Annotated in this window: 110 protein-coding genes, 1 pseudogene and 1 riboswitch (2 of these 112 running past the window's edge); of the genes and pseudogenes, 45 read left to right on the forward strand and 66 right to left on the reverse strand. The window is 64.5% G+C overall.

Translation table 11 applies throughout. The features are described 5' to 3' along the window. The 6 genes from FIU85_RS14085 to FIU85_RS14110 form a co-directional block, all read left to right on the forward strand. A protein-coding gene (locus FIU85_RS14085; protein ID WP_152497346.1) for an NAD(P)-binding domain-containing protein crosses the window boundary here: on the forward strand, positions 1-734 show its 3' portion. Its footprint begins 31 nt before the window's first position; 734 of the gene's 765 nt are visible here — the last part of the coding sequence; the start codon falls outside the window, past its left edge; it ends in the stop codon at positions 732-734. A 74-nt stretch (positions 735-808) separates the two neighbouring features. Beyond that, entirely contained in the window at positions 809-2,284 is a 1,476-nt protein-coding gene (locus tag FIU85_RS14090; RefSeq protein WP_254703057.1) for a trimethylamine methyltransferase family protein, read from the forward strand. A 30-nt stretch (positions 2,285-2,314) separates the two neighbouring features. Next, positions 2,315-3,499, forward strand: coding sequence for a cytochrome P450 (locus tag FIU85_RS14095; RefSeq protein WP_152497348.1), 1,185 nt, complete (start codon positions 2,315-2,317; stop codon positions 3,497-3,499). Continuing rightward, positions 3,499-4,230 (forward strand): SDR family NAD(P)-dependent oxidoreductase, encoded by a 732-nt coding sequence (locus FIU85_RS14100; RefSeq protein ID WP_152497349.1) that lies wholly within the window; start codon positions 3,499-3,501, stop codon positions 4,228-4,230. Before FIU85_RS14095 ends, FIU85_RS14100 begins: the two co-directional genes overlap by 1 nt. After that, positions 4,227-4,958 (forward strand): SDR family NAD(P)-dependent oxidoreductase, encoded by a 732-nt coding sequence (locus tag FIU85_RS14105; protein ID WP_152497350.1) that lies wholly within the window; start codon positions 4,227-4,229, stop codon positions 4,956-4,958. The genes FIU85_RS14100 and FIU85_RS14105 overlap by 4 nt, the downstream gene beginning before the upstream one ends. 11 nt (positions 4,959-4,969) lie before the next feature. Then, positions 4,970-6,286: an FAD-binding oxidoreductase gene (locus FIU85_RS14110; protein WP_254702906.1), complete on the forward strand. Its 1,317-nt coding sequence runs from the start codon at positions 4,970-4,972 to the stop codon at positions 6,284-6,286. Between the two features lie 59 nt (positions 6,287-6,345). On the opposite strand, the gene cueR is transcribed toward FIU85_RS14110, so the two are convergent. The 5 genes from cueR to FIU85_RS14135 form a co-directional block, all read right to left on the reverse strand. Next, the gene (gene cueR / locus FIU85_RS14115; protein WP_152497352.1) at positions 6,346-6,732 is read right to left on the reverse strand and encodes a Cu(I)-responsive transcriptional regulator; all 387 of its coding nucleotides are present in this window, start codon (positions 6,730-6,732) and stop codon (positions 6,346-6,348) included. Continuing rightward, a complete protein-coding gene (locus FIU85_RS14120) occupies positions 6,729-9,176 on the reverse strand; it encodes a heavy metal translocating P-type ATPase (RefSeq protein WP_254702907.1) in 2,448 nt (815 codons plus the stop codon). The genes cueR and FIU85_RS14120 overlap by 4 nt, the downstream gene beginning before the upstream one ends. A gap of 258 nt (positions 9,177-9,434) precedes the next feature. Further along, a complete protein-coding gene (locus FIU85_RS14125; protein WP_152497353.1) occupies positions 9,435-9,848 on the reverse strand; it encodes a PaaI family thioesterase in 414 nt (137 codons plus the stop codon). Continuing rightward, positions 9,845-10,858 (reverse strand): phosphotransferase family protein, encoded by a 1,014-nt coding sequence (locus tag FIU85_RS14130; protein WP_254703058.1) that lies wholly within the window; start codon positions 10,856-10,858, stop codon positions 9,845-9,847. The genes FIU85_RS14125 and FIU85_RS14130 overlap by 4 nt, the downstream gene beginning before the upstream one ends. A gap of 2 nt (positions 10,859-10,860) precedes the next feature. After that, a complete protein-coding gene (locus FIU85_RS14135) occupies positions 10,861-12,498 on the reverse strand; it encodes a long-chain fatty acid--CoA ligase (protein ID WP_152497355.1) in 1,638 nt (545 codons plus the stop codon). 136 nt (positions 12,499-12,634) lie between these two features. Between FIU85_RS14135 and rpe the strand changes: the two genes are divergently transcribed. Further along, positions 12,635-13,318, forward strand: coding sequence for a ribulose-phosphate 3-epimerase (gene rpe, locus FIU85_RS14140; protein ID WP_152497356.1), 684 nt, complete (start codon positions 12,635-12,637; stop codon positions 13,316-13,318). A 380-nt stretch (positions 13,319-13,698) separates the two neighbouring features. Here the strand turns inward: rpe and rpmB are convergent, their stop codons facing one another. Continuing rightward, the gene (gene rpmB, locus FIU85_RS14145) at positions 13,699-13,989 is read right to left on the reverse strand and encodes a 50S ribosomal protein L28 (protein WP_057791083.1); all 291 of its coding nucleotides are present in this window, start codon (positions 13,987-13,989) and stop codon (positions 13,699-13,701) included. A 153-nt stretch (positions 13,990-14,142) separates the two neighbouring features. After that, positions 14,143-15,123, reverse strand: a complete 981-nt coding sequence (locus FIU85_RS14150) for a glutathione S-transferase family protein (protein ID WP_152497357.1) — start codon at positions 15,121-15,123, stop codon at positions 14,143-14,145. Between the two features lie 270 nt (positions 15,124-15,393). Here FIU85_RS14150 and FIU85_RS14155 point away from each other — a divergent pair, with 270 nt between their 5' ends. Both FIU85_RS14155 and FIU85_RS14160 read left to right on the forward strand, forming a co-directional pair. After that, positions 15,394-15,924 (forward strand): DUF6882 domain-containing protein, encoded by a 531-nt coding sequence (locus FIU85_RS14155; RefSeq protein ID WP_152497358.1) that lies wholly within the window; start codon positions 15,394-15,396, stop codon positions 15,922-15,924. 101 nt (positions 15,925-16,025) lie between these two features. Next, on the forward strand, positions 16,026-16,376 hold the full coding sequence (locus FIU85_RS14160) for a hypothetical protein (protein ID WP_152493802.1): 351 nt from the start codon (positions 16,026-16,028) through the stop codon (positions 16,374-16,376). A gap of 103 nt (positions 16,377-16,479) precedes the next feature. On the opposite strand, the gene FIU85_RS14165 is transcribed toward FIU85_RS14160, so the two are convergent. After that, complete coding sequence (locus tag FIU85_RS14165) at positions 16,480-17,649, reverse strand: MalY/PatB family protein (RefSeq protein ID WP_152497359.1); 1,170 nt, start codon at positions 17,647-17,649, stop codon at positions 16,480-16,482. Positions 17,650-17,788: 139 nt separating this feature from the next. On the opposite strand from FIU85_RS14165, the gene def (FIU85_RS14170) reads away from it, so the two are divergent. From def (FIU85_RS14170) to FIU85_RS14190, 5 genes are all read left to right on the forward strand, one after another. Beyond that, a complete protein-coding gene (gene def, locus FIU85_RS14170; protein WP_152497360.1) occupies positions 17,789-18,313 on the forward strand; it encodes a peptide deformylase in 525 nt (174 codons plus the stop codon). Between the two features lie 4 nt (positions 18,314-18,317). Then, positions 18,318-18,812 carry a peptide deformylase gene (gene def, locus FIU85_RS14175; RefSeq protein ID WP_152497361.1) on the forward strand — a complete coding sequence of 165 codons (495 nt, stop codon included), beginning with the start codon at positions 18,318-18,320 and terminating at the stop codon, positions 18,810-18,812. A gap of 17 nt (positions 18,813-18,829) precedes the next feature. Further along, positions 18,830-19,735 carry a methionyl-tRNA formyltransferase gene (fmt, locus tag FIU85_RS14180; RefSeq protein ID WP_152497362.1) on the forward strand — a complete coding sequence of 302 codons (906 nt, stop codon included), beginning with the start codon at positions 18,830-18,832 and terminating at the stop codon, positions 19,733-19,735. 384 nt (positions 19,736-20,119) lie between these two features. After that, positions 20,120-20,362: a hypothetical protein gene (locus FIU85_RS14185; protein WP_152493797.1), complete on the forward strand. Its 243-nt coding sequence runs from the start codon at positions 20,120-20,122 to the stop codon at positions 20,360-20,362. A 28-nt stretch (positions 20,363-20,390) separates the two neighbouring features. After that, on the forward strand, positions 20,391-20,630 hold the full coding sequence (locus tag FIU85_RS14190) for a GlsB/YeaQ/YmgE family stress response membrane protein (protein ID WP_152497363.1): 240 nt from the start codon (positions 20,391-20,393) through the stop codon (positions 20,628-20,630). A 1-nt stretch (position 20,631) separates the two neighbouring features. Here the strand turns inward: FIU85_RS14190 and FIU85_RS14195 are convergent, their stop codons facing one another. From FIU85_RS14195 to FIU85_RS14240, 10 genes are all read right to left on the reverse strand, one after another. Beyond that, positions 20,632-21,255, reverse strand: coding sequence for a trimeric intracellular cation channel family protein (locus FIU85_RS14195; RefSeq protein WP_152497364.1), 624 nt, complete (start codon positions 21,253-21,255; stop codon positions 20,632-20,634). Beyond that, positions 21,252-21,719, reverse strand: coding sequence for a ribonuclease HI (rnhA, locus tag FIU85_RS14200; RefSeq protein ID WP_152497365.1), 468 nt, complete (start codon positions 21,717-21,719; stop codon positions 21,252-21,254). Before rnhA ends, FIU85_RS14195 begins: the two co-directional genes overlap by 4 nt. Then, positions 21,712-22,317: a class I SAM-dependent methyltransferase gene (locus FIU85_RS14205; RefSeq protein ID WP_152497366.1), complete on the reverse strand. Its 606-nt coding sequence runs from the start codon at positions 22,315-22,317 to the stop codon at positions 21,712-21,714. Before FIU85_RS14205 ends, rnhA begins: the two co-directional genes overlap by 8 nt. Continuing rightward, the gene (locus FIU85_RS14210) at positions 22,314-22,766 is read right to left on the reverse strand and encodes a DUF3429 domain-containing protein (protein ID WP_152497367.1); all 453 of its coding nucleotides are present in this window, start codon (positions 22,764-22,766) and stop codon (positions 22,314-22,316) included. Before FIU85_RS14210 ends, FIU85_RS14205 begins: the two co-directional genes overlap by 4 nt. Before the next feature lie 61 nt (positions 22,767-22,827). Beyond that, positions 22,828-23,484: a CDP-alcohol phosphatidyltransferase family protein gene (locus FIU85_RS14215; RefSeq protein ID WP_152497368.1), complete on the reverse strand. Its 657-nt coding sequence runs from the start codon at positions 23,482-23,484 to the stop codon at positions 22,828-22,830. Further along, positions 23,481-23,849 (reverse strand): hypothetical protein, encoded by a 369-nt coding sequence (locus tag FIU85_RS14220; RefSeq protein WP_152497369.1) that lies wholly within the window; start codon positions 23,847-23,849, stop codon positions 23,481-23,483. The genes FIU85_RS14215 and FIU85_RS14220 overlap by 4 nt, the downstream gene beginning before the upstream one ends. Continuing rightward, complete coding sequence (locus FIU85_RS14225; RefSeq protein WP_152497370.1) at positions 23,846-24,796, reverse strand: phosphatidate cytidylyltransferase; 951 nt, start codon at positions 24,794-24,796, stop codon at positions 23,846-23,848. Before FIU85_RS14225 ends, FIU85_RS14220 begins: the two co-directional genes overlap by 4 nt. Then, positions 24,793-25,452: a 1-acyl-sn-glycerol-3-phosphate acyltransferase gene (locus FIU85_RS14230; protein ID WP_152497371.1), complete on the reverse strand. Its 660-nt coding sequence runs from the start codon at positions 25,450-25,452 to the stop codon at positions 24,793-24,795. Before FIU85_RS14230 ends, FIU85_RS14225 begins: the two co-directional genes overlap by 4 nt. A gap of 208 nt (positions 25,453-25,660) precedes the next feature. Further along, entirely contained in the window at positions 25,661-26,611 is a 951-nt protein-coding gene (gene ispH / locus FIU85_RS14235) for a 4-hydroxy-3-methylbut-2-enyl diphosphate reductase (protein WP_152497372.1), read from the reverse strand. 123 nt (positions 26,612-26,734) lie between these two features. Continuing rightward, the gene (locus tag FIU85_RS14240) at positions 26,735-27,298 is read right to left on the reverse strand and encodes an NYN domain-containing protein (RefSeq protein WP_152493787.1); all 564 of its coding nucleotides are present in this window, start codon (positions 27,296-27,298) and stop codon (positions 26,735-26,737) included. Between the two features lie 144 nt (positions 27,299-27,442). Here FIU85_RS14240 and folK point away from each other — a divergent pair, with 144 nt between their 5' ends. From folK to rnc, 12 genes are all read left to right on the forward strand, one after another. Beyond that, positions 27,443-28,009, forward strand: a complete 567-nt coding sequence (folK, locus tag FIU85_RS14245; RefSeq protein WP_152493786.1) for a 2-amino-4-hydroxy-6-hydroxymethyldihydropteridine diphosphokinase — start codon at positions 27,443-27,445, stop codon at positions 28,007-28,009. Between the two features lie 74 nt (positions 28,010-28,083). Continuing rightward, positions 28,084-28,437 (forward strand): DNA-directed RNA polymerase subunit omega, encoded by a 354-nt coding sequence (rpoZ, locus tag FIU85_RS14250; protein WP_057791126.1) that lies wholly within the window; start codon positions 28,084-28,086, stop codon positions 28,435-28,437. 37 nt (positions 28,438-28,474) lie between these two features. After that, the gene (locus FIU85_RS14255) at positions 28,475-30,619 is read left to right on the forward strand and encodes a bifunctional (p)ppGpp synthetase/guanosine-3',5'-bis(diphosphate) 3'-pyrophosphohydrolase (RefSeq protein WP_152493785.1); all 2,145 of its coding nucleotides are present in this window, start codon (positions 28,475-28,477) and stop codon (positions 30,617-30,619) included. A gap of 19 nt (positions 30,620-30,638) precedes the next feature. Then, entirely contained in the window at positions 30,639-31,352 is a 714-nt protein-coding gene (locus FIU85_RS14260; RefSeq protein WP_152493784.1) for a DUF2062 domain-containing protein, read from the forward strand. Between the two features lie 39 nt (positions 31,353-31,391). After that, a complete protein-coding gene (locus tag FIU85_RS14265) occupies positions 31,392-32,162 on the forward strand; it encodes a pyridoxine 5'-phosphate synthase (RefSeq protein WP_152497373.1) in 771 nt (256 codons plus the stop codon). After that, on the forward strand, positions 32,159-32,602 hold the full coding sequence (locus tag FIU85_RS14270; protein WP_152497374.1) for an ABZJ_00895 family protein: 444 nt from the start codon (positions 32,159-32,161) through the stop codon (positions 32,600-32,602). Before FIU85_RS14265 ends, FIU85_RS14270 begins: the two co-directional genes overlap by 4 nt. Continuing rightward, a complete protein-coding gene (locus FIU85_RS14275; protein ID WP_152497375.1) occupies positions 32,599-33,219 on the forward strand; it encodes a LysE family transporter in 621 nt (206 codons plus the stop codon). Before FIU85_RS14270 ends, FIU85_RS14275 begins: the two co-directional genes overlap by 4 nt. Before the next feature lie 47 nt (positions 33,220-33,266). After that, positions 33,267-33,662, forward strand: a complete 396-nt coding sequence (locus FIU85_RS14280) for a hypothetical protein (RefSeq protein ID WP_152497376.1) — start codon at positions 33,267-33,269, stop codon at positions 33,660-33,662. Between the two features lie 11 nt (positions 33,663-33,673). Beyond that, entirely contained in the window at positions 33,674-35,086 is a 1,413-nt protein-coding gene (locus FIU85_RS14285) for an alpha/beta hydrolase (RefSeq protein ID WP_254702908.1), read from the forward strand. An 11-nt stretch (positions 35,087-35,097) separates the two neighbouring features. Beyond that, a complete protein-coding gene (gene acpS, locus FIU85_RS14290; protein WP_152497377.1) occupies positions 35,098-35,499 on the forward strand; it encodes a holo-ACP synthase in 402 nt (133 codons plus the stop codon). 84 nt (positions 35,500-35,583) lie between these two features. Then, positions 35,584-36,423, forward strand: coding sequence for a signal peptidase I (gene lepB, locus FIU85_RS14295; protein WP_152493779.1), 840 nt, complete (start codon positions 35,584-35,586; stop codon positions 36,421-36,423). Between the two features lie 7 nt (positions 36,424-36,430). After that, positions 36,431-37,120 carry a ribonuclease III gene (gene rnc / locus FIU85_RS14300; protein ID WP_152497378.1) on the forward strand — a complete coding sequence of 230 codons (690 nt, stop codon included), beginning with the start codon at positions 36,431-36,433 and terminating at the stop codon, positions 37,118-37,120. Here the strand turns inward: rnc and FIU85_RS14305 are convergent. From FIU85_RS14305 to FIU85_RS14315, 3 genes are all read right to left on the reverse strand, one after another. Then, positions 37,117-37,536, reverse strand: coding sequence for a universal stress protein (locus tag FIU85_RS14305; protein ID WP_152497379.1), 420 nt, complete (start codon positions 37,534-37,536; stop codon positions 37,117-37,119). The two genes, rnc and FIU85_RS14305, sit on opposite strands and share 4 nt — an antisense overlap. 11 nt (positions 37,537-37,547) lie before the next feature. Then, the gene (locus FIU85_RS14310; RefSeq protein WP_152497380.1) at positions 37,548-40,184 is read right to left on the reverse strand and encodes a TRAP transporter permease; all 2,637 of its coding nucleotides are present in this window, start codon (positions 40,182-40,184) and stop codon (positions 37,548-37,550) included. A gap of 72 nt (positions 40,185-40,256) precedes the next feature. Continuing rightward, positions 40,257-41,216, reverse strand: coding sequence for a TAXI family TRAP transporter solute-binding subunit (locus FIU85_RS14315; RefSeq protein WP_152497381.1), 960 nt, complete (start codon positions 41,214-41,216; stop codon positions 40,257-40,259). A gap of 121 nt (positions 41,217-41,337) precedes the next feature. Between FIU85_RS14315 and FIU85_RS14320 the strand changes: the two genes are divergently transcribed. After that, positions 41,338-42,660, forward strand: a complete 1,323-nt coding sequence (locus FIU85_RS14320) for an aspartate aminotransferase family protein (protein ID WP_152497382.1) — start codon at positions 41,338-41,340, stop codon at positions 42,658-42,660. A gap of 9 nt (positions 42,661-42,669) precedes the next feature. Here the strand turns inward: FIU85_RS14320 and FIU85_RS14325 are convergent, their stop codons facing one another. Continuing rightward, a complete protein-coding gene (locus FIU85_RS14325) occupies positions 42,670-43,326 on the reverse strand; it encodes a GntR family transcriptional regulator (protein ID WP_152493773.1) in 657 nt (218 codons plus the stop codon). A gap of 133 nt (positions 43,327-43,459) precedes the next feature. Between FIU85_RS14325 and dctP (FIU85_RS14330) the strand changes: the two genes are divergently transcribed. The 5 genes from dctP (FIU85_RS14330) (at position 43,460) to FIU85_RS14350 (ending at position 49,170) form a co-directional block, all read left to right on the forward strand. After that, entirely contained in the window at positions 43,460-44,446 is a 987-nt protein-coding gene (dctP, locus tag FIU85_RS14330) for a TRAP transporter substrate-binding protein DctP (RefSeq protein WP_152497383.1), read from the forward strand. An 83-nt stretch (positions 44,447-44,529) separates the two neighbouring features. Continuing rightward, complete coding sequence (locus FIU85_RS14335) at positions 44,530-45,081, forward strand: TRAP transporter small permease subunit (protein WP_152497384.1); 552 nt, start codon at positions 44,530-44,532, stop codon at positions 45,079-45,081. Next, positions 45,081-46,397: a TRAP transporter large permease gene (locus tag FIU85_RS14340; RefSeq protein ID WP_152497385.1), complete on the forward strand. Its 1,317-nt coding sequence runs from the start codon at positions 45,081-45,083 to the stop codon at positions 46,395-46,397. The genes FIU85_RS14335 and FIU85_RS14340 overlap by 1 nt, the downstream gene beginning before the upstream one ends. Beyond that, the gene (locus tag FIU85_RS14345; RefSeq protein ID WP_152497386.1) at positions 46,394-47,656 is read left to right on the forward strand and encodes a malonyl-CoA decarboxylase; all 1,263 of its coding nucleotides are present in this window, start codon (positions 46,394-46,396) and stop codon (positions 47,654-47,656) included. Before FIU85_RS14340 ends, FIU85_RS14345 begins: the two co-directional genes overlap by 4 nt. Continuing rightward, positions 47,653-49,170 carry a malonyl-CoA synthase gene (locus FIU85_RS14350; protein WP_152497387.1) on the forward strand — a complete coding sequence of 506 codons (1,518 nt, stop codon included), beginning with the start codon at positions 47,653-47,655 and terminating at the stop codon, positions 49,168-49,170. The genes FIU85_RS14345 and FIU85_RS14350 overlap by 4 nt, the downstream gene beginning before the upstream one ends. Before the next feature lie 4 nt (positions 49,171-49,174). Here FIU85_RS14350 and FIU85_RS14355 read toward each other — a convergent pair whose 3' ends face one another. The 14 genes from FIU85_RS14355 to FIU85_RS14420 form a co-directional block, all read right to left on the reverse strand. Further along, entirely contained in the window at positions 49,175-50,425 is a 1,251-nt protein-coding gene (locus tag FIU85_RS14355; protein WP_152497388.1) for an FAD-binding domain-containing protein, read from the reverse strand. A 67-nt stretch (positions 50,426-50,492) separates the two neighbouring features. Continuing rightward, positions 50,493-52,328, reverse strand: coding sequence for an acetyl-CoA hydrolase/transferase C-terminal domain-containing protein (locus tag FIU85_RS14360; RefSeq protein WP_254702909.1), 1,836 nt, complete (start codon positions 52,326-52,328; stop codon positions 50,493-50,495). Then, complete coding sequence (locus tag FIU85_RS14365; protein WP_152497389.1) at positions 52,321-54,396, reverse strand: 3-hydroxyacyl-CoA dehydrogenase NAD-binding domain-containing protein; 2,076 nt, start codon at positions 54,394-54,396, stop codon at positions 52,321-52,323. Before FIU85_RS14365 ends, FIU85_RS14360 begins: the two co-directional genes overlap by 8 nt. Next, a complete protein-coding gene (locus FIU85_RS14370) occupies positions 54,393-55,694 on the reverse strand; it encodes an acetyl-CoA C-acetyltransferase (RefSeq protein WP_152497390.1) in 1,302 nt (433 codons plus the stop codon). The genes FIU85_RS14365 and FIU85_RS14370 overlap by 4 nt, the downstream gene beginning before the upstream one ends. Beyond that, on the reverse strand, positions 55,691-57,940 hold the full coding sequence (locus FIU85_RS14375; protein ID WP_152497391.1) for an acyl-CoA dehydrogenase: 2,250 nt from the start codon (positions 57,938-57,940) through the stop codon (positions 55,691-55,693). Before FIU85_RS14375 ends, FIU85_RS14370 begins: the two co-directional genes overlap by 4 nt. A 90-nt stretch (positions 57,941-58,030) precedes the next feature. Beyond that, positions 58,031-59,314: a TRAP transporter large permease gene (locus tag FIU85_RS14380; RefSeq protein WP_152497392.1), complete on the reverse strand. Its 1,284-nt coding sequence runs from the start codon at positions 59,312-59,314 to the stop codon at positions 58,031-58,033. Further along, positions 59,307-59,834 (reverse strand): TRAP transporter small permease, encoded by a 528-nt coding sequence (locus FIU85_RS14385; protein WP_057790373.1) that lies wholly within the window; start codon positions 59,832-59,834, stop codon positions 59,307-59,309. Before FIU85_RS14385 ends, FIU85_RS14380 begins: the two co-directional genes overlap by 8 nt. 52 nt (positions 59,835-59,886) lie before the next feature. Then, positions 59,887-60,867, reverse strand: a complete 981-nt coding sequence (locus FIU85_RS14390) for a TRAP transporter substrate-binding protein (protein ID WP_152497393.1) — start codon at positions 60,865-60,867, stop codon at positions 59,887-59,889. Between the two features lie 88 nt (positions 60,868-60,955). Next, the gene (locus tag FIU85_RS14395; RefSeq protein WP_152497394.1) at positions 60,956-61,837 is read right to left on the reverse strand and encodes an NAD(P)-dependent oxidoreductase; all 882 of its coding nucleotides are present in this window, start codon (positions 61,835-61,837) and stop codon (positions 60,956-60,958) included. A gap of 50 nt (positions 61,838-61,887) precedes the next feature. Continuing rightward, complete coding sequence (locus FIU85_RS14400; RefSeq protein WP_152497395.1) at positions 61,888-63,375, reverse strand: aldehyde dehydrogenase; 1,488 nt, start codon at positions 63,373-63,375, stop codon at positions 61,888-61,890. 263 nt (positions 63,376-63,638) lie between these two features. Continuing rightward, the gene (locus FIU85_RS14405; protein ID WP_216648875.1) at positions 63,639-64,841 is read right to left on the reverse strand and encodes a CaiB/BaiF CoA-transferase family protein; all 1,203 of its coding nucleotides are present in this window, start codon (positions 64,839-64,841) and stop codon (positions 63,639-63,641) included. Beyond that, entirely contained in the window at positions 64,838-65,614 is a 777-nt protein-coding gene (locus tag FIU85_RS14410) for an enoyl-CoA hydratase/isomerase family protein (RefSeq protein WP_152493757.1), read from the reverse strand. The genes FIU85_RS14405 and FIU85_RS14410 overlap by 4 nt, the downstream gene beginning before the upstream one ends. A 164-nt stretch (positions 65,615-65,778) precedes the next feature. After that, entirely contained in the window at positions 65,779-66,462 is a 684-nt protein-coding gene (locus FIU85_RS14415; protein WP_152497397.1) for a GntR family transcriptional regulator, read from the reverse strand. Positions 66,463-66,471: 9 nt separating this feature from the next. Next, a complete protein-coding gene (locus FIU85_RS14420) occupies positions 66,472-69,315 on the reverse strand; it encodes an FAD-binding and (Fe-S)-binding domain-containing protein (RefSeq protein ID WP_368372967.1) in 2,844 nt (947 codons plus the stop codon). Between the two features lie 169 nt (positions 69,316-69,484). On the opposite strand from FIU85_RS14420, the gene FIU85_RS14425 reads away from it, so the two are divergent. From FIU85_RS14425 to glf, 7 genes are all read left to right on the forward strand, one after another. Further along, on the forward strand, positions 69,485-70,672 hold the full coding sequence (locus FIU85_RS14425) for an alanine--glyoxylate aminotransferase family protein (protein ID WP_152493754.1): 1,188 nt from the start codon (positions 69,485-69,487) through the stop codon (positions 70,670-70,672). Positions 70,673-70,705: 33 nt separating this feature from the next. Next, positions 70,706-71,686 carry a TRAP transporter substrate-binding protein gene (locus FIU85_RS14430; RefSeq protein WP_152497399.1) on the forward strand — a complete coding sequence of 327 codons (981 nt, stop codon included), beginning with the start codon at positions 70,706-70,708 and terminating at the stop codon, positions 71,684-71,686. Positions 71,687-71,793: 107 nt separating this feature from the next. Next, positions 71,794-72,336 (forward strand): TRAP transporter small permease, encoded by a 543-nt coding sequence (locus FIU85_RS14435; protein ID WP_152497400.1) that lies wholly within the window; start codon positions 71,794-71,796, stop codon positions 72,334-72,336. Further along, complete coding sequence (locus FIU85_RS14440; protein ID WP_152493751.1) at positions 72,336-73,616, forward strand: TRAP transporter large permease; 1,281 nt, start codon at positions 72,336-72,338, stop codon at positions 73,614-73,616. The genes FIU85_RS14435 and FIU85_RS14440 overlap by 1 nt, the downstream gene beginning before the upstream one ends. A 59-nt stretch (positions 73,617-73,675) precedes the next feature. Next, positions 73,676-74,095 carry a heme-binding protein gene (locus FIU85_RS14445; RefSeq protein ID WP_152493750.1) on the forward strand — a complete coding sequence of 140 codons (420 nt, stop codon included), beginning with the start codon at positions 73,676-73,678 and terminating at the stop codon, positions 74,093-74,095. 375 nt (positions 74,096-74,470) lie between these two features. Then, positions 74,471-75,265: an alpha/beta hydrolase gene (locus tag FIU85_RS14450; protein WP_152497401.1), complete on the forward strand. Its 795-nt coding sequence runs from the start codon at positions 74,471-74,473 to the stop codon at positions 75,263-75,265. Positions 75,266-75,418: 153 nt separating this feature from the next. Next, positions 75,419-76,591: a UDP-galactopyranose mutase gene (gene glf, locus FIU85_RS14455; RefSeq protein ID WP_152497402.1), complete on the forward strand. Its 1,173-nt coding sequence runs from the start codon at positions 75,419-75,421 to the stop codon at positions 76,589-76,591. A 93-nt stretch (positions 76,592-76,684) separates the two neighbouring features. On the opposite strand, the gene FIU85_RS14460 is transcribed toward glf, so the two are convergent. After that, on the reverse strand, positions 76,685-77,467 hold the full coding sequence (locus FIU85_RS14460) for a class I SAM-dependent methyltransferase (RefSeq protein WP_152497403.1): 783 nt from the start codon (positions 77,465-77,467) through the stop codon (positions 76,685-76,687). A gap of 129 nt (positions 77,468-77,596) precedes the next feature. Between FIU85_RS14460 and FIU85_RS14465 the strand changes: the two genes are divergently transcribed. Then, a complete protein-coding gene (locus FIU85_RS14465; RefSeq protein ID WP_172978889.1) occupies positions 77,597-78,745 on the forward strand; it encodes a hypothetical protein in 1,149 nt (382 codons plus the stop codon). Positions 78,746-78,931: 186 nt separating this feature from the next. On the opposite strand, the gene FIU85_RS14470 is transcribed toward FIU85_RS14465, so the two are convergent. The 16 genes and pseudogenes from FIU85_RS14470 to FIU85_RS14535 form a co-directional block, all read right to left on the reverse strand. Next, positions 78,932-81,568, reverse strand: coding sequence for a phosphoenolpyruvate carboxylase (locus tag FIU85_RS14470; protein ID WP_152497404.1), 2,637 nt, complete (start codon positions 81,566-81,568; stop codon positions 78,932-78,934). Continuing rightward, positions 81,568-81,726: a hypothetical protein gene (locus FIU85_RS22065; protein WP_172978890.1), complete on the reverse strand. Its 159-nt coding sequence runs from the start codon at positions 81,724-81,726 to the stop codon at positions 81,568-81,570. The genes FIU85_RS14470 and FIU85_RS22065 overlap by 1 nt, the downstream gene beginning before the upstream one ends. Positions 81,727-82,226: 500 nt before the next feature. After that, the gene (locus FIU85_RS14475; RefSeq protein ID WP_152493744.1) at positions 82,227-82,733 is read right to left on the reverse strand and encodes a DUF3299 domain-containing protein; all 507 of its coding nucleotides are present in this window, start codon (positions 82,731-82,733) and stop codon (positions 82,227-82,229) included. Then, a complete protein-coding gene (locus FIU85_RS14480) occupies positions 82,724-83,236 on the reverse strand; it encodes a DUF3299 domain-containing protein (protein ID WP_172978891.1) in 513 nt (170 codons plus the stop codon). The genes FIU85_RS14475 and FIU85_RS14480 overlap by 10 nt, the downstream gene beginning before the upstream one ends. Continuing rightward, a complete protein-coding gene (locus FIU85_RS14485; RefSeq protein ID WP_152497405.1) occupies positions 83,233-84,483 on the reverse strand; it encodes an ABC transporter permease in 1,251 nt (416 codons plus the stop codon). Before FIU85_RS14485 ends, FIU85_RS14480 begins: the two co-directional genes overlap by 4 nt. Further along, a complete protein-coding gene (locus FIU85_RS14490; RefSeq protein ID WP_152497406.1) occupies positions 84,480-85,169 on the reverse strand; it encodes an ABC transporter ATP-binding protein in 690 nt (229 codons plus the stop codon). Before FIU85_RS14490 ends, FIU85_RS14485 begins: the two co-directional genes overlap by 4 nt. Positions 85,170-85,171: 2 nt before the next feature. Further along, positions 85,172-85,789 carry a DUF2796 domain-containing protein gene (locus FIU85_RS14495; RefSeq protein WP_152493741.1) on the reverse strand — a complete coding sequence of 206 codons (618 nt, stop codon included), beginning with the start codon at positions 85,787-85,789 and terminating at the stop codon, positions 85,172-85,174. Positions 85,790-85,862: 73 nt separating this feature from the next. After that, positions 85,863-85,991 carry a hypothetical protein gene (locus FIU85_RS22525; protein WP_302849150.1) on the reverse strand — a complete coding sequence of 43 codons (129 nt, stop codon included), beginning with the start codon at positions 85,989-85,991 and terminating at the stop codon, positions 85,863-85,865. A 22-nt stretch (positions 85,992-86,013) separates the two neighbouring features. Next, positions 86,014-86,277 (reverse strand): DUF6525 family protein, encoded by a 264-nt coding sequence (locus FIU85_RS14500; RefSeq protein ID WP_152493740.1) that lies wholly within the window; start codon positions 86,275-86,277, stop codon positions 86,014-86,016. Continuing rightward, a complete protein-coding gene (locus tag FIU85_RS14505) occupies positions 86,274-86,924 on the reverse strand; it encodes a DUF1826 domain-containing protein (RefSeq protein ID WP_254702910.1) in 651 nt (216 codons plus the stop codon). Before FIU85_RS14505 ends, FIU85_RS14500 begins: the two co-directional genes overlap by 4 nt. After that, positions 86,903-87,241: pseudogene (locus FIU85_RS14510) on the reverse strand (GTP-binding protein); the annotation flags it as partial. The pseudogene FIU85_RS14510 and the gene FIU85_RS14505, both read right to left, overlap by 22 nt. A 619-nt stretch (positions 87,242-87,860) precedes the next feature. Continuing rightward, a complete protein-coding gene (locus FIU85_RS14515; protein WP_152497409.1) occupies positions 87,861-89,144 on the reverse strand; it encodes a TRAP transporter large permease in 1,284 nt (427 codons plus the stop codon). 18 nt (positions 89,145-89,162) lie between these two features. Beyond that, on the reverse strand, positions 89,163-89,675 hold the full coding sequence (locus tag FIU85_RS14520) for a TRAP transporter small permease (RefSeq protein ID WP_254702911.1): 513 nt from the start codon (positions 89,673-89,675) through the stop codon (positions 89,163-89,165). Then, complete coding sequence (dctP, locus tag FIU85_RS14525; RefSeq protein WP_152497410.1) at positions 89,659-90,654, reverse strand: TRAP transporter substrate-binding protein DctP; 996 nt, start codon at positions 90,652-90,654, stop codon at positions 89,659-89,661. The genes FIU85_RS14520 and dctP (FIU85_RS14525) overlap by 17 nt, the downstream gene beginning before the upstream one ends. 163 nt (positions 90,655-90,817) lie before the next feature. Continuing rightward, the gene (locus FIU85_RS14530) at positions 90,818-92,134 is read right to left on the reverse strand and encodes an FAD-binding oxidoreductase (RefSeq protein WP_152497411.1); all 1,317 of its coding nucleotides are present in this window, start codon (positions 92,132-92,134) and stop codon (positions 90,818-90,820) included. A gap of 3 nt (positions 92,135-92,137) precedes the next feature. Continuing rightward, entirely contained in the window at positions 92,138-92,491 is a 354-nt protein-coding gene (locus tag FIU85_RS14535) for an ethanolamine utilization protein EutQ (RefSeq protein WP_152497412.1), read from the reverse strand. A gap of 176 nt (positions 92,492-92,667) precedes the next feature. On the opposite strand from FIU85_RS14535, the gene FIU85_RS14540 reads away from it, so the two are divergent. Further along, the gene (locus FIU85_RS14540; RefSeq protein WP_254703059.1) at positions 92,668-93,234 is read left to right on the forward strand and encodes a TetR/AcrR family transcriptional regulator; all 567 of its coding nucleotides are present in this window, start codon (positions 92,668-92,670) and stop codon (positions 93,232-93,234) included. After that, positions 93,231-94,778 carry a trimethylamine methyltransferase family protein gene (locus tag FIU85_RS14545; RefSeq protein ID WP_152497414.1) on the forward strand — a complete coding sequence of 516 codons (1,548 nt, stop codon included), beginning with the start codon at positions 93,231-93,233 and terminating at the stop codon, positions 94,776-94,778. The genes FIU85_RS14540 and FIU85_RS14545 overlap by 4 nt, the downstream gene beginning before the upstream one ends. An 87-nt stretch (positions 94,779-94,865) precedes the next feature. On the opposite strand, the gene cobF is transcribed toward FIU85_RS14545, so the two are convergent. The 6 genes from cobF to cbiE form a co-directional block, all read right to left on the reverse strand. Then, positions 94,866-95,603, reverse strand: a complete 738-nt coding sequence (cobF, locus tag FIU85_RS14550) for a precorrin-6A synthase (deacetylating) (RefSeq protein ID WP_152493730.1) — start codon at positions 95,601-95,603, stop codon at positions 94,866-94,868. A 67-nt stretch (positions 95,604-95,670) separates the two neighbouring features. Next, positions 95,671-96,390, reverse strand: coding sequence for a uroporphyrinogen-III C-methyltransferase (gene cobA / locus FIU85_RS14555; RefSeq protein ID WP_152497415.1), 720 nt, complete (start codon positions 96,388-96,390; stop codon positions 95,671-95,673). Next, on the reverse strand, positions 96,387-97,640 hold the full coding sequence (locus FIU85_RS14560; RefSeq protein WP_254703060.1) for a cobyrinate a,c-diamide synthase: 1,254 nt from the start codon (positions 97,638-97,640) through the stop codon (positions 96,387-96,389). Before FIU85_RS14560 ends, cobA begins: the two co-directional genes overlap by 4 nt. A 53-nt stretch (positions 97,641-97,693) precedes the next feature. Continuing rightward, positions 97,694-98,497, reverse strand: coding sequence for a precorrin-4 C(11)-methyltransferase (gene cobM / locus FIU85_RS14565; RefSeq protein WP_152497417.1), 804 nt, complete (start codon positions 98,495-98,497; stop codon positions 97,694-97,696). Further along, entirely contained in the window at positions 98,494-98,850 is a 357-nt protein-coding gene (locus FIU85_RS14570) for a cobalamin biosynthesis protein (protein ID WP_152493726.1), read from the reverse strand. The genes cobM and FIU85_RS14570 overlap by 4 nt, the downstream gene beginning before the upstream one ends. Further along, positions 98,847-100,031 carry a precorrin-6y C5,15-methyltransferase (decarboxylating) subunit CbiE gene (gene cbiE / locus FIU85_RS14575; protein WP_152497418.1) on the reverse strand — a complete coding sequence of 395 codons (1,185 nt, stop codon included), beginning with the start codon at positions 100,029-100,031 and terminating at the stop codon, positions 98,847-98,849. Before cbiE ends, FIU85_RS14570 begins: the two co-directional genes overlap by 4 nt. Between cbiE and FIU85_RS14580 the strand changes: the two genes are divergently transcribed. Continuing rightward, on the forward strand, positions 100,030-100,779 hold the full coding sequence (locus FIU85_RS14580; RefSeq protein ID WP_152497419.1) for a cobalt-precorrin-6A reductase: 750 nt from the start codon (positions 100,030-100,032) through the stop codon (positions 100,777-100,779). The two genes, cbiE and FIU85_RS14580, sit on opposite strands and share 2 nt — an antisense overlap. Here the strand turns inward: FIU85_RS14580 and cobJ are convergent. The 7 genes from cobJ to FIU85_RS14615 are packed head-to-tail and all read right to left on the reverse strand — an operon-like array spanning position 100,752 to position 108,693. Next, positions 100,752-101,504 (reverse strand): precorrin-3B C(17)-methyltransferase, encoded by a 753-nt coding sequence (cobJ, locus tag FIU85_RS14585; RefSeq protein ID WP_152497420.1) that lies wholly within the window; start codon positions 101,502-101,504, stop codon positions 100,752-100,754. The two genes, FIU85_RS14580 and cobJ, sit on opposite strands and share 28 nt — an antisense overlap. Next, entirely contained in the window at positions 101,501-102,232 is a 732-nt protein-coding gene (locus FIU85_RS14590; protein WP_152497421.1) for a precorrin-2 C(20)-methyltransferase, read from the reverse strand. The genes cobJ and FIU85_RS14590 overlap by 4 nt, the downstream gene beginning before the upstream one ends. Continuing rightward, positions 102,229-102,858 (reverse strand): precorrin-8X methylmutase, encoded by a 630-nt coding sequence (locus FIU85_RS14595; RefSeq protein WP_152497422.1) that lies wholly within the window; start codon positions 102,856-102,858, stop codon positions 102,229-102,231. The genes FIU85_RS14590 and FIU85_RS14595 overlap by 4 nt, the downstream gene beginning before the upstream one ends. Continuing rightward, a complete protein-coding gene (locus FIU85_RS14600) occupies positions 102,858-103,988 on the reverse strand; it encodes a cobalamin biosynthesis protein CobG (protein ID WP_152497423.1) in 1,131 nt (376 codons plus the stop codon). Before FIU85_RS14600 ends, FIU85_RS14595 begins: the two co-directional genes overlap by 1 nt. Further along, on the reverse strand, positions 103,985-107,263 hold the full coding sequence (gene cobN / locus FIU85_RS14605; RefSeq protein ID WP_152497424.1) for a cobaltochelatase subunit CobN: 3,279 nt from the start codon (positions 107,261-107,263) through the stop codon (positions 103,985-103,987). Before cobN ends, FIU85_RS14600 begins: the two co-directional genes overlap by 4 nt. Before the next feature lie 3 nt (positions 107,264-107,266). Beyond that, positions 107,267-108,319 carry a cobalamin biosynthesis protein CobW gene (gene cobW / locus FIU85_RS14610; protein ID WP_152497425.1) on the reverse strand — a complete coding sequence of 351 codons (1,053 nt, stop codon included), beginning with the start codon at positions 108,317-108,319 and terminating at the stop codon, positions 107,267-107,269. After that, positions 108,316-108,693 (reverse strand): DUF1636 domain-containing protein, encoded by a 378-nt coding sequence (locus FIU85_RS14615; protein WP_152497426.1) that lies wholly within the window; start codon positions 108,691-108,693, stop codon positions 108,316-108,318. The genes cobW and FIU85_RS14615 overlap by 4 nt, the downstream gene beginning before the upstream one ends. A gap of 76 nt (positions 108,694-108,769) precedes the next feature. Then, positions 108,770-108,970, reverse strand: a riboswitch (cobalamin riboswitch). A 33-nt stretch (positions 108,971-109,003) separates the two neighbouring features. Between FIU85_RS14615 and cobO the strand changes: the two genes are divergently transcribed. Next, positions 109,004-109,627: a cob(I)yrinic acid a,c-diamide adenosyltransferase gene (gene cobO, locus FIU85_RS14620; protein ID WP_152497427.1), complete on the forward strand. Its 624-nt coding sequence runs from the start codon at positions 109,004-109,006 to the stop codon at positions 109,625-109,627. Positions 109,628-109,691: 64 nt separating this feature from the next. Then, on the forward strand, positions 109,692-110,736 hold the 5' portion of the coding sequence (locus tag FIU85_RS14625; RefSeq protein ID WP_152497428.1) for a cobyric acid synthase. 401 nt of this gene lie beyond the right edge of the window; 1,045 of the gene's 1,446 nt are visible here — the first part of the coding sequence; the start codon lies at positions 109,692-109,694; the stop codon falls past the right edge of the window.

Genomic DNA, 110,736 nt, shown 5'->3' on the forward strand with positions numbered 1-110,736 from the left:
ATATCGCTGCGCCGATGGCGCGGGCGCTGGCACGCAAGGGACATGAGGTTGCGGTGTCGCGCCGCAGCGAGGCGGTGTCGGCGGCGCTGGCGGAGAGCGGTCTGGGCATCGCGGTGGCGGAGAATGCGGCGGTCGTGGAGCAAAGCGATGTCTTGCTCTTGTGCCTGCGCCCGGCGGTCTGGAAAGACGTCGTTGCGGGCCTGCCGTTTCGGGCCGATCAGAAGATCGTGTCGGTCATGGCGGGGGTGCCGATGGCCGAGATCGTGGCGGCCTGTGCGCCGGTTCGCGATGTGTCGGTGACGATCCCTTACGGGTTTATCGAGCACGGTGGCTGCCCCTTGCCGGTGGCGGGGGATCCGGGCGTCGTGCGGGCACTCTTCGGGGCCGAGAACCCTGTGCTGCCGCAGGCGGACGAGGCGGCGCTGAACCAACATTTCGCGGCCTCGACCATGGTCGCCGCGGCGCTGGGACTTCTGGAAGTGGGCACTGGTTGGCTGGCGGGCAAGACCGGGTCACCCGAGGCGGCGGAGATCTATGTGAGCAACCTGGTGACCGGGGTTCTGAACGGCCTAAGCCGGGACCGCGCGGGCGAGTTGCATGACGAGAAGAGGGCGCTGGCCACACCCAACACCCTGAACCTGCAGATGGTCGAGGGGCTGGCGGCGCAGGGGGCCTTTGACGGGCTGCCCGGGATACTGGACGGAATATCAAACAGCATGGAGGACGACGCGTGACAGCAGTAACAGAAAAACCGGCGCGTCGAGGGCGCGGCACACGGACCGCGCTGCGGGCCGTGCGGGACGTGAAGATGTTGCCCAGCCTGAAGCGGGGGCTGCCGCTGACCGAGCCGATGAGCGCGGAAGAGATCGAGCGGATCGACGCGGCAAGCATGGATATTCTGGAGAATGTCGGCGTGGTCTTTCGCGACGAGATCGCGATTGCCGACTGGAAGCGGGTCGGCGCGGAGGTGCGCGACGGCGACCGCGTGCATCTGGACCGGGGGCTGGTGCGGGAGCTGATCAAGTCGATCCCCGAGACGTTCACCTATCACGCGCGGAACCCGGCCAATAACCTGCCCTTTGGCAAGGATAATGCGATATTCGTGCCGATGACGGGCGCGCCGTTCCTGCGCGATCTGGACGATGTGCGGCGGAACCCGACGCTGGACGATCTGGCGAATTTCCACAAGCTGGCGCAGATGTCGCCGGCGCTGCATTCCAGCGCGCATCATATCGTGGAACCGTATGACCACCCGATCAGCCAGCGGCATCTGCGGATTACCTATTCTTCGATGAAGCATTCGGACAAGACGTTCATGGGGATGACGACCAGCCCCAAGAACGCCGAGGACGTGATGGAGATGTGTGCGATCCTCTTTGGCGAGGAGTTCATGGAGACGCACCCGGTGGCGACGGGCAACTGCAACGGCAACAGCCCGCTGGTGTGGGACGAGACGATGCTGGGCGCGATGCGGGCGTTCTGCAAGCGCAACCAGCCGGTGCTGTGCAGCCCGTTCGTGCTGGGCGGGGCCAATACGCCGGCGTCTGTTGCGCCCGCGGTGGCGCAGCTGAATGCCGAGGCGCTGAGCGCACTGGCCTATACGCAGGTCATTCGCAAGGGGGCGCCGGCGATTTACGGCCACTACCTGTCGACGGTCAGCATGAAGTCGGGCGCGCCGATGGCGGGGACGCCCGAGATCAGCCTGATGAACATGATGATCGGTCAGATGGCCCGGTTCTATGGCGTGCCGTGGCGGTCCTCGACCAACCTGGGCGGGGCCAAGACTCTGGACGCGCAGGCGGGGTACGAGAGTGCCACGACTCTGATGGCGTTGCAGATGGCCGGCACCAACTACATGTGGCACGCGGCGGGCTGGAACGAGGCGGGGATGCATTGCTCGATGGCGAAATTCGTGATCGACGCCGAGCAATGCGCGATGGCCTACCGGATGGCCGAGGGCATCCGCTGGGACGATTTCGACGAGGCGATTGCCGCCGTGGGCGATATCGGGCCGGGCGGACATTACCTGGGGCATCCGCACACGCTGGCGAATTTTCAGCGGGCGTTCTTCATGCCGGATTTGTTTGACAACAACTCGATCGAGCAGTGGCAGGCCGAAGGCGCGGTCGAGGCGAATGCGCGGGCGCAGGCCTATGCGCGCAAGATGCTGAACGAGTATGAAGAGCCGAAGCTGGACGAGGGTGTGAACGAGGCGCTGCTGGCGTATATTGCAAAGCGGGAAAGCGAGATCCCGGCGGCGGATGCGCTGAACCAGGAGTACTGAGAACGCGCGACGGCGCGGGGAGTGACGCACATGGGCAACCTGCCGTATCTGGACCTGAAAGACCCGGAGTTTTCCACCCGGGGGGCTGAGGTTGTCGCGGCGCGCAAGGCCCATTGGTGCGCCGAGACCCCCTTTGGCCTGGCGGTGCTTCGGTATCGGCAGGTGGGCAAGATCCTGCGCGACCGGCGGTTTCGGCAGGGCAGCCACAACTGGCCGGATACGGTCGGGATCGAAGGGCGCTTCGCGGATTTTTGGCGGGATTCGGTGATCGGGCGCGAGGGCGAGGCGCATCAGAAGCTGCGGGCGCTGGCGGTGCCGGCGTTGAGCGAGGACTACGTGCTGTCGCTGGTCCCGGCCTTCGACGAGATTGCGCGGGGCCTTTGTGCGGCGCTGCGCGAGAAAACTTCCTGCGAATTCCAGTCGGCGTTCTGCGAGCCCTTTGCGGGTCAAGCGATCACGACGCTGCTGGGCATGGAGCGCGAGGCGTGGCCGCTGGTGGCGCATAATGCCGCCGATCTGGGGCTGGCGATGGGGATCGAGGCGCCGAAATACCAGGAGCGGTTCAACGCGGCGTGTGAGACGCTGTTCCAGCTGGCCGATCAACTGGTGGCCAAGGTGCGGCGCGGTGAGGATTGCGACAGTTACGTTGCGCGCATGGTGGCGGAGTTCGACCGCAATGGGGACTGCACGCATGAGGAATTGCTGAACACCATCGTGATTTCGATCTTCGGGGGTGTGGATACGACGCGGGCCTTGCTGGGGCTTGGTCTGTCGCTGTTCATCGAGAACCCTGAGCAGTGGCAGATGCTGCGCGAGGACGAGAGCCTGATTCCGAACGCGGTGGAAGAGTTCATCCGGGCGCGGCCGACCACAACGTGGTCCACCCGCGAGGCGATCGAGGATGTGGAGATGGACGGGATGATGATCCCCAAGGGCACGGTGCTGAACCTGCTGGTTCATGCCTCGGCGCGGGACCCGGAGATTTGTGAGGACCCGGGGTTCGACATCACGGTCAAGCGCAAGCGGCATTTCGGGTTCGGAGGCGGGGCGCATCATTGCATCGGGCATTTCGTGGCGCGGACGGATACGGGGTGTGCGCTGGATGCACTCAGGCGGACGTTCCGTACGGTAGCGTATGACGGTGCGCCGGAATGGCTGCCGGACAGCGGCAACACCGGGGCGCTGAGCCTGCCGGTGAGATACGAGGTGGCCTGATGCGGTTCGAGGGACAGTGTGCGCTGGTAACGGGAGGCGCGGGCGGCATCGGGGCTGCCTTGGTCGCGGCGCTCAGGGCCGAGGGCGCGCTTGTGGCGGTGAGCGACCGGCAGAGAGGCGCGGTGGAGGCCGAGGCGCATCTGGACGGTGACCTTCTGGACGGGGCGTTCTGTGATGCGCTGCCCGGGACGGCGGAGGCGGCGTTGGGCGGTCTGGACCTGGTGTTCAACAATGCGGGCGTGATCACGCGGGGTGACATTACCACGGCGCACGATGACGACTGGCGCCTGACCATGGGGGTGAACGTGGAGGCGCCGTTTCGGATTTGCAGGGCGGCGATCCCGATCCTGGCCGCGCGGGGCGGCGGGGCGATCGTGAACACCTCGTCCTGCTGGGGATTGCGGCCGGGGCCGAACCATCCGGTCTACGTGACCAGCAAGGCGGCGATTGCCAGCCTGACGCAATGCCTTGGCCGGGATCACGCGCACCAGGGCATCCGGGTGAACGCGGTCTGCCCCAACGAGGTGGACACGGCCATGCTGCGCACGGGCTTTGCGGCACGCGGGTTGGACCCGGAGCGGGCCATCGAAGACCTGAACGCGAGCGTGCCGCTGGGCCATATAGCCAGCCCGGAAGAGATCGTGGACGTGATGCTGTTCCTGGCGTCGGACGCGGCGCGGTACATGTGTGGCTCGTTGGTCGAGGTTAATGGCGGGAAGGCCGTGATATGAGCCGGTTTGCTGGCAAGGTGGCGTTGATCACTGGCGGATCGAGCGGCATGGGCGCGGCCACGGCAGCGATGCTGGCCGAGGGCGGCGCACGGGTGTTCTGTGCGCAGCGAGGTGCGTCGACGCATGAGGATATCGCGGCGGATTTCAGCGACGAGGCCGTGCCCGAGCGGGTGATTGCGGAGGTCTCTGACAAGGCGGGCGCGCTCGATATCCTGGTGAACAATGCCGGGATGATGCGCGAGGGCACGGTCGAGGAAACGTCGAAGGCGGATTGGGACATCCAGCTGCATATGAATCTGACAGTGCCGTTTCTGCTGATTCGTCACGGGATGGGGATGCTGCGCGCGGGCGGTGGCGCGATCGTCAATCTCGGCTCGGTCGAGGGGTTGGGATCGAACCCGCGGCACCCGGCCTATTGCGCGTCGAAGGCCGGGCTGCACGGGCTGACACGCGCCGTGGCGGTGGACCACGGCAAGGATGGCGTGCGCTGCAACGCGGTGGCGCCGGGGTGGATCGACACGCCGCTGAACGAGGATTTCATCGATGGCATGGCCGACCCGGCGGCGTTTCGTGCAGGGCTGGCGGGGATACACCCGGTGCGGCGGACCGGCAAACCGGAGGACGTGGCGCGGCTGATCTGCTGGCTGGCGAGCGACGAGGCGAGTTTCGTGACCGGACAGGTCTGGACCATCGACGGCGGCCGGATGGCCCAGTTGAGCCTGCCATGAAGGTGCGCCAGATGCCCTGTGATCCGGGTGTAACCGGGTGGAACGCGATTCTGCCCGCGGCGGACGCGGCCCAGCCGCTGGAAGAGGCGATGACGGCGGACTGGCTGGTAATCGGCGGCGGCTTTGCCGGTCTGGCTGCCGTGCGGCGGCTGAGCCAGCTGCATCCCGAGGCGAAGATCGTGCTGCTGGAGGCGAAGCGGATCGGCGAAGGGCCGGCGGGGCGAAACTCGGGCTTCATGATCGACCTGCCGCATGACCTGTCGTCGGAGGATTACGGCGGCGCGCTGGAGAAGGATATGGCGCAGACGCGGATGAACCGCGCGGCGATCGGCTTTGCCGCAGAGATGGCGGAGGCGTTCGGGCTGGGCGTGGAGGCGTTCGTGCGGTCGGGCAAGACCAACGCGGCGGCGAGTGCGAAAGGGCATCGGCACAACCTGGATTATGCCGCGCACCTGGAGGCGATGGGCGAGGCGCATGATCTGCTCGATGCCGACGCCATGCGGGATCTGACCGGATCGGACTATTACCGCAGCGGGCTATACACGCCCGGGACTGCGATGATCCAGCCGGCGCTGTTCGTGCAGGGCGTGGCGCGCGGGCTGGCCAGCAATCGCGTAAGGATTTGCGAGGATAGCCCGGTGACGGAACTGCGGCGCGAGGGTGATTGGGTGGCCATGACTCCGAAGGGCCGGGTGACGGCGCCGAAGGTGATTTTGGCCGTCAACGGACATGCCGAGAGTTTCGGGCAGTTCAAGGGACGGTTGCTGCACCTGTTTCTGTACGCGTCGATGACCCGTCCCCTGACCGAGGACGAGGCCGCGCGGCTGGGCGGGGCGGAGCGTTGGGGGCTGACACCCGCCGACCCGATGGGCAGCACGGTGCGCAGGATCAGCGGGACGGGGGGCACGCGGATCGTGATGCGCAACCGGGTGACATATGACCCGTCGCTGAAGGTTCCCCAAGGCCGCGTGGCCGCGATGGGGCGGTCGCATGACAAGGCATTCGCGGCACGGTTTCCGCAGCTTGCCGGCGTCGACATGGAATATCGCTGGGGCGGGCGGCTGTGCCTGAGCTGGAACGGCGCTCCGGCGCTGGGCGAGGTCGAGGAGGGGCTGTTCTCGGCCTGTTGCCAGAACGGTTTGGGCACGGCGCGGGGCACGCTGCACGGGATGGCGATGGCGGAGCTGGCTTCGGGGATCGAGAGCGAGATCGTGGACCACGTCATGGCGCAGGGAACACCGTCGCGCCTGCCGCCGCTGCCCTTCACCTATGTCGGGGCGACTGCGACGATGAAGTGGGGAGAGTGGAAGGCGGGGGCGGAACTCTAGCCTGAGATTATTCGTACGAATAATCTTGGGGGAGAATTTTCGTACGAAAATTCTGGCGCTCAGTGGCGGGCGAGGTCGTTGAGGATCGGGCAGTCGGGCCGCGTGTCGCCGGCGCAGCACGCGACCAGGTGGCCGAGCGTGTCGGCCATGGATTGCAGTTGCGCGATCTTGTCATTGATCCTTGCAAGGTGCTCGCGGGCGATGGCCTTGACGTCGGCGCTGGCGCGGGTGTCGTCCTCGTAGAGCGCCAGCAGCGTGCGGCAATCCTCTATCGAGAAGCCCAGGGCGCGCGCGCGGCCCAGAAACGCGAGTTTGTGCAGGTGGGTGTCTTCGAAGACGCGGTATCCGTTAGCACCGCGCTCGGGCGTGACAAGGCCGATCTCCTCGTAATAGCGGATGGTCTTGGGCGGCAGGCCGGTCTTGTCCGAGACTTGGGAGATGTTCATGGGGCGGGCTCCGGCGAAAGGCGGCGCAGCCGCAGGGCGTTGGTGAGCACGAAGACAGAGGACAGCGCCATGGCGCCGGCGGCGAGCATCGGTGACAGGAGTGCGCCGGTCAGCGGGTAGAGCGCACCGGCGGCGACGGGAATGAGCGCCGCGTTGTAGGCGAAGGCCCAGAAGAGGTTCTGGCGGATGTTGCGCAGCGTGCGGCGCGAGACATGCAGCGCGGTCAGCACGTTTGCGGGATTGCCCGAGACGAGCACCACGTCGGCGCTTTCGATGGCCACGTCCGTGCCGGTGCCCATGGCGATGCCGATATCGGCCTGCGCGAGGGCGGGGGCGTCGTTGATGCCGTCGCCGACGAAGGCTGTGGCGCCGTGGATGTCTTGCAGGCGGGCGATGGTGTCGCGCTTGTCGCCGGGCAGGACCTCGGCCTCGACATGGTCGATGCCGAGGGCGGCGGCGACGGCCTGGGCCGTCGCGGCGGTGTCGCCGGTGACGAGGGCGGTTTGCAGGCCGCTTTCATGCAGGGCGCGGATGGTGTCGCGGGCCGCAGGCTTGATCGGGTCGGAGACGGCGAGAAGGGCGGCAAGACGTCCGTCGATGGCGGCAAAGACCGGGGTCTCGCCTTGGGCGGTCAGGTGCGCCAGCGCGTCGGCGAAGGGGGCGATGTCGATGGCATGGTCGTGCATCAGTCGGGCGGTTCCGGCCAGCACGTTCTGGCCGTTGACGGTTGCCGAAAGGCCGTGGCCGGGGATGGCCCGGAACTTGGTGACGCGAGGCAGGGTGAGACCTTCGTCGCGGGCCGCGGTCTCGATGGCGCGGGCGATGGGGTGCTCGGACTGCGCCTCGGCCGCGGCGATGGCGGCGAGGGTGTCGGCGCGGTCGACGCCGGGGGCGAGGTGCAGCGCGGTGAGGGTCGGGCGGCCCATGGTGAGGGTGCCGGTCTTGTCGAAGGCGACCACGCGGACTTCGGCCAGCGACTGGAGCGCCTCGCCCTTGCGGAAAAGAACGCCGAGTTCGGCGGCGCGGCCCGTGCCGACCATGATCGAGGTGGGCGTGGCCAGTCCCATGGCGCAGGGGCAGGCGATGATCAGCACCGAGACACCGGCGACGAGGGCGAGGCCGAGGGCGGGGCTGGGGCCGAAGACGAGCCATGCCAGGACGGTGAGCACCGCGAGGGTGATGACCACGGGCACGAAGACGCGCACGACCTTGTCGGCCAGGGCCTGGATCGGCAGCTTGGCGCCCTGGGCCTCCTGCACCATGGCGACGATGCGGGCCAGCATCGTGTCGCGGCCGACGCCGGTGGCGGTCATGGTGAGCGCACCGTCGCCGTTGATGGTGCCGGCGATGAGCGTGTCGTTGGTGGTTTTCGAGACGGGCAGGGGCTCGCCCGAGATCATGGATTCGTCCACGTGGGACGTGCCGTCGGTGACGGTGCCGTCGACGGGGATGCGGTCGCCGGGGCGCAGTTGGAGCGTGTCCCCGACGCTCACCTGCGCGACGGGAATGTCCTGTGCCGCACCCTTGCGGATCACGCGGGCGGTGTCGGGTTGCAGGCCGATCAGGCGACGGATGGCGGCGCCGGTCCGGCCGCGGGCGCGGGCCTCCATCCAGCGGCCCAGAAGGATGAGGGTGACGATGACGGCGGCGGCCTCGAAATAGACGGCGGCGGTGCCGGGGGGCAGGACGCCGGGGGCGAAGAGGGCCACCGTCGAGTACCCCCAGGCGGCCAGGGTGCCGAGGGAGACGAGGCTGTTCATGTCGGGCGCACCGCGCAGGAGCGCGGGCAGGCCCAGCACCAGGAACTGCCGCCCCGGCCAGGCGAGGACCAGCGTGGTGAAGAGAAATTGCATGGTCCAGAGGGCCTGGAGGCCGATGGTTGCGTGCAGCCGGTCGTGGAAGGCGGGTACGAGATGGCCGCCCATTTCCGATATGAAGACAGGCAGCGTCAGCACGGCGGCAATCAGGGTCGCATCGCGGGCGTCGGTGACCTCGGTGGCGCGACGGGCGGCGGCGGGATCGAGCGTCTCGTCCTCGGCGGGGCGGGCCGGGTAGCCCGCCCGGGTGGCGGTGCGGGCGAGGTCGGCGGGGGTGGTGGAGCCCGAAGGGTAGGTGACCTGTGCCGTCCGGGTGGCGAGGTTGACGGTGGCGCTGAGCACGCCGGGCGTGGCGGTCAGGCTGTCCTCGACCCGGCCCACGCAGGAGGCGCAGTGCATCCCGTCGATCGCGAGGGTCGTTTGCGCGGTACGGGCGGGGTAGCCGGCAGAGGAGAGCGCGCCTGTGATGGCGGTAAGCGACGCGGTGCCGGTGGCCACCTGCGCGGTGCCGGTGGCGAAGTTCACGGAGGCGCGGCCGAGGCCGGGCAGCGCGCCGAGGGCGCGTTCGGCGCGGCCCGCGCAGCCGGCGCAGGACATGCCGTCAAGTTCGAGGTTCAGCGTTGTCATGCGGCAGAGATAGGGGTTCCAGTGACTGGAAGGTCAAGGGGGTTTTCGGGAAATTCATGGGAGTCGCGTGGGTTTTCACCCACCCTACGCGCCGGTGAAGCGTCTGCGCGAGGGGTGCGGTGGGGTAGAACCCGACCCTATGCGTTGGCGGAGCGCATGTGCGAAGGGGGCGGTGGGGTGGAACCCCACCCTACGCGGTTGCGATGCGTTTGTGTGAGGGGCGCGGTGGGGTGGAACCCCACCCTACGGGGTTGCAGGTTACTTCCGGGCGCGCAGTTTGAAGACGCCGGTCGCCTCGGCGATGAGTGTGCCGGTGTCGTCGCGCACCTCGCCTTTGGCGAAGAAGGTGGAGCGGCCTCCGCCGGTCACGCGGGCCTCGGCCACCAAGTGCGTCCCGGTGGCGCGGGCGAGGTAATTGACCGTCATGCTGAGGGTGAGCGCGTTCTGTTTCACGTTCGGATCGCCGGTGAAGCAGCCGCAGAAGCCCATCGCGGTGTCGAGGATCGCGGCATAGACGCCCCCGTGGGTCAGGCCCTGGCGGTTCATCAGGTGGGGCGCGATGGGAGCCTCGACCCGGGCGTAGCCTTCGGACCAGTCGGTCATGTCGAAGCCGAGGGTTTCGGAGAGCGGCGAGGGCGCCTCGCGCAGGTTGAGATCGAAGGTGTCGGTCATTGGGTGGCGGCCTTTAGCCCGGAGCGGGCGAAGAAGGGAACATAGGCGCCCAGTTTCAGGGCGCGGTCGGGGTCCGAGGCGTTGCCGTCGAGGGCGCGTTTTTTGACGCCCTGAAGGATGGCGGCCATGCGGAAATAGGTGAAGGCGAGGTAGAAGTGGAAATTTTCGATACCCGGGATGCCGCGGCGGTCGCAATAGGTGTCGATGAACTGCCGGTCGGACCAGAGGCCTTGGGCGGCGCGGTCGATCCCCTCTAGCCCGCGCCCCTCGGTCGTGGCGGGCATGGACCATTGCATGATGACCGCCGCCAGATCGGCATAGGGGTGGCCGGTGGTCGACAGTTCCCAGTCGAGCACGGCGGCGACGCGGGGGGTGTCGGGGGCGAAGAGCAGGTTGTCGAGGCGGTAGTCGCCATGAACCAGCGTGCGCTGGCCGTCATCGGGGGGCATGTTGGCGAAGAGCCAGTCGATGAGGGCGTCCATCTCGGCGATGTCCTCGGTCGCGGTGGCGCGGTACTGCTGGGTCCAGCGTTCGGTCTGGCGTTCGCAATAGTGGCCGGGGGGGCCGTAATCGGCGAGGCCGGTGGCGGCGAGATCGACGGAATGGATGGCCACGAGGGTTCGGTTCATGGCGTCGATGAGGAGGCCGCGATCATCGGGAGCGATTTCGGGCAGGGACGGCTGGTCGAAATTGCGGCCTTCGACATGGTCCATGACGTAGAAGGCCGAGCCGATCACGCTGTCGTCCTCGCAAAGGGCGTGCATCTTCGGCACCGGCACGCCGGTTTCCGCAAGGGCCTTTTGCACGCGGTATTCGCGGTCTACCGCGTGGGCGGATTTGAGGAGCACGCCGGGGGGCTTGCGGCGCAGGACGAATTGGCCCGAGGGCGTGTCGAGCCGGTAGGTGGGGTTGGACTGACCGCCGGAGAACTTGGTGGCGGTGATGGGGCCTTCGAGCGCGGGCAGGTGAGTCCTGGCCCAATCCTCCAGCGCTGCGGTGTCGAGGGGCAGGCTCACGCGCCGTCCTCGCGCAGGTCGGGGTGGACGTAGTCGGAGAACTGGTCGCGCAGGGTCAGCTTGGACACCTTGGCGGTGGCCGTGAGCGGCAGGGCATCGGTGAAGAGGATGTCGTCGGGCATCTGCCACTTGGCGAAATGCGGCTCCAAGTGAGCGTGGATGTCCGCGAGAGTGGGCTTTTCCTCGCCGGCCGGGACCACGACCAGAACCGGGCGTTCGTCCCACTTGGGGTGGGGTACGGCGATGACGGCGCAGGTGTCGATCATCGGATGCGAGATGGCGGCGTTTTCGAGGTCGATGGAGCTGATCCATTCGCCGCCCGATTTCACCAGGTCCTTGGCGCGGTCGCGCACGATCAGGCGGCCGTTGGCGTCGACGGTGGCGACGTCGCCGGTGCCGAACCAGCCGTCTTCGTCCATGGCGGCGGCGGTCGCTTCGTCGTTTTCGTAGTAGCCGGAGATGACGGTGCTGCCGCGCACGAAAAGCTCGCCCGGGGTTTCGCCATCGTGCGGCATCAGGTTGCCGTCATCGTCCTTGAGCTTGAACTCGACACCGAAGAGGCGGCGGCCTGCGCCGACCTTGGCGTCGATGCGCTCATCGAGGGGAGCGTCGGCAAGGCGGGCGGGCAGGATGCCGCGGGTGCCGATGGGGCTCATCTCGGTCATGCCCCAGGCCTGGTTGACGTTGACGCCCATCTCCTCGAAGGCGGCAATCATCGAGCGGGGGGCGGCGGAGCCACCGACCACGAGATCCTTGAATCCGTTGGGTGGCGTGCCGCGCTTGGCGATTTCCTGTTGCAGGCCGGCCCAGACGGTGGGCACGCCCCAAGCCGAGAAAACCTGTTCGGAATCCATCAGGTCATAGAGGCTGGCCCCGTCGAGGTGGCGCCCCGGCATGACCATGGTCATGCCCGCCAGCGGCGCGGTATAGGGCATCCCCCACGCGTTGACGTGAAAGAGCGGGACCACGGGCAGGACGCGGGACCCGTGGCGCAGGCTTTGCGGGTGGCCGGCGATGACCAGAAGCGCGTGCAGCACGGTGGAGCGGTGCGAATATAGCGCGCCCTTGGGGTTGCCGGTGGTGCCGGAGGTGTAGCAGAGGCCGGCGGCGGTGTCTTCGGGGAAGCTGGGCCAGTCGTAAGTCTGGGGCTGGTCGGCCAGCAGGTCCTCGTAGGCGAGGGCGCCGTCTGGGGCGTCGGGCATGTGGTCGGCATCGGTCAGGACGATGACGCGGCAGCCGTTGGGCAGGGTGACCTTCTCCAGGAGCGGCACGAGGCTGATATCGACGCAGATCGCGCTGTCCTGCGCGTGGTCGAGGATATACTGCATCTGGTCAGGCGGCAGGCGAGGATTGATCGTGTGGCAGACACCGCCGATGCCGGCGATGGCATAGTAGAGCTCGAAATGGCGGTAGCCGTTCCACGCAAGCGTGGCGATGCGGTCGCCGGATTTCAGCCCGAGCGCGTCGAGGGCGTGGGCCAGTTGGCAGACACGAGCCAGCGTCTTGGGATAGGTGGTGCGGTGTATGTCGCCCTCGTCGCGGACCGAGACCAGCCCCTGTTCGGGGAAGGCCTCGGCGGCGTAGGTCAGGATGTCGATGATCCTGAGCGGGCGGTGCTGCATCTGGCCGAGCATGGTGCGGGTCCCCCTGAGCGGAATGGCGGGATCAATTGGTGGCACGAATGGCGGTGCGGTGCAATCCGGCGGCGCAAGGCTTGACGGCGTGCGCCAAACCCCGCATGTGCACGGCAAACCCCAAGGAGAGCCTGCCATGCCGTTCGACCGTTCCGTCAAGATCGCGCCATCCATCCTGTCTGCCGATTTCGCCAATTTCGGGGCCGAGATTCGGGCCATCGAGGATCAGGGCGCGGATTGGGTGCATGTGGACGTGATGGACGGGCATTTCGTGCCGAACCTGACCTTCGGACCCCCGGCAGTGAAGGCATTTCGTCCGCATGTGACAACCTTCATGGACGTGCACCTGATGATCGCGCCGGTGGATGTGTATATCGAGGCCTATGCCGAGGCGGGCGCGGACATGATCAGCGCCCATGTCGAGGCCGGCCCGCATATCCACCGCACCTTGCAGGCCATTCGCGGGGCGGGGTGCAAGGCCGGGGTCTGCGTCAACCCCGGAACGCCGCTGGAGAGTATCGAATACGTTCTGGACATGGTGGACATGGTGGTGCTGATGACGGTTAACCCCGGCTTTGGCGGGCAGAAGTTCATCACGTCGGGCGTCGAGAAGACGCGGCGGCTGCGCCAGATGATCGGGGACCGCGAGGTGCATATCCAGATCGACGGCGGCGTGACGCCGGAAACCGCGCCGCTGGTCGTGGAGGCGGGGGCGGATGTGCTGGTGGCCGGGTCGGCGGTTTTCAAGGGTGGATCGGTGGAGACGCCGGAGGTTTACGGTCAGAACATGCAAGCCATTCGGGATGCGGTGGCGGAGTGAGCAGCAGCGGTCAGCCGATACGGTTGGACCCTGTGGAGCGCAACTTCGGCCGATGTCTTTTTTGCCGACTTTTCTGCCATCTACGACGGAGGCCAGCGTCAGCCCCTGGGATGGCGATCCGAGGGCAATTCTGAAGCGTTTTATGCCTGCAAAATACATCCTCGGAATGATTGCAGCACCCAGCAGCAGCCAAATCGCCAGCCCACGGGAGGGGCTGACGACGGCCGGGCCGCTTTGCGGCTGTTAACCGGCTGGGGTCGCACCCCGATGTTTTGCAAGGGCTCGAAGCTGACCTTCGCTCCACAAAGCGGAGAAACGGCCGCAAACAAAAAGCCCCGCCAAACGGCAGGGCCTTCGTCTTGTGCGATGCGCAGGCGCTATCAGGCGTTTGCGGCCTGAGCCTTGGCGATCTCTTTCTTGACCTTCAGCACACGGTCCGAAAGCTCGGTGTCCTTTGCTTTGGCCAAGAAACGATCCAGCCCGCCGCGGTGGTCGACGCTGCGCAGGGCAGCGGCGGTGATGCGCAGCTTGATGCCGCGACCCAGCGTTTCGGATTGCAGGGTCACGTCGTTCAGGTTGGGCAGGTAGCGACGCTTGGTCTTGTTGTTGGCGTGGCTGGAGTTGTTGCCAACCATCGGGCCTTTTCCGGTCAGTTCGCAGCGGCGCGACATGGGTTCATCCTCGTTTTTGTCGGGCCGCTTGGGCGGTCCCTCTCAATACAAACGGGCACCGCCATAGGCAGCGCCCTGAATTCCGTTGCGCGTCTTTACGGCCAAAGCCATCGCCCGTCAAGGGATTCGGGCCGGGTTTTTGACAGTTCGGCGTCAGCCCTTGTCGCGCCCGTGCGGTGCCGTGAGGTCAAGGTCGGGACCGATGGGGATGATGCGGTGCGGGTTGATCATATCGTGGCTGTAATGGTAGTGGCGCGAGATGTGATCGAAGTTCACGGTCTGCGCAACCTCGGGCCATTGATAGAGCTCCCGCAGGTAGCCCCACAGGTTGGGATAATCGACGATCCGGGCGCGGTTGCACTTGAAATGCCCGTGATAGACCTTGTCGAAGCGGATCAGCGTGGTGAACAGACGCCAGTCGGCTTCGGTCAGCTGCGCACCGGCCAGGTACCTGCGCTCTGACAGGATGCCCTCCAGCCAGTCCAGCGTCTCGAACAGGGGAATGACTGCGTCCTCGTAGGCGTCTTGGGTCGTCGCGAAGCCCGCCTTGTAGACGCCGTTGTTCACGGTGTGATAGACGCGCTCGTTGATGTCCTCGATCTCGTCCCGCAATTCCTTGGGGTAGTAGTCGTCGTCGTTGCCGGTGATGTCGTTGAAGGCGGAATTGAACATGCGGATGATCTCGGCGCTTTCATTGGACACGATGGTGTCGCGCTGCATGTCCCACAGGATCGGCACGGTCACGTGGCCGGTCGTGTCGGGATTGGCGCGAATGTAGAGATCGCGCGCGAATGGCAGGCCGAAGAGCTTGTCGCCCGTGGCGCCCGGGAAATCGGTGTCGAACGTCCAGCCGTCGGAGAGCATGTCGGGATGCACGACCGACACGTCGATCAGGTTGGTGAGACCCTTCAGACGACGAAAGACAAGCGCGCGGTGCGCCCAGGGACAGGCAAGCGAGACATAGAGGTGGTAGCGCCCCGCTTCGGTCTTGAAGCCGCCCTCGCCACTTGGCCCGGCACTGCCGTCGGCGGTGATCCAGTTGCGGAATTTCGAGGTCTCCCGCTTGAATTTGCCGCCATGCTTTTTCGTGTCGTACCAGCCGGTATGCCATGTGCCGTCGATCAACTCGCCCATCGGAGCCTCCTTTTCCTGTCCCCCAACACTTAACCGCGCCAATGGTTTCGGGCAGGGCAGATCCCCGCGCAGAGACTGTGCAGCGGCACACAGGGAGTTGCGCCCGGAGCCTGGAGTTCGCGGCCTCCGGCCCGCCCGTCGGTCGAATGCCGGTTGCCGAAGCCGAGTTTGTCGTGGAACGTGGTGCCGGACATGTGAACGGTGACGGGTGCCGCCATTCATGCCATGGCGCACAAAGGCGTGACCCGGCATACCGAAAAGGAGCGAGAAATGAACGAGATCCTGCTGGAGTTTGCCGGACGGCAGGCCGATTCCGGGGCGACCCAATTGCCCGAGACGTACCGGCAGCTTGCGGTCAACGCGGCGTTCCACCTGAAGACCCGGACCGCCGGCAGCGCGGTTTCATCGCAGGTGCAGGAGGTTTCGGAGTTCCGGCTGAACCTGAAGAAGGGCCGGATCGTATTCGTGCCCCCCGAGGGGCCCGAGATCGCGGCCGAGGCGCAGGTCATCGGCACCTATTCCGACGATGGCAGCTGGATGTGGGCCTGGGGGCATCCCGACGTGCCGGTAGAGATGCAGCAGGCCGCCTGGGCCGTACAGCAATTCGGAGAGCGCCAGGAGATCGAGGAACTGCTGAGCCGTGGGGGTGCCATAGATGCCGCGCGGCTGGCGGAATTCCAGGCGATCTGTGCCTATATTTCGGATGCCGATGGCGTGTTCATGGGCCCGCACGGCGCCGGGGGGCAGGTGGCGGTCTGCTATTACCTCGGCAATCAGCTCGAGGGGCTTCTGGGCGGGTGACGCGTCGCAAGTGCATTGCGGCAATGCGGCGAAAAATTTACGTGACTGTCATGGTTTAGCCCTACATTCTCGCCTAGCGATTCTGTTCGAAGGCGACTGCCATGACCACTTTTCTTTCTCCCGAAATCCTTGCGGGCCTCGAAGAGGCGCGGACACGTGGCTGGCAGAAAAGCAATCGACTGAGGGTCGAGGCCGGGCCGCAGTCCCATAACGTGGTGCGGGCCTGGGAAAACGGGTTCGCCCTGCGCGCCGGTTCCGCGCCGCATCTTCGCGGTCTCGTCGACCTTTATGACGGGTCCCGCCATCTCAAGCGCTGCCTGATCGTGGCGTCCGAGGATGACGGGCAGGAGATCCGTTTCGAGTTGAAAGTGGTCAACGAGGCGTCGGGGGAGCAGCCTCTGGATTTCGCCCGCCCCGATGATGCGCCCGTTGCACTGATCGGCGACGCCTGACGCGCAGTTTCACTGTTCCGACAGTAGGCCGGGGAGCGCGAGGGGCTGGCCCCTCGCCCCGGTCGGAGTGCGCCTGCGCACTCCGAACCCACGCCCCCGGACGCTATTGAAGGTCCGAGAACGCGTCCTGTAGCCGCGCGACGGCCTCCTGTACGCGCGCGCGCTGCGTGGCGATGTTGAACCGCAGGAAGCTTTCGCCGCCGGTCCCGAAGGTGGGTCCGTGATTGGCGGCGATCTTTGCCGCCTTTTCGACCCGCGCGGTGAATTCCTCTCGGCCCATGCCGGTGCCGGAGAAGTCGACCCAGGACAGGTACGTCGCCTCGAGCGGCATGGACCGCAGGCCGGGGATGGCGTTGATCCCCGCGTCGAACAGTTTCCGGTTGCCATCGAGATAGAGCATCAGGTCATCGACCCAGGCCGCCCCTTCGGGTGAATAGGCGGCCTCGGCCATGACGAGGCCGAAGGAATTGGGCGACAGGCCGAGCCCGGCCATGCGCGCGGCGAATCTCGCGCGCAGGCTCTCGTCCGCGATGATGACATTGCCGGAATGCGAACCGGCGATGTTGAAGGTCTTGGTGGTTGCCGTCATCATCACCAAGCGGTCGGCGATACCGTCGATATGGGCCATGACGGTATGCGTGTGCCCCGGGTAGACAAGATCGTGGTGGATTTCGTCGGACACCAGCACGAGGTCGTGACGCTTGGCGAACGCGGCGACGCCCTCCAGTTCTTCCCTGGTCCAGACGCGGCCGCCGGGATTGTGCGGCGAGCAGAGCACCAGCAGTTTTTCCGACCCGTCGAGGATCTCGTCGTAGGCGGCGAAATCCATTCGGTAGCGGCCGTCCTCATCGACCAACGGGCATTCCACCACCCGGCGCCCTGCCGAGGTGATGACCCGCGCGAAGGCATGGTAGACGGGCGTGAACAGCACCACCCCGTCGCCGGGATCGGTGAAGGCGTCGACGCACATGCCGGTGCCATTCACGAGCCCGTGGGTGGTGAAGATCCAGGACGGGTCCACCTGCCAGCCGTGGCGGGTTTCCATCCACCAGCAGATCGCCCGGCGATAGCCGCTGTCATCGCCGTAATAGCCGAAAATGCCGGGATCGAGCATCCCGCGCAGCGCGTCGCTGACCGCCTGTGGCGGGCGGAAATCCATGTCGGCGACCCACATGGCCAGCCCCTCCTCGGCGGGGACGCCATAGATCTGTTCCATCTTGTCCCATTTGCTGCAATTTGTGCCGCGTCGCTCGATCGGGTCGTCGAAAGTCAAGGTGGTCTCCGGTGTTGGTATTGGTCGTGTCGGGCGCACGCTATGGCGTTGCAGGGCCGGGCGCAATCGCCTAAAGCATTTCGCGCGATGGCCGGGCGCCCGGCTTCAAAACCTGACGACGAGCGGTTACATAACGCCCATGCTGCGACCGATCCTGATCCATCCCGACCCGCGCCTGAAAAAGGTGTGCGCGCCCGTTCCGGACCTGAGCGACGATTTGCGCGCTCTGGCCGACGACATGCTGGAGACGATGTATGACGCGCCGGGCATCGGCCTCGCCGCGCCGCAGGTGGGCGTCATGGACCGGCTGATCGTTCTGGATTGCTCGAAGGACGACGAGACCGGCGAGCCGCCGCGCCCGCTGGTGATGTTCAATCCCGAGGTGGTGGCCGGTTCGGACGAAAAGAACGTCTACGAGGAAGGCTGCCTGTCGATCCCCGACCAGTTCGCCGAGGTGACGCGCCCCAAGGTCGTGGATGTCAGGTGGATCGACCGTGACGGGAACGAACGGTCCGAGACGTTCGACGGGCTTTGGGCGACCTGCGTGCAGCACGAGATCGACCACCTGAACGGCAAGCTTTTCATAGATTACCTCGGCCCCATGAAACGGCAGTTGATCACGCGCAAGATGCAGAAGCTGAAGCGTGAAATGGCGCGGGGCTAGGCCGGTGGCCGTACGCCCTTTCGTGCCCTGGCCGGACAAGCGGTTGCGCACGGTCGCCGACCCTGTCGAGGCGGTCACGGATGCCGAGCGCGCGATCTTGGACGACATGATCGACACCATGGACGCGATGCCGGGCGTCGGCCTTGCCGCCGTGCAGATCGGCGTGATGCGCCGGTTGGCCGTGGTCGATGCCAGCGATGCGCGCGGACAGGCGGTGCGCATGGCGAACCCCGAGATCCTGCATGCCAGCGCGCAGATGCGCGACCATGACGAGGCCAGCCCCAACCTGCCCGGCGTGCACGCGAGGATCAGCCGCCCCCGCGCCGTGACCGTCCGGTTCCTGAACGCCGAAGGCGAGGTCGAGGAGCGGGATTTCGTCGGGCTTTGGGCCACCAGCGTGCAGCACCAGGTCGATCATCTGAACGGGAGCATGTATTTTCATCGGTTGAGCAAGGTGAAGCGCGACATGCTGTTGCGCCGCGCGGCCAAGCAACGCTGACAGGTCAGGAGACAACCATGCGCCTCGTTTTCATGGGAACGCCCGACTTCTCGGTGCCGGTGCTCGAGGCGCTGGTCGAGGCGGGACACGAGATTGCCGCGGTTTACTGCCAGCCGCCGCGACCCGCGGGGCGCGGCAAGAAAGATCGCCCCAGCCCGGTGCAGGCACGGGCCGAGGCGCTGGGGCTGACGGTGCGCCACCCGGTCAGCCTGAAAGGCGAGGCGGAACAGGCGGCCTTTGCCGCGCTTGATGCCGATGCGGCGGTGGTTGTGGCCTATGGTCTGATCCTGCCACAAGCCATTCTGGATGCGCCGAAGCGAAGCTGCCTCAATATCCACGCCAGCCTGCTGCCGCGCTGGCGCGGGGCGGCGCCGATCCACCGCGCGATCATGGCGGGGGATGACAAGACCGGGGTCTGCATCATGCAGATGGAGGCGGGGCTGGATACCGGCCCGGTGCTGCTGCGCCAGGAAACGCTGATCGGCGCGGAGGAAACCACGGGCGCGCTGCATGACCGTTTGTCCCGCATGGGGGCCGAGGCCATCACGACGGCGCTCGGGCGACTGGAGGATCTGACGCCCGAGCCGCAGCCGGAGATCGGCGTCACCTATGCTGACAAGATCGACAAGGCCGAGGCGCGGATCGACTGGACGCGCCCCGCAGAGGAGGTCGACCGGCAAATCCGTGGTCTCTCCCCTTTCCCCGGCGCATGGACCGATCACGACGGCACGCGCATCAAGTTTCTCGCCTCGCGGATCGGCGCGGGCAGCGGTGCGCCCGGCGAGGTGCTCGACGACGCGCTGACAATTGCCTGCGGCAGCGGTGCGGTCCAGGTCCTGCGCCTGCAGAAGGCCGGACGTGGCCCCCAGGGGACGGCGGAGTTCCTGCGCGGCATGGCGCTACCCGAGGGCACCCGCCTCTGACCCGCCTCTTCCTCTGGCCCAAAATATCCCAAAGCGTTCTGCCCCGATCACGTGTTCCGGGATGGGGGCAGAACGCCCGCAACGTCCGAATTTCGTATCGCGATTTTCCGAAAGCCGCTTCGCCAAAGCGTTTCGCCTTTTAACTGAGCCATCAGCGATAGGCGAAACGCGTGTAACGATTGGCTGTTGCGCTGCGTTTCGCGATAAGCTGTGACTCAGGTTTATCGCGAAACGCTTAGTCTTTCGAAAAACGCTTCGGGGAGCGCGAGGGGCTGGCCCCTCGCCCGGTCGGACTGCGCTTGCGCAGTCCGAAAGCCGGTGACCTGCGCTTGCGTCCGGGTCCCAAACAGGCCAGCATCGCACCAACCAGAGCAACGAGGTCTCATGTTCCTGCAACTGTTCGGCACGGTGGTGATCGCCGGGATCGTCGGCTATATCAGCGAGAAATCCGGCTTTACCCGCAACGGCATCCTGCAGTCCATAATCATCTGCGTCGGCGGGGCCTTCCTGTTCTATTTCATCCGAATCATGTTCGGCTTTCGCTTTGGCGCACCCGGGGTGGACGCGATCCTTTCGTCCATCGGGGCGCTGATCATCATTCCGACTCATTGGCGCCGGAAGCGTTGACACGGAGCCGCTGACAGGGGAGCGTGGCATGGGACTGATCTATCTCGTCATCATCGGAGCCGTGGCCGGGTATCTTGCCACGCGCATCATGCGGATCCACGCCGATCCGCTGATGACCATCGGGATCGGCGTGGCGGGCGCCTTGCTGGGCGGGTTGATCCTGCAAGGCATCCTGGCGTTTCTGGGCCTGCTGGGCGGCATCATTGGCGCGGTGCTGGGGGCGCTGGTGCTGATCTGGGGCTACCAGGCCTACAAGGCGCGGAAATAGCTCAGGCCCGCGGTGGGCGAGAGCGGTAGACCGGCAGGCGCCAGCCGAAGGCCAGTGAGCCCGCGCGCAAGGCCCACGTCACCCCTGCGCAAGCGATCAGGATGAAAAGCTCCTGCCGCGTGACCAGCGATACCGCCACGGCAGCCAGCGATCCGGCGAAGGCGGCGGTGACGTAAAGCTCGCCCTGTTTCAACACCAGAGGCAGTTCGTTGCAGACCACGTCGCGCATCAGCCCGCCCAGGCAGCCTGTGACCATCCCCATGATCACCACGATCGGCAAGGGTTGCACCATCGCCAGCGCCGTGGCGACGCCCGCGGGCACGGCCACGGCCAGCGCAAGACTGTCGAGCCAGAGCAGGAGGCGGTACCGGCTCTCGAACAGATGCGCGGTGAAAAAGATCAGGATCGCGGCGGCGCAGGCGGTGGCGATGAAGCTGGGATTGGCGATCCAGAAGACCGGGTTGCGGTCAAGAAGCACGTCGCGCACCGTGCCGCCGCCCACCGCCGTGAGGCAGGCGATGAAGGCGAAGCCCACCACGTCGAGCTGCGCGCGCGAGGCCACCAGAGCGCCGGTCAGCGCGAAGATCAGCACCGAGGCGTGATCGAGCAGGAAAAGCGCCGTCATTCGCGGGACTTGCCGGGCTTGAAGGGGGCCATGCCCGCGCGCGCCAGCTCGTCGGCGCGTTCGTTTTCCGGGTGGCCGGCATGGCCCTTGACCCATTCCCACGTGACGTCGTGGCGCTGGGCCGCGTCATCGAGGCGTTGCCAGAGATCGACATTCTTGACCGGCTTCTTGTTCGACGTCTTCCAGCCATTACGCTTCCAGCCATGGATCCAGCCGGTGACGCCGTTCTTCACATAGGCACTGTCGGTGACGATGGTGATCTGCGTGGGTTTTGACAACGTCTCGAGCGCGGTGATCGCGGCGAGCAGTTCCATGCGGTTGTTGGTGGTCTCCGCCTCGCCGCCCGAAAGTTCACGTTCCTTAACGACGGTCTCGCCGTCCTTGGCTTGCAGCAGCGCACCCCAGCCACCGGGGCCGGGATTGCCGGAGCAGGCGCCGTCGGTATAGGCGAAGAGCTCAGTCATCAGCGCGCTTTCTTGCAAGGATCGTGACCCATTCCGCCACCGACCCGTCAAGGCCGGTATCGGCGCCGGTGCGCGTCTCGACCGGGTGCAGGCCCGCCGCGCGCAGAAGGCCGGCAAGCTCGGTTTCGGTGACATAGGTATAGAGCCGCCCGAGCGTGTCGCGGTGTTCGCCGGTGCCGGTTTTCATGCCGATGTGAAAAAGTCCGCCGGGTCTCAGCGCGGTCACGAGGGCGGCCAGATGGCGGGGCAGGTCGGCGCGGGGCGCGTGCAGGAGCGAGAAATTCGCCCAGATCGCGTCATAGGCCGCGACTTCGTCAATATCGTCGAATTTCGCGAGACGGGCGGTCACGCCCGGTTGCGCCTCTGCAAGGGCGACCATTTCCGGCGTGGCGTCGGTGGCCGTGACCGCGTGACCCTCGGCGGCCATGATGCCCGAGGCGATGCCGGGGCCGCAGCCGAGGTCGAGGATGCTGCTGCCGGGGGCGAGGTGGTCGAGAAAGAGGCGCAGCACCGGGTCCTTGCCCGCGTCCTTCGTCACGTCGGCATAACGCGCGGCCTCGGACCCGTAGACCCGGATGGTCTGGTCGTCGTGGCTCATTGCGTGAGGCCGATCACGAGGCAGAGCACGACCACGGCGGTGATGACCAGGCGCAGGCGCATCCACCAGTTCGGCGCCACCCCGTCGCGCCAGAAAAGCCAGTCCAGCGCGAGGATGCCGGCGAAGCCGAGGATCAGCATGATCCCGGCCTGGTACGCGCCGCCGCCTTGGGTGAAGAACACCCAGAGCGCGGGAATGACCGAAAGCACATAGCCGGTGGTGGCCGAGGGGCCGGTCATGCGCGTGGCAAACCCCCAGAGCACCCCGGACATGAAGCTGAGGATCACCGCTCCGTAGAACAGCCCCACGTAAGGACCGACGAAGCGGGGACCGACCACGCGCTGGGTCCAGATCGCCAGATCGGGCCAGAGCACGGTCAGCGCGCTCCACAGGAACGGCAGGAGGCCGGCCAATGCCAGGATCAGCGGAGTGCGGGGGATCTCGTTCACGGGGCGGGGCGGTCCTTGGCTGCAAGCGTCGGAGTTGGTTTAGAAGGCCGCCCCGGCGGGATCAAGTGTCAGACATGTCGCGCGCCCGGTGTTTCAGCGCGCGGATCAGACGGGCGGAGCGGGCGAGAGCCGTGAATCCGGTGCCAAGCGCGGTCACGATCAGCGCGACAAGCAGGGCGTGGCGCGTCTCAAAAAGTCCCAGTTCGATGGCCGACAGGACCGCACCGGCGGTGATCGCGGCCATGCGCTGCGGCTTGGCGAAGGGGCCCGAGAAATCCGAGCCCAGCCCCTCGGCCCGGCCGAGTTCGCGGATATAGGCGGTGGCGATGGCCAACGCGCCGCCCAGCAGGCCGAGCGCGAGTTGCCCGGTGGCCAGCCCCGCGCCGGTCAGGATCAGCAGGTCGGCGGCGCGGTCCGGGGCCTCGTTCCAGAAGGGGCCGTCGGGTTCGGACTTGCCGCCTTCGACGGCGACCATTCCGTCGAAAAGATTGCAGAGCAAGCGCAACTGACAGCCGAGCGCGGCGAGAAGCAGCAGGACGATGGCGGCGGTCGTACCCGTGTGGGCGGAGGCCCAGAAGGCGAGGCAGGCCAGCGCCGCGAAGAGGATCGAGCCCTGGCTGATGCGGTTGGGGGTCAGCGACGTGCGGCTGAGCCAGCGGGCGGTGCGGCGCGCCCAGCCGGTGTCGCGGCTGTTCAGGGGGCGGCGGGTGTCGGTCATGGAGCGTGCCTCAGGCGGTGGTTGTAAAGCGCGGCGTAGCTTGTGGCGACGGTCACGGGCAGGGCGAGCGTCGCCGCGACTTCCGGCGTGCCGACGGCGCGGTGCACGAGCGACAGCAGCGTGACCGATATGGTCGCGCAGGCAAGCGGCGGCAAGATCAGGCCGGGCAGGCCCGAGATGCGCGGCAGCAGGTGTTCGATCACCGCTTTCAGGGCAAGCGTGATCGTGGCCGAGAGAACGCCCTGCACGACGCCGGAGACCAAGGGCGTGGGCATCGGATGCGCCGCGTTGGCAAAGACCGCCCAGCCGCCCATCAGAACGAAGCCGCCCGCCATGTGAGCCAGGTTCGAGCGCAGCAGGCTCATGTCAGCGACCAATAGTACCGGGTCAGGTGAAAGAAGAGCGGGGCCGAGAAGACGACGGAATCGAGCCGGTCGATGAAGCCGCCGTGACCGGCGATCATGTGGCCCCAGTCCTTGACGCCGCGATCCCGCTTGATGGCCGACATGACCAGCCCGCCGAAGAACCCGGCGAGCGTGATGACGAGCGACATGCCCGCCGCCTGCAAGGGTGTGAACGGCGTGATCCAGAAAAGCGCGGTGCCGATCAGCGTGGCCGAGACGACGCCGCCGATGAGCCCTTCCCAGGTCTTGGAGGGCGAAAGCGAGGGCGCGACGGGATGGCGGCCGAAGAGCTTGCCCCAGGTGTATTGCAGGACGTCCGACAGTTGGACCACGACGATCAGGAAAGCGATCAGCAGGACGTTGCGCGCCTCGAAACCGGGGATGTCGAGGAAGAGTAGCGCGGGCACGTGGCTGGCGCAGAAAACGCAGATCATCAGGGCCCATTGCATCTGGCTGATGCGGACCAGGAAATTGCGGCTGTCGCCTTGCAGCACTGCGATGATGGGCAGGATGAGGAAGGCGTAGACCGGGATCAAGAGCGACCACATGCCGTACCATTCGTCCCAGATGAGCCAGTATTGCGCCGGCAGGATCACGAAGAAGGCGCAGGCGATGGCCCAGTGGTCGGACGCGCGGCGGGTGGTCAGCGTCACGAATTCGCGCAGGGCGGCGAAGGAGGTGAAGGCGAAAAGCGCGATCACGCCGCCGCGCCCGGCGAGGAAGGCCACGGCGAGGAACGCCGTCATGCCCCACCAGGCGAGGATGCGGGCGTTGAGGTTCTCGATGGTGGCGTTGGAGCCATCCGGCGCGATGCGCTGCTTGAGCACGTAGCCGATCCCGCTGGCGACGATGAGGATGCCGATGATGCCCGCCAGCAGGGTCAGGAAATCCGCGTGCGTTTCGTTCATGCCCGGGCCTCGTCTGCCTGTGCGTCATCGGCCGGGGCGAGCGCCAAAAGGGCGGTTTCGGCCCGCTTGAGGAAATCCTTGCGCTCCTCGCCTGGCGCGACGCGGATTGGCGCACCGAAGGTGACGGTGCACAGAAGCGGGATCGGCACCAGCTTGCCCTTGGGCATGACGTCGTTGAGGTTGTCGATCCAGACCGGGACCAGGTCCACCTCTGGGCGGGCGTCGGAGATGTTGTAGAGCCCGCTCTTGAACGGCAGGAGGGGTTTGTCGGTGGTGTTGCGCGTGCCCTCGGGGAAGATGATGAGCGAGGCGCCGGTGTCGAGCCCTTCGAGGATGAGCTTCATCGGGTCCTCGTTCCGGGTCTCGTTGTTGCGGTCGATCAGGACCGCGTTGAAGACATCGCGGCCGATGAAGGTCTTGAGCGGGGATTTGAGCCAGTAATCCGCGCCGGCAACAGGGCGTGTCCCGCGGCGCAGGTTCGGGGGCAGGACCGTCCAGATCAGTATGAAATCGCCGTTGGATGTGTGGTTCGCGAAATAGACCCGCTGGACGGGTTCGGGCTCGGAGCCGTCCCATACGGCGCGAACGGCCGTGATAAGCCGCGCGAAGGTGGTGATGGCGCTGCCGGTCAACCAGGCAAGGAAGCTGCGTGTCACGTGATGGGTCCCGTCTTTCGGGGCAGCCTACAGTTACAGGGTGAATTGGGAAGACAGGAAATCCTGACCCCGGCGAAGAGGTCCCGGGTCAGGCCCGGGACGGGCTGCGCGGGTTGCCGCGTCGTGCCATTGCCCGGCGGTGTGGCGCGGGCGGAAGGCTGGGGGACCAGCGGGTTCCGCCGACAGAATGCCGAAGCGGGCAAGGCCTTCAGGCGGGTTCGCGCAGGACCCGTGGGACCTTGAACTCGACGTTTTCCTGCGCGGTTTCGACCTGTTCGATGGTCACGTCGAAACGGTCGCGAAAGGCGGCGATGACCTCGTTGATCAGCACTTCGGGTGCCGAAGCGCCTGCCGTGATGCCCATGGTGGTGATGCCGTCCAGCGCGCGCCAGTCGATATCCGCGGCGCGCTGCACCAGCTGCGCGTAGGAACAGCCCGCGCGGGCGCCGACCTCGACCAGGCGTTTGGAGTTGGAGGAGTTGGGCGCGCCCACGACCAGCATCGCCTCGGCCTTTTCGGCCATCGCCTTTACCGCCTCCTGCCGGTTGGTGGTGGCATAGCAGATGTCTTCCTTGTGAGGGCCGACGATGTCGGGGAAGCGGGCTTGGAGCGCCTGGACGATATCGGCGGTGTCGTCGACCGACAGCGTGGTCTGCGTCACGAAGGCGAGACGCGCGGGATCGCGCACCTCGACCCGGGCCACGTCTTCGGGCGTTTCGACGAGCAACACGTCGCCGGTGGGCAGCTGGCCCATCGTGCCGATGGTCTCGGGGTGGCCGGCATGGCCGATCATGATGATCTGCAGCCCGTTCGCGGCATGGCGCTCGGCCTCGATATGGACCTTGGAGACAAGCGGGCAGGTCGCATCGACATAGACCATTTCGCGCGACGCGGCCTCGGCCGGGACCGCCTTTGGCACGCCATGCGCCGAAAAGATCACCGGGCGGTTGTCGGGGCATTCGTCGAGCTCTTCGACGAAGACCGCACCCTTGGCGCGCAGGTCGTCCACCACGTACTTGTTATGCACGATCTCGTGCCGAACATAGACCGGCGCGCCCCATTTCCCGAGTGCCATCTCGACGATCTTGATGGCGCGGTCGACCCCGGCGCAAAAGCCGCGCGGGGCTGCGAGATAGAGGGTGAGGGGCGGTTTGGTCATGGACACTCCTGTTCCCTCAAGACGTAAGGGTTGCGGCGTGCGGCGTCCAGTGGGGGGTGGCAAATCGGGGCGCGAGGTGCGGCCGCTTTCGGCTGCCCCCGGCCCCGTTTCCCGGCGGCTCGTTCAGGCCGAGGCTTGCTGACGCTCTTGCGAATCTTCGCGCGGCGGGCGTCCGATGACCTCCTTGAGGTCTTCGAGTTCGATGAAGTTGTCGGCCTGGCGGCGCAGGTCGTCGGAGATCATCGGCGGTTGGCTGCGGATGGTGGAGACCACGGATACGCGAACGCCCTGGCGTTGAAGGCTTTCGACCAGCGGGCGGAAATCGCCGTCGCCGGAGAACAGAACGATGTGGTCGATCCGCGGGGCAAGCTCCATGGCGTCCACCGTCAATTCGATGTCCATGTTGCCCTTCACCTTACGGCGGCCCTGGCTGTCGGTGTATTCCTTGGCCGGCTTGGTGACCATGGTGAAACCGTTGTAGTTGAGCCAGTCGACAAGCGGGCGGATCGGAGAGTAGTCGTCGTTTTCCAGCAGCGCCGTGTAGTAGAAGGCTCGCAAGAGCTTGCCACGACGCATGAATTCCGTTCGCAGCAGCTTGTAGTCGATATCGAACCCGAGCGCCTTGGCCGCAGCGTACAAGTTCGAACCGTCGATGAACAGCGCGAGCCGCTCGTCCTTGTAAAACATAAAATGTCCTTCCGAGTGTGTTTGCCCTGCCGCAACGGTGTACTAATGGAGTGGATTTGAAACCGGACAGGACTAGTCGGTGTACCTAGGAGTTTAGTTTGCGCTACGCAAGCGTTTAGATTGTATAGAGGATAAGTCGGTCACATGCCTGAGCAACTATTCCTGATAGCATTGGGCGGGAATTTGCCGTCCGATACGGGGGCGCCGGAGACGACCCTGCGCGCGGCGCTGGCCCAGTTGCCGAGGGCGGGCGCGCGCGTTGTGGCAGTCAGTCGCCTGTATGAAACGCCCTGTTTTCCCGCGGGGGCGGGGCCGGATTACGTGAACGCCGCCGCCGTTCTGGCCTTCGACGGCGATCCTGCGGAAATGTTGCAACTTTTACACGAAATCGAATCCGCGTTCGGACGGGCCCGGCAGCAGCGCTGGGGCCAGCGCACGCTGGACCTGGACCTGCTGGCGGCAGGTGCGCAGGTCTTGCCGGACCGGGCCACGTACGAGGCCTGGCGCGCGCTGCCGCTGGAGCAGCAGATGCGGCGGACCCCCGACAACCTGATCCTGCCGCATCCGCGGATGCATGAGCGGGCTTTCGTCCTGGTGCCGCTGAATGACGTCGCGTCCGATTGGGTTCATCCGGTGCTGGAACGCAGCGTGGCGGCGATGCTGGCGGACCTGCCCGCTGACGCCCGGGCAGAGGTGCGGGCGCTGGACTGATTCTGTGCTTGTAAACACCTGCCCGAGGCTTTAAATGAAGGGCTTCTTGAGACTTTGCCCTATCCGGAGGCCCCATGGCGCGCGTAACCACAGAAGACTGCGTTGATAAAGTTCCGAACCGCTTCGACCTGGTGATGCTGGCGGCACACCGCGCGCGCGAGATCTCGTCGGGGTCGCCGATCACCGTGGACCGCGACAACGACAAGAACCCGGTCGTGGCGCTGCGCGAGATCGCCGAGGAAACGCAAGGTGCCGACGACCTGCGCGAACGGCTGATCGAATCGAACCAGAGCCAGATCGAGGTGGACGAGCCGGAAGACGATTCCATGGCGCTGCTGATGGGCGAGGAAGCCGAGAAGCCGGCCGACGACGACATGTCGGAAGAAAAACTGCTGCGTGCGCTGATGGAGGCGCAGGGCCAGGGCTGAACCCCTGCGCGCGGACGGGTGATGGAAAGCGGACCAGATGATTGGTGCTGATACGCTTGTCGATCTTGTCCGCGCCTATAATCCGAAAAGCCATAGCGATCTGATCCGTGACGCCTATGCGTTCGGAATGGAGATGCACGAGGGCCAGACGCGGCACTCCGGGGAGCCCTATTTCAGTCATCCGGTGGCGGTCGCCGCCATTCTGACGGAACAGCGGCTGGATGATGCGACCATCATCACGGCCCTGCTTCACGACACGATCGAGGATACGCGCGCGTCCTACAACGCCGTGGCCGAGCGGTTCGGCGGAGAGATCGCCGACCTCGTGGACGGCGTGACCAAGCTGACCAACCTGCAGCTTTCCAGCACCGAGACCCAGCAGGCCGAGAACTTCCGCAAGCTGTTCATGGCGATGTCGAAGGACATGCGCGTGATCCTGGTGAAGCTGGCCGACCGGCTGCACAACATGCGCACGATCCGCGCGATGCGGCCCGAAAAGCAGCTGAAGAAAGCGCGCGAGACGATGGATATCTTCGCGCCCCTGGCCGGCCGGATGGGGATGCAGTGGATGCGCGAAGAGCTGGAGGACTTGGCGTTCCGCGTGATCAACCCCGAGGCACGCGCGTCGATCATGCGGCGCTTCATCACCTTGCAGCGCGAGGCGGGCGACGTGATCGAGCGGATCACCGGCGACATGCGGCTGGAATTGCAGGAGGCCGGGATCAAGGCCGAGATCCTTGGCCGCGCCAAGAAACCCTATTCGATCTGGCGCAAGATGCAGGAAAAGGAGATGGGCTTTTCCCGGCTGAGCGACATTTACGGGTTCCGCATCATCACCGCGTCCGAGGATGACTGTTACCGCACGTTGGGGGTGATCCACCGGCGGTGGCGGGCGGTCCCGGGGCGGTTCAAGGATTATATCAGCCAGCCCAAGTCGAACGGCTATCGCTCGATTCACACCACTGTGTCGGGCCGCGACGGCAAGCTGGTCGAGGTGCAGTTGCGCACCCGCCAGATGCACGAGGTGGCCGAGACGGGCGTGGCGGCGCACTGGTCCTACCGCGACGGCGTGCCGGCGGAGAACCCGTTTGCCGTCGACCCGGCCAAGTGGATTTCCAGCCTTACCGAGCAGTTCGACAGCGAGGAGGACCACGACGAGTTCCTCGAGGCGGTGAAGCTGGAAATGTACGCCGACCAAGTGTTCTGCTTCACGCCGAAGGGGGACGTGGTGAAGCTGCCACGGGGGGCGACGCCGATCGATTTCGCATATGCCATCCACACGCGAATCGGCAATGGCTGTGTCGGCGCCAAGGTCGACGGGATGCGCGTGCCGCTGTGGACCCGGATCAAGAACGGCCAGTCCGTGGAGGTGATCACCGCCGACGGGCAGACACCGCAGGCGACGTGGCTGGATATCGCCACGACGGGCAAGGCGCGCGCCGCCATTCGCCGTGCCCTGCGCGAGGTCGACCGGGACCGTTACATCCGGTTGGGCCGCGAACTGGCGCGCGCGGCGTTCGAGCATGTGGGCAAGAAGCCCACCGACAAGGCGCTGGAACGTGCCGCCAAGACCCTGCGCCTGAAGGGGCGTGACGAGGTTCTGGCCCGGCTGGGAAGTGCCGAGTTGACCACCAGCCGCGTTCTGAACGCGGTCTACCCGGACCTTGCGCCGGACACCGGCAACGAAGTGGGGCTGGACCGTGCCGTTGTCGGGCTTGAGCCGGACCAGCGGTTTGACCGTGCCCCCTGTTGCCAGCCGCTGCCGGGGGAGCGGATCGTGGGGATCACCTATCGCGGCAAGGGCGTGGTGGTCCATTCGATCGACTGCGAGAATCTGCAGCGCTACGAGGAACAGCCTGAGCGCTGGATGGACCTGCAATGGCACGGCGGCACGCATGCTGCCGTCTACGAGGCGACGCTGAATGTGACGATCGGCAACGATGCGGGGGTACTGGGACGTATTTGCACGTTGATCGGAGAGCAGAAGGCCAATATCTCGGACCTGACATTCGTGGATCGCAAACCGGACTTTTACCGGCTGCTGATAGATGTCGAGCTGCGCGACGCGGAACATCTGCATGGCGTCATCTCGGTGCTGGATGCGGAAAGCGATGTAGCCACGGTGGAACGGTTCCGCGACCCCGGCCGGCTGGCGGCCAGTGGCGGAACGGAACAGAGCTGACCCAGAGGAGCCGCGCCCCGTGGTTTTCAAACGCCGTGACAGACTGCCTTGGTGGAAGGCCACGTTACGGTTTCTCTGGCCGAGATCCGGCTGGACGCGGGCGTTCCATTACGTGCGGCACCGCGTCAGGCGTCTGCCCGACCCGCCGCACCGAATCGCCCGGGGGGTTTTCGCCGGGGTCTTCGTCAGCTTTTCGCCGTTCTTCGGGCTGCACTTTCTGCTGGCCGCCGTGGTGGCGTCGATCTTGCGCGGCAACATCGTGGCTGCGCTCCTGTCGACCTTCTTCGGCAACCCGCTGACCTTTGTCTTCATCGGCGCGTCTTCGCTGCAGACCGGATATTTCATGCTCGGGCTGCGCAACAATCCCGACCTGGAGGCGCATGGCACGCTCGGCAGCAAGTTCGTCGATGCGGGGCGGGACCTGAAAGACAACCTTTGGGCGATCTTCAACGAGCAAAGCGCCGACTGGAGCCGGCTGACCGTCTTTTACGACGAGGTGTTCTTTCCCTACATGGTCGGCGGATTGATCCCCGGAACCATCGCCGGCCTGACCTGCTATTATGTCAGCCTGCCGTTGATCCAGGCCTATCAGAACCGGCGCAAGGGAATGCTCAAGGCCAAGCTGGCCGCGATCCGCGAAAAGGCGGCGGAGAAGGCGGCCGAGAAGGCTGCGGCAAAGAAGGCCAGGGATGGCGCCAATGACAAGGCTGACGCGGAGCCCGAGAAGCACTAGGGTCAGGGACGAGTCGTTACCCTTGCTCTGGAGGATGTCATGAGCGATGCCGGAAAACTGCGCCTTGGCGTGAATATCGACCATGTGGCGACGGTGAGAAATGCCCGCGGCGGCGCCACCCCCGACCCGGTACGCGCCGCCAAACTGGCCGAGGAGGCCGGGGCGGACGGGATCACCGCACACCTGCGCGAGGACCGCAGGCATATTTCGGACGCGGATATCGACGGGCTGATGGCGGCGCTGAAGGGGCCCTTGAACTTCGAGATGGCCGCGACCGAGGAAATGCAGAAAATCGCCCTGCGCCACAAGCCGCACGCGGTTTGCCTGGTGCCCGAAAAACGCGAGGAGCGTACGACCGAGGGCGGGCTGGAGGTGGCGCGCGAGGAAAACCGGCTGGCGCATTTCATCGCGCCGCTGCGCGAGGCGGGGTGCCGCGTGTCGATCTTCATCGCCGCGGACCGCCGCCAGATCGAGGCGGCGCACCGGATCGGGGCCGAGGTGATCGAGCTGCATACCGGGGCCTATTGCGATGCCCATGCCGAGGGAAATTTTCAGGCGCGGGACAGGGAACTGGCCGCCCTGAGGGACATGTCGGCCTTTGCCGATTCGCTGGGGCTGGAAGTGCACGCGGGTCACGGGCTGACCTATGAGACGGTGCAGCCGGTGGCGGCGTTTCCGGAGGTCATGGAACTCAATATCGGGCATTTCCTGATTGGCGAGTCGATCTTTCGCGGGCTGGAGCCGACGATCGGGGAAATGCGGCGCCTGATGGACGAGGCGCGGGCAGATCCGCAGCGCATCGCCGGATGATCTGGCTGCGTTACAGCGCCGTCTTTCTGGCCGTGGCTATCGGCGTGTCCCAGGCGGTGCGCTTGTTGGGGATCACCAAGGACGAGATGCTGGGCTCGGCGGCGCAGATCATCGTGCCGGCGATGATCGCCGCGCTGATCGAAGGGCAGCAATATGTGCGCCGGCACGGGGCTTTGCCCGGCGTGCGCCGGGCCTGGAGCTTTGCCTTCATCGGAACGCTCGTCGCCACGTCTCTGAACGTGGCGCTGGCCTATGCGGGACCCGGCCTCGCGCCCGAGTTCACCAAACTGGCCATCGCCGTGCCGGGCTCGCAGCAATTCGTGACGCTGCTGTTGATGTATGCGGGCGGTTACCTGCTGGCCAACCGCTTTTTCTTCGGCATCGGCGCGGGAAACACGATGAGCCGCGACAAGGCCCGTGAGGAACGGGGTTTGAAATGACCGGCGGTGGCGATGTGGCACTATGGACCTCGGTGGCGAGCTTCGCCTTTGCCGCCGGATCACCAGGACCCGCGACGCTGGCGGTCGCAGGAACGGCGATGGCAAAGGGGCGCCAGGCCGGTGTTGCGATGGCGCTTGGGCTCGCGCTCGGGCTGACAGTATGGGGCGTGCTGGCCGGGCTGGGCCTGGGATTGCTAATCGCGCATTTCGCGCCGGCGCTGCTGTTGCTGAAACTTGCCGGCGCGGCGTATCTTTTCTACCTCGCGGCGATGTCCGCGCGCTCGGCGATGCAGCCGGTCGCGGAACTGGATGCGGGCGGACAGGCTTCGGCGAGGGCAGGTGCGGGCATGTTCCGTCGTGGGCTGTTGCTGAACCTTTTGAACCCCAAGGCAGTGCTGGCTTGGGTTGCAGCACTTGCGTTGGGAAGCGCGGGGCCGGTGACGATCGCGGTCTGCGCCGCTGTGGGCCTGGCGCTCTACCTGTTCTACGCCACGATTTTTTCCCGCGCGGCGGTCCGGGCGGCCTACCGGAGGTTTCGGCGCGGTCTCGACGCTTTTTTCGCCGGGTTCTTCGGCTTGGCCGGAGCGCGGCTGTTGGTTTGGAAAGCGGAGCAATGAGGCAAGTATGTGCGGCGGTGGCCTTGGCGACGGCCTTATTACCCGCCATGGCATTGGCGCAGGAGGTCGCCTCATGTGACTGGCGCAGCAGTGCCGCATCGATTGTCGAGCCGTGGGAGGAGTACAGCCGGACCTTTTCGGACGGCAAGGTGCGCATCGCGCTGATGGATACACTGGAGCCGGCGGCGTCGGCGGTGCACATCCTGATCCTGTCGCCGCCATACGACGAACTGGGCGCGCGGCAATGCCGGGTTCTAAGCCACCACGCCACGAGCGGGTTTTCGAACGCGGATTTTTGGACGCTGGACCCGACATACGATCCTGCCGTCGGACTGATCTTCGAGATTGCGGTCGAGATCATGGGCGCCATTGGCCCTGAGGACCGGACATTGCGATTTACCCTGAACCAGGCGACCGGCGGGATTGGCGCCAGCCTGCAGTGACGGTGCGGTGGTTGCGTTGGCGCACGCTTGCCGCTCTGCTCTTGGGGGCGTGGGCGTTGTGGACGCTGGAGGCCGCGCGGGGCGGGGTCGAAATCGACGAGATGCGGGTGGGGCCGACCCCGGTGACGATCTGGGGCGCGGAGAATACCGGTCCGGCGGTCGTCATGGCCCACGGCTTTGCCGGATCGCGGCAGATGATGCAGGGCTATGGCCTGGTGCTGGCGCAGGCCGGGTACCGGGTCTATGCCTTCGATTTCCTGGGCCACGGGCGGCATCCGCAGCCGATGTCGGGGGATGTGACGGCGGTGGACGGCACCACGCGGCTGTTGGTGAACCAGACACTGGAAGTGATCGACGCCGCGCGCGCGAACGACGGCGACATCGCGCTGGTCGGGCATTCCATGGCCACGGATGTGCTGGTGCGGGCGGCGCGCGAGGTCGAGGGTATCGGGCCGCTGGTGTTGCTGGCCACCTTTTCCGGCGCGATTACGGCCGAGGCGCCCGATGACGTGCTGATGATCACCGGCGCGTGGGAGCCGCGCTTGCAGGGGTTCGCGGCTGATGCGGTGGCGGAGGCCGAGGCGGGCGTGCGACGCGAGGCCATGATTGCCCCGGCGGTGGAGCACGTGGCGATCCTGCACTCGCGTGCGGGGCGAAAAGCAACGCTCGACTGGCTGAACACATATTACGGGCGGCACGCCGAGGTGCCCGTGCCGCAGACAGGCTGGGCGCTGATCGGAATGCTGGCGGCAATCACGATGCTGTTCGCGCCCGTGGCGCAGCTGTTTCCGGCACGAGACGTGCCGATGCGCGCCCTGTCATGGCGGCGGTTCGCCGGCGTGGTCTGTGCGCCGATGCTTGTCACCCCGGTGGTGGCGGCGCCGGTGGAAACGCAGGTTTTGCCCGTTCTGGTGGCGGATTACCTGGCGCTGCACCTGTTGATCTATGGCGTGATCCAGCTAGCCGTTCTGTGGGTCACGAGCGCGCGACCCGGCGCGTTCAGTGTCACGGGAGGGGTCCTCGTGCTGATATGGACCGTGGGCCTTTTCGGGTTCGCGCTGGATCGGTACGGGGCCAATTTCTGGCCCGTGCCGGAGCGGTGGGGGATCATCGCCGCGCTGGCCCTTGGCGCGGTGCCGTTCATGCTGGCCGACGCGTGGTCGGTGCACGGTGCGGGACCCGCCCGCCGCGTGGTGGCCCGAATCGGGTTTCTTGTCTCGCTGGCCATTGCGGTGGCGATGGATTTCGAGGGGCTTTTCTTTCTGCTTCTGATCGCGCCGGTGATCGTGCTGTTCTTCCTCAGTTTCGGCTGGATCGGACGTGTGGCGGCGCGCCGCTTTGGCGCCATCGGGCCGGGCGTTGGGCTGGGGCTGGCGCTTGCCTGGGCTTTGGGTGTAAGTTTCCCTCTGTTTTCAGCCGGATAAAGGGTGCATTCATGATCCTGGGCGTCGGAACGGACCTGGCCAATATAGATCGGATCGCCGGTACGCTGGAGCGGTTCGGCGACCGCTTTCGCAACCGGGTCTTCACGGAAGTGGAGCAACGCAAGTCCGAACGCCGCAAGGACGTGGCGGGCACCTATGCCAAGCGCTGGGCCGCGAAAGAGGCCTGTTCCAAGGCGTTGGGGACGGGACTTCGGATGGGGATCGCCTGGAAGGACATGGCGGTGAGCAACCTCGCCACCGGGCAGCCGGTGATGGCGGTCACCGGCTGGGCCGCCGAACGGCTGGCGGAAATGACGCCGGAGGGGCACGAGGCCATTATTCACGTCACCCTGACCGACGATCACCCCTGGGCGCAGGCCTTTGTCGTGATCGAGGCGCGGCCGGCGACGTGAGGACGCCGGGTCGCCTTTGCCGGCGCGGCTTGACACCTGTGCCGCCGCCCCGCATGTAGCGCAGAAGAGCAATCGGAGACAGGCATGGCCGAAGAATCCAAGACATCGAGCGCGATCTGGGAAACCGTCAAGACGGTCTTCTGGGCACTGCTGATCGCCGGTATTTTCCGCACGATCCTGTTCCAGCCCTTCTGGATCCCGTCCGGGTCGATGAAGGACACGCTGTTGATCGGGGATTTCCTGTTCGTCAACAAGTTCGCCTATGGCTACTCCTACGCCTCCTGCCCGAACATCAAGATCGAGCGGATCGGGCTGGATATCGACGCAAAGAACATCTGTGGCTTTCTCGATGGCGACAACACGCGCCTTCTCGGGTCCGAGCCTGAACGTGGCGACATCATCGTGTTCCGCCATCCCAGCAACGGCACGGATTACATCAAGCGGGTCGTGGGCCTGCCGGGTGACCGGATCCAGATGCAGGATGGCGTGCTGAACATCAACGGCGAGCCGGTCGAACTGGAAGATGCGGGAACCTTCGAGGAAGTGCTGGAACCCCAGGGCCCGCTGGGCAAGACGCCGCGCTGTGCCAACGGGGCCGTGGGAGTGGGAGGCATCTGCGAGAAAGAGCGGCAGATCGAGACCCTGCCCAACGGCGTGTCGCACAGCATCCTGAACGTGGGGCCGCAACGGTATGACAACACCGGCGTCTACGAGGTGCCCGAGGGGCATTACTTCTTCATGGGTGACAACCGGGACAATTCCACCGACAGCCGCGCGCCGCTCACCGCGCCGGGCGGGGTGGGCTATGTTCCGTTCGAGAACCTGATCGGCCGGGCGGACCGGGTGATCTTTTCGTCGGCGGGCCGGTCGATGCTGTTCTTCTGGACGTGGCGCGGCGACCGTTTTTTCGAGAAGCTGGATTGATCCAGCGATGAAGCTTTCGGGCGATCTCAAAGCGTTCGAGACCCGTTTGGGACATGAATTCGAGCGGCCCGAGTTGCTGGTGCGGGCCGTGACGCACGGGTCGATGACCACAGCCAACCGCGACGACAACCAGCGGCTGGAGTTCCTGGGCGACAGGGTTCTGGGGCTGGTCATTGCCGAGGCGCTGCTGGAAAGCGACAAGGGGGCGGCCGAAGGGCAGCTTGCGCCGCGCTATAACGCGCTGGTGCGCAAGGAGACCTGCGCCGAGGTGGCGCGACAGATCGACCTTGGTGCGGTGCTGAAGCTGGGGCGGTCCGAGATGATGTCGGGCGGGCGGCGCAAGCAGGCGCTGTTGGGCGATGCGATGGAGGCGGTGATCGCTGCTGTCTATCGCGATGCCGGGTTCAATGCGGCGCAGGAGATGATCCTGCGGCTGTGGGGCGATCGGGTGACGTCGGTGAAGGCCGACGCGCGAGACGCCAAGACGTCGCTTCAGGAGTGGGCGCAGGGGCAGGGGCTGGCCCCGCCGGTCTATGAGGAGACGGCGCGCAGCGGGCCGGATCACGCACCGCAATTCACCATCGAGGCGCGGCTGGAAAACGGCGAGGCGGAGCGGGCCACGGCGGGTGCGAAGCGGCAGGCAGAGCAGTCTGCCGCCAAGGCGTTGCTGGCGCGGGTGACGTCGAAAAAGCCCTAGCGAATAACGATAACGGACTGGTTGGCGTGGCGCGTGATCCGCGCGGCGTTCGGGCCGACGAGATAGTCGCGCAGCTCGGGCCGGTGGGCGCCCACCACGATCACGTCAGCGCCGATCTTGTCGGCCATGCGCAGGACGCTGTCATAGATCGTGCCCTCGGTCACGTGCAACTGCGCCCTGCCGTCGAAAGCATTGTCGGTCCAGTCTTTCAGCGCCTTTTCGGCCGCACCTTTCGCGGAGCGGTTGTAGTCGCCCTCGAAGGCGGCGCCGACCATGTTCATGCCGCTGCCGGGGACCACGTTGATCACGTGGATCTCGGCGCCGTCGCCGGCAGCCAGCAGCTTGGCGGCCTGTGCGAGCCGGTGGGCGCCTTCCATCGCGTTGATGTCGACGGCCAGGAGAAGCTTGTTGAACATGATGTTCCTCCTCAGAACGCGGGTTGGGTGGCGCGGGGCCGCTGGATCAGGACGATGCCCGCCAGCAGGATCAGGGCGGGGATGAAGAACAGTTCCTTGGGCAGGCGCTCGTTCTCGATCTCGACCTTGCTGATCACCACGGGGGTGTCGCCGTAGAAGTCGTACTCGATGCCGATGGCCTCGAAATGCGGTGTGCCGGGGAAGGGTTCTTCGAGTTTCAACTGGCCATCTTCTTCGAGGATGCTGAGACCCTGTTCCGAAAGGGCGGCGGTGCCGTCGCCCTCGATGCCGGGGACCGAGATGGTGATGGGCCGGATCTCGCCATTGTCGAAATCCGGGCCTTCGATGGTCAGGCGCATGTCCTGCCCGGTCTCGGCGCTGTCCATGAGGGCATAAATTTCGGTTCCGGTGGCCGTCTGGTAGGGTTCGGATATCTGATCGAGGAAGAAGCCGGGACGGAAGAGCATGAAGGCGATGAACAAGAGCACAGCGCTTTCCCATTTTCGCGACTTTGCGATGAAATAGCCTTGGGTCGCGGCCGCGAACAAGAGCATGGCGATGAGCGATATGCAGAAGACCATGACCGCCTTGGCAAAGCCCACGTCGATCAGGAGCAGGTCGGTGTTGAAGATGAAGAGGAACGGCAGGAGCGCCGTGCGGATGTCATAGCCGAAGCCCTGGATACCCGTCTTGATCGGGTCGCCGCGGGAAATCGCGGCGGCGGCATAGGCGGCAAGGCCGACGGGTGGCGTGTCGTCGGCGAGGATGCCGAAGTAGAAGACGAACATGTGCACCGCGATCAGCGGCACGATCAGGCCGGCCTGTGCGCCCACCGATACGATGACGGGCGCCATCAACGACGACACCACGATGTAGTTGGCGGTGGTGGGCAGGCCCATGCCGAGGATCAGCGACAGGACCGCCACGAGGAACAGCAGGATCATCAGGTTCCCGCCCGAGATGACCTCGATCACCTGGCCGATGACCTGGTGCGCGCCGGTCAGGGAGATCGTGCCGACGATGATGCCGGCGGCGCCGGTGGCGACGCCGATACCGATCATGTTGCGCGCGCCCAGGATCAGCCCGTCGATGAAATCGCGCCATCCGTGCCAGGTTTCATTCCCCGGGCTTTCGCCCCGGAACATCGCCTTGAGCGGGCGGTGCGTCAGCGCGATGATGACCATGAAGAACGTCGCCCAGAACGCCGAAAGCGCGGGCGACAGACGGTCGAGCGTGTCGGTGCGCACCATCAGGTTCCACACCAGGATGAAGATCGGGATGGCGAAATAGAGCCCGCCGATGAGTGTCGGTGTCAGACGCGGCGCCTCGGGCGGGCCATCCTCGTCCTTGTCCATCTTGAGGTCGGGATACCGCGCGGCGATGGCCACGAGCACGACATAGAGCACGGCGACGAGGGCCACGGCGGCATAGACCGAGTTGCCCGTGATCGGCTCGAGAATGCCGCGCAGGCCGATCATCAGGAAGGTGCAGAGACCGAGGAAGATGAAGCCCGAGAGGAACAGGATCAGGATCATCAGCACGCCGATGCGGCGGCCCGGTTTTTCCAGCCCCTTGAGGCCCATCTTCAGGCTTTCGAGATGCACGATGTAAAGCAGCGCGATGTAGGAGATGACCGCCGGAAGGAAGGCGTGCTTGACCACGTCGATATAGGGGATGTTGACATACTCGACCATCAGGAAGGCCGCCGCGCCCATCACGGGCGGTGTCAGCTGGCCATTGGTGGACGAGGCCACCTCGACCGCGCCCGCCTTTTCCGCCGGAAAGCCGATGCGCTTCATCAGCGGGATGGTGAAGGTGCCGGTGGTGACGGTGTTGGCGATGGACGAGCCCGAGATCATGCCGGTCATCATCGACGACAGGACCGATGCCTTGGCCGGGCCGCCGCGCAGGGCGCCCAAGAGGGCAATGGCCACCTTGATGAACCAGTTGCCGCCGCCGGCCCGGTCCAGCAGGGCGCCGAACAACACGAAGAGGAAGATCATCGTGGTCGAGACGCCGAGGGCCACGCCGAACACCCCTTCGGTCTGCATCCAGTAGTGTCCCAAGGCCTTGGACAGCGACGAGCCGCCATAGTTGGTGATGTTGCGCGCCCATTCCGAGTAGCCGCCGAAGAAGGCGAACAGGATGAAGCAGCACGCGATGATCACCAGCGGCAGGCCCAGTGAGCGGTAGACCGACACCAGAAGGACGATCATCCCGATCGCGGACATGGTGACGTCGGTGGTGTTCCACAGGCCCGGACGGTCGGCGATCTCGAACCGGAAGACCACGAGGTAAAGGCAGGCCGACACGCCGAGGATCACCAGAATCCAATCGTAGAGCGGAATGCGGTCTCGGGGCGAGGATTTGAACAACGGAAAGGCGAGCGTCGCCAGCATGATGGCAAAGGCCAGGTGCACGAAGCGGGCCTGTGCGACGATATTGGCGAAGATGGACATGCCCGTGGCCTGGGCCAGTATGCCCGGCACGCGTGAGGCGATGTAGAGCTGGAAGAGGGACCACGCGATACAGGTGCCGATGATCAGCTTTGTCTGCCACGCCGCGGCCGGGTTGCGGGCGCCGGTATCGGCCTCGGCCAACATGTCGTCGGCGGAACGGGTGTTTTGGGTCTGGTCGCTCACTGTCATGCCCCCTGAAGCAAGTATGTGTATGATGGTGTAAGGGGCGCCTCGCGCGGGGCGCCCCTCGAAGCCCGGGGCTTATTCCATCAGGCCCAGTTCCTTGTAGGCCTTTTCCGCACCGGGGTGCAGCGGGGCCGACAGGGCGTCCTGAACCATCTCGGAAGGCTCGAGGTTGGCGAAGGCCGGGTGCAGCTGGCGGAAGTCGTCGATGTTTTCCATGACCGCCTTGGCCAGAACGTAAACCGTGTCTTCCGACACGTCGGCGGAGGTCACGAGGGTCGCGCCCACGCCGAATGTGGTGACGTCCTCGTCGTTGCCGGCATACATGCCGCCCGGAACGGTGGCGGTGCGATAATAGGGGTTTTCGTCGATCAGCTTGTCGATGACATCGCCGGTGACGTTCACGAGCGTGACGTCACAGGTGGTCGCCGCTTCCTGGATGGCGGCGGCCGGGTGGCCCACGACGTAGACCATGGCGTCGATGTTGCCGTCGCAGAGCTGTTGCGACATTTCCGAGCCCTTGTACTCGGTCGCCAGTGCGAAATCGTCCATGGTCATGCCGTATTCTTCCATCAGCACCTCGGTCGTGGCGCGCAGGCCCGAGCCGGCATTGCCCACGTTGAAGCGCTTGCCCTTGAGGTCCTCGAAGCTTTCGATGCCGGCGTCGGACCGGGCGATCAGCGTGAAGGGTTCGGGATGAACCGAGAAGACCGAACGGATTTCCGGGAACGGATTGTCCGAGAAGGTCGAGGTGCCGTTATAGGCGTGGTACTGCCAGTCGGACTGTGCGACGCCGAATTCCAGCTCGCCGGCCTTGATCGTGTTGATATTGTAGACCGAGCCGCCGGTGGACTCCACGGCGCAGCGGATGCCGTGATCCTTGCGGGACTTGTTGACGAGACGGCAGATCGCGCCGCCGGTGGGATAGTAGACGCCCGTCACGCCACCTGTGCCGATGGAAATGAATTCCTGCGCCGAGGCGGGGGCGGAAATGGCTATTCCTGCGGCGGCAAGGGCGCCGAGAAGGTAGTTTTTCATGGTGTTCTCCCTTAGTTGCGAACATCATCTCGAGATGAGTCGATGGGGTCAGTAGAGACAGAACTGGCCAAGCTTGCAAGACCGTCAGGCGACAAATTAATAAATTCAAGATGTTAGCGACATGACCCACGTGTTTCACCGCAACAGCCGCGCCAATATTCCGACCGTATCGCGGGGCGAGGGCGCCTATCTTTACGACCGGTCCGGCAAGGCCTATCTGGACGGATCGGGTGGTGCGGCGGTGTCCTGTCTGGGGCATGGCGATGCGCATGTGACCGACGCGATCAAGGCGCAACTGGACCGGATCGCCTTTGCCCATACCGGGTTTCTGACGTCAGAGCCGGCGGAAACGCTCGCCGACCGGCTGGTGGCGGTGGCGCCGGCCGGGCTGAAGCGCGTCTATTTCGTGTCGGGCGGATCAGAGGCGATGGAAGCGGCGCTGAAGCTGGCGCGACAGTATTTCATCGAGGCCGGACAGCCCCAGCGCAGCCGGGTGATCGCGCGGCGTCAAAGCTATCACGGCAACACGCTGGGGGCGCTGGCGACCGGCGGAAACGCGTGTCGGCGCGCGCCTTTCGCGCCGCTGTTGATGGACGTGAGTCACGTGTCGCCCTGCTATGCCTACCGGGGGATGCAGGAAGGCGAGACGGCGCAGGGCTATCTCGCCCGGCTGGTGGCCGAGTTGGAGGCCGAGATCGAACGGCACGGTCCCGAGACGATCATGGCTTTCGTGGCCGAACCCGTGGTGGGGGCGACACTGGGCGCGGTGCCGCCCGTCGCGGGATATTTTCGCGCTGTCCGAGAGCTTTGCGACCGGCACGGCATCCTTCTGATCCTCGACGAGGTGATGTGCGGAATGGGGCGGACCGGCACGCTGTTCGCGTGCGAGCAGGACGGGATCGCACCGGATATCTGCGCCATCGCCAAGGGGTTGGGGGCCGGGTATCAGCCGATCGGCGCGATGCTGTGCACCGGCACGATCCACGACACGATCGCGGAAGGGTCCGGGTTCTTCCAGCATGGGCACACCTATCTGGGGCATCCCACCGCCTGTGCGGCGGCGGGGGCGGTGTTGGACCGTTTGCTGGACGACGGCCTGGCGGCGCGTGTGGCGCCGCTGGGGGAGGCATTGCGGGCGCGGTTGATCGAACGTTTCGGGCAGCACCCGCATGTTGGCGACATTCGCGGGCGCGGGCTGTTCCAGGGGATCGAATTCGTCGAGGACCGACAGACCAAGGCGCCGTTCGACCCGGCCCGCAAGCTGCATGCCCGGATCAAGGCGGCGGCGTTCGAGGCGGGGCTGATCTGTTACCCGATGGGTGGCACCGTCGATGGGCAACGCGGGGATCACGTGCTGTTGGCGCCGCCATTCATCCTGACCGAAGATCAGCTGGGCGAGTTGGTCGACAAGCTGGGGCAGGCGGTGGACGCCGCACTGGCCTGAGCGATGGGCTTATTCGGCGGCGGCTTTCAGGCTGGACATCAGCCGGTGGAATTTTTCGCCCTGGACGGTGACATGCTGGCGCAACAGGTTGCCGGCCTGATCGCCGTCTCCGGCCTCGATGGCGGCGAGGATCGCATCGTGTTCCGCCACCGATTGCGCCATTCGTCCGCGCCAGCGCAATTGCAGGCGGCGAAAGGGGCGCAGGCGGCGTTGCAGCCGCAGGCATTCCTGTTCGAGAAACGCGTTGCCGGTCTGGGCATAGAGCGTGGCGTGGAAAAGATCGTTCTGATCGTAGTTGCCATCGGCGTCCTGCGCCTCGGTCGCGGCGCGGCATCGCTCGTTTATGGTGCGCAATTCGGACAGGGCCGTGTCGGAAATGCGTGACGCGGCCAGCCGGGCGCAGACCGCTTCCAGCTCGGCCATGACCTCGAACATCTCGATCAGTTCGACCGGCCCGGGCTGGCGCACGAAGACCCCGCGACGCGGCAGCTGTTCCACCAGGCCGGACAGGATAAGCCTTTGAAGCGCTTCTCTTATCGGGGTTCTGGAGACGTTGAAGCGTTCGGCCAGCTGAACCTCGTCCAGGCGAGCGCCATCGTCGAACGTTCCATCGAGGATCAACTCCTCGATAGCGTCCGCGATGAGATCTGCGCGCTTGCGTTCCATTTCAATCCGCTAGCATACCGCCGTCTAGAGCGCAAGAAAACCATTCTTGTATACAAAAAATTTGACTGCTTACACAATGTCGTTAGGTTGCAGGGCAGTCCGAATACGAATCAGGACGTTTTGGGAGGAACATATGAAACTGAATTTCACAGCCGCAGTCGCGGCAGCAGCCCTTTTCGCTGGCAGTCTGACGGCGAGTGCCGAAGAGCTGCGCCTGTCGCACCAGTGGTCCACTAGTGACGTGCGTCACAAGGTGGCGCAGATGGTCGCCGACGAGGTCGCGGCGGCGGATGTCGATCTGGATATCCAGATTTTCCCGTCGCAATCGCTGTTCAAGGCACGCGAGCAATACAAGCCCTTGGCGCGCGGGCAGGTCGACATGATCGTCTTTCCGTTGTCCTATGCGGGCGGTCTGCGCAACGCCTATAACCTGACGCTGATGCCGGGGTTGGTGAAGAACCACGATCATGCCGCGCGCCTGAACGAATCCGAGTTCATGGGCGATATCGAAGCCATCATGGCCGAAGATGACATCATGGTGCTGGTCCACGGCTACCTGGCCGGCGGTTTCGCGGGCAAGGAGAAGTGCATCACCGCGCCGGAGGACGTGGAAGGTCTGCAGACCCGCGCGGCGGGCAAGGCGTTCGAGCAGATGCTGGCGGGTGCCGGTGCCTCGATCGCGTCGATGAGCTCGGCCGAGATCTATAACGCGATGCAGACCGGCGTTCTGGATGCCGCGAACACCTCGTCCTCGTCCTTTGTCAGCTACCGCATCTACGAGCAGGTGTCGTGCTTTACCCCGGCGGGCGACTATGCGCTGTGGTTCATGTACCAGCCGCTGTTGATGAACAAGTCCAAGTTCGAAGGCCTGAGCGAGGAACAGCAGACCGCGCTGATGGAAGCCGCCGAGAAGGCCGAGGCGTTCTATCTGGAAGAAGCCAAGAGCCAGGACGGCAATGCGCGTGACGTGTTTGCTGACAATGGTGTCGAGATCGCCGAGATGAGCCAGGAAGAGTTCGACGCCTGGCGCCAGATCGCGCAGGAAACGGCCTACAAGGCGTTCCTGGAAGGCTCGCCCGAAGGTCAGGCGTTGCTGGACAAGGCGCTGGCCGTCGAGTGATCCGCTGAACCAATCGTCGGGCCCGGCACCGCGCCGGGCCCGACGCCGCGTACCCTTTCCACTTTTTCAACGGAGGCCGAGCGATGTCCGGTTCCGCCCACGCCACAGCGGCCGCCCGCCACGGTGGCAACCCAATCTTGCGCGTTATCGGCTGGATCAGCCAGGTTTGCGGCGTCGTCGCCGCGCTGATGATCGTCGTGTCCGTGTTGATCGTCTGTCAGATGATTTTCATCCGGTTCGTGCTGAACCAGTCCACGATCTGGCACACCGAGGGTGTGACGTACCTGATGATCGGTGCGACCATGTTGGGCCTGCCTTACGTGCAATACGTGCGGGGGCATGTGAACGTTGACCTGCTGCCGATCATGATCCCCAACAAGGCGCGGCGGGTGCTGGCCGGCATCGTCATGGCGCTGACCCTCGCCGTGGTCGGCATGATGCTTTGGCACGGCTATCATTTCTGGCACGAGGCCTGGGACTGGGGCGAGACGTCGAACACGCCGTGGAACCCCAAGCTGTGGGTGCCGTATCTTGCGCTGCCGCTGGGCTTTGGCCTATATGCTCTGCAACTGGCGGCTGACCTTTTCGCAATGACGACGGGCATCGACAAGCCCTTCGGGCTGGAGGACGTCTGATGGATCCGCTTGCACTGGGTGGTCTGGTTGCCCTCATCACCATCGTCGTCCTGTTCTCGGGGATATCCGTGGCCGCGGGACTGCTGGTCGTCTCTGCCGGATTCCTGATTATCTTCGACGGGATGAGTTCGCTGTCGCTGATGCCGGAGATTTTCTTTGGCAAGCTGGACAATTTCGCGCTGCTGTCGATCCCGATGTTCATCATCATGGGCGCCTCCATCGCCTCGACCCGCGCGGGGGCGGACCTTTACGAGGCGCTGGAACGCTGGCTGACCCGGGTGCCGGGCGGGCTTGTTGTGTCGAACCTCGGGGCCTGTGCGCTCTTTGCCGCGATGTCGGGGTCAAGCCCGGCCACCTGTGCGGCCATCGGCAAGATGGGCATCCCCGAGATGCGCAAGCGGGGCTATCCCGATGGTGTCGCCGCGGGCTCGATCGCTGCGGGCGGGACGCTGGGTATCCTGATCCCGCCATCGGTCACGATGATCGTCTACGGCATCGCGACCGAGACCTCGATTGGCCGCCTGTTCCTGGCGGGCGTGTTCCCGGGCCTGCTGCTGGTTGGGCTGTTCATGGCGTGGTCGCTTTACTCGACATGGAAGTCGGGTAACGCGAGCGTCCTGTCGGCGGGCAGCTACACCTGGAAGGAACGTCTGGAGATCCTGCCGCGTGTCTTGCCATTCCTGTTCATCATCTTGGGCGTGCTTTACGCCATGTATGGCGGCATCGCCACGCCGTCGGAAACGGCCGCCGTCGGTGCGCTGATGTGCATGTTGATCGCGATGATCATCTACCGCATGTGGGACCCGCGCCAGATCTGGACCGTGCTGCGCGACAGCACGCGGGAAAGCGTGATGATCCTGTTCATCATCGCTGCTGCCGGCGTGTTCTCCTACATGCTGTCGTCGCTTTTCATTACGCAGTCGATCGCGGAATGGATCGGCACGCTGGACGTGAACCGCTGGGTGCTGATGGGCGCGATCAACGTCTTTCTGATAATCGCGGGCTTCTTCCTGCCGCCGGTCGCGGTGATCCTGATGGCGGCACCGATCCTGCTGCCGATCATCACCACTGCCGGCTTTGATCCGATCTGGTTTGCCGTGGTGCTGACGATCAACATGGAAATCGGGCTGATCTCGCCGCCCGTGGGTCTGAACCTTTACGTGATCAACGGCATTGCGCCTGACATCTCGCTGAAGACGATCCTGACCGGGTCACTGCCCTTTGTGGCCTGCATGGTGATCGCGATCATCCTGCTGTGCCTGTTTCCGGGCATCGCCACGTGGCTGCCCGATATGGTGATGGGAGCGGAGCTATGACGTTGCTTGCCGACCTACTGTCCACAGTGTTCGAACGCCGCTACGGGGCGGCGCGCGGGCTGCCTCGGGATGACCGGCCGATCGAGGACCTGACGGCGGACCTGATCGGGGCCACGGGCGAAGTTTCGGGACAGGCCGTGGCGCGGCAGATACTGGAGCGCTACGAGACCTGGGACGATCCCGCGAAGCTGGCGTTCTTCCGGCACCTTGCGCAGGACATGGTGATCAACCCCGAGGTCGTACGCGACGCGCTGGACGCGTATGAGCGCGGCCAGTCCAAGGCCACCTATCGCGCTTTCCTGAACGCCTCGGAATCGCCCCGGCAGGAGTTGATCCGGCGGATGAACCAGGTGCCGGGCGCGACCAAGCGTCTGGTCGGGATGCGGACCGACCTGTTGCGGCTGGGACAGGACGATGACGGTTTGCAGGCGCTGGACCTGGATTTCCGGCATCTCTTTGCCAGCTGGTTCAACCGCGGGTTCCTGGTGCTGCGCCCGATCAGCTGGGAAAGCCCGGCGCATATTCTCGAGAAGATCATCGCTTACGAGGCGGTGCACGCCATCGACAGCTGGGAGGATCTGCGGCGCAGGCTGGAGCCCGCCGACCGCCGCTGTTTCGCGTTCTTTCACCCGGCCATGCCGGACGAGCCGTTGATCTTTGTCGAGGTGGCGCTGACCAAGGGTATTCCCGGGTCGATCCAGTACGTTCTGGCCGAGGCACGCGACCAGATCGACGCCGAACGGGCCGATACCGCCGTGTTTTACTCGATTTCGAATTGCCAGTCGGGGCTGGCGCAGATTTCCTTTGGCAACTCGCTGATCAAGCAGGTGGCGGCGGATCTGTCGCTGGAAAACCCGGCTTTGCGGAATTTCGTGACGCTGTCGCCCATTCCCGGCCTGACACGGTGGATGACGAGCGTGGATATCAATCCCGAGGCGCAACAGCCCGACGCGCTGTGTGAGTACGCCGCCTATTACCTGACGCAGGCCAAGCGCGGCGACGGATTGCCGCTCGATCCGGTTGCGCGGTTTCATTTGGGCAACGGAGCCCAGGTGCATAAGGTCCATGCCGGTGCAGACGTGTCGGACAACGGATTGAAGCAATCTGCGGGCGTGATGGTGAACTACCTTTACGATCTGGCCAAGGTGTCACAGAACCACGAGCGTTTCGCGGCGGAGCAACGCGTGGCCACGTCGAGCGAAATCAAGACACAGGCCGCCGCGGCGGCGAAAACCGTGCCGGAGGAGGGAGCAGCATGACCAACCCGCTTTTTGACGCCCTGTTCGGAGATCACATCGGCAAGGACACGATCTTCCTTCATCTGCCCGATGGGGACACTCTGACCCACGACGGGTTCCTGAAGCTGACGGCGCGGTATGCCAATGCCTTTGCCGCGCAGGGGCTGACCCCCGGAGACCGCGTTGCGGCGCAGGTCGAGAAATCGCATGACGCGCTGGCGGTCTATGCGGCCTGCGTGCAGGCCGGGCTGGTCTTTCTGCCGTTGAATACCGGCTATACTGTCGACGAACTGAGCTATTTCATCGATGACAGCGGCGCGTCGATGGTGATTTGCAAGGGCGACCGGCGCGAGGCGTTGACGCCCATCGCCAATAAGCACCGCGCCCAGATCGAAACGCTGGAGGACGATGGCACCGGGAGCCTGCCGGACAAGGCGGGTGAACAGGCGGACAGTTTCAAGACCGTGAAGCGGACCGAGGACGACCTTGCCGCCTTGCTTTACACCTCGGGCACCACGGGGCGCTCGAAGGGTGCGATGCTGAGCCAGGGCAATCTTCTGTCGAACGCGCAGACGCTGGCCGAGCACTGGCGGTTTACCTCGGACGATGTCCTGCTGCACGCTTTGCCGATCTTTCACACCCATGGCCTGTTCGTGGCGACCAACATCACGCTGGTTGCCGGCGGGTCGATGATTTTCCTGCCGAAATTCGACCTCGATACGGTGATAGAGCTTTTGCCGAAGGCCACGTCGATGATGGGCGTGCCGACCTTCTATACCCGTCTTCTGGACGATCCGCGTTTCGACAAGGATCTTGTGGCGCATATGCGGCTTTTCGTGTCGGGCAGCGCGCCGCTGCTGGCCGAGACGCACACCAGGTTCGAACAGCGGACCGGGCACCGCATCCTCGAACGCTATGGCATGACCGAGACGAACATGAACACCTCGAACCCCTATGACGGGGAACGGCGTGCCGGCACCGTCGGCTTTCCGTTGCCCGGGGTGGAGTTGAAGATCACCGATCCCGAAACCGGCGAGGAGGTGCCGCAGGGCGAGGTTGGCCAGATCGAGGTGCGCGGACCCAATGTTTTCCAGGGCTATTGGCAGATGCCCGAAAAGACGGCCGCCGAACTGCGCGAGAACGGGTTTTTCATTACCGGCGACCTCGGGATTATCGACGACAGGGGGTATGTCCAGATCGTCGGGCGCAACAAGGACCTGATCATCTCGGGCGGGTACAACATCTATCCCAAGGAGATCGAGCTGGTGCTGGACGAACAGCCCGGCGTGCTGGAAAGCGCGGTCATTGGCGTGCCGCACGCGGACTTTGGCGAGACGGTCGTGGGAGTTCTGGTGCCCGAAGCGAATGCGGAGCCGGATCTGGAGGCGATTGCCGAGGCCACGTCGCAGGCGCTGGCGCGGTTCAAGCATCCCAGAAAGCTGATCATCCGCGACGAGCTGCCGCGCAATTCCATGGGCAAGGTCCAGAAGAACCTGTTGCGGGATGAATTCAAGGACCTGTTCACCCCCGCCTGAGAGGTCAGTCCAGACCGGCATCGTGCAAAAGCTCGGGAAGCTTCTTCCTGACCTTGAAGTACCCCGCCGTGGCGTGGGGCCAGACGATTGCGTCCCAGTCGCGGCGCCATTCGCGGAGCGTGACGCCTGCATTGTCCAGGGCCGGCTTCGCCGCGTTCAGCCAGTCGCGTAGCGGGCCTTCGGGCACGTAAGGCGTGGCAATCTGGCGGGCGCCTGCGCGTGTCGCCCAGCGGGCAAGCTCGGCCGGATCGTTTGCTTGCAGGTTCTCGGCCTTTCGCGTGATGCGCTGCGCGGTGTCGGCCAGGGCCGCGGCCTCGAACTCGACGACTTTTCCGCCCACGGGCCGGGGTGAGCGCAGGGCACTGGCCGCAAGGGTGGCCCTGGCGCGAATATCGAGGTCGCCGAGCGCGAAGTCGTCGGGGCGGCAGTCTTCTTCGGTGATCAGAAGAGCGGTCGGAACGCCCGCATCCGGTGCTTCTGGCGTGCGCAGCGGTCGAAGCTCGGGCAGGCCGTCCGGCTCCTGGTTTTCCAGCCCTTCGGTCACGCCGGCAAGGTCGGCGGCATCGGGTGAAAAGCGATGGTCGGTGAACTTGGCGATATTCCAGGCTTCGGCGGCATAGAACTTGCCGCGCGTGTGCAGACCGGCGACCCAACGCCAGCTGAGCGTGTTGGAGGCCGGATCGCCATCGAGCAGGTGGCGATAGAAGAAATCCGCCCCCAGGCGCCACGGCAGGCGCAGCGTGAAGATCCAGATCGAGGCGAACCAGATGCGGGCGTGGTTGTGCAGGTAGCCGGTGTCGGTCAGCTCCTGCGCCCAGGCGTTCATGCAGTCGAGATCGGTCTGGCCCGCTTCGGCACGCTCGACTGCGCGGCGCAGGTCTGAGTCGCGGTCCAGCTGCGCCAGATCGGCGCGAAGACCGTCGCGGTAGCTCTGCCAGACCTGTGGCCGACGCTCCAGCCATCCTTTGAAATAGCTGCGCCACAGAACCTCTTGCAGGAACTTTTCGCCGGTCTCGGGGCCGTGCGCGCGCAGCACCGCCGCAATCAGCCCAGGCTCGGTGATCATGCGGCGGCGAAGGTAGGGCGAAAGGCGCGAGACAGCGTCGTGTCGTCCGGTGCCTTTGTCGACATTCCTGTTGTGGGCATAGCGCGCGCCAAGCTGCGGCAGAACCCGCGCCAGATGTGCCTCGGCCGCATCGCGGGTCGGGGTCGGCCAATCCGGTGCCAGGGTTTCGGCCGTGGTTTCGTCGGTCATCGCATCCCTTTTCTGCAGGTCGGGCGGGGAGATAATGCGACCGTCGGCAATGTCTACAATCTGCGGGTCAGGCCAGGCGCCGCAAGGCGCCGCGCAGGGCGCGGGCCTGCAATGGCTCGGCGAGACTTGGGGTTGCGTCGTATCCCATACGCTCCATCGCCGGGCCTTCCTGCGCGTGCGGAGTGGCGGTGAGACCCGCCCATATCAGCGACAGGAGTGCCCGTTTGTCGGACTGTGCCTCGCTCAGGTCCGCAAGGGCCTTGACCAACAGCTGCTCGATATCGGTGAAATCGGTGCCGAGCGGATAGTCCGGCAGAAGGCCCTCGCGGTAGGGGGCAAGCCATGTCGCGATGGTTGCCGGTGTATTGGCAGCGTGCGCGGGCGGAACCGTCCAGTCGGGATCGAGTTTTCCGGCCTTTTTGGCTGACCCGGCAAGCTCCTGCTGAAAGCGGCTGTCGGCGATGCAGATCAGGCGCTTGATGACCTCTTCGTCCGGCAGACCGCGCAGGAAGGCCGCGCCGTATTCGGTGACCACGACATCGCGCATGTGGCGGGGCACGGTGGTGACGGGCAGTTGCCAGACGATGTTCGAACCAAGGTCGCCGCCGCTTTGTCGCGTGGCGGGCAGGGTCAGGACCGCATGGGCGTCGTCCAGCGCGAAGGCCTGTTCGAAGAAGTTGAACTGGCCGCCGACCCCGCTGACCACCTGGCCCGGTTTCGCGGAATCCGACATCGCGTCGCCAAGCAGACTGACCTGCATGGCACCGTTGACGAAGCGGGCGTCGCGGCGGTCGTCCCGCTTGGTGGGCTCGTCGCCGTAGAGCGCATTGGTGAAACTGACCGGCATCATTCGGATCCTGGCGCGGCGGTCGGGCGGCAAGGCGCGGAGGCGCTGGTACATGTCGCGCGCGTCCACGAAGAAACCGGCGTGGACCACGGCGCCGTCATGTGCTTCGCGGCGCAATATGTCGGCCTCGAACAGCGCCACGAGACCGCCCACGAGCATTTCTGTCACGGCATAAAGCCCGGTGCGGAAGGGACCTTCCTCAGCCCCTTGCAGCGGAAAAGGCGCGGTGCGCCAAAGATCGTGCAGAGCGGCGCGGTCGCGGGCGATCAGCGCGTTTGCCACGGCGTCGCCGATCGCGCCGATGCCGATCTGCAGCGTGCCGCCATCGGGCACGAGCCGCGAGACATGCAGCGCGATGGCGTGCTGCGCATCGGCCACGGGACGACGCGGGACGGAGAAAAGATCGACCTGCTGCGGTGGCTCCAGCACCATGGCGACATCGCGCGCCTCTATCTCGGCGGGTCCGTCCATGTAGGGCAGGGCATCGTTCAGTTCGGCCACGGCCAGAAAATCCATCTCGCCGGCGCTGCGCCGCGCGAAGAGATCGGCGGAAATGTCGGTGTTACTGGACATGCTGAAACGCGCGCCGTCGCGCGGCATCAGCTGGGCAAGCACGTTCGGCTTTTGCGAAATCAGGACGTCGCGGGCATGGGTGTAGTTGGCCGAGATATACTGCCGTTGGGCATAGTCGTTGCCGAGCCAGCTTGCGGCCTGAAAGAAGAACTCGGATACCTCGATGTTGTCGGGCAGGTCGCCGCGCTTGATGAGATCGACATAGGTCAAGGAGGGCGCGGTGCCGAAGAGGCGGTCCATCGCGGGGTCGAGAAACCGTTTCTCCAGCTCCGAGGATGGGTCGGGGCGTTGCAGGCTCAGCGCCGTGAATATCTTCAGGGAAAGCGCCGGATCTTCCACCGCCGCCCGCACCAGCGCGTTGACGATCGTGATCGGCTTGCCCAGTCCAAGCGGCAGGGCAAGGCGTATCTCGCCACCGTTGGCCTGGTAGATTGCCCGCGCCATCGTGTCGGCGTCGGTATAGACCTCTGGCGTGTCAGCCAAGGTTGGACCAGCCGGGATCGGGGGTGAAGCGCGGGCCGTGCGTGGCTTCCAGTTCTGCGAGGCGTTGCTTGATCTCCGAGATGCCGCGGGTTTTGGCGTAGTGCATCGGACCACCGCGGAACGGGGCCCAGCCGGTGGCGAAGATCAGCGCGGCATCAACCTGATCGGCATCCTTCGCCACGCGTTTGCGCAGAACCTCGGCGCAGGCGTTCAGCATGGGAAGGATAAGGCGGTCGGTCAGATCTTCGGGCGCGTCGTTCATGTCCGCGTCGGGATGGGGCGTGCCGTCGGACCAGTCGTAGAAACCCTGGCCGGTTTTCTTGCCGAGATCACCCTTGTCGACACGGGCGCGCAGATCGTCACTGATCGGTGGCATGGAGGCATCCAGGCTGGCTTGAAGGCTTTCGGCCACGTGAAGACCGATGTCGAGCCCAACCTGATCGGCCAGGGCGACCGGGCCCATGGGCATGCCGAAGCGGATGGCGGCGGTGTCGATCACTTCTTTCGAGACTCCCTCATCCATCAGGACCATCGCCTCGAGCATGTAGGGAACGAGTGCGCGATTGACGACAAAGCCGGGGTAGTCGCTGACCAAGGCGGGCAGTTTGCCTGTGGCACCGCAGAACGCGGCGAGGCGGTTGGCAGTTTTTTCGTTTGTCGCGCTTCCCTTCACCACCTCCACGAGATCGATTTTCGATACCGGGTTGAAGTAGTGCAGCCCGGCGAAGCGAGACTTGGCAGGTGCGGCGCCGGCAAGATCGTCGACCGACAGGCTGGACGTGTTGGTGGCAAGGATCGCGTCCTTCTTCAAAGCGCCTTTCAGTCCTTTGAAGATCTTCTCCTTAACCTCCTGTTCTTCGCTGGCGGCTTCGATCACGAGGTCGGCGTGGGCGAGCCCGTATCCGTGCGGGTCGGGCATGAGGCGGTCCAGCGCGTCGCGGGTCTCCGTGCTGCTGAGGTGTTTGGCCTCGCAGATTTTTGCCGCCGTCCTGACCGCCTTGCCCAGCGGATCTGTTTCGATATCGCCCAAGGTCACGGTCTTGCCCTTGATGGCGGCAATCGCGGCGATCTCGGCCCCCATTGCGCCTGCGCCGATAACGTGGACATGGGCGATGCCGTCCTCGCCGCGTCCGGCGTCTTTCAGCGATTGCTGAAGGAAGAAAACCCGCCGCAGGTTCTTCGATGCCTCGGTGTCGAGCAGTTTTGCGAAACTGTCGATCTCGGCCTGCTGCATCGCATCGCGGTCATCGCCGTGTTTTTCCCAGAGGTCGATCAGGGCGTGCGGTGCGGGATAGTGTTCCTTCGGGGCCTTCTCCTCGGTCTTGCTGCGCATCTGGCGAGCGGCAAGACTGCGGGCCTGGTCGAAGGAAAAGGCGCGGGACTTGAGACCGGGCGTTTGACGCTCGATCTTGCCATTCCTTGCCGCGCTTACGGCGGCGGCGACGTGGCGCTCCTCGACGATGGCGTCGGCGATGCCTTGCGACTTGGCGCGCTTGGTATGCGCGGTTTTGCCGGTCAGCATCATGGTCATGGCGTCCGTCGGGTCGATCAGCGCGGGCAGACGGAACGTGCCGCCGAGACCGGGGTGCAGGCCAAGCTGAACCTCGGGGAAGCCGAAGGAGGCACCGGGCGTGGCGATGCGATAATCGCAGGCCAGCGCCAGTTCAAAACCGGCCCCCAGCGCCGCGCCGTGGACCACGCAGATCGTGGGGCAGGGTAGCGCCTCGATCCGGTCCAGGACGTCATGCGCCTGTTTCAGCAGGGCGGCGGCGCCCTGGTCGGTCATGGATTCGAAGCCCGAGATATCGGCACCGGCGGCGAAGCCTGCCGGTTTTGCCGAGCGGATCACGAGCGCGGCGGGCTTGTCGGCCTCGGCGGCGGCGATGTGGTCGTCCAGTTCGCGGATCACGTCTTCGGAGATCGTGTTGACGCTGCTGTCGGTCTTGTCGAGGACGAGCCAAAGCACGTTGTCGCCGTCCCGCGCCGAGCGCCAGTTGCCTTGAGTCTCTCCGACCGGGCCCAGTTCCAGCTTTGTGTCGCCCAAGAATTTCAGGACAGGTCCGGTCATTGCACAGCCTCCAGCAGCATCGCGCCGCCAAGGCCGCCGCCGATGCATTCCGTTGCGATGCCGCGTTTCGCACCGCGGGTTTTCATCGCGTTGGCAAGGTGAAGGACGATGCGGTTGCCACTTGTGCCGACCGGGTGGCCCAACGAAATCGCCCCGCCATCGACATTGAGTTGGTCGCGGTCGATGCGGCCGAACGCGCCGTCGAGGCCCAGAACGTCGCGGCAGAAGTCTTCGTCATTCCAAGCGGCAAGGCAGGATAGGACCTGCGCCGCGAAGGCCTCGTTCAATTCCCAAAGGTCGATATCCTCGATGCCGAACCCGTGACGCTTTACGATGGGCGTGGAGGACATGACCGGCCCCAGCCCCATGATCGACGGATCGAGCCCGGCCCATTCGCTGTCGGTGACTTCGGCCAGCGGTTCCAGACCGTGGGCGTCTACCGCTTTTTCGGACGCGAGGATGCACCAGCTTGCGCCGTCGGTGATCTGGCTGGAATTGCCTGCCGTCACTTTCCCGTAAGGTGGCTCGAAGACGGGTTTGGGCTTGGCCAACCCTTCCATGTCGCTGTCGGGCCGGACACCGTTGTCGTGGTCGTACACAGTGCCGTCGCGCGCGAAGGCAGGCATCAGTTCGCCGTCCAGCCGGCCTTCCTTGTGAGCGGCGGCGAGGCGGTGATGGCTTTGCATTGCGTAGGCGTCGGCGGTTTCACGGTCGATATTGAAGTGATGCGCCAGAACCTCGGCGGTCTGGCCCATGCTGAGCGTCGTGATCGGGTCGGTCAGGCCGCGCTCCAGCCCGACGACGGGCTTGAAGAACTCTGGTTTCAGTCCGGCCAGGTTTTTGGCCTGGTCCAGCGGGCCCTTGGCGGTGCTCATCCGTCCGAACCATTCCACGGCAGACTGGCGCAAGGTCAGGGGCGCATGGCTGAGAGCCTCGGCGCCGCCGGCGAGGATCATCTGGTGACTGCCCTCACGTATGTAGCGATAGGCGGTGTCGATGCTCTGCATCCCGGAGCCGCAGTTGATCTGCATCGTAAAGGCAACGGTCGTTTCAGGCAGGCCAAGCCGCAGGCCGGCAACGCGGGCCGGGTTCATCTCGTCCGCGATCACGTTGACGCAACCCAGTATCACGAGGTCCAGCGCCGCGCGGTCAAACGGCTGCCGGGCCAGCAAGGGCCGGCCGCATTGAACGGCGAGATCGACCGGGGTGAACGGCCCGGGGCCGGCCTGGGCCTTGAGGAAAGGCGTGCGTGCACCGTCGACCAGAAAGACGCGATTTCTTCCGTCAGTCTTTGTCATTCCGCGGCCTCGCGGTGGCTGTTGTCGCTTGAGTGCGGTGCGGGAAAGAGCGAGGCGAAATCTTCGGCGGCGTAATCATCGACGGCCACCACCTCGTCCACCAGCCGGGTCATCTCCTTGATGTCCGCCATTTCGGCATCGCTGAGAATTCCGGCTTCCAACGCCTCCTCGGGTGTCTTTTTCGCATCGCGCAGGCGTTTCATGACGGGCGCCATTTCCGTGACCTTGGCGTAGCATTCATTGAGAACCTGCACGCCGTCGCGATTGCAGCCATCAGCAATGCGGCCGACGATGCGGTCGCGTGCCTCGGACGGATCGTAGAGCAGGTCGCTGCATTGCGCGACCAGCCTGTCGTCAGGTTTGCGCTGTGCCATGCCGGGCAGGGTGAAGAACCGCAGAAGGGCAGCGGCCCACCGGGCCGGCAGGTTGGCGATGACCTCGTCCAGTGTTGTCTGGATGTTGTGAAAGGCATCGGCGGCGACATAGCGCAGCACGGGCAGATCGGCTTTCTGGCGGCCTTCGTCCTCCCAGCGTTTGAGGGCGGCCGAGAGGATGTACATCTCGGACAGGATATCGCCCATGCGGCCCGAGATCATTTCCTTGCGCTTGAGTGCGCCGCCCAGCGACAGAAACAACATGTCGGCGGTCAGCGCATAGGCGGCAGACCAGCGCGACAGTTGCCTGTAGATGTCCGTGGCGTCGCCAGCGGCCGGGGCCGGCGCGAACCGACCGCCGGTCAGGGCACGGCCCCAGCTGCGGAAGAGCGTGCGCGTGCTGTGGCCGACATGCGCCCAAAGGGATTTATCGAACATCTCCAGCGCCTTGTCGGGGTCGTCTTCCTCGAGCGCCATCATGTTGTCGAGCATGTGCGGATGCGCCCGGATCGATCCCTGGCCAAAGATGATCAGGCTGCGCGTGACGATGTTGGCGCCTTCGACCGTGATGCCGATCGGCACGGCACGGTAGAGCGGCAGCAGGTAATTCGACGGACCGTCGATCACCGCCTTGCCGGAATGGACGTCCATCGCATCGTTCAGCGCCTCGCGCATGCGGAAGGTCGCGTGGGCCTTCATGATCGCCGAGATCACCGACAACGCGCGGCCCTCGTCAAGCCCGGCACAGGTCAGATGCCGCGCGGCATCCATCGCATAGGCGTCTGCCGCAAGCCGGCCCAGACGGGCCTGCACGCCGCCGAACTTGCCGATTGGCAGGTTGAATTGCTGGCGGATGCGGGCATAGGCGCCGGTTGTGTGCGCAGACAGGGCTATGGCGGCGCAGCCCATGGAGGGCAGCGAGATACCGCGCCCGGCAGCCAGTGCGCTCATCAGCATCATCCAGCCTTCGCCGGCATAATCCTGACCGCCGATGATGTTGTCGAGCGGGATGAAGACATCCTTGCCGGTGGTCGGTCCGTTCATGAACATCGTGGACGACGGGATGTGGCGACGGCCGGTTTCGACACCCTCGAGGTCTGTGGGGACGAGCGCACAGGTGATGCCGATATCGGGGTTGTCGCCCAAAAGGCCATCGGGGTCGCGCAGCTTGAACGCCAGCCCAAGAACGGTGCAGACCGGCGACAGGGTGATGTAGCGCTTGGCCCAGTTGAGGCGGATGCCCAGCACCTCTTCGCCTTTCCATTGGCCCTTGCAGACGACACCGTCGTCGATCATCGCGCCCGCGTCGGATCCGGCCTCGGCGCTGGTGAGACCGAAGGCGGGCAGTTCGCGCCCGTCGGCGAGGCGCGGCAGCCAGTAATCCTTTTGTTCGTCGGTGCCGAACTGATGCAACAACTCGCCCGGGCCAAGCGAGTTCGGTACCATGACGGTCACGGCGGCGGCGACCGAACGGGTCGAGATATAGCGGACGATTTCGGAGTGGGCGAAGGCGGAAAATTCGAGTCCGCCATGCTTTTTCGGGATGATCATGCCGAAAAACTTGTTTTCGCGCATGAACTGCCAGACCTCGGGGGCAAGGTCGCCGGTTTCGTGGTTGATCTTCCAGTCGTCGATCATCGCGCACAGGTCCTGCACGGGACCGTCGAAAAACGCCTGTTCTTCCTCGGACAGCTTCGGCGATTTGACGTTCCGCAGCTTCGACCAGTCGGGGTTTCCCGAGAAAAGTTCCGCCTCCCACCACACTTCGCCGGCGTTCAGCGCCTCGCTTTCAGTCTTTGACAAGCCGGGCAGAACGCCCTTGGCCCACTTGAAGATGGGTTTGGTGATCGCGCGCGCGCGGAAGCTGGACATGCGGGAACTCCTTTAGGGGCCAACGCCTCACCCAAGCGGAAGTTCCTGCGCGCAGCGGTGCGGGCCACAGCGGAGGTGCCTGACGCTGCGTCAGAAGCCGCTGATGGCCGGAAGCCAGGTCGACAGGATCGGAATGAACGTGATGAGGACAAGGGCCGTCGCGAGAGCCACGAAGAAGGGTGGCATCTCCCGGATCAGGGTCGAGGGCCGCAGGCCGACCGTCGAGGACACGACGAAGATCAGACTGCCGACAGGTGGCGTCGTCAGCCCGAGCGTGAGGTTCACGATCACGATGATTGCAAAGTGATTGGGGTCGATGCCCAGCGCAAAGCTGATCGGGGCGAGGATCGGCACCAAGATCATCACGCCCGGCAACGGATCCATGAAAAGGCCGAAGACCAACAGCAGCAGGTTGACGGCGAGCAGGAAAACGATGGGTGCCAGATCCCACGAGATGATCGTTTCGGCCAGGAACTGCGGAATCGACTCGATGATCAGCACCCAGGCAAAGGCGCGCGCGGCGCCGAGGATCAGCAGCACCGCGCCCGAGGTCAGGGCCGCACGCAGCACGATGCCGGGCAGGTCACGCAGGCGCAGCGAGCGATAGACGAACAAGCCGACGAAGAGGGCGTAGAAAACGGCGATGACCGACGCCTCTGTCGGGGTGAAGATACCAAAGCGGATACCGCCAACGATCAGGGCAATCAGGATCAGGGCGGGCAGGGCGAAAAGCGCGATGCGCGCGATTTCCGCGATTGAGGGCATCGGTTCGCCCGAGGCATAGTTGCGCCGCTTGCTGACATGGGCATTGGCCAGAAGGACCATCAGGGTGATCACGAGACCCGGCAGAATCCCGGCCATGAAGAGTGAGCCGACCGAGACGTTCTGGTCCTGCATCGCGTAGATGATCATGGTGATCGAGGGCGGAATGATCGGGCCGACGACGGCGCTGGCGATGGTCAGCGCACTGGCGTAGGGCCGGTCGTACCCGCCCTTTTCCATCATGCGGATCATCATCGTGCCCGGTCCGGCGGCATCGGCGAGCGCGCTTCCCGAAATCCCCGCGAACATGGCGGAACTGACGACGTTGGCGTGCCCCAACCCGCCGCGCAGGTGTCCGACGAGTGACTGGGCCAAACGCAGGATGGCGAGGGTCACGGCACCGCCTGTCATGATCTCGGACGCAAGGATGAAGAACGGCACGGCCAGAAGCGGAAAGCTGTCGAGACCCGAGAACATTTCCTTGACGACGACCAGCGGCTGATAGCTGGAGGCGAGCATGATCGCCGCAAAGACTGAGATCGCCATCGCGAAGGCGACCGGCAGGCCGAGGATCAGCAACAGGAAAAGGGCCGGAAAGAGGATCTCAGCCATTGGCGCCGCCGGTGACGGTGTCGTCGTCCACGCCGCGTGCATCGAGGCTCTTGTAGTCTCCGGCGCCGATGAAGGGACGGGCGATCAGCAACAGGTGCACGATCAGCAACGCAAACCCCACGGGCATCGCCGCATAGACATAAAGAAACGGCAGGCGCAGGGCCGGCGTGACTTGGAACTGCATCCGCTGCGCGTATTGCCAGCCGACGTAGACCATGTAGGCGAAGAACGTCAGAAGGATCAGAACGATCAAGGCCCGAAGCAGCTTTTGTCCGGTTGCCGGCAGGCTGTCTTGCAGGTTGGTGATGGCCACGTGGCCGCCGATGCGCAGGATCAGGCCCGCACCCGTGAATGTCAGCCAGATCATCAGGTAACGCGCGGCCTCGTCGGCCCAAGGCAGGGAATGCGCGGTGAAATAGCGCAGAAAGATATTCGCCCCCACGATCAGCGCCATCGCAGACAGCATTCCTATCAGCGCCCAGCCGTTCAACACGACGAAGATATGTTCGAGCCGTTTCACGCGGCGCCCCCGGTCCGGGCACCGGCGCCGGGTGGGCGCCGGTGCGATCGTATCACTCGAAGTTGACGATCGAGTCGACAAGGTCCTTGCCGTAGGTCTCGTAATAGCCTTCGTAGGCCGACGCGATGGACTCCTGGAAGGCGGCCTTCTGTTCGGCCGACAGCTCGTTCACCTTCATGCCGCGCTCTTTCAGGGTTTCGACGCCCGTGGTCTCGACATCGTCGACATAGCCGCGCATGGCGGTCACGGCCTCCGCCGCGGCCTTCTCGAAGGCAGCTTTCTGCGTGTCGTCAAGGCCATCCCAGAAGGGTTTGGAAACAAGCAACATGGCGGGCGAATAGACGTGGCCCGACAGCGTCAGGTATTCCTGAACTTCGTCCAACTTGACCGAGACGATCACGGACAGAGGGTTTTCCTGACCGTCGATCACGCCCTGTTGCAGCGACGAGATCACCTCGGGCCAGGCCATCGGCGTGGGGGCTGCCCCCATGGCGTTGAATGCCGCAAGGTGCACGGGGTTTTCCATTGTGCGGATCTTCAGGCTTTCGACATCGGCCGGTGTCTCGATGGCGTTGCGGTTGTTGGTGATGTGGCGGAAGCCCTGTTCCCCCCAGGCCAGCCCGTGCAGGCCGACAGCGTCGAACTTGCCCAGGATTTCCTGGCCGATCTCACCATCCAGCACCGCGCGGGCGTGGTCCAGATCCCGGAACAGGAAGGGGATATCGAAAACGCCCGTGTCGGGCACGAAGTTGGCCAGCGTGCCGGAGGACACGATGGTGGCTTCGATGGTACCCAGTTGCAGCCCTTCGATCACTTCGCGCTCGCCGCCCAGGCCGGACGAGGGGAAATGCTTGAACTCGAACGCGTCGCCGGTCTCGGCCTTGACGACCTCTTCGAACTTCTGCGCCGCGACGCCGTAATGGCTGTCGGGGGCGAGGGCGTAGCCGATCTTGACTTCGGTCTGCGCAAGGGCCGGAAGGCCCATCGCAAGGAAGATGCCGGTCGAGACCAGCCCGCGGGTAATGAACGTCATGGTTTTCCTCCCGTTTAACGTTTGGTTTTTGCTACACAGGTATTTTTGGGCTGACAACCCCGAGCCGGAGCGTCCCGGTGCCTGGGCATCACCCGTCTTTCCGCTGTCTGAACAGGTGGACCAGTTCCGGCACATAGGCGTCGTCGGGGCCGGCGGCGACCGTCGCGGCAAGGGCGGCTGAGACGCCGTCGGCAACAGACGTCTGCGCACCCGCCGCCTGGGACATGCTGCGGTAATAATCGATATCCTTCAGGGCGTTGGACACGTAAAAGGGCAGGGCATCGCGATCCTGCGAGACGATGAAGGGCGCCAGCCGGTCGAGGGCCGCACTTGCGCCACCGCCACCCGCCAGCACATCAACGAAGACCTGAGGGTCTATGCCGGTATCGGCGGCCTGGGCCGCCGCCTCGGCGAGCAATGTCATGAAACCGACCGACACGTAGTTATGCAGAAGCTTGAGCCGATGTCCGTGCCCAAGCGGGCCGACGTGATCGACATTCTCCGTGAAAGAGGCCAGGACGGGGCGCAGGGCATCGAGGCTCTCGGCCGCACCGCCGACCAGCAGGTTCAGCGTGCCCTCATGGGCATGTTGCGCCGTGCGGGTCATCGGCGCGTCCAGATAGTCGCCGCCGGAGGCCCGAACCAGTTCGGCCATACGCAGGGTCGAGTCGGGCAGCGCGGTCGAGCAATCCACCACGATCGTCCCCGGGCGCAGCGACGCGGCAAGGCCGTCCGGCGCGCCGATGATCGCCTCGACCTGGGGCGAGCCGGTGACGCAGAGGATGACCACATCGGACGCTTCTGCGATCTCTGCGATGGTGGCGCACGCCCTGCCGCCCTGTGCCAACAGGTGGTCAGTGGGCTGGTTGCCGGGGTGATCGAGAAAATGCAGCGCGCAACGGCCGCGCGACAGGATGTTGCGGGCGATGCCGTGGCCCATGAGCCCGACGCCGATGATGCCGACTTGCATTGCGTTGTGCCTCCGATCGTCTTCGTTGATTGCGTGGCGGGTCGTGGATCCTAGTTCGCGTTGATCCAAATTGCCTTGGTGTCGAGATATTCTTCCATATGCTCGGTTCCCCCCTCGCGCCCGTATCCCGACATCTTGACGCCGCCGAAGGGCACGGCGGGGTCGATGGCGTGGTACATGTTGACCCAGACGGAGCCGGCCTTCAGCCTATTGGCCAGCTTGTGCGCGGTGCCCAGATGGGTCGAGAAGACGCCAGCCGCAAGGCCGTAGGGCGTGGCGTTGGCGCGGGCCACGACCTCGTCCAGGTCGTCGAAAGGCAGGGCCGAGATGACGGGGCCGAATATTTCCTCGCGTGCGACACTCATCGTGTCGGTCACACCGCCCAGCACCGTCGGTTGGAAAAAGTGCCCGCCTGCAAGGTCTGCGCCTTCGGCCCTTGCGCCGCCGGTGATGACCTCGGCCCCTTCGCGGGGGCCTGCGTCGAGGTAGCCCGCGATGCGTTGGGCTTGCCCGGCCGAGATGATCGGGCCGATATCGGTGTCTTCTCGAATGCCGTGACCGATCCGTAGCCCGGCGGCATAATCGGCCACGCGGCGCACGAACTCGTCGTGGATTTCCCGGGCCACGAACAGGCGCGATCCCGCGATGCAGATTTGACCGGAATTGGCGAAGACGGCCATCGCTGCGACCGGCACCGCCTTTTCGATATCGGCGTCACGGCAAACGATGACGGGCGACTTGCCACCCAGTTCCAGCGACACGCGCTTGAGATTGCCGGTGGCGGCGCGGGCGATGGCCTGTCCGGTCGCGGTCGAGCCGGTGAAGACGATCTTGTCGACGCCGTCGTGTTCGGCCAGTGCCGCGCCGGCCTCGGACCCGAGGCCCGTCACGATGTTCAGGACCCCATCGGGCAGACCGGCCTCCTGCATGATCCGGGCGATCATCAGGACGGTCAGAGACGCCTCTTCCGACGGTTTCAGAACCACGGTGCAGCCGGTCGCGATGGCCGGGGCAATTTTCCAGATTGAGCCGGCAATCGGCGCATTCCAAGGGATTATGGCCCCGACGACGCCGATGGGCTCGCGCACGGTCTGGGAATAGATCTCGCCGGGGAACGAGTTCGGGATGGTCGCGCCATGGATCGCCACGGCCTGGCCGGCATAGAAGCGCAACATCCCCAGCACGCGGCGGCTGTTGGCGAGCGTGCGCTGTATCGGCATGCCCATGTCGAGCGTGTCCGACAGGCAAAGGTTTTCCCACTCGGCCTCGAGCCGATCCGCTATGCGCAGCAGCAGGGCTTGGCGCTCGAACGGAGTCCATTTCGACCAGGGGCCCTCGAACGCCGCGCGCGCGGCCTTGACCGCGATGTCGATATCGGCGGCGTCACCCTTGGGGACCGTTGCCAGAAGGCTTCCGTCCGCGGGGTTGCGCGCCTCGATGACCTCTCCGGAACGGGCTTCGCACCAAGCCCCGTCAATGAACATCTTCTGACTTGCGCCATCGTAAAGAGCGGTGGCCGATGCGCTCCAATCTTTCATGGTGCCCTCATCTTAAGTGAATGTGCTGGCTCGCGATGCCCCGTTAAGCTAACGGGGCAGCCGTTGCGGCGTGTCTACACCAGTCGGTTTCCCCAAGACCAGCGGATAACTCGACGTGTTGAGGCGCCAAGACCGTTCATACCTTGGAGGCCAATGGTCCCGAAGGAAAGGTCGAGGCGGTTCGATCGACGGCTGCCGAAAGTGTCGAACTTTGCGATGACCTCGCTCGGCTTCGCCTATCCTAAGCGACGGCAGCCCATCCACTAAGAGGCTATGAGCGCTCCTTTTTCTTCAAGCGAACGGATCTGGTCCTGCGAATACCCATGTTCGGTCAGAATTTCCGCGCCATGCTGACCGAGCGTGGGCGCCGGGGTGGTGACGGCGCCCGGGGTGTCGCTGAACTTGATCGGCAGTCCGATGGCCTTGACCGCGCCGGCCCTCGGATGATCGGTTTCCACGATCATGTCCCGTGCCAGAGCCTGCGGGTCGTTGTGCATCTCGGAGATGGTCATCACGGGGCCCGCGGGCAGGCCCGCGGCCTCCATCCGGTCCAGCCAGTCTTGCGTGTCGTGTTGCATGAAGTGGCTTTCGAGGATCGGAACGAGCTCTTGCAGATGTTGCATGCGGGCGAGGTTGGTCTCGAAGCGGGGATCGCTGCCGAGTTCGGGTGCGTCAATGATCTCGAGCAGGCGCATCCAGTTGCGCTGGTTTGCGGCGCCGATATTGATCCAGCCGTCGCGCGTGCGAAACGACTGGTAGGGCGCGTTGAGCGGATGCGCCGACCCGAGGGCGCCCGGCGATTCGCCTGTCGCGAAGGCGATTGCTGATTGCCAGTATGTTAGCGAGATGCCGGCCTCGAAGAGCGAGGTGTCGACCATCTGTCCCTGGCCCGTCTTCTGCGCATGTGAATAGGCTGAAACGCACCCCAGAGCCGCAAGAAACCCCGCAGTGATATCGGAAATCGGCGCGCCCGGCTTGACCGGCGGACGGCCCGGCCCCTCGCCCGTGATCGACATAAGGCCCGACATGCCCTGTGCAATCAGGTCGAAGCCACCGCGCTCTGCATAGGGGCCGGTGCGGCCAAATCCGGAGATGGCGCAATAGACCAGCTTGGGGTTTCTTTTCCGCAGTGTGTCGTAGCCAAGCCCGAGGCGTTCCATCGTGTCGTGACGGTAGTTTTCGATTACCACGTCGGCATCTTCGAGCAGTTTGCCCAGAGCCGAGATGGCATCGGGATCCTTGAGATTCAAAGCGATGCCGCGCTTGTTGCGGTTCATCATCAGGTAGGCGGCGCTTTCGCCGTTGATTTCGGGCGGCAGGAATCGGCGGCTGTCATCGCCGTCGGGCTTTTCCACCTTGATCACGTCTGCGCCCATATCGGCCAGCATCATGCCGCAGGCCGGGCCGGCCATGATATGCGCAAGTTCGATGACCTTCATGCCGGCAAGGGGACCTTGGCTGCTCATTCTCCACTCCATTCGGGTTTGGTCTTGTTCAGGAAAGCTTCGAGTCCATGCTTGAAATCCTTGCTCATGTAGCACATGGCGATGAGATCGTTGTCTTCCACAGCGAGCGCCTCGCGGTTGCGGCGCATCGCCTCTTTCGTGGCCCGCAGGGTCAGGGGCGCCATGTCCGCAAGATGCTCGGCCAGAGCCTCGGCACGCAGCAGCAGGGCGTCTTCATCGCTCAGCACCTCGGAGACGAGGCCGGCTGCCAGTGCCTCGTCGGCGGTCATCAGGCGCGCGGTGAAGATCATCTCGCGGACGCGCCCCGCGCCGATAAGTTCGCTCAACCGGGCCAGGTTGCCGGCATTGAGGCAATTGCCGAGCGTCCGGGCGATGGGAAAGCCGAATTTCAGCTGTGCGCTGGCGATCCTGATGTCACAGGCCGCGGCTATCGAGGCACCACCGCCGGTACAGGCGCCGTGGATGGCGGCCACGGTAGGCACGGGACAAGTATCGACGGCGGTCAGGATGCGGGTGATCTCGTTCTCGTAGTCATGCGCGTCCTGCGCCGTCTTGAAGCCGCGAAACTGCGTCATGTCTGTACCCGCCGCGAAGGCCTTGCCGCCCGCGCCGTGGATGACCACTGCGCGCACGGACCCGTCCGTCGGAACGTTGGCGCAAATGTCGGCCAGTTCCTCGTACATGGCGAAGGTCAGGGCATTGCGCGCCTCGGGGCGATTGAACGCGATCCAGAGGGTCTTATCGCGAAGCTGCGAGTTGAGTTCGTCTGTCATTTCAAGAAGGTCTCCACAGGAAAACGGGGCATGGCTGATCGGAACATGAACAAGGTGCGGTGCGTCGGGAGCTACGCCCTGCACGGGCGGGCTGCGAGCCGTCGTCGGCGTGCACGCCGCGCATCTAGTTCGGGAGTTGGTTCCGTCATCGTGGTGTAGGCGTTTCAGGCACTGTCGGACTCGAGGCCGCCGGAGCCCATCGCCTTCAGGTGCGCCGCGAACTTGTTCATCATGTGCGTCTTCATGACCTGACCGAGCCCCTGCGCATCTCCGGCGCGGAGTTTCTCCATTATGTCTTCATGTTCCTCGATCGCCTGGGCCCAGCGTTCTTCAGACAGGTTGACCATGAACCGCGCCCGGCGGACGCGCATTCCGAGCATGCGGTGATGCATTTCCAGGATTTCGTTCCGCGCGCCTATCAGCAGGGCGTTGTGGATGTCCTGGTTGGCCTTGAAGTAGGTCTGGCGGTCCCGGGCCTTGTAGGCCTTGACCATCGCGGCGTGGCGTTTCTCGATGGCTTGAATCTCGGCATCGCTCAGGTTGCGGCAGGCCAGTTCGCCGGTGAGCTGTTCCAGCACCGCGATCACGGGAAACGTGCTTTCCACTTCGGCGCGTGTCACCTCTGCGACGCGTGCGCCCCGGTTCGCCTGCAGGATGACCAAGCCCTCGGAGCCGAGAACCTTGAGCGCTTCGCGCAGCGGAGTCCGCGAGACGCCGAAGGTTTCGCACAATTCCTTTTCGGGAACCTTCTCGCCCGGCTTGAGGGCATCTTCCACGATCAGGTTGCGCAATCGCTCGACCAGTTCCTGGTGGAGGGTCGGTCGCTTGATGCTTTCATTCAGGTTCATCACCGCATCCTAATATTCAATTACTTGATCCAGCAAGCGTGCCACATGCTGCGCGCGCCGGGGCGTGCCGTCGGCGATCTGATGCCGGCAGGAGGTGCCGTCGGCCACGATGAACGCATCCCTTGGCGCCGCATCGAGGGCCGGAAAGAGATCGAGGCCGGCCATCTTGAGCGACACGTCAATGGTCTCGGGCGCGTAGCCGAAGGCGCCGGCCATGCCGCAACAGCTGCTTTCTATCATGGTCACGTCTGCGTCGGGGATGCGATTGAGCAGGTCGAGCATCGGATTGACGGCATCGTGGGACTTCTGGTGACAATGGCCGTGCACGTAGATCGGGCGGTCAATCGGCTGCATCGGAAGGTCTGCGACTTGGACGAGATACTCCTCGAACGTGTGCGTGACCGACGCCAACGCCTGCGCCTCGTGGCCGGGGCAAAGAGCCAGGAACTCGTCGCGGAATGTCAGGATCGACGAAGGTTCGAGCCCGACGACGGGAACCCCGTTTGCCACGGCCGCCTTTGTCGCGTCGATGACGCGTTGCGCCTCAGAACGGGCCTCGTCGACGCATCCAACTGCCAGCAGGGTGCGTCCGCAATCGAGCGACCTGCCGCTGTCATCGCGGGCCACCGCGACGCGCTTGCCGGCCGCGCGAAGGACACGGATCGCGGCGCGCAGGTTCTCTGGTTCGAAGTAGCGGTTGAAGACATCCGCGAACAGCAGGACATCGGGGTTGGCATCCTGCGCCTCGTCATCGCGGAACGGATTCGAGGACCAGACCGGAAGGTCACGGCGGTGCGACACTCCTGTAAGCTTTTCGGTCAGCTTGCGCACCGGGCCGATCTTGTTGCGCAGGTTCATGAGCCACGCGAGCCGGGCCGCCGTTGGCGCGTAGCGGGGCAGGTAGCCCACCAGCTTGTCCGCGAGCGTGAGGCCGGAGTTCCGGCGCCGGGCGGCCAGGACTTCGATCTTCATGCGGGCCATGTCGACGCCGGTGGGGCATTCGCGGCGGCACGCCTTGCAGGACACGCAGTATTTCATCGTGTCGGCCATGGCATCCGAGGTCAGACCACCGGGCATCTGTCCGCTGATCGCGAAGCGCAAGGTGTTGGCGCGGCCGCGCGTCGCGTCGCGCTCGTTCCTGGTGGCGCGGAAGGACGGGCACATGACACCGCCCTTGAGCTTGCGGCAGGCGCCGTTGTTGTTGCACATCTCGACCGCGCCCTGAAAGCCGCCCCCGGCGCCCGGCCACGCGGACCAGTCGAGCGCGGTCTCGAACTCCGGCACGTCATAGTCCGGCCCGTAGCGGAAGACGCGACGATCATCCATCGCAGGGGCGTGCACGATCTTGCCGGGGTTCATGAGGCCGCCCGGATCGAACCGCGCCTTGACCTCCTCGAAGGCCGAGACGATGCGCGGGCCGAACATCTTTTCGTGGAATTCCGACCGTACGATCCCGTCGCCGTGTTCGCCGGAATGCGATCCCTTGTACGTCCTGACCAGGTCGAAGGCTTCCTCGGCGATGGACCGCATGGTCCTGACGTCCTTGTCCTGCCGCATGTTGAGCACGGGCCTCACGTGGAGGCAGCCGACCGACGCGTGAGCATACCACGTGCCCTTCGTGCCGTGGCGCGTGAAGATATCGGTCAGCCCCTGGGTGTATTCCGCAAGGTCGGGCAGGGCCACGGCGCAATCCTCGACGAAGGAAATCGGCTTGCCGGCCTCTTTCATCGACATCATCACGTTGAGGCCCGATTTGCGATACTCGGCGATGGCGCTCTGCAGGGTGTTGTCCGTCACGGGGACGACACCGCCCCATGCCTTGGCGTTGTTGGTGAATGCGTAACCGAGGTCGCCCATCATCCGGGACAGCTCTGCCAGCTTGGCGGCGTTGGCCTCGGCGCTGCCTTCAGCGAACTCGACCAGCAGGAGCGCGGCCGGATCGCCCTCGACGAAGGATTCGATCGTGTTGCGGAAGAGGGGTATGTCGCGGCCGAGCGCGACCATCGTATCGTCGATCAGTTCGACCGCCTGCGGGTCGAGCGTGACGAGATGCTGGGCCGCGTCCATCGCCGCGTAGAAGGTGGGAAAGTGGCAAACCCCGGTGACTTTCTCGCCCGGAAGGCGGGCGAGGCCGAGCTCGAGCTCGGTGAAATAGGCCAGCGTGCCTTCCGAGCCGACGAGCAGATGTGCCATGTTCAGGTCATTGCGCGTCAGCGCGTCGATATTGTAGCCGCCCACACGACGCTGGACCTTGGGAAAGCGGGCGTCGATCTCGTCTGCTTCGCGCCGCCCGAGGGCCCGCATGTCGGCCACCAGGTCGGCGTAGCTGCCGGGTTCGGGGGCGTCGGTGTCGAAACGTGCCCGGGTGCCGTCAGGCAGAATGGCCGAGATCGAACGGACATTGTCGCGCATGATTCCGTAGCGCAAGGATTTGCCGCCCGAGGAATTGTTGGCGGCCATGCCGCCGAGCGTGCAGCGCGACGCGGTGGAGGGATCGACGGGAAACCAGAGTCCGTGCGGCTTCAGCGCGCGGTTCAGTTCATCGAGAACCAGGCCGGGCTCGACCCGGGCGGTCATGTTCTCGGCGTCGATGTTCAGAATGCGGTTCAGGTGCCGGGTGTTGTCCAGGACCACGGCGCGATTGACCGTCTGGCCGCATTGCGAGGTGCCGCCGCCGCGCGGAAGTACCGGCACCGCTTCTTCCCGGGCGATTTCCATGGCCGCCTCGATATCCTTCACGGTGCGAGGCACCACGACCGCGTCGGGAATCATCTGGTAGATCGATGCGTCGGTCGCGTAGCGGGCGCGCGCAGCGGAATCGGCCATCACCGAGCCTTCGACAGCACGGCTCAAGCGGCTTGAAAGGCGACTGTTGTTGCGCATCGTGTTCTGTTTTCCCTTCCTGTTTCGGGCGTAATTCCAGACCCGGAACTTTTCAGTTGACTGAATTATGAATTCATAATTACGCTGAGGCAACATCAAATCGTGCCGACCAACGGCGCGCCTGGAAGGACAAGTTGCAATGCGCCAAGCTGGCAGACATTTCCTGCAAATTCCCGGCCCGAGTGCCGTGCCAGACCGAATACTAAAAGCGATCGGGCAGCAGACCATCGACCATCGCGGCCCCGATTTTGCCGATGTCGGCAAGAAGGCGCTGGACGGCATGAAGACCATCTTCAAGACCGAGCAGAACGTGTTCATCTTCCCGTCCTCGGGCACTGGCGCGTGGGAGGCGGCGCTGGTGAATACGCTGTCGCCGGGCGACAAGGTGTTGATGTTCGAAACCGGGCACTTCGCGACGCTGTGGAGCAAGATGGCGCGCAAGATCGGGCTGGAGCCGGAGTTTCTGGAAGGTGATTGGCGCGGCGGGGCCGAGCCCGACCGGATCGAGGCGCGTCTGCGCGAGGACAAGGACCACGAGATCAAGGCGGTCTGCGTCGTGCATAACGAAACCTCGACGGGGTCTGTGTCGCCGATCGAGGAGGTGCGCAAGGCGATCGACGCGGCGGGCCATCCGGCACTCTTTATGGTCGATTCGATCTCGGGCCTTGCCTCGGTCGACTTCCGTTTCGATGAATGGGGTGTCGATGTGTGCGTGTCGGGCTCTCAGAAGGGGCTGATGCTGCCGCCCGGGCTGAGCTTCAACGCCGTGAGCGACCGGGCGCTGGAGCATGCCAAGTCGGTAACCATGCCGCGCAGCTATTGGGACTGGCACGACATGGTCGGGCCAAACGCCACGGGGTATTTCCCGTACACGCCCGGAACGAACCTGCTGTATGGTTTGAACGAAGCGATCGACATGCTGCATGAGGAAGGTCTGGACAACGTCTTTGAGCGCCACGCACGGCATGGTGCCGCGACGCGCGCCGCGGTGCGGGCGTGGGGGCTGGAAGTGCTTTGCGCCAGGCAGGGGCAGGAATCCGGGGTTTTGACCGCGGTTCTGGTCCCGCAAGGGCATTCGGCCGATGCGTTCCGCGCGACGACACTGAAGCACTATGACATCTCGCTTGGCAACGGACTGTCAAAAGTGGCCGACAAGGTGTTCCGCATCGGGCACCTGGGTGATTTCAACGACCTGATGCTGATGGCCACGCTGTCCGGTGTCGAGATGGGGCTGGAAAAGGCTGGCGTCCCGCACCAGTCCGGCGGCGCACAAGCGGCGATGGAGCATCTGAAAAAGTCAGATAATACGCGGTTTGCCGCGGAGTAACGCTCTGGGAGGAGCAATAAGGGAGGAGAAACTATGACTTTCAAAGCAACCATCCTGGCCAGTGCGGCGGCGATTGCCATGCCGCTTGCCGCAAGTGCGGCGGACATGACCCTGCGCTTCGGCCATGTCGGCAACCCCGGATCGCTCTTCGAGGCCTCCGCGGACGCCTTTGCCGAGTGCGCGAATGGCAAGCTGGGCGACAAGGCCGAGGTGCAGACCTTCGGTGCCAGCCAGCTGGGCAAGGACCGCGAACTGCTGCAAAAGCTGAAGCTGGGGCAGGTGGATTTCTCTCTGCCCTCCTCGGTGATGTCGTCGGTCGCGCCGGAATTCGGCGTGTTCGAGATGCCCTATATAGTCAAGGATCGCGATCACATGCGCCGTATCCAGGCCGAGTTGGGCGACGTATTCCAAGCGGCGGCGCAGCGTGAGGGATACCGGATCATCGGTTACTTCGAGAACGGGTTCCGCCACATCACCAATAATGTGCGTCCGATCAACAAGCCCGAGGACTTGGAGGGCGTCAAGCTGCGCACGCCGAACGGCGAATGGCGTGTGAAGATGTTCCAGCTGTATGGTGCGAACCCGACGCCGATGGCGTTCTCGGAGGTTTTCACCGCGTTGCAGACCAAGGTGATCGACGGTCAGGAAAACCCCTATGCGCAGATCGCATCGGCCAAGTTCCAGGAGGTGCAGGAGTACCTCTCGATCACCGGGCACGTCTACACGCCGGGCTATGTCCTCGTGGCCGAAAACCAGTGGCAGAAGCTGCCTGAGGACGTACGTGCCGAGCTTGAAGCGTGCGGTGCCGAGACGCAGAACTTCGTCTATGAGCACGCGGCGAAGCTGGAGACCGAACTTCTCGAGGTGATCCGCGAGGCCGGGGTAGAGGTCAACGAGGCCGACAACCAGGCCTTCATCGATGCCTCGGCGCCGATCTATGAAGAGTTCGCGACGAGTGTCGACGGCGGTGCGGAGCTGATCGAGACAATTCAGAGCCTCGCTTCCGGTTCCTGATCCCGACTGCGCAGGGGGCCGTCAGCGGCCCCCCGCAAACAGTACTGCACCTGAGCACCAAACGTCGCAAGACTATCGCCGGGCACGCCGCCCGGCAGGGACCCATCATGTTCAACTCACTGCGTAAATTCTTCGAAGTTGCCCTGGAGTACTTCGTGGTCTTTCTCATGGTTATCCTGACCGCCATCGTCGTCGTCGCGGTGATCTACCGTCTACTGGGGGCAAGCCTGGCCTGGTACGACGAGATCGCCGCCATCCTTTTGGCATGGATCACCTATTACGGCTCGGCGCTGGCCGCTTTGCGGCGTCGCCATATCGGCTTTGATACTGTGCTGCTTGCGATCCCCATGCCCGCGCGCATGTGGGCAGTGGCGTTGGCCGAGGCCACGACCGCCGGCTTTTTCATCCTTCTGGCCTGGGCAGGGTTCACGGTCATGTCGATCCTCGGGGGCATGTCGCTTGTATCGGTCACATGGGTGCCTGTCAGTTTCACCCAATCGGTGATCCCGGTCGGCGCGATCCTGTTCCTGATATGCCAGGCGCTGAGTCTTCCTGACTATTGGCGCAAGACGGCCGCCGGCGTGTCGCTCGAACATGCCGAGATCGAGGAAGAGGTCGAAACCGAAATGAAGAAAGCGGGGAACGCCTGATGCTGATGCTCGGTATCTTCATCGCGATGGTCGCGATGATCTGTCTGAACGTGCCGATCGCAATTGCGCTGGCCGTGTCCGCGATCGGAGGGCTGCTGGCGCTCGAAGGCACCAACTCGCTCGTGAATGTCGCGCTGGACATGTATAGCGGCGCGACCAAGTTCTCGCTTATCGCGATCCCGATGTTCGTGCTTGCCGGCGCAATCATGAACGCCGGCGGTATCACCGACCGGCTGATCAATTTCGTGGCGGCCCTCATCGGCTTCATCAGGGGCGGGCTGGCGCATGTCAATATCGGTGTGTCGCTGTTCTTTGCCGAAATATCCGGCTCTGCCGTTGCGGACGTGGCGGCGATGGGGTCGGTGCTGATCCCGCAAATGAAGAAGCGTGGGTATTCCGGCGCGCTCGCCGCGGCTGTGACGTCGTCTTCGGCGTCGCTTGCGATCATCATTCCGCCCTCGATCCCGATGATCCTTTACGCGACCTCGGCCAATGTTTCGGTCGAGCAGCTGTTCGTGGCCGGCGTGGTTCCGGGGGTGATGGGCGCGGCGGGTCTGATGGGCGTCGCCTATTACTTCGCCCGTCGCTACGACCTGCCGCGCGAGGAGGCGTTTTCGGGCCGTCGCGTGTGGGAGACGTTCGTTGACGCGCTGCCGACCTTCGCGCTCCCGGTCATCATCCTTGGCGGCATCTTTGGCGGCTACGTCACGGCGACCGAGGCCGCGGGCCTTGCCGTTCTGGCAGCCATCGCGATCAGCCTGTGGTATCGCCAGGTGGATTTCAAACATCTGCAGCAGTCGATGCTCGACGGTGGCATGCAGACGGCGGTGGTCATGCTGCTGGTGGCGGCATCTGTGGTGATGGGCGGGTTTCTGACGCGCGCACAGTATCCTCAGGAACTGGCGGCGGGGATCTTGAGCCTCACGGAAAACAAGTGGTTGATCCTGCTGATCCTGAACTTCTTCTTCCTGATCATCGGGTTTTTCCTGCATTCGGCTGCGGCCATCATCCTCGTCGTGCCGATTGTCATCCCGTTGATCGAGGCTGTTGACATCAACCCGATCCACTTTGGGCTTGTTGTCACGCTGAACCTTGCCATCGGGCAACAAACGCCGCCCGTGGCCAGTGTTCTGATCACGGCATGTGCGGTGGCGCGGGCGAACATCTGGGAAGTGAGCAAGGTCAACATCTACTTTGTCGCGGTTCTGTTGACCGTGCTCCTGATGTGCACGTACATCCCGTCCATCCCACTATTCCTGGTGGATTATTTCTATAACTAAAGCTGATTGTCGGGCCGGCTTGCACAGGCGTGCCGGCCCGACCTCGAGGAGCTGCCTTCATGAACCTTGAACTTGCGAATGCACTGATCGCTTCTGCCCTGGAGTATCGGCATGCGCATGACATGAAACCCCTCACGATTGCGGTGATTGATGCCGGAGGGCATCTTGTTGCGCTTCAGCGCGAGGATGGCACGAGCAACCTGCGACCGGAAATTGCACAGGGCAAGGCAAAAGGTGCAGTGGCAATGGGCCTGGGGTCGCGGGCGCTGTATACCCGGGCACAGGAACAACCGTTCTTTATCGACGCCATGAACGCACTGAACCGGGGCCAGCTGGTGCCTGTTCCCGGCGGTGTCTTGATATACCGCGATGAGACGCTGATCGGGGCAATCGGTATCACGGGTGATAGCTCGGACAACGATGAAGCATGCGCCGTGTCCGCCTTGAGCGCGCATGGTCTGACTGCGGGAACAGGTTGAAGCGCCTGCGATATTCGCTGCACGACCGCCCGCCATGCGTGAGCCGCGTCTTCCGATAACGAACTTCTGTCGCTGGAATGGCCGATATCTGACTGCTGGCCCCGAGGTGATTGAGGATGATCGCCCCAGCCAGTCTCGGGCCTGGAATGTTATTCCCGAGGCGGTACGTCTATCGAGACTCTGCCCAGGTCCTGCGACCTGATCACCAGTGCGGGTTTTGTGGCCTCGTCTGCCGCATATGAGTTGACGCTTGGCAACCGAACTTCCAACACCGTCAGAGACTTGATACGCTCCCTCCGAAATAACCAGGTCTGCCAAGAGGGCCTATGACGAAAAATCTGCCGAAGGCCTGTGGTGCACGGGTTGGAGCAATCCGTGAGTAAGAACGAAGTTCAATATACCGATTTCGGGTACCAACCTGATTTTGTCCGCTGTTATCGGGATACAATCAGGCGCGGAGTGCCGATATCTCTGAATGTGCATGTTTACCAAGGCAACGGGCCGGGACCGAGTCCCTTGGTCGTTTGTTTTCATGCGGGAGGTTTCCGTACCGGGCGTATTGTGCATGGTGACCATCGCGCGATCGCCCGGTGGCTAACCAAATCAAATATCTCCGTGGCGTTCCCAGAGTACAGGCTGGGTGCCAAGAGATTGGATTTGTCGGAAAGTACCAGATCGAGAATGAGTGAGTTGGAAGCGCTGGCCATTTCAGGATTTCCGGCACGCTTTCGGCGCAGCGAGGCATTGGCCGCATTGGAAGACGCGTGCGCACTGCTGGTTTGGATGGAAGCCAACAGAAACGAGTTCAATTTCAGCGGTAAGCTTGTCTTGGCGGGCGGATCGGCCGGAGCAATCACGGCGTTGAACGTTCTTTACCTGGCACCACATCTCGGGCTGTCTGTACCCGAGGTCGGTGGAGCAATTTGCTATTCGGGCGGATTCGCCTTTCCAAGCCTTGCCGACACCGTAGATACGCCGGTATTCGCGATACACGGCCCCGAAGATGACCGTGTTCCGATGCATTCGATCGTGGAATTGTCGAAGCGCAACCCGGCTGTGTCCTTGTTGGTCTCGAACGAGCACAGCCATGGTAGCCTGAAGCTATGTCCAGGTGAGGCCAAGAAAGATACGTATGGACGGCTAATCTCCAAGGTGAATGAATTCAGCTAGGGTCGTCAGAGTTTGGGGATTCCCAAATCGGTGGCTGAATGATTGAATGTTACAGACACATAAACTGAGACAAGAAAACGAAGATGAACGGTCTCGAGGTCGTTGCTCAGACGGTCAGGGACTGGGGCATTCGACCCCATACAGGTGATGGATATGCAAAAGAAAACGGGCGGCGAAGGTAACCAGAAAGACGTGTGGATCGCAGGCGCGGGGCTGTCCGCGGCGGTCGTGGCACGCGAGTTGGCGGAGGCCGGGTATCACGTTCAGGTCTTCGAGGCGCGAGACCACATTGCCGGCAACTGCTACACCGAACGCGACCCGGAAACCGGCATCATATTGCACCGCTACGGGCCGCACATCTTTCACACCGGGGATGACGAGGTGTGGGACTACGTCAACCGCTTCACCACCTTCGTGCCTTACGACCACAAGGTCTGGACGACCGTTGGCGGGCGTGTCTTCCCGCTGCCCATCAGCCTTGCCACGATCAACCAGTTCTACGGCCGCGCCATGGGACCGGCCGAGGCGAGGGATTTCCTTGCCGACATCGCCGAAGACATCGCGCACCCTGAAAATTTCGAGGAACAGGCGCTTTCGATGATCGGCCGCGACCTGTACGAGGCGTTCTTCAAGGGTTACACCGAAAAACAGTGGGGCCGGTCCCCGACCGAACTTCCCGCGTCGATCCTCAAGCGCCTGCCGGTCCGCTTCTCCTACGAGGGGAGCTACTTTGCCCATGCCCACCAGGCGCTTCCGCGCGACGGCTACACGCCAATGGTCGAGGCCATGCTCGACCATCCTTCGATCACGGTGCACATCTCGACAGCGCTCGATCCCGCAGAGGTGCCGGACGGCGTGCATCTCTTCTGGTCCGGGCCGCTTGACGCCTATTTCGACCACGTCCACGGGCATCTGGGCTACCGCACGCTCGATTTCCGTCACGAGCGCACCAGCGGCGATTTCCAGGGCTGTCCGGTCATGAACTACGGCGAACCGGATGTGCCCTATACCCGCATCACCGAGCACAAGCATTTCGCACCTTGGGAAAGCCACGACAGCACGATCATCACCCGCGAATACTCGCGCGAGGCAGGGCCAGACGATATCCCCTACTACCCGATCCGCCTGACGAACGAAAAGGAACAACTCGCGCTCTACGTAAAGGCCGCGCAGGAAACGCAAGGCGTAACCTTCCTCGGTCGGCTTGCAACCTACCGCTATCTCGACATGGATGTCTGCATCCGCGAGGCGCTCGATGCCTCCCGCGTCTTTCTTGCCGCCGAAGCGAAGGGCGAGCGTTTGCCGGCGCTACTGGTTTCTCCCTGAGAGGCTCACGCGGAAGGCCCGGCTTGCCCCGCCTCAGGGCCGAGCCGCCTTTCGATACGTCACGATCGCACGACCGTGGAACCGGCACCCGACCTATTTCAGGGCTTTGGTAATCCGCAGCGCAGCCTGCATCTGTGAAAACGCCACGAATTCATATTTGTCCTCGGGAATGGTTTCGGTGAGCGCCTTGTATTCATGATGCTCCCACGCGGGGTACCCGAACAATTCGTCGAACAGGATGACAGAGCCGACGCGCAGCCGCGGTTTCGCCAGTTGCAGAATGGTCTTCGCCGGTTGATATGTGTCGGTATCGACATGAAGATAGGCGATGTCGCCCGGGTTCTTCTTGAGGAAAGGCTGGAATGTGTCGTCGATCCAGCCCTTGACGAGTTCAACATTGGGCTCGACGTTCGGAAGTTGCCCGCCGAGATCAAAATGCCCGCTCTTGTGATGGTTGCCTGTCCAGTTCTCGGACAAGCCCTCGAAACTGTCGAAGCCGAACAGTGTTCGATCGGGATGCAGGCCCGCCATATGGTTGATTGAGCCGCCAGTGAAGACGCCGCACTCGATCATCAGCCCCTCATCCTTAATCAAGGTGGCCACATAATCGAGAAGATGCGACTTCCTGCCGAACAGAAGCGCGTTGGCGATGTTGGCTTCGATGAAATCCGCCGAGCGTTCGTTGGCCCGGTCCTTTACGATCTGTATCGGTTTGTCACTTGGCATTGGCTCGATTTCTCTTTCCGTCACTTGGGGTAGCATCCTACCGTCGCGACGGTAGACGCTGTTGCCTGTCTGGCGATTTGATACCCCCTGTCCGGGCCTGTCCAAAGAAAAATCTGTGCGCTGAGTGTCGACATGTTCGACCATCGGCATTCGGGCAATAGCGCCCCGTCACGCTCCTGCGATAGTTGAACAACAGATGTCGTTCTTTTCGCCTCCGAAATCTTCTTTCTGTTGAGGCAATTGCCGACATGCATAAACTAGCGAGAACCTGGCACCTCAATGACAGACCAACGAGCAAACAACGCAATGGGCGAACTCAGCAGTATCGTACTTCCCGAAGGACACAAGTTCCTGCGGGCGGTCCCCGTCGAGAAACAGGACGATGAAGCATTCGTCGCCTCTTACGACAGTCAAACCTTGTTTTACGATGTCTTCTATGACGGATCGAACAATCTGGTCCGCATGATCGGTCCGGATCTGAGGAACCTTAAGAACTATTTCAAGAACGCGATCCTCGAGGTCGATGGCGTCGAAGTTCAGGAGCGGAACATCGTCAAGCTGGGGCCTCGCACGAATGAGGTGACCTTTTCATCGCCGCATCCGGATCCCAAGCATCTGCGCCTGTTTCAGCCCCGGACCCCGCAATTCGAAGAGGTCGTGGAAATCAATCGCTCCAACCTCGAAAAATTCCGGGGAAAGAACGCCCTCGTCGCAATATCCAAAAACAACGACCTTCAGTGGATCGAGGACTGGCTGACTTTCTATTCACGACGGCATGGGGCAAACGCTGTCGTGCTGATTGACAATGGAAGCGATGCCTATTCGCCCGAGGATATCAGGCAGACAATCGCCAATGTGAAGGCGATCGAAGCCGCCGAGGTGATTTCGGCGCCTTTCCCATTCGGACCACGCGCAACGACGCGGGTCGAGATCGGCTCGAAGTTTCTTCACCTGTCGATGCTGCATGTCGCGCACAGGAAATATCTGGCCGAGGCGAATGCTGTTTTGTCGGTTGATATCGACGAACTGGTGCTGGGCCGCGATGACGAGACGGTTTTTTCCGCAGTCAAGTCCACGGCGGACGGCTACATGTCCATTCGCGGACGCTGGCGTTATGCACGCAAACCGGAAGGCTCGGCAAAGGTCACGCATGCCGACCACGTTCTTCAGCGACGGGGTGCGGATGCGCGGATGCAGCCCAAATGGTGCCTGGACCCGCAAGGGCCTTTGGCCGGCAGGTACTGGCGCGTCCACGGAATATCCGGTGCACAAAGAAACTTCGAGCATCACTTCTACTATCTTCATTGTCGCCAAATCACAACGAGTTGGGATTACGCACGTGGTTTCGAGGACGAAGAGAATTTCGAGGAGGCGCAGGACGCCTCGTCTCTTCGAGACGTGTTCGAAGGCGTGAGCAGCTCGACCTGACCGGCCCTTTTGCCGCAAAGCAGCCATCCGGTCATATTGCGGAAAACGGCCGCGCCGAGGCGATATCGACAGATGCTGGAACTTACACGCATGTCCGGTTTCGGAAACCAGCAGATGAGTGATACGAACTTGTTTCCGCCAAGGGTTCGTGGCGCAATGATCTGCAGCCTTTTGCCCTGTCCTGAGCTATCCGGTCCATCCAAGGCCCGATGAAATCGAATTCATCGATTGCAGGAGCGGGATGGAAACACGGTTCGGCTCTTCACGGGACCGCACCTCGCGTAGCAATGCGACCTGCAGGGTATTGACCCGGTCCAGTCCGGGGCGAATCCTGTCGAAACGCGCGCGCATACGCGGAAACCTTTCGGCAATCTTCTCACTCCCGGTCAGGAAAGCGATACCGCTGCATGCGAGCGCGTATTCCTTGGCGATCGCATCAGTCACGCACCGCCGAATATCGTCATCCGTGACCAGCGACGCGTATTCCTTCGCAATGTCCAGATCGGCCTGGAACAAGGACTTCTCGACCTCGTCGGCAATCAGGCGAAAGAGCTTGGTACGCTCGAACATCGCCAGAAGCGTGTCTTCGCCACGGGTGCCCTGAAACTTCCGGAACGCTTCGATGGCCGAACCGAACCCATACCAGCCGGTGATCAGGTGGCGGTTCTGCGACCATGCAAAGACCCACGGTATCGCCCTCAGGTCAGCCAGCGACGCGGCACCGAACCGGCGCGCGGGACGCGAGCCGATCTTGAGCATTGCCAGTTCCTCGACCGGGCTGGCCTGCTGGAAATAGTCGATGAAGCCGGGCATGTGCAGCAGCGTGGAATAGGCGGTCTGGGACAAGCCTGACAGCGCCTCCAGCGCCTCGTTGAATTCCGGCGCGCGGGGTGGGTCGTCCGCATCCGCCGTATGCTTCAGAACGCTGGACGCCAAAAGCTCAAGGTGCGCGGCGGCGGTACCGCGGTTGGCGTAGTTGGCCGACACCACCTCGCCCTGTTCCGTCAGCCGCATCCGTCCCGAAACGGTGTTGGTCGGTTGCGCCGCGATGGCGCGATCCATCGGCGCGCCGCCACGACTGACCGAACCGCCGCGGCCGTGGAAGAAGACCGGGGTCAGACCTTTCGATTTCAGAACGCGCGTGATCCTGCGCTGTGCCTGGTCAAGCTCGCAGGTCGAGCAGACAAAGCCGCCATCCTTGTTGCTGTCCGAGTAGCCCAGCATGACTTCGATAGCCGAACCGTCCCGCGTCAGGCTGCGCTTCGCCAGCGGAACATCGAGCAGGCCAAGAAGGATATCGGGGGCGGCGCGCAAATCCTCGATGGTCTCGAACAGCGGCACGACCTTGATTTCCAGTGTTTCGGCGCCGAACCCTGCGTACCGGGCCAGCAGGAAGACCCCCAACAGGTCGTCGGACGAGCGCGTCATGGACAGGATGAAGGGGCCTAACGCGGCCGGGTCCGGCCCGTAGCGGCGTTTCGACATCAAGGTCAGCAGGTCGATCAACTCGTTTGCCTGATCGGACAGCGCGTTGCCGTCAGGTGCAGGCAGCTGCGGCTCAGACAGTTCCGACCGAAGCCGTTTCGACCACGCCGGATCGCCATACTCCGGCACGTTGCCATCGTCCCGCTGGCGCCAAATCTCCGCGATCGTTTCTGTTGTTACGGTCGAGTTCTGTCGGATGTCGAGCGTATAGATGCTGAACCCGAAAACCTGTGCCCGCCAGCGCACCGGGCGGATATAACGCTGCGCCAGATGCCGGGCGTCGACCGAGGCGAGCGCGGTCTCGATGATTTCGAGGTCGGTGATGAAATGGCTGACATGGCGATAGGTTTCAAGCCGGTGCAGGATCGCGGAAGTCGCCTGTCGAAAAAGCTCGTTGGGGTTGCGGTCACGGTGGGGTGAAACCGAGGCGAGGCGCTCTAGCTCTGCCTGCATCTCCGAATTCAGCGGGACGATCCGGTTGCTAATGCTCAGACGCTCGGCGGCGATGCGCAGATGCTCTCGGTACATGTCCATCGCCGTATCGCGCGCCCGTTTGAGAGCATGGGCGGTACTGTCGGTGGTCACGTTCGGATTGCCGTCACGATCGCCTCCGATCCAGGAGTGGAAGCGGATGCAAGGCGAAACCATGTCGAAGGTCCCGAAGCGGTTCGCTGCCGCCTGCTCGAACTGTTCGAACACCTGCGGCACGGCGTCGAAGATTCCGTCACGGAAGAACTGCAGCCCCCATTCGATCTCGTCGCTCAGGCCGGGACGTTCCAGCCGCAGTTCGCCCGTCATCCATAGAAGGTCGATCTCGCCTTCGATATCGGCCAGAATGCCTGTGCGTTCGCGGGTGGTCCACCGTTGCGCTTCCAGCGCAACGAGGCTGCGATAGATCCTGCGGTGGATTTCCAGGATCGTCACCCGCTTGGCTTCGGTCGGATGCGCGGTCAGGGTCGGTCCGACGGAAAGGCTGGCCGAGATCTCTGCGAGGCGTTCCGGGGTCAGATCATGGCGGTCGAGGGCCTGCGCGAAACTGCTCGGCACGGTTTCGGCCCCGGTTTGCGTTTCGGTTTGGCGCCGGTCGCGGATCGCCGCATTTTCCTCGACGATACGCAAAAGTTGGAACCAGATATTCAGGGCCTGAAGATAAGGCACGGCAGCGGCCCCGGTGGGGATCGCCCCCTCGCTGTCGTTCCGCGCCCATTCGGACACGTGCGGTGCACGCCGTTCAAGGACATTGCTCCACAGCTCGAAAAGTGCCCGGCGAAGGTCGGCCGCATAAGCCTCGCCGTCACGGGTGCCGTCGCAGGCGGCATTCAGCAGGACAGACGGCATCAGACGCTGCCCGCGCTCGGCGAACCTGCCGCACAAACAGTTCTGTCGCCGCAGTTCGCCCGGTGATCAAGATTATCGACCATGACATTCCTCTTGTTGCGGCGCCGGCGTGCATCATACAGCGCCGCCCAGTTCTCGCCCGGTGTCGTTTCCGTCACGCTACCATCCTTGTCCGAAAGCCGCCTTTAGGAATCCGTCAGAATTCGACAGGAATCCACGCATCTCCAGGGACAACGTGCCGAGCCAGAATGACATGAGACGTCAGCGCATGACTACCTACACTTGAGTTTGAAGCGGTGTTCATTCGGAACACTGGAGCGAAGGCTTCAAGCGACAGGTTGAAAGACCATTGCTTGCAGGCTCGGCTCAATGGGGTCTGACCGCACCTAGACAGCTTCAGATTGCGCTCGGCGGCAGACCTTGTGCAGTTGCGGGGAACAGGTGCTTCGTCCCGCAGAGTAGGCCTTGCTCGGATCAATTGCGGACGTGTGATTACGGGCCAAGACAGCCCTTCAGGTCGTGCAGAACGAGTACCTGCTCAGGTTGGAGCTGAAATTTCGGTTTTGACGTATCGTTCTTTTGGTTTGACGCGACGTACCTCGGCAATCGGGCAATTCTGGAGAACAAGTCTATTCGTTTGTTTGTCCCACCGGCTCATTCAACGCCTGAAGCTCTGGATATCGTCCGCCGAAAGGGCATAGCCGATCTCGGCCAGTTGGGTGGACCGCGACGCCGTGCCGAACATGCCAGTGACCGTCACGGGCTCGAACATGCCGGAGCTTTCGAAGGGCGTGCCGGTGGTCACGAAGACCAGCTGGTTCGCCGGGGGCGGGGGCACGTGGACGCAGGCGCCGATGTAAGGCACCAGGATGAACGCGGTGATGCCGGTACCCTCGTGGTCGAGCGGCACGATAAAGCCCGAGATCTGGACGATCTTGCCGGTCCAGTCGGTGCGGATGCCTGTGGATGGCGGCTGACGGGCTGCCATGCTGCTTTCGTCATGCGGCAGGATACCTTGCAGGTTGCCGGGCAGAGATGTGTCGTCCTCTGGCAGAAGGTCGCGCCATTCCAACGCAACCACCGTGTCGGCCAGCGCCTGCCCGGCAAACCCCGATGCGGCGAGGAATAGAAGCATGGACCGACGGGTCAGGCCTTTCACTGCCATTCGTAGACCTCGATCCGCTCGGCGGTCATCCGGTATCCGACATCCGCGATCTGGGTCTTCATGGACTTGGCCGAGAGCCGCCCCGAGACCCAGACCGGATCCCATAGGGAGTCGCTGGGCCAGGGGGTTTTCGTGGTGACGAAGACAAGCTGGTTGGGTGGCGGTGGAGGCGTGTGGATGCAGGCGCCCACGTAGGGCACCAGCATGAAGCTGGTGACACCTTGCGCAGTGACGTCGAACGGGATGATATAGCCGGGCAGTTTGATCGGTTTGCCGTTGAGGCGCGTGTTCATCCGCCACGCGTTGCGATCGTATTCCGGCACCCAGGTGTCATTGGCCTCGTCGATCTTGCCGGGGCCGATGATCTCGCCATAGGGCACGCCCTTGGGCATCAGGTCCGGCCATTCAATCACACGGTACTGGCTGGCCATGGCCCGGCCCGGAAGCAGGGTTGCTGCAAGCATGGCCAGGACGGCCCGGCGAGAGGGATGCGTGCGTGTCATATCCTGACCATCATGCCATCAGACAGCGACAGGCGGTAGGCCCTGAGGGCCGGAAACAGGCTGACAAGCGCCGCCGCGACGATCACACCTGCGAGAGTGGCCAGTTCCCGCCCATTCGGCGGCGCGATCGGTAGCCAGAGGCCGAAGGCGCTGTCCACCACCGGCTGCGTCAGCGCCAGCCCGCCGTAAAGCAGCGCGAGGCCGAGGAGGGCGCCCAAGGCGGCCATCAGCGCCGCTTCCAGCACGAGCAGGCCGAGGATGGTCGCCGGGCGCGCGCCCATGGCCCGCCAGATCGCCATTTCCCGCCGGCGTTCGTTGAGCGAGGAAAAGATCATTGCCATCATGCCCAGGAGGGCCGTCACCACCACCATCGCGGACACGCCGATCAGCGCGGTTTCGGCCACGCCGACGATCTGCCACAGCTCCTGCAAGGCGACACCGGGCAGGACCGCCAGCAGCGGCTCTTCGGGGTAAGTGTTGATCCAGCGTTGCAGGCCGAAGATCTGAAGCCTTGACTTGACTCCGACCAGCGCGGCCGTCACCGCCGAAGGCGACAGGTCCATCTTACGTATCTGCTCGACGGGCGTGCTTTGGCCGGGAATTTGCACGCCGGACTGCCAATCGACATGGATCGCCTCAATCGCCTCCAGGCTGACGATGACGGTCCGGTCTACCGGGGTGCCGGTGCGGTCGATGATGCCCGCCACGCGAAAGGGCTGATCGTCGTGATGGGTAAAGGACGCAAGCCCGTGTGACACGACGATCGGGTCGCCGACCGCATAGCCCAACGTTGCCGCGACCTCGGCACCAATGACCGCGTCGTAAAGATCTTCCAGCCCGTGGCCATTGCCGATCTCCAAAGACCGATCGCCGCGATACTTGTAGTGCTCAAAGAACGCCTGCGTGGTGCCCATCACCCGGAACTGTCGGTGGCTGTCGCCCAGCGAAATGGGCACGATCCAGTCCACCTCGGGCCGGTCGGCGATATCGCGGTAGCTTTCCCAGGTCACGTTGTTGGTGGCGTTGCCGATCCGGAATACGGAATTAAGCAACAACTGAACTGATCCCGAGCGCGCCCCGACAATCAGGTCGGTGCCCGAAATAGTGTCGGCGAAACTGGCCTTGGCGCCGGTGCGCACCTTCTCGACCCCGAGAAACAGCGCGACCGACAGCGCTATGGCCAGCACCGTCATGCTGACGGTCAGGGCGCGCGCCATGAGAGAGCCGAAGGCAAGGCGCAGGATCATGCGGCCTGCCTTTCGACGCAAGCGATGTCAGTGAGGTGCACCACCCGGTCGAACCGCGCGCCCAGCCTTTCGTCATGGCTGACCATCAATAGAGACGAACCCGCCGCCGCGATCTGGTCGAACAAAAGGCCCAGAAACGCATCCTGCGTCGCGGCATCGAGCGCCGAAGTCGGCTCGTCCGCGACGATCAGGGGCGGCTGACCGACCAGGGCGCGGGCGACGGCGACGCGCTGCTGCTGGCCGACCGAAAGGCGCCCGGCCTTGGCCTGAATGATGTCGCCGGGCAGGCCCAATGCGGTGCACAACCTTGCTGCATCGTCTGGGCCGGCACGCTTGCGCCGTTCCGGCGCGAACTTCAAAGGCAGCAGTATGTTGTCCGACACGCTGGCATAGGGCAGCAGGTTGAATTGCTGGAAAATGACGCCGATCCGCTCGGCCCGGAACCTGTCGCGCGCACCAGCCCGCATGGTGGCAAGATCGGTGCCGGCCAGATCCACCCGACCGGCATCGGCGGTGACGATCCCGCAGACGAGCGACAAGAGCGTGGACTTGCCCGACCCGCTTTCACCCAGAAGCAGAACGCTTTCGCCCCGGTCCAGCCGGAACTCCGGCACCGACATCCCGAAAGACGTCCGCCCCGGCCAGCGGAACCGCACGTCTTGCAGAGTCAGGGCCGGGTCCGCCATCGCTACTCGAAAGCGACTTCGGCGGCGTCTGGCGTCAGTTCCGCCGTGCCCGCACCGGCCTCGGTCACGTATTGAACCTCGATTTCCCCGGCATTGGGGAAGCGCTCGAAGAACGGGAAAGCGATGGAGGTCAGCGCGTCCTCATCCTCGCAGGCAAAGCCGTAGGTGACGTGGAATTCGCTATGCTTGGCCTCGGCCTCATCACCGTGTTCATGTTCGTGCGCGTCGGCCTCCGCTTGATCGTGATCGTGGTCATGATCATGGTCTCCTTCCATGTGCTCATCGGTTTCGTCGTGCTCGTGATCGCCGGTGTGCAAATGGGCCAGCACCGCGTTCAGCTGACAGCCTGCGGCATCGGGTAGGGCCACGATCTCTTCCGGGGTCAGGAATTGACGGATCGCGGCGGCCACGGCCTCCCTGTCCTCGGCAGAGGTCGCTTCGTGCTCGAAGCCGACGATGTCCATGCCCGGCGACAGGAGGTTGATCTCAATCGCACCGTGTTCGATCGCGATCTCGACTGTCGAGACGCCGTGCACATGCGCGTCCAGCTCGCGCGTGTCCTGCGCGATTGCGGATGCGGCGAGGGTCGTGGTGGCCAGGGCCAGATAGATCGGTTTCATGACAGGTCCTTTCAGGGTTCATTGATGAAGTCAGATGCGTGCCAATGCAACGGCGCCAACACGGTACGAGCGCTCAAATCCGTGTGGCTCTGGAAACTTTCAGTAATTGCGTCTCGACCTGGGCGACGGCATCAAGCGCGTCACCAGCCAGCGCGGGCGCGGCAAACTTTGCAGCCGGGATCAGGGAGGAGTTGCATTTCATGCGGTTCGGTCCTCTCCTCTCGTCATGTCTCTGGGTTGCCGGTCCGACAGGTCAGCCTGTCGCGGGCAAGCGTGATCCGCTCTGCCCGGTCGAGCCGGGCCAGGATGGCGTCGGGCGCTTCGCCCTCGGCCCGTGCCTTTTGCCAGATGCGGCGGCACGAGGCGGGCGACCACGCCAGCGCCGCCTGGTGCATCCAGTTGCGCAATGGCTGTGGCAGGGCGTCGAAATCGCGCATCGGGTCGCTGCGCCGGCGGCGGCGCAGGCTGGTGGCGATGTTGCGGCTCATGACTCGTCGTCCGGATCGGTGACCGGGTCCAGCGCCAGCATCAGGCGAGTTTCGCCCGTGCCCTCGATAGGTGGCGATCGGTGCAGCAGGTGCGGATCGGGTTGCGCTGGCCAGAGCGTGCCGCGCATGACGAAGGGCGATCCGGTCGGCACCGTATGGATGGTGGCCGGCACATCGTCACGCGCCACACCGTATTGCGTGCCCGTGCCGCGATAGGTGCACACGAGCCGGGCCGTGACCCTGTCGATGTGGAACCGGCGGCAGGCATTCGTCGTCACCGCGTCCAACCGCAGGCGCAGCCACCGCGTACGTGTCATCTCACCAAACGTGGTCGCCAGCCCCGCGATATCGTCGATGAGGATCCGGCGCTCGGGCGTGTCCAGCAGTCCCGCCTCGTCGCAGGCCAGGCTGACGGCCGAGGCAATCTCGCCGGGTCGCACGATGACCTGGGTCGTGGGCAGTACCTCGGGTGGTAGCGTTTCCAGCCAATGCAGCACGGTTTCGAGAAGCCTGCGCTGGCAGATCACGCCCCCCACGCCCGGCAGCCGGATCGCGCCCATGTCCTCGGGGCCATTGACGCTCAGTACGCCCGACCCGGCGCCTTTTGGAACAATCGGGTGCAGGGTCATGCCGCGGCCCTCCGCCATGCGGGGAACGGGTCGGGTAGGTCGGGCAGGTGGTCCGGTCCCGGTGCCGCGCTCTCGGGCACCAGCGCCGCGTCCAGCCGCGCCTTCAGCGCGGGCCAGTCGATACCTGCGCCGATGAACACGATCTCCTGCCGGCGGTCGCCCCATGGCTCTTGCCAGTGCGCCCTCAGGTAGTCCCGCGCGGCGGCGTGGTAGGGATGCCTCTCTTTCGGCACCGTGGCCCACCATTGGCCCAGCGGTGTGACCGAAGACAGCGAATACTCCGCCACCCAGTCGGGCCACGTGGCGATCCAGAAATGCCGGCGGGAGTGTAGAACGGTTTGCATGTAGGCTCCTGTTTGGCACCGGATCTGCAGTCCGACTTGGATCGGGTTCTTTTAACCCGAAAGGGAACGCCCTCGGCGGCATGGGCATCGCCCCGGAAAATTCGAGCCGCGTCAGTGTGTTCACGGCGGTTCCGGGATTGTCTCTTTCCGAACATCCTTCAGTTGGTCTCAATCTTCAGCGCGGGTCGCACTGCCGTCGCTTTCCCTAGTTAACATGATCAGTGATACTAAATAACATAACAGCGTTATCTTATAGGGTTTTGAGAAACACAAGTGGCAGAATGCTCATGCAGACCAATTTCACTCATGGCGGACCTGCCATTCACAGCCGGTGGTCGCTATTCCACAAGTCTGTAGTGAACGACCGACCTACGCCTGAACTGCCTCGAAAGCGCCCGTTCACGATCTTTTTCGTTAATGTTCAGCCGAGCTTGAAGCGGAGATCAGCAGAGCTTCCTGGAGGTCAGCCTCGGCTCGCGAGAACGCCCATCGGTTCGGCGACGTTAAGGCGTCGACCGGCTGGACCCGTCAAGCGCTCAAAGCTGACAACAAAAGCGGCGGTCTGGCGCTAACGCAACGAACCCACTGAACCTGACTTGGCTATGGAGCCTCACATCAGGCCGAACAAGCGCGGTATCGTAAGCGAAAGGTCTGGCCAGAAAGTGGTCAGCATAAGTACCGGGAAGGCCACGAATCCCATCAGTCCGAGCGCTGGCATCACGGCTTGCAAGATGGGCACACGGCATATCTTGCAGGACAGGAAAAGCGTGGGCGCGACGGGCGGGCTGTTGGCGCCGATCACCACCGAACAGGCGACGATCGCCGCGAAATGCACCGGGTCGATATCGTTGGCGACCATCAGCGGCAGGAAGAGCGGTGCGATGACCACGGTGACCGAGACGTCGTCCATCAGCGCGCCCGCGACGATCAGGACGAGGTTCACCACCAGAAGCGCGCCCACCGGGGTGGTCACGACCGACTGGATCGCTTCGGTCAGGTCCTGAGGAACACGCTCGAACGCCATGATGCGCGAGATCATGAAGGAAAAGAGCAGGATGAGGATGATCGTGCCCGTCGTTTCGGCAGCGCCGAGAACACTGCGCCCGAGGCTGCCCCAGGTGAATTCGCGATAGATGAGTCCGCCCACGATGAGAGCCGCGACTGCCGCCACGGCGGCGGCCTCGGTCGGTGTGAAGATACCGCCATAGATACCGCCCAGGATGATGATCGGAAGCGACAGGGCAGGCAGCGCATTGAGAGTGACGCGGCCGAAGCTTTGGGTGTCCTCCGCCTCCAGTTCGATTTCGTCGAAGGCGCGGCCGACGAGGAAGCGGTTGTAGAGAATGAGACCGATGATGAGGATGATCGCGGGGCCGATCGTGGCCGCGAAACAGGCGGCGACGGATTGGCGGGTGACGACCGCGAAGAGGATCATGGTGATCGAGGGTGGGATCAGGATGCCCAGCAGGGACGAGATCCCGAGCAGCGCTGCGATGCGCCCGCGCGGGTAGCCCCGTTGCACCAACGGCTCGGTCATGATCGAGCCGATCGAGGCGATGGCCGCGGTGGCGGTGCCGGAAATGGCGCCGAAGATGCTGGAGGAGAGGACCATGGCCGTGCCCATGCCGCCTCGGCCCGTCGCAAGGCGGCTTACGAAGGCGATGATGCGGCGGGCGATGCCGCCCGACTGCATCAGGTAGCCCGTCAGGATGAAGAGCGGCAGCGCCACGAGCACGACAGAGTTCAGCGATCGAAAGCCCTGTAGCATCAGGGTATTGAGGTTCACGTCATAGACCCAGGTGAGATAGGCGAGAACACCGGCGAAGGACCATGCGACGGGAAGTCCGACGCCCATCAGCAGGATGAGCAAGGGCAGAGCGATGAGGGCGTCCATTGGGTATTGTCCGTGATTTCAGCGGCGCATGAGCCGCCGGCAGGCGTCAATCGCGTCGCGCAGGGCGTAGGCGAAACACCCGACCGCGGCGACGCCTATGGCGAATTGCGGAATCCAGAGAGGGATCTGGAAGGCGGGTGTGCTTTGCGGGCGTTTCATACCCCAGGTGAACATGTGGTAGGCCCAGACCATGAAGAAGCAGGTAACCACGATGGTCAGCGTCGCGATGAGCAGGTCATGCGCCGCCTTGCCGCGCGGGTTCTTGAGGCTACCGGCGATCCAGTCAACGGTCAGGTGTTCGTGGCGCCGCGAGGCGATGACCGCGCCCACCATGTAGAGGGCGACCGCGGCCAGCATGATCAACTCGTGCAGGCCCACGACCGAGAGGCCCAGCACATAGCGCGCCACCACGAGAAAGAACATGAGCCCCACCACCGCGGCGGAAGAGACCACCCCGATCACGTTCAACATGATCGCGATGGCCCCGCCGATGCGGCCCAGGGCCGATGTGCGTTCAGAGCTCGCCGGCATTCGCACGGATCGTGTCCATGATCTCGCTTCCGATGCGCTCTTCCATAAGCGGCCAGACGGCCTCGCGCACCTTCTTCGCCATTTCTGCAAGCTGTTCATCGGAGGGTTCGATGTACTCCATTCCCGCGGCCTTGGCCTGTTCGATGTAGTACTGGTCACGCTCCTGCGCCTGATCGAAAGCTTCTTCCATCACGGTCAGCGCTGCGTTCTGCACGACCTGCTGATGCTCTTCCGACAGGTCTTCCCACGCGCCGTTGTTCATGGCGATTACGCCGGTGACAAATTGCATCTTGGTCTGGTTGTAATAGTCCAGAACATCCCGGAAATACTCGTAGTCCCAGTAGATGATGTTGGCGCCGTCGCCGTCGACCACGCCGGTCTGGATGGCGGTAAAGACCTCGGACCAGTCGATCGTCGCGGTCTGATAGCCCAGTGCCTGCACCGACTCGGCCATCGGGAACATGGCGGGCACGCGGATCTTGAGATCGGATGCCTCTTCCTCGCTCATGGCGTACTTATTCGCCGAGGCGATGCCGTTGAACCCTTCGGGCCAGGGGCCGAAGAACTTGAGGCCGAGATCGTCGTAGATGCCGACCAGCATGTCGTTGACCCAGCCGCCGGGCTTGTAGGCTTCGAACGCCTCTTCCCAGCTGGTGACCATGTAGGGCGTGAAGAGCACGCCCAAGCGTTCGTCGTAGGCCGTGATCGGCCAGTTGATCATCATGTCGATATCACCGGCCACGAAGAGGTCGAAGACCTCGGCCTGGCTGCCCAGCTCGTTCTGGTAGAAGACATCGACCTGAACTTCGCCGTCCGTGTTTTCTTCGATCAGCTCGGCCCAACGGTCGAGCGCGTCGCCGGAAGGCGAGCCCTTGGCCCCTGAGTCAGTCGCCAGCTTGAGCTGGGTCTCGGCCAGGGCCGGGGCGGCCGCAAGCATGAAGACCGAAGCGGTCAAGCACAGGATTTTCCTTGCAAACATATTGATTTCTCCTGCTGGATGTTCCGCTGCTTTGTCTCCTGCAGCGTGTGGTTTGAGGATGTGGTCACGTTTGTACTATACTGTCAATCGGTACGCTCTACGCTCATTCTGCAGCACGGTCGAAGCCTTGAGATCTTCCCGACGCGCTTTGTCTAACGACCTTTCATGCTTCGTGCCGGTTCTGCCACAACTCCCATTTGAACCGCGTGCGCACACCGAGGTCGAGAAAGGGGCGCGGCGGTAACAGACTGGGCGAACCGAGGCTTTCCATATCCGCTATCAGAGGATTGTCTTGGCCGGTTGCGACGTCAGCTGCAAGGATACCGCCAAAGGTGCCCTTCGTGACGCCGACCGCGTTCTGGCAGACCGCCGACCAGATATTCGGTGCGACCTGACCGAATGCCGGCGAGGCATTGCGGGACAGGCAGACGAAGCCGCTCCAGGTATGTTCCATCTCGACCGCCTCGAGCCCCGGAAAACGCTGATCGAAGAGCCTCTTGTGTCGCTGCTTCACCGCATCCTGCTCTCCGGGATTGATCCGCTGGCTGGGGCGGTAGTTCAGACCTTGCCGGATCAGGATCCGGTGGTCGGACGTGTAGCGCATGGTGATCCCGGCAAAGGCGTTGGCTGGGGTGAGACCCCAGGGGCGCGGGGCGCCGTAGATCCGCCGTTCCTCCTCGGTCAGGGGGCGAGTCAGGCTGGCATGGGCAATGAGGTGCAGAAACGTGCGCTGGTGAAAGCCGAACTGCTCGGAAAAGCCGTTGGCCGCCAGGATCATCTTGGGCGCGCGCACCGACCCCTTGGCCGTGGTGAGCCGAACGCCGTTCGCGTATTCGGCCTCGATCACCGGCGAATTCTCGTGTAGCTGGACGTTGTCGGGCAAGGTGTCGGCCAGACCCCGGGTCAGCGCGGCGGGGTTCATCAAGACACAGCCGGGCGTGTAGACGGCCGCGGTGAAATGCGGCGACCCGAGCGTCTGCCGCAGCGCGTCGCCCTCGACCCATTGGAAGGGTTCGCCCAGCGCCTCGAGCTCTTTGCGGAAAGGTACGAGGACTTGTTCGGTCCCTCGGGGCGAGACGGCCGCGTGGTACTTGCCCGCGCGGGACCAGTCGCAGTCGATGCCGTGCCGTTCGACCACGCCCTCGAGGTGATCGAGAGACATCCGCGCGAGTTTCATGAAGCGGTGGCTGCCCTCCAGCTCATCAAGCGAGGAGCCGACATTGTGAGGCAGGTCGATGCCGAAGCCCGAGTTCCGGCCCGACGCGTTCTCGCCCGCCTGGCCTGCATCGATCAGGACGATCTTCTCGTCGGGACGGTTCTCTGCCAGGCGCCGTGCGGCGGCAAGGCCGGCATAGCCCGCGCCCAGGACAATCCAGTCGGCGGCCACGTCGCCCTGCAGTTCGGGACGGGGCGTGCGGTCGGGCAGGATCGCGCTCCAACCGTTGGTTTTGTCATCCGCGGGAAGCCTGGTGATCTTCATCGCTCAGGCTTCCTTGGCCCAGTCGGCCGGTTCGATCGCGAAGAACACCAGCGCATCTTCGGCCACGTATGTGAGCGCGGTGCCCTTTGGCAGCCAGATGGTTTGGTGCGGTTCGAGGTCAAGATCGCCATCGGCCGTGCGCACCGTCAAGCTGCCCTCCAGTACGAGGATCACCTCGTCATACTTGATGGTCCAGGGGATCTCGGCCTGCGTGAGTTTGACATACCCGCTGCCGAGTCGGGTGCCGTCTTCCGGCCCGCTGAGGGTCGCGGCCTTGGCCATGTGGCCGTATTCGAAGCGCGGCGTAAATGTGATCGCGTCCGGCGAAACAACGCGGGCTGGCGATTTGTCAGGCATCGCGATTCTCCCTCTTCCTGTCAGAAAATCGTCCTTGTTGACCACAAGCCATACAATCCTGTATCTTTCCATGCAACCCTGTACGGAGAGTGCCGATGGCCCTGGTCTCGACTGACGCAAGGCAAGATAGACAGCCCCGGTTGACAAGTGAGGACTGGATTGAATGTGCCTTGACCGTGCTGGTCGAGAGCGGGATCGAGGCGGTCCAGATCACTGCCCTGTCCCGGCGGCTGAACGTGACGCGCGGCAGCTTCTACTGGCATTTCGAAAGTCGAGAATCCCTGCTTGATGCCTTGCTGACGGAGTGGCGGGCTCGCAATACCGGGGTGATGGTCGAAGCTTTGGCAGGGTCCGCCTCGCTGGACGACGGTATCCTTGCGCTGTTCTCGGTCTGGGTGGACCATCGCAGGTTCGACCCGCGCCTCGACCAGGCGATCCGCGACTGGGCTAGACGCTTCGAGAAGCTGCGGGCCTCGGTCAAGGCGGAGGATGCGGCCCGGGTCCAGGCGATTGCGGCCTTCTTCGGGAAGCACGGATTTGATCCTACCGAGGCGTTCATCCGAGCCCGGGTGATCTATTTCACGCAGATCAGCTATTACGCACTGCATCTGGAAGAGGACGAGGCGCTGCCGGAGCGCATGAGCTATCTGGAGGCCTATTTCCGAAGCTTTACGGGACGGGACATTTCCCCGGAAATTGCCGCTAAATATCGGGCGCGTATTCTGGATGGCGGTGATGCATGACTGTCGCCGCCGAGACCGGCAAACGCAGGCGCGGCCGTGCTGCGAAACGCCACCGCAAGCCCGTGGCGGCGTTCGATGCGGCCTGGCGATGCTGGCGCAATCCTTATCCGCCGATAGAGCAGTTCAACGCAGCAGAGATTGAGGCGATCCACACGGCGTCGATGCAGGTTCTCGCGGATGTTGGGGTTCGGGTCCTGAGTGAAGAGGCGCGACGGATTTACGTCGCGGCGGGCATGACGGATGCAGGCGAGCAGGTGGTGCGCTTTGATCCGGACCTAGTGGAAGCTCTGGTCTCGAACACGCCGTCCGAAACGACGCTCTATGGCCGTGGCGACAGCCGGAATGTAACCATCGGTGGCAAGATGGTGGGTGTCTGCACGACCGGTGGAACCCCTAATTTTTCGGATGCGAGGAACGGTCGGCGCCCCGGTAGCTTGGCCGCTTTGGATGACCTGTGCCGGGTGGCGCAAGCCTTTGATGTCATCCACATGATCGGCCCGTTTGTCGAGGCGCAGGACATTCCGCCCAACCTAAGGCATCTCGCAATGACCCGTTCCGTGCTGACGCTGACGGACAAGGTGCCTTTCGTGTTTTTCCGCGGAACCCAAGCCGTGGCCGACGCGTACGAGATGATCCGGATTGCGCACGATCTTACGCAAGAGGCGTTCGTGGAGACCCCGGTGAGTTACTCGGTTGCGAATTCCAACTCTCCGCTGCAGCTCGATCACCTTATGTGCCGCGGGATAATCGATGCTGCGCGTGCAGGGCAATTGATGGTACTGACGCCTTTTACCCTGGCCGGGGCGATGGCGCCCGTAACATTGGCGGGTGCCTTGACCCTTCAAAATGCCGAGGCGCTGGCCGGAATCTGCCTGAGCCAGATCGTTCGACCCGGCGCGCCTGTCTGCTATGGCAGTTTCACCACCAACGTTGACATGAAAACCGGGGCGCCGGCCTTTGGGACGCCTGAATACACCAAGGCGGCATTTGCTTCCGGGCAATTGGCGCGACGCTACAAGATCCCGTTGAGATCGTCGGCCGTGACGACCTCGAACGCGCCGGATGCGCAGGCGGCCTATGAAAACCAGATGTCACTTTGGGGCGCCCTGATGGGAGGGACCAACCTTTTGCTGCACGGCGCCGGTTGGCTGGAAGGCGGGCTTACAGCCTCGGCGGAAAAATTCATTATCGACGTGGAGCAGCTGCAAATGTTCGCCGAACTGTTCAAGCCGGTTGAGGTCAGCGAGCAAACCTTGGGGCTCGAAGCCATCGGCGACGTTGGGCATGGGGGGCACTATTTCGGTACGCAACACACGCTTGATCGGTTCGAGGCCGCATTCTACTCGCCGCTGTTGTCCGATTGGTCCAACTACGAAAACTGGGTCGAGCGCGGAGCCCTTACGGCGACGGACAGGGCGCACCGGATATTCTGTGAGACAGTCAACGCGCATGAACCTCCCGCAATGGATGCGTCACGTCTGGAAGAGCTGGATGATTTCATTGCACGCCGCACCGCTGAAGGGGGTGCGAACCTAGACAGGTAGTTCGAGAGTGAAGTGAGGGAACGCTGACCAGTAAACCTTCGAAGATGCAGCCGTTTAGCGCGCTGAAATTACGGTGGCCTGTTCCGCTCATGTGCGACGCAACAGGTAGCTGTCCATTATCCAACCGTTTGCGGCGCGCGCTTCGCTGCGTTTTTCCACGATTTTCTGCCCGACGTCGATGAGAGCACCTTCGATGAGGATCTGTTTCTCGGAGCCGAGATACGCGCCCCACCAGATATGAAGGCCGGTCGGGTCGATCTGCTGGAATGAGCAGAGTCCGTCCAGCATCACGACTGCGGTGGTTTCATTTTCAGGCAGGCCGCCGTCGCGAAGTTGGCGTCCGGTGGTGATGCGCACGGGACCGTCCACGGTATTGAGCGGGATGCAGTGGGCCGCGGTGAGTGCCTGAATTGCCGTGATGCCGGGCACGACGCGGATCGCCGGTATTGGAGTGAGACGTTCGGCGATCCGTATGGTGCTGTCGTATAGCGAAGGATCGCCCCAGACGAGCAGAGCCACCGGCCCGTCGACGGATTGCCCGCCCAGGGCCGCGATCCAGCGTCGGGCGATCTCGTCGTGCCAGGCGGCGACGCGTTCCATATAAGGCAGGTCGGGGTCGCGTACCGGGTATTCGAAGGGCACGATGCGGGCCGTGCTGCCGGACGCGGTGATGATGGCGCGTCTGAGATGGGCGAGATCCTCTTTGTCGTCGCCTTTTGTCGGCAGCAGTATGACGGCGGCGTTCCGCAACGCATCCGCTCCTTCGAGGGTGACATGCGCGGGGTTGCCCGTTCCGATCCCGATGAGCCAGAGATTTTCGATCATTGGAAGGGTCCGGTTCTGGCCTGTCGCGGCGCGCCGAGGGGGCGGGGATGTGGGGCGCGTCGTTGCATCATGTGTCCGCCAGAGATCCGTAAAGGATGAGCGCGGGATGGTCGCCGCTCTCTTGCGCCAGCAGGTCCGACAGGGTTGCGACGGTGTGGCGGGTGATCTTCTGTTCCGGGCGGCTGACGGCTTCGGCCAGAATTGCGGGGGTCGCGGGCGGGAGGCCCGCATCGATCAGGCGCGCGACCAGTTGCGGAAAGGTGCGCTTGCCCATGAAAACCACGGTTGTCGCGGCGGGATCGGCGAGGGCGGCCATGTTGACGTCCTCGGGCAAAGCGCCGGTGACATCGTGGCCGGTGATGTATTGTACGCGCCGTGCCGTCAGGCGACGGGTCAGCGGAATGCCGGCGGCTGCCGCGGCGGCATTCGCCGAGGGAACGCCGGGGATGATTTCGTAAGGGATGTCCTCTGCCTTGAGCGCGACGATTTCTTCCTCCAGCCGGCCGAACACACCGCTGTCACCGGATTTCAGCCGGACGACGCGCTGATCCATGCGGGCGTAGTCCACGAGCAGGCGGCTGACATGGTCCTGCTTGGGCGAGTTGCGTCCGGCCCGCTTGCCCACGCCCACAAGGTCGGCCCCGCGCCGTGCATGGGCCAGGATCGGCCCCGAGGACAGGTCATCGAACAGCACGGCATCGGCGCGCTTGAGGCGGTCGACGGCCTTGAGCGTCAGCAGGTCCGGGTCGCCCGGACCCGAGGACACGAAGGACACGAAGCCGGTCATTGCGGCTCGTCCCCGGTGATGAGGTGAAAGAACATGCCGGAGACGTGACCCCGGGTCGAGCCGGTTTCCGGCACCGGGTTGCCATCGGCATCCGCCACCTGCGCCAGCGGGGCGTCGGGTTGGTCGAGGATGGTGGAATAGTGGAATTCATGCCCGCGCAGCGTTGCGCCTGCATCGAACCCCGGCATCGGTGCCTCGAGGGTCGCGCGGCGGTATCCAAGGTGGAATTTGCGCTTTTCATAGGACGTGACGAGGCCCAAAAGGCCGGCCATCTCGTGGCGCGTACCATCCTTGTCGATCAGCGCCTGGCCGAGCGCCATGTAGCCGCCACACTCCCCGTGGACCGGTTTCGACTCGGCGTGATTTCGCAAAGCGGCGCGGAACCGCGTGGCGGCGGCCAGTTTGCCTGCGTGCAGTTCGGGATAGCCGCCAGGCAACCAGACGAGATCGGCGTCGGGATTGGGGGCTTCATCCGCCAGGGGAGAGAAGGGCAGGATCTGCGCGCCGGCGGCGTGCCAACCTTCCAGCAGATGCGGGTAGGTAAAGCTGAAGGCGGCGTCGCGGGCGATGGCGATGCGTTGCGCCGGGGGGCGGGGCAACGCGGCAGGCGCGGGCAGAGGCGCGCCGCGGGCGGCGGATTTGATCGCATCCAGATCGACATTCTCGCGCAGGAAGTCGGCATAGCCGGCGATGGCGGCGTCGAGGTCAGGGTGTTCGACCGCCTGGATCAGCCCCAAGTGGCGTTCGGGCAGGGTCAGGTCGCCGCGCCGGGGCAGGACGCCCAGCACGGGCAACCCGGCGCGGTCCATCCCCAGCCGGGTCAGCCGTTCGTGGCGGGGCGAGGCGCAGCGATTCAGGATAACGCCGGCAAAGGGCAGGTCGGGCATGTACTGCCGGAACCCGAGAGCTGTGGCGGCGGCGGATTGCGCCTGGCCGCCCACGTCGAGCACCAGCACCACTGGCCAGCCCATGGCCTGCGCCGTTTCCGCACTTGAGCCGAAGCCTTGCTGGCCGCGCGTGGCGACGCCGTCGTAAAGCCCCATCGAGCCTTCGGCGACGCAGATATCCGCGCCTGCCGCCTGCCCGGCGATGGCCTGCCAAAGGCCCTTGCCCATGGCCCAGCCGTCGAGATTAAAGCTGTCGCGTCCGCAGGCGGCCTTGTGAAAGGCGGGGTCGATATAGTCGGGGCCGGACTTGAACGGTTGCACCTTGAGCCCGTCAACGGCCAGCGCCCGCAGAAGGCCCAGCATCACGGTCGTCTTGCCGGTGCCCGACGATGGCGCGGATATCAGCAGGCCGGCGCTCACGACGTGCCTTCGCTTTCCGGGGTCCAGTCCGACCAAGGGCTGTCGGCGCTTTGCGGCCGGTAGCGGCGGTCGTAATCCACGGCGTAAAGGCAGGACTCGTCGAACCCTTCGCCGGCAAGCGCGGGGCCTACCAGTATAAGTGCGGTGCGCGTGATGTTCTTGCCCAGGCGGGAGGCGATGTCACCGAGCGTGCCGCGGATGATCTGCTGATCCGGCCACGAGGCGCGGTAGACCACGGCGACCGGACAGTCGGCGCCATAGGCCGGAATGAGGTCGGCGGTGACTTTGTCGAGATTCTGTATCGACAGGTGAATGGCGAGCGTTGCGCCGGTGGCGGCGAAGTTGGTCAGCGTCTCGCCCGCGGGCATCGAGGAGGCGCGACCAGGCGTTCGGGTCAGCACGACGGATTGCGCGATTCCGGGCAAGGTCAGTTCCGTGCCCAATGCCGCGGCGGCGGCGGAGAAGGCCGGCACGCCCGGCGTGACCGAAACGGGGATGTCGAGGGTCCGAAGCCGGCGCATCTGTTCGCCCATGGCCGACCAGACCGAAAGATCGCCGGAATGCAGGCGGGCCACATCGTGGCCGGCCCGATGGGCGGTCTGGATTTCCGCGATGATCTGGTAGAGATCGAGCGGTGCGGTATTGATGATACGCGCGCCGTCGGGGCAATGCGACAGCACCGCCTCGGGTACGAGAGAGCCGGCGTAAAGACAGACCGGGCAGGACGCGATGATATCGCGGCCGCGCAGGGTCAGAAGATCGGGCGCGCCGGGGCCGGCGCCGATGAAGTGAACGGTCATGGGGTCTTTCCTTGGGCCAGGGCACAGGCGGCCATGCGGTCGGTTGAAATCGAGCGGGCGGCCAGCAGCGTCGCGCCGGGGCCAGCGGCGGCAAGCGCTGCGGCTTCGGCTACCGAGCCGGTGCCGCGTGCGCGCAGGGACGCCGCGGAGGTGCTCTGTGTGGCTTGCCGCGTCAGGTCTTCGGGCGGTATTGCGTGCAGGGGCAGGCCAAGTTCGCGGGCGAAGGGCGCCAGTTGATCGGCCTTGTCCTGTGCGGTGGCCAGCGCATCGGGCGTGCCGCCGGTCCGGGCCAGCGCATCGCGGAACGACGCGCGCGTGGCGCGGGTGGTGAATCCCATCCCGGCGACAATCATGGAAAGCTCCATTGCGTGATCGGGTAGGCCTGCGCCCAGCCGCGTTTGCGTCCCATGGGTTGTGCTTGAGCGACCTCGAAACGGTGCAGCTCGCCGCCACGGCGGGCGTGGGCATCGGCCAGAAGCGCCTCTGATTCCAGGGTGACCGCGTTGGCGACTATGCGCACGTCGTCCATGGCCTCGACAAAATCCAGAAGCGGTGCCGACAGACCGCCGCCGATGAAGATGGTATCGGGTTTTGGCAGGTCGTTCAGCGCGGCGGGGGCAGTGCCCTCGACCACATTCAGGCGGTCGACGCCGAGCGCGCTGGCATTGGCGTTGATCAGCGCGATACGGTCAGCGCGGGGCTCGACGACGCTGGCCGTGAGGGACGGGTCACACAGCAGCCATTCGATCCCGATACTGCCAGAGCCGCCGCCGATGTCCCACAGATGTTCGCCCGGTCGGGGGGCCAGCGTCGAGAGGGTCAGCGCCCGGATGTGGCGCTTGGTCATGACGCCGTCGGTTTCAAACAGACTGTCCGGCAGGCCGCTGGTGCGGGGCAGGATGGGGCCGTTGCCCGCCACCTCGACCGCGGCGCAGACCGGGTGGGCGAAATCGCCGGACAGGGTGTCGGCGGTGGCGTGCGTGATCCGTTCGCGTGGGCCGCCAAGCGCCTCCATCACTGTTACCTCTGAGGTGCCGAACCCGGTGTCGCGCAGGTAGGTCGCAAGCTCTGGCACCGCATCGCCATCGCGCAGCAGAACGATCAGGCGCACGCCCGGGGCCAGGTGCGGGCGCAGGCGGGTCAGCGGGGCAGCGTGCAGGCCGGTGCAGATCGTGCGGTCGAGCGGCCAGCCGAGGCGGTTCGCGGCGAGCGAAAACGTCGACCGTCCTGGCAGGGCGCGCCATTCGGACGGGTCCAGATGTGCGGTGATCGTCGTGCCCGCGCCGAACCAGAACGGGTCGCCGGACGCCAGGACGACACAGGGCGCGCCGCGCAGGGACAGCAGGTCTTCGACCCCTTTGGCGAACGGCACGGGCCAGGGGATCGTGCGGGCGGGCGTCTCGATCAGTGACAGGTGCCGCTCGGGCCCCATGACGATTTCCGCCGCGTTCAGCGCGGATCGGCTTGCGGCGCACAGGCCGTCCGGGCCATCTTCGCCCAGACCGATGATCGTCAGCCACGGAGCCTCAGACATGACACCGACCGTTCTGCTGCTGGGTGGCACGACCGAAGCCATGCAGATGGGGCAGGCGCTGGCCGCGCAGGGCGTGCGGGCCACGATCAGCCTTGCGGGACGGGTCAAGACCCCCGCAGCGCAGCCGCTTCCGGTGCGTATCGGGGGCTTTGGCGGGGTGGACGGGCTGGTTCACCACCTCACGGCGCAGGGCGTGACCCATGTGATTGACGCGACTCATCCCTTTGCCGCGCAGATGAGTGCAAATGCGGTGGCTGCCTGTGACGCGTTGGACACGCCCTTGCTGGCACTGACCCGAGCGCCGTGGCAGGCCGAGGCGGAGGATCGTTGGACCCATGTGCCGGATATTGCCGGCGCGGTGGCTGCGCTGTCGGGTCGGTCCAGGCGCGTTTTTTTGGCGTTGGGCCGCATGAACCTGCCCGCCTTTGCCGCGCAGCCGCAGCACGACTACCTGTTGCGGCTGGTCGATGCGCCGGATCGGGTGCCGCTGCCCAAGGCGCAGGTCGTCACTGACCGCGGTCCGTTCGACCTGGAAGGCGATCTGGCACTGATGCGGGCGCATGGGACGGAACTGGTCGTGTCCAAGAACGCGGGCGGCACGGGGGCGCGGGCCAAGATCATCGCGGCGCGGCAGCTTGGCCTGCCGGTGATCATGATCGACCGGCCCGCCATTCCGGTCCGCAAGGAGGCGCATAGCGTGGAAGAGGCGCTGGACTGGCTTCATGGCGCCACCGCGCGCGGCGTATAGACGATGGGCGCGCCGCGCCGTTCGATGAGCCGGGTGGTGGAATTGCCGACCAGAACGACCGTGCGCATGTCGGCCATGTCGGGCGTACACTGTGACAAGGACACGACGCGCAACGACTCTTCGGGCGTGCTGACGGCGCGGGCGAATATGACCGGGCGATCGTCGCCGCAGGCGTCGTTCAGGATGTCGAGTGTTTTGGCAAAGCCTTCGGGTCGGGATTTCGACCGTGGATTGTAGAAGGCCATGGCGAAATCCGCCTTTGCCGCGAGGCGCAGGCGTTTTTCGATCAAAGCCCAGGGCTTGAGATTGTCGCTGAGGTTGATGGCGCAGAAATCGTGGCCGAGGGGCGCGCCGGCGCGCGCGGCGGCGGCCAGCATGGCGGTGATGCCGGGCAGGACGCGAATGTCGAGCTCGCGCCATTCGGGCGGGCCGGCCTCGACCGCCTCGAACACTGCCGAGGCCATTGCGAAGACGCCCGGATCGCCCGAAGACACCACGACCACGCGCTTGCCCTTGGTGGCCATGTCCAGAGCATGGCGGGCACGGTCCAGCTCGACGCGGTTGTCGGAGTGGTGCAGCGTCAGCCCCGGACGCTCGGCCACGCGGGCGACATAGGGAATGTAGCCGACCACATCGGTGGCCTCGGCAAGGGCCGCAGTGACCTCGGGCGTCACCAGGTCGTCCGCGCCGGGTCCGAGCCCTGCTATGACAACGCTGCCCGTCATGGGCGGCGGCCGTGCCCGTGCACGATGATGATCGAGAAGTAGGGCGTGATCTTGTCCTCGGCCTCGGACAGGCGTTGCACCGTCTGGTTGGGCATCGAGGCGTATTCCACCAGCCATGCGGCATCGTATCGGCCCGTCCGGCGCAGCGCGCGGCGGATCTTTTCGATGTTGCGGCCGATCTTCATGATCACCAGCGCGTCGGCGCGGGTCATGTGTTCAACCAGCGTGTCCTCGGGCAGGGTGCCCATCAGGGTCGAAAGGATGTCGTCGCCCCATGTGATCGGCGTGTCGGTGGCCGTCCATGCGGCGGACATGCCGGTGATGGCGGGCACAACCTGCACTGGGCAGTGGTCGCGCAGGCGTGAATGCAGGTGCATGAAAGAGCCGTAGAAGAACGGATCGCCTTCGCAGACGATCACCACGTCCTCGCCCGCGTCGGACATGGCGCCCAGGCGGTCGGTGCAGGTCTGGTAGAATGCCGACAAAACTTCGTTGTAACGCGGATCGGTCAGCGGAATTTCCGTGGTGACGGGGTATTCCATGGCAATCTCGGCCACGTCGTCGCGCAGCATCCCCTCGACGATGCGCCGGGCCTGTCCCTGCCTGCCTGCCTTGCGGAAGAACGCGACATGCCGCGCGCCGCGCAGAAGACGGTCGGCCTTGACCGACAGGAGGTCGGGGTCGCCGGGGCCGAGGCCGACACCCCAGATCGTGCCGGGCGTGCTCATTCCGCGCGGCTCGCGATGGCGTTGATGGCGGCCACGGTGATGGCGCTGCCGCCCAGGCGGCCCTCGACGATGCAGCAGGGCACGGGCTGATCGGTCCAGAGCGCGTCTTTTGATTCGCGCGCGCCGACAAAGCCGACAGGACAGCCGATGATGGCCGCCGGGCGCGGGCAGTCCGGGTCTTCGAGCATGTTGAGAAGGTGGAAAAGCGCGGTGGGCGCGTTGCCGATGGCCACGAGCGCCCCGGCCAGTTTCGGGCGCCAGAGTTCCAGCGCGGCGGCGGAGCGCGTGTTGCCCATGTCGCGCGCACGCTCGACGATGCCGTCGGCGTGCAGGGTGCAGATCACCTCGTTGTCGGCGGGCAGGCGGCTGCGCGTGACACCTTCGGAGACCATGCGGGCGTCGCAGAATATCGGCGCGCCATTTTTCAGCGCGGCACGGGCGGTGCGGGCAAATCCCGGGGAAAAGCGCACATGCTCTTCCAGCCCGACCATGCCGGCGGCGTGGATCATGCGGACGGCAATGGGCTCTTCGTCGGGGTCGAACCGCGACAGCGCGGCTTCGGCCCGGATTGTGGCGAAGCTTTCGCCGTAGATGGCCGCGCCGTCCTTTTCGTATTCGTATGGCATCAAAGGGTCTCGTTCAGGTCTTTGGGGCTCAGGCCCCGTGCGCAGGGTGTGTCCCACGGGGCTCCGTTGCGGACAAGGTCGAAACGACCGTCGCGTCCGGTCAGGGTGGTGTCTGCGGCGCGGGGAAGGGCACAGCCCTTGGCGCAGCCGGAGACGTGCAGGGTGCCGGAAACGCGGGAGGCCAGATCGCGGGCGATATCCATGGTGGGCACTGTTGCCTGAGGGCAAAAGGGTGCACCGGGGCAGGCGTGGGCGGACATAAGCGGATTGCCGGGTTCGGTGACGAAAGGCGTGTCACCGGGGGTGCCGTCCACCAGCAGAAAAAGGCGGCTCAGCATCAGGCGGATGTGCGATGCGCCGCTGGTTTCCAGCAGGGTCTGTAGATCGGTAGCGGCCATTTTGCCGAAGGGTGCACCGAGAATGAAACCTTCGGATACGAGGCCCGGGAAACAGGGAGCGCTTTGGGGCCGCGGTTCTGTCTGGGTCCAGGCTTGGGGAAGGGATGTCGTGGTCAGGTGCCGCGCCATGCGGCCTGCCGCGTGACCGCCGGTACCGTTGAACCACTGAGCCAGGTCCAGTAGGGCGGATGTGGCCGAGGCCTCCGTTATGGGACGGGCCTTGGGGGCACTATCCGCGCGCAGGAGCAGCGCGCCAGCGGTGTCCAGTTCGAACCGAAAATCGGCCGAGCCGTTGCCAAGGCAAGCGTCGGGGCCGGTGTCGATGGCAAAGCCCATCTTTTCGGGCAGGTCGGGCAGGCGCGGGAGGGCGGCGAGGACCTGGTCATAGAGCCTGTCAGTCAACCCGCCCGCATCGCGCCGGGCCGGGACGAGGATGTTGCGATGACCCTCGATGGCGGGGTCTGCATCTATCAGGCCCAGCGCGTCGAGTGCGGCGAGCAGGGCGGGATGGTCGGCCTCGGCCACGCCGCGCAATTGCAGGTTGGCGCGCGAGGTCAGGTCGATCACGCCGTTGCCGTAGCGCTGCGACAGGTCGCATAGGGCCAGCGCTTGCGCCTTGCTCAGCTCGGCCCGAAAGGGGCGCACGCGCACGACCAGCCCGTCGCCCGACATCATCGGGCGGTGCGCGCCGGGGCACCATCCCTTGACTATTGGGTGTGTCGCGCTGTTCATGCGCTGTCCTCAAGCCCTGCCAGGATGGCGTTGCGGCGGGTTTGCCAGAGGCCGGCATCGAGCAAGGCGCGGAACCGATCCTGCATGGCGGCATACGCTTCGGGGTTGGCCTCGCGCAAAAAGGCGTCGGTTTCGGGGTCGCCCAGCGTGGCGTCATGGTAGGCGTCAAAGAGATGCGGGCCGACGACCTGCGCGAGATGGGCAAAGGCGGCCATGTGGTCGAGCGTGGCGGCAATTTCCGCCGCGCCCCGGAAGCCGTGCCGTTTCATGCCTGCGATCCAGCCGGGATTGGTGGCGCGGGCATGGACGACGCGGGCGATCTCCTCGGGCAGGGTGCGGGCGCGGGGACGCTTGGGATCGGTGTTGTCGAGATGATAGAGCGCGGCCCGACCGCCGGTCACAGATTGCGCGGCGGCGAACCCGGCCTCGTGCGTGGCATAGTCGGCAGCGAGTAGAAGGTCGGTTTCCGGCAGGTCCTGAAGGTGCACGAAGCTGTCGGCGTTTTCGACCCGGGCGCGGATGCCGGCGTCGTCGCGGGTGGCGTGGTCGCCATCAAGCGCCCAGGCGGAGGCGGAAAGCCAGGCCTCGCCCGCCTGGGTGCGGGCCTCTGCGGTGTAGGTTTCCGGTGCGGCGCCCATGCCGAGGCCGAAGCTGCCGGGGGCGGGGCCGTAGACCCGCGCGCCGGAGGCGTGACCGGCATAGGGGTTCCAGTCGGGGGCTTCGTCGCGTTGTTCGAGGGCGCGCACGGCTTGAGAGAAGAGGCCCGAGAGCGTCGGGAACACGTCGCGGAAGAGGCCCGAGACGCGCAGGGTGACGTCAATGCGGGGGCGGTCGAGTTCGGCGATGGGCAGAACATCCAGACCCGAAACACGTTCCGAGCCCTTGTCCCAGACTGGCCTGACGCCCAACAAATGCAGGGCCATGGCGAATTCCTCGCCCGCCGTGCGCATGGTGGCCGATCCCCAGAGATCAACGATCAGGCCGCGGGGCCAGTCGCCCTCTTCCTGCAAATGGCGGCGGATCAGTTCCTCGGCCAGCTTGACGCCCTGGGCGTATGCCGCCCGCGTGGGAACAGAGCGGGGATCGGTGGTGAAGAGGTTGCGGCCGGTGGGCAGAACGTCGTCGCGGCCGCGATAGGGCGAGCCGGAGGGACCCGCCGCGATGCGCCGCCCGTCGAGCGCGTCGAGCAGCGACTGCCGCTCGGCCAGGGCGCTGTTTTGCATCGGTTCCGCGTCGGTATCCGGTCGGCCCCAGATGTGCAGCCCGTCACCGAACATGCTTTCCTTGATGTCGCAGACAAAACGGTCGATGCGGGTGATCGCCTCGGCGGTCGATGTGGCGCGGTCGAGACCCAGGTCGTTTTCGACACCGAGGGCCTGCGCCTCGGCTCGGATATCGGACTGCAGGCGGTCGCGGCGGCGGGGGTCGAGCCCGTCGGCGGTGGAGAACTCGTCGAGCAGCGATTCCAGCGTCGACAGGCGGTCGGGCGCTGCGCTGGCCTGCATCGGCGGAGGCACGTGGCCCAGGGTCACGGCGCCGATGCGGCGCTTGGCCTGTGCGGCCTCGCCGGGGTCGTTGACGATGAAAGGGTAGATGACGGGCAAGGCGCCGGTCAGCGCCTCGGGCCAGCAGGCGGGCGACAGGGCGACGGCCTTGCCCGGCAGCCATTCCAGAGTGCCATGCGCGCCGATATGGATGAGCGCGTCGGCCTGGGTTTGCAGCCAGAGGTAGAAGGCAACATAGGCATGGCGGGGCACGCGGGACAGGTCGTGGTAGTCGTCGTCGCGAGTCTTGGGCGTGCCACGTTCGGGTTGCAGCGCGACGATTGCCTTGCCGAGGCGCAGCGCGGCGAAACGGAATTCCCCGTCCGTGGCGTCGGCGTCGTCCTCGGGACGGCCCCAGGCCAGGTAGAGATCTTCGCGCAGAGGGGAAGGCAGCCGTGACAGCAGCGTCCTGTAGTCCGCAAGCGGCAGGCGCATGTCGCGCGCCAGCAGGCGATCTTCCAACGCCGCCGCCGGTGTCTCGTCCACCGAATAGCCTGCCTCGCGCAGATCCAACAGGATGGCGCGGGCCGAGGCGGGGGCGTCGAGGCCGACGGCGTGCCCCATCTGCCAGTCCTTGCCGGGATATGTGGACAGCACAATCGCAGGGTGACGCGACACGGCGGGTTTGGCGGCGAGGTCGAGCCAGCCTTGCACGCGAGAAACCAGCGCCGCGGTCAGGTCCGGCTCGGCCCGGTGCGCATAGCGGGAAAACTCCAGATCGGGATCGCGCGTGCCGGGTTCCTTGAACGACACTGTGCCGCCGGTCAGCCGCCCGTCGACTTCGGGCAGGACGACATGCATCGCAAGGTCGGCGGGCGAAAGGCCGCGCTCGGAGCTGTCCCAGGCGTCGCGGGTGGAGGTGGCCAGCGCGGCCTGGAACACCGGCACGTTGCCTGCGTCGAGCGGCGAGGTGCCGTCATCGCCCTTGCCGGAAAAGGCGGTGGCGTTGACGATGGCGTGGGGCTTGTAGCCATGCACCTGCCGGCGCAGCCAGCCCGCCGCCTCGGGGGCCTTTAGCGACGGGGTGAAGAGCGCGCGGACATGGTGGCCCCGCGCCTTGAAAGCCTGCATCAGCGCCTCGATCGGGGCAAGGTCGGCGGCCACCACGTAGGAGCGGTAGAAGACGATCAGGATCCGGGTCTGCGCGACGGGCAGGTCTGCGAGCGGGCAGCAGGCGCCGTGCTCGGGCGTCCAGGCACCGACCATGGGCAGCACCTTGGCCCCGCGCACCGGCGCGGCGTAAAGACCTGCGGCCAAGGCCAGTTGTTGCAGGGCGGCCTGTGCCGCGATGCTGCCGCCGTTGTCGCAAAGCTCGGCGAGGCGACGCAGGGTCGAGACGGGCAGGGTGGAATAGGCGTCAAGCCGGGGGTCGGGCCGGCCGTCGGCGGGCAGGACGGCGAGCGCGATGCCTTTTTCCTGCGCCAGCGCCAGGACCTGCTGAAGCCCGTATTCCCAGTAGGGCACCCCGCCGATCAGCCGGATCAGGATGCCCTTGGCGCCGGTCAGCGTCTGTTCGACATAGGTATCGACCGACAGCGGATGCCGGAGGGCGGTGAGGTTCGCGAGGCGCAGGCCGGGCAGGCCGTCGCGCCGCCGGTGCCAGCCTTCCGCGAAGGCGCCAAGATCGCTGTCGGAAAACGACAGCACCACCAGGTCCGCCGGGCTTTGGCCCAGGTCGGTGGGGGTGTCGGTTTCTTCCAGACCGTGGCTTTCGCGGAAGACGACGTGCATCGGTTACTCGGCGGCCTCGGCCGGTGCCAGCACGGCGCGGATCGCGTCGACATTCACGTCGTCGTGTTCGGCGATGACCACGAGACGACCGCGGCGGGCCTCGTCCGGTTTCCACGGGCGGTCGTATTGATGGCGCACGCGCGCGCCCACGGCCTGCACCAGAAGGCGCATCGGCTTACCGGCGACACTGGCATAGCCCTTGACGCGCAGGATGTTCTGGCTGTTGGCCAGATCCTCGATGCGGCTGACCAGATCGGCGGGATCGGCGAGTTCCGGGATGTCGATGACGACGGATTCGAAATCGTCATGCTCGTGATCGTCGTGGTCGTCGTGGTGGCTGGGCCGGGCGTCCATGTCATCCTCGGCGGCGGCTTCCAGCCCGAGGATCACGCGGGGATCGACGACGCCCTCGGCGACCTCGACCACGGGCAGGGGGCGGGGCGCTTCGGCGGCGATGACCTCCTTGGCGCGCGCCACGCTCTCGGGGCCGGCAAGGTCGGGCTTGGTCAGCAGGATGATATCGGCGCAGGAGATCTGGTCCTCGAACACTTCCGACAGCGGGGTTTCGTGGTCGATGCTGTCATCCGCCAGGCGCTGGGCGTCGACCCGGGCCACGTCGGGGGCAAAGCGGCCTGCCGCGACGGCCTCGGCATCGGCGAGGGCAATGACGCCGTCGACAGTGATCTTGGAGCGGATATCGGGCCAGTCGAACGCTTTGAGCAGGGGCTTGGGCAGCGCCAGACCGCTGGTTTCGATCAGGATGTGATCGGGGCGCGGGTCGAGCGCCATCAACGCCTCGATCGTGGGGATGAAATCGTCGGCCACGGTGCAGCAGATGCAGCCATTGGCCAGTTCCATGATGTTTTCCGCCGGGCAATCGGGGATGGCGCAGCTTTTCAGGATGTCGCCGTCGACGCCGACATCGCCGAATTCGTTGACCACCACGGCCAGACGGCGGCCGCCGGGGTTCTGCATCAGGTGGCGCACCAGCGTCGTCTTGCCGGAGCCCAGAAAGCCCGTGATGACAGTGACGGGAAGTTTCGCAAGATCGGTCATTGGTCAGCCTTTGCAGTCAGGGGTGGGATGCGCGCAACGCAGTTGCGCTTGAAATGTTCGGGGCGCTGGCGCCACGGGATCAGTCCGTCCTCGGTCTGTTGATAGAGGACCGCGCCTTGCAGCAGCATGTCGGGATGCGACGTTTCATCGAGATTTCCGTACAGATACGTCCAGCGTTCGCCGCCGCGCATGGCGGCGGTGCAGCCCGCGTCGCAGTTTTGCAGGCATTCGACCGGCGTCACGGTGACGCCATCGGGCAGCGTCCGCGCCGTGACCTCCTCATAGAGGCGCTGGCCGGGGCGGCGCTCGTCCTCTGGGATCTCCTGCCCCTTGCGGCACTTGACGCAGATCAGCAGCTCTATGGGCGTGCTCATGTATCCTCCAATATCGGGGGTGCGCGCGGGAGTGGCGGGTGGCCACGCATCCGAGCCCGGCACACCCCGTCCGGTCCGTCTTTTCCTTCTGGTTGGCAGGTCTCCCGGCTTGCGGTTTCGGGCTCTTTGGCCCACGGTTTCCGGCCTTCCCGGCATTGCGCCAGTGGCGGTGGAAACCTTCCCGGTTCACGGTCGCGGGGGCGGCTGTGCCTGGCGCGATGCGCTGCACATTCCCTTTTCACCTGTTTACACAGGCACCAACACGGTGCGACATGCTGCTAAAACCCACCTTGTGTCAAGGAGACGTCCCATGTCCGACCCGTCCGAAGCGGAAAAGACCGCCCGCCACAACGAGAAGATGAAGAAGATAAAGGCCGCGCGCGACCGCATGATGGTGGACAAGACCGAAGAGAAGGGCCTGATCATGGTTCATACCGGTCCGGGCAAGGGCAAGTCATCGTCAGGATTCGGAATGATTCTGCGGTGCATCGCGCACGGGATGCCCTGCGCGGTGGTGCAGTTCATCAAGGGCAACTGGGTGACCGGAGAGGCCGAGATGCTGCGCAACCGGTTCTCGGACGAATGCCGATTCTTCATTTCGGGCGAGGGGTTCACCTGGGAGACGCAGGACCGAGAACGCGATATCGCCGCCGCGCAGAATGGCTGGAACATCGCGAAAGAGCAGATTCGCGACCCTGAGATGAAGTTCGTGCTGCTGGACGAGATCAACATCGCGCTGCGCTATGACTATATCGACATCGACGAGGTCGTGGATTTCCTGTTGCACGAAAAACCTGCGATGACGCATGTGTGCCTGACGGGGCGCAATGCGAAACCCGAACTGATCGAGGCCGCCGACCTTGTGACCGAGATGAGCCTGGTGAAGCATCCGTTCCGGGACGGGATCAAGGCCCAGAAAGGCGTGGAGTTCTGATGTGGTCCCTCATGGCCAGCGGGGCGAAACCGCCGGGGCCGATGCCGTGTGACGGAGACCACCCATGCCCGCGATAATGATCCAGGGCACGGGGTCGAATGTCGGCAAGTCGATGCTGGTGGCGGGCCTGTGCCGGGCCGCGCGCCAGCGGGGCTTGAGCGTGGCACCGTTCAAGCCGCAGAACATGTCGAACAACGCCGCGGTGACGCCGGACGGTGGCGAGATCGGTCGTGCGCAGGCGCTTCAGGCGATGGCTTGCGGTGTGAATTTGCACACCGACATGAACCCGGTTTTGCTGAAGCCGGAAACGGATGTCGGCGCGCAGGTGATCGTGCAGGGCAAGCGCCTGACCACGGCGAAGGCGCTGGAGTATTCCAGCCTGAAGCCGACGCTGATGGCGGCGGTTCAGGACAGCTTTGCCCGCCTGAGCGCACAACATGACCTTGTGATCGTCGAAGGGGCAGGTTCGCCCGCCGAGATCAACCTGCGCAAGGGTGACATCGCGAATATGGGCTTTGCCGAGGCGGCGGATGTGCCGGTGGTCCTGTGCGGCGATATCGACCGCGGCGGCGTCATCGCGCAGATCATCGGCACGCAGGCTGTCCTGCCGCAGGCGGATGCGGCTCGCATCGGGGGTTTTCTGATCAACAAGTTCCGCGGTGATCCGGCGCTGTTCGAGGATGGCTACCGGGAGATCGAGGCGCGCACCGGCTGGCGCGGCTATGGCGTGGCGCCATGGTTTCCCGAGGCATGGCGGCTGCCGGCGGAGGACGCGCTGGATATTGCGGACAGTCCGGTTCAGGGCGCATTTCACATCGTCTGCCTGCAATTGTCGCGGATCGCGAATTTTGACGATCTGGACCCGCTGACGCAGGAGCCGGGCGTGCGTGTCACGATGCTGCAACCGGGGCAGGTGTTGCCGTGCGACGCGGATCTGGTCATCATTCCGGGTTCGAAATCGACGCGCGGCGATCTGGATTTTCTGCGCCGGCAGGGATGGGACATCGACGTTCTGGCACATCACCGGCGCGGCGGCAGGGTGCTAGGCATCTGCGGCGGCTACCAGATGCTGGGTCGCATGGTCTCGGACCCGGCGGGGATCGAGGGGG

Origin of the sequence: Roseovarius sp. THAF8, assembly GCF_009363735.1 — a bacterium.
Classification (GTDB): Bacteria; Pseudomonadota; Alphaproteobacteria; order Rhodobacterales; family Rhodobacteraceae; genus Roseovarius.

What these genes read in the sequence shown, in the direction of transcription:
- FIU85_RS14440 (WP_152493751.1), top strand. Translation starts at nt 72,336, where the DNA reads ATGCTGATGCTCGGTATCTTCATCGCGATGGTCGCGATGATCTGTCTG.
- FIU85_RS14305 (WP_152497379.1), bottom strand. Translation starts at nt 37,536, where the DNA reads ATGTTCAACAAGCTTCTCCTGGCCGTCGACATCAACGCGATGGAAGGC.
- acpS (WP_152497377.1), top strand. Translation starts at nt 35,098, where the DNA reads ATGATCCTGGGCGTCGGAACGGACCTGGCCAATATAGATCGGATCGCC.
- cobF (WP_152493730.1), bottom strand. Translation starts at nt 95,603, where the DNA reads ATGATCGAAAATCTCTGGCTCATCGGGATCGGAACGGGCAACCCCGCG.
- FIU85_RS14570 (WP_152493726.1), bottom strand. Translation starts at nt 98,850, where the DNA reads ATGATTGTCGCCGGGATGGGATTCACCACCCGCGCCACGCGCGCGTCG.
- FIU85_RS14390 (WP_152497393.1), bottom strand. Translation starts at nt 60,867, where the DNA reads ATGACGTTCATTACCCGCGGGCTGGTCTCGACCGGCATCTTCCTTGCG.
- FIU85_RS14345 (WP_152497386.1), top strand. Translation starts at nt 46,394, where the DNA reads ATGACGTTGCTTGCCGACCTACTGTCCACAGTGTTCGAACGCCGCTAC.
- FIU85_RS14400 (WP_152497395.1), bottom strand. Translation starts at nt 63,375, where the DNA reads ATGAAAGATTGGAGCGCATCGGCCACCGCTCTTTACGATGGCGCAAGT.
- ispH (WP_152497372.1), bottom strand. Translation starts at nt 26,611, where the DNA reads ATGACCAAACCGCCCCTCACCCTCTATCTCGCAGCCCCGCGCGGCTTT.
- FIU85_RS14340 (WP_152497385.1), top strand. Translation starts at nt 45,081, where the DNA reads ATGGATCCGCTTGCACTGGGTGGTCTGGTTGCCCTCATCACCATCGTC.
- FIU85_RS14490 (WP_152497406.1), bottom strand. Translation starts at nt 85,169, where the DNA reads ATGGCGGACCCGGCCCTGACTCTGCAAGACGTGCGGTTCCGCTGGCCG.
- FIU85_RS14335 (WP_152497384.1), top strand. Translation starts at nt 44,530, where the DNA reads ATGTCCGGTTCCGCCCACGCCACAGCGGCCGCCCGCCACGGTGGCAAC.
- FIU85_RS14150 (WP_152497357.1), bottom strand. Translation starts at nt 15,123, where the DNA reads ATGGGCGAGTTGATCGACGGCACATGGCATACCGGCTGGTACGACACG.
- FIU85_RS14505 (WP_254702910.1), bottom strand. Translation starts at nt 86,924, where the DNA reads ATGGCGGAGGGCCGCGGCATGACCCTGCACCCGATTGTTCCAAAAGGC.
- FIU85_RS14615 (WP_152497426.1), bottom strand. Translation starts at nt 108,693, where the DNA reads ATGAGCACGCCCATAGAGCTGCTGATCTGCGTCAAGTGCCGCAAGGGG.
- FIU85_RS14270 (WP_152497374.1), top strand. Translation starts at nt 32,159, where the DNA reads ATGATCTGGCTGCGTTACAGCGCCGTCTTTCTGGCCGTGGCTATCGGC.
- FIU85_RS14500 (WP_152493740.1), bottom strand. Translation starts at nt 86,277, where the DNA reads ATGAGCCGCAACATCGCCACCAGCCTGCGCCGCCGCCGGCGCAGCGAC.
- FIU85_RS14310 (WP_152497380.1), bottom strand. Translation starts at nt 40,184, where the DNA reads ATGACAGTGAGCGACCAGACCCAAAACACCCGTTCCGCCGACGACATG.
- glf (WP_152497402.1), top strand. Translation starts at nt 75,419, where the DNA reads ATGCAAAAGAAAACGGGCGGCGAAGGTAACCAGAAAGACGTGTGGATC.
- rpe (WP_152497356.1), top strand. Translation starts at nt 12,635, where the DNA reads ATGCCGTTCGACCGTTCCGTCAAGATCGCGCCATCCATCCTGTCTGCC.
- FIU85_RS14190 (WP_152497363.1), top strand. Translation starts at nt 20,391, where the DNA reads ATGGGACTGATCTATCTCGTCATCATCGGAGCCGTGGCCGGGTATCTT.
- FIU85_RS14110 (WP_254702906.1), top strand. Translation starts at nt 4,970, where the DNA reads ATGCCCTGTGATCCGGGTGTAACCGGGTGGAACGCGATTCTGCCCGCG.
- FIU85_RS14395 (WP_152497394.1), bottom strand. Translation starts at nt 61,837, where the DNA reads ATGCAAGTCGGCATCATCGGCGTCGGGCTCATGGGCCACGGCATCGCC.
- cbiE (WP_152497418.1), bottom strand. Translation starts at nt 100,031, where the DNA reads ATGTCTGAGGCTCCGTGGCTGACGATCATCGGTCTGGGCGAAGATGGC.
- FIU85_RS14280 (WP_152497376.1), top strand. Translation starts at nt 33,267, where the DNA reads ATGGCATTGGCGCAGGAGGTCGCCTCATGTGACTGGCGCAGCAGTGCC.
- folK (WP_152493786.1), top strand. Translation starts at nt 27,443, where the DNA reads ATGCCTGAGCAACTATTCCTGATAGCATTGGGCGGGAATTTGCCGTCC.
- FIU85_RS14120 (WP_254702907.1), bottom strand. Translation starts at nt 9,176, where the DNA reads ATGACAACGCTGAACCTCGAACTTGACGGCATGTCCTGCGCCGGCTGC.
- FIU85_RS14460 (WP_152497403.1), bottom strand. Translation starts at nt 77,467, where the DNA reads ATGCCGATGGTCGAACATGTCGACACTCAGCGCACAGATTTTTCTTTG.
- FIU85_RS14155 (WP_152497358.1), top strand. Translation starts at nt 15,394, where the DNA reads ATGAACGAGATCCTGCTGGAGTTTGCCGGACGGCAGGCCGATTCCGGG.
- FIU85_RS14445 (WP_152493750.1), top strand. Translation starts at nt 73,676, where the DNA reads ATGAACCTTGAACTTGCGAATGCACTGATCGCTTCTGCCCTGGAGTAT.
- FIU85_RS14580 (WP_152497419.1), top strand. Translation starts at nt 100,030, where the DNA reads ATGACACCGACCGTTCTGCTGCTGGGTGGCACGACCGAAGCCATGCAG.
- FIU85_RS14435 (WP_152497400.1), top strand. Translation starts at nt 71,794, where the DNA reads ATGTTCAACTCACTGCGTAAATTCTTCGAAGTTGCCCTGGAGTACTTC.
- FIU85_RS14315 (WP_152497381.1), bottom strand. Translation starts at nt 41,216, where the DNA reads ATGAAAAACTACCTTCTCGGCGCCCTTGCCGCCGCAGGAATAGCCATT.
- FIU85_RS14240 (WP_152493787.1), bottom strand. Translation starts at nt 27,298, where the DNA reads ATGTTTTACAAGGACGAGCGGCTCGCGCTGTTCATCGACGGTTCGAAC.
- FIU85_RS14590 (WP_152497421.1), bottom strand. Translation starts at nt 102,232, where the DNA reads ATGAGCACGCCCGGCACGATCTGGGGTGTCGGCCTCGGCCCCGGCGAC.
- cobO (WP_152497427.1), top strand. Translation starts at nt 109,004, where the DNA reads ATGTCCGACCCGTCCGAAGCGGAAAAGACCGCCCGCCACAACGAGAAG.
- FIU85_RS14535 (WP_152497412.1), bottom strand. Translation starts at nt 92,491, where the DNA reads ATGCCTGACAAATCGCCAGCCCGCGTTGTTTCGCCGGACGCGATCACA.
- FIU85_RS14090 (WP_254703057.1), top strand. Translation starts at nt 809, where the DNA reads ATGTTGCCCAGCCTGAAGCGGGGGCTGCCGCTGACCGAGCCGATGAGC.
- FIU85_RS14430 (WP_152497399.1), top strand. Translation starts at nt 70,706, where the DNA reads ATGACTTTCAAAGCAACCATCCTGGCCAGTGCGGCGGCGATTGCCATG.
- fmt (WP_152497362.1), top strand. Translation starts at nt 18,830, where the DNA reads ATGCGCCTCGTTTTCATGGGAACGCCCGACTTCTCGGTGCCGGTGCTC.
- FIU85_RS14415 (WP_152497397.1), bottom strand. Translation starts at nt 66,462, where the DNA reads ATGAACCTGAATGAAAGCATCAAGCGACCGACCCTCCACCAGGAACTG.
- cobJ (WP_152497420.1), bottom strand. Translation starts at nt 101,504, where the DNA reads ATGACGGGCAGCGTTGTCATAGCAGGGCTCGGACCCGGCGCGGACGAC.
- FIU85_RS22525 (WP_302849150.1), bottom strand. Translation starts at nt 85,991, where the DNA reads ATGAAATGCAACTCCTCCCTGATCCCGGCTGCAAAGTTTGCCGCGCCC.
- FIU85_RS14325 (WP_152493773.1), bottom strand. Translation starts at nt 43,326, where the DNA reads ATGGAACGCAAGCGCGCAGATCTCATCGCGGACGCTATCGAGGAGTTG.
- FIU85_RS14125 (WP_152497353.1), bottom strand. Translation starts at nt 9,848, where the DNA reads ATGACCGACACCTTCGATCTCAACCTGCGCGAGGCGCCCTCGCCGCTC.
- cueR (WP_152497352.1), bottom strand. Translation starts at nt 6,732, where the DNA reads ATGAACATCTCCCAAGTCTCGGACAAGACCGGCCTGCCGCCCAAGACC.
- FIU85_RS14100 (WP_152497349.1), top strand. Translation starts at nt 3,499, where the DNA reads ATGCGGTTCGAGGGACAGTGTGCGCTGGTAACGGGAGGCGCGGGCGGC.
- FIU85_RS14545 (WP_152497414.1), top strand. Translation starts at nt 93,231, where the DNA reads ATGACTGTCGCCGCCGAGACCGGCAAACGCAGGCGCGGCCGTGCTGCG.
- FIU85_RS14515 (WP_152497409.1), bottom strand. Translation starts at nt 89,144, where the DNA reads ATGGACGCCCTCATCGCTCTGCCCTTGCTCATCCTGCTGATGGGCGTC.
- FIU85_RS14355 (WP_152497388.1), bottom strand. Translation starts at nt 50,425, where the DNA reads ATGACCGACGAAACCACGGCCGAAACCCTGGCACCGGATTGGCCGACC.
- dctP (WP_152497383.1), top strand. Translation starts at nt 43,460, where the DNA reads ATGAAACTGAATTTCACAGCCGCAGTCGCGGCAGCAGCCCTTTTCGCT.
- rpoZ (WP_057791126.1), top strand. Translation starts at nt 28,084, where the DNA reads ATGGCGCGCGTAACCACAGAAGACTGCGTTGATAAAGTTCCGAACCGC.
- FIU85_RS14520 (WP_254702911.1), bottom strand. Translation starts at nt 89,675, where the DNA reads ATGCCGGCGAGCTCTGAACGCACATCGGCCCTGGGCCGCATCGGCGGG.
- FIU85_RS14220 (WP_152497369.1), bottom strand. Translation starts at nt 23,849, where the DNA reads ATGAGCCTGCTGCGCTCGAACCTGGCTCACATGGCGGGCGGCTTCGTT.
- FIU85_RS14470 (WP_152497404.1), bottom strand. Translation starts at nt 81,568, where the DNA reads ATGCCGTCTGTCCTGCTGAATGCCGCCTGCGACGGCACCCGTGACGGC.
- FIU85_RS14480 (WP_172978891.1), bottom strand. Translation starts at nt 83,236, where the DNA reads ATGACACGCACGCATCCCTCTCGCCGGGCCGTCCTGGCCATGCTTGCA.
- FIU85_RS14425 (WP_152493754.1), top strand. Translation starts at nt 69,485, where the DNA reads ATGCGCCAAGCTGGCAGACATTTCCTGCAAATTCCCGGCCCGAGTGCC.
- cobM (WP_152497417.1), bottom strand. Translation starts at nt 98,497, where the DNA reads ATGACCGTTCACTTCATCGGCGCCGGCCCCGGCGCGCCCGATCTTCTG.
- cobA (WP_152497415.1), bottom strand. Translation starts at nt 96,390, where the DNA reads ATGACCGGCTTCGTGTCCTTCGTGTCCTCGGGTCCGGGCGACCCGGAC.
- rpmB (WP_057791083.1), bottom strand. Translation starts at nt 13,989, where the DNA reads ATGTCGCGCCGCTGCGAACTGACCGGAAAAGGCCCGATGGTTGGCAAC.
- cobW (WP_152497425.1), bottom strand. Translation starts at nt 108,319, where the DNA reads ATGACCGATCTTGCGAAACTTCCCGTCACTGTCATCACGGGCTTTCTG.
- lepB (WP_152493779.1), top strand. Translation starts at nt 35,584, where the DNA reads ATGGCCGAAGAATCCAAGACATCGAGCGCGATCTGGGAAACCGTCAAG.
- FIU85_RS14465 (WP_172978889.1), top strand. Translation starts at nt 77,597, where the DNA reads ATGACAGACCAACGAGCAAACAACGCAATGGGCGAACTCAGCAGTATC.
- dctP (WP_152497410.1), bottom strand. Translation starts at nt 90,654, where the DNA reads ATGTTTGCAAGGAAAATCCTGTGCTTGACCGCTTCGGTCTTCATGCTT.
- FIU85_RS14215 (WP_152497368.1), bottom strand. Translation starts at nt 23,484, where the DNA reads ATGACCGACACCCGCCGCCCCCTGAACAGCCGCGACACCGGCTGGGCG.
- rnhA (WP_152497365.1), bottom strand. Translation starts at nt 21,719, where the DNA reads ATGACTGAGCTCTTCGCCTATACCGACGGCGCCTGCTCCGGCAATCCC.
- FIU85_RS14365 (WP_152497389.1), bottom strand. Translation starts at nt 54,396, where the DNA reads ATGACCGGACCTGTCCTGAAATTCTTGGGCGACACAAAGCTGGAACTG.
- FIU85_RS14485 (WP_152497405.1), bottom strand. Translation starts at nt 84,483, where the DNA reads ATGATCCTGCGCCTTGCCTTCGGCTCTCTCATGGCGCGCGCCCTGACC.
- FIU85_RS14375 (WP_152497391.1), bottom strand. Translation starts at nt 57,940, where the DNA reads ATGTCCAGCTTCCGCGCGCGCGCGATCACCAAACCCATCTTCAAGTGG.
- FIU85_RS14265 (WP_152497373.1), top strand. Translation starts at nt 31,392, where the DNA reads ATGAGCGATGCCGGAAAACTGCGCCTTGGCGTGAATATCGACCATGTG.
- FIU85_RS14600 (WP_152497423.1), bottom strand. Translation starts at nt 103,988, where the DNA reads ATGAACAGCGCGACACACCCAATAGTCAAGGGATGGTGCCCCGGCGCG.
- FIU85_RS14185 (WP_152493797.1), top strand. Translation starts at nt 20,120, where the DNA reads ATGTTCCTGCAACTGTTCGGCACGGTGGTGATCGCCGGGATCGTCGGC.
- FIU85_RS14105 (WP_152497350.1), top strand. Translation starts at nt 4,227, where the DNA reads ATGAGCCGGTTTGCTGGCAAGGTGGCGTTGATCACTGGCGGATCGAGC.
- FIU85_RS14370 (WP_152497390.1), bottom strand. Translation starts at nt 55,694, where the DNA reads ATGACAAAGACTGACGGAAGAAATCGCGTCTTTCTGGTCGACGGTGCA.
- FIU85_RS14495 (WP_152493741.1), bottom strand. Translation starts at nt 85,789, where the DNA reads ATGAAACCGATCTATCTGGCCCTGGCCACCACGACCCTCGCCGCATCC.
- FIU85_RS14530 (WP_152497411.1), bottom strand. Translation starts at nt 92,134, where the DNA reads ATGAAGATCACCAGGCTTCCCGCGGATGACAAAACCAACGGTTGGAGC.
- FIU85_RS14195 (WP_152497364.1), bottom strand. Translation starts at nt 21,255, where the DNA reads ATGACGGCGCTTTTCCTGCTCGATCACGCCTCGGTGCTGATCTTCGCG.
- FIU85_RS14405 (WP_216648875.1), bottom strand. Translation starts at nt 64,841, where the DNA reads ATGAGCAGCCAAGGTCCCCTTGCCGGCATGAAGGTCATCGAACTTGCG.
- FIU85_RS14410 (WP_152493757.1), bottom strand. Translation starts at nt 65,614, where the DNA reads ATGACAGACGAACTCAACTCGCAGCTTCGCGATAAGACCCTCTGGATC.
- FIU85_RS14255 (WP_152493785.1), top strand. Translation starts at nt 28,475, where the DNA reads ATGATTGGTGCTGATACGCTTGTCGATCTTGTCCGCGCCTATAATCCG.
- FIU85_RS14350 (WP_152497387.1), top strand. Translation starts at nt 47,653, where the DNA reads ATGACCAACCCGCTTTTTGACGCCCTGTTCGGAGATCACATCGGCAAG.
- FIU85_RS14320 (WP_152497382.1), top strand. Translation starts at nt 41,338, where the DNA reads ATGACCCACGTGTTTCACCGCAACAGCCGCGCCAATATTCCGACCGTA.
- FIU85_RS14095 (WP_152497348.1), top strand. Translation starts at nt 2,315, where the DNA reads ATGGGCAACCTGCCGTATCTGGACCTGAAAGACCCGGAGTTTTCCACC.
- FIU85_RS14225 (WP_152497370.1), bottom strand. Translation starts at nt 24,796, where the DNA reads ATGAACGAAACGCACGCGGATTTCCTGACCCTGCTGGCGGGCATCATC.
- FIU85_RS14380 (WP_152497392.1), bottom strand. Translation starts at nt 59,314, where the DNA reads ATGGCTGAGATCCTCTTTCCGGCCCTTTTCCTGTTGCTGATCCTCGGC.
- FIU85_RS14275 (WP_152497375.1), top strand. Translation starts at nt 32,599, where the DNA reads ATGACCGGCGGTGGCGATGTGGCACTATGGACCTCGGTGGCGAGCTTC.
- FIU85_RS14475 (WP_152493744.1), bottom strand. Translation starts at nt 82,733, where the DNA reads ATGGCAGTGAAAGGCCTGACCCGTCGGTCCATGCTTCTATTCCTCGCC.
- def (WP_152497360.1), top strand. Translation starts at nt 17,789, where the DNA reads ATGCTGCGACCGATCCTGATCCATCCCGACCCGCGCCTGAAAAAGGTG.
- FIU85_RS14205 (WP_152497366.1), bottom strand. Translation starts at nt 22,317, where the DNA reads ATGAGCCACGACGACCAGACCATCCGGGTCTACGGGTCCGAGGCCGCG.
- FIU85_RS14595 (WP_152497422.1), bottom strand. Translation starts at nt 102,858, where the DNA reads ATGCCATACGAATACGAAAAGGACGGCGCGGCCATCTACGGCGAAAGC.
- FIU85_RS14135 (WP_152497355.1), bottom strand. Translation starts at nt 12,498, where the DNA reads ATGCTCGGCCAGATGCAGCACCGCCCGCTCAGGATCATCGACATCCTG.
- FIU85_RS14560 (WP_254703060.1), bottom strand. Translation starts at nt 97,640, where the DNA reads ATGCTGGGCCTTCTGCGGGCGCTGGCCGTTGACGGGCTCAAGGTGCAA.
- FIU85_RS14160 (WP_152493802.1), top strand. Translation starts at nt 16,026, where the DNA reads ATGACCACTTTTCTTTCTCCCGAAATCCTTGCGGGCCTCGAAGAGGCG.
- cobN (WP_152497424.1), bottom strand. Translation starts at nt 107,263, where the DNA reads ATGCACGTCGTCTTCCGCGAAAGCCACGGTCTGGAAGAAACCGACACC.
- rnc (WP_152497378.1), top strand. Translation starts at nt 36,431, where the DNA reads ATGAAGCTTTCGGGCGATCTCAAAGCGTTCGAGACCCGTTTGGGACAT.